Source organism: Cryobacterium sp. Y57 (assembly GCF_002929505.1).
Lineage (GTDB): Bacteria > Actinomycetota > Actinomycetes > Actinomycetales > Microbacteriaceae > Cryobacterium.
On record NZ_PJJL01000063.1, the window covers coordinates 1 to 115,343 of the forward strand.

101 protein-coding genes and 2 tRNA genes (1 of these 103 running past the window's edge) are annotated in these 115,343 nt (G+C 65.1%); 47 read left to right on the forward strand and 56 right to left on the reverse strand.

The genetic code is table 11. From position 1 onward, the window contains the following. Nucleotides 1-251, forward strand: a 251-nt coding sequence (locus CXY72_RS20050) for a hypothetical protein (protein ID WP_233197694.1), incomplete at its 5' end; no start/stop codon positions are given. 21 nt (nt 252-272) lie between these two features. On the opposite strand, the gene CXY72_RS06990 is transcribed toward CXY72_RS20050, so the two are convergent. The 8 genes from CXY72_RS06990 to hisS all read right to left on the reverse strand — a co-directional run bounded on the left by CXY72_RS06990 (nt 273) and on the right by hisS (nt 7,922). Then, nucleotides 273-869 carry a GNAT family N-acetyltransferase gene (locus CXY72_RS06990; RefSeq protein ID WP_233197695.1) on the reverse strand — a complete coding sequence of 199 codons (597 nt, stop codon included), beginning with the start codon at nt 867-869 and terminating at the stop codon, nt 273-275. A 187-nt stretch (nt 870-1,056) separates the two neighbouring features. Then, a tRNA-Leu gene (locus CXY72_RS06995) sits at nt 1,057-1,133 on the reverse strand. 74 nt (nt 1,134-1,207) lie between these two features. Further along, on the reverse strand, nt 1,208-2,692 hold the full coding sequence (locus CXY72_RS07000; protein ID WP_104126979.1) for an NAD(P)/FAD-dependent oxidoreductase: 1,485 nt from the start codon (nt 2,690-2,692) through the stop codon (nt 1,208-1,210). Between the two features lie 25 nt (nt 2,693-2,717). Continuing rightward, nucleotides 2,718-4,076 carry a S8 family serine peptidase gene (locus CXY72_RS07005; protein WP_233197696.1) on the reverse strand — a complete coding sequence of 453 codons (1,359 nt, stop codon included), beginning with the start codon at nt 4,074-4,076 and terminating at the stop codon, nt 2,718-2,720. After that, a complete protein-coding gene (locus CXY72_RS07010; protein WP_104126980.1) occupies nt 4,073-4,615 on the reverse strand; it encodes a DUF501 domain-containing protein in 543 nt (180 codons plus the stop codon). The genes CXY72_RS07005 and CXY72_RS07010 overlap by 4 nt, the downstream gene beginning before the upstream one ends. Continuing rightward, entirely contained in the window at nt 4,612-5,130 is a 519-nt protein-coding gene (locus CXY72_RS07015; protein ID WP_104126981.1) for a septum formation initiator family protein, read from the reverse strand. The genes CXY72_RS07010 and CXY72_RS07015 overlap by 4 nt, the downstream gene beginning before the upstream one ends. 116 nt (nt 5,131-5,246) lie before the next feature. After that, nucleotides 5,247-6,527: a phosphopyruvate hydratase gene (eno, locus tag CXY72_RS07020; protein WP_104126982.1), complete on the reverse strand. Its 1,281-nt coding sequence runs from the start codon at nt 6,525-6,527 to the stop codon at nt 5,247-5,249. Nucleotides 6,528-6,668: 141 nt separating this feature from the next. Continuing rightward, nucleotides 6,669-7,922 (reverse strand): histidine--tRNA ligase, encoded by a 1,254-nt coding sequence (hisS, locus tag CXY72_RS07025; RefSeq protein ID WP_104126983.1) that lies wholly within the window; start codon nt 7,920-7,922, stop codon nt 6,669-6,671. 95 nt (nt 7,923-8,017) lie between these two features. Between hisS and CXY72_RS07030 the strand changes: the two genes are divergently transcribed. Both CXY72_RS07030 and CXY72_RS07035 read left to right on the forward strand, forming a co-directional pair. Beyond that, nucleotides 8,018-9,061 (forward strand): ABC transporter ATP-binding protein, encoded by a 1,044-nt coding sequence (locus CXY72_RS07030; protein WP_233197697.1) that lies wholly within the window; start codon nt 8,018-8,020, stop codon nt 9,059-9,061. Next, the gene (locus tag CXY72_RS07035) at nt 9,058-10,149 is read left to right on the forward strand and encodes an ABC transporter permease (protein WP_199183977.1); all 1,092 of its coding nucleotides are present in this window, start codon (nt 9,058-9,060) and stop codon (nt 10,147-10,149) included. The genes CXY72_RS07030 and CXY72_RS07035 overlap by 4 nt, the downstream gene beginning before the upstream one ends. Nucleotides 10,150-10,160: 11 nt before the next feature. On the opposite strand, the gene CXY72_RS07040 is transcribed toward CXY72_RS07035, so the two are convergent. Next, nucleotides 10,161-10,967 (reverse strand): MazG family protein, encoded by an 807-nt coding sequence (locus tag CXY72_RS07040; protein ID WP_104127075.1) that lies wholly within the window; start codon nt 10,965-10,967, stop codon nt 10,161-10,163. A 138-nt stretch (nt 10,968-11,105) separates the two neighbouring features. Here CXY72_RS07040 and nhaA point away from each other — a divergent pair, with 138 nt between their 5' ends. Further along, nucleotides 11,106-12,476: a Na+/H+ antiporter NhaA gene (gene nhaA / locus CXY72_RS07045; protein ID WP_104126984.1), complete on the forward strand. Its 1,371-nt coding sequence runs from the start codon at nt 11,106-11,108 to the stop codon at nt 12,474-12,476. A gap of 94 nt (nt 12,477-12,570) precedes the next feature. Here nhaA and mfd read toward each other — a convergent pair whose 3' ends face one another. The 3 genes from mfd to CXY72_RS07060 are packed head-to-tail and all read right to left on the reverse strand — an operon-like array spanning nt 12,571 to nt 17,498. Then, nucleotides 12,571-16,200 carry a transcription-repair coupling factor gene (gene mfd / locus CXY72_RS07050; protein WP_104126985.1) on the reverse strand — a complete coding sequence of 1,210 codons (3,630 nt, stop codon included), beginning with the start codon at nt 16,198-16,200 and terminating at the stop codon, nt 12,571-12,573. A gap of 42 nt (nt 16,201-16,242) precedes the next feature. After that, the gene (gene pth / locus CXY72_RS07055) at nt 16,243-16,827 is read right to left on the reverse strand and encodes an aminoacyl-tRNA hydrolase (protein WP_104126986.1); all 585 of its coding nucleotides are present in this window, start codon (nt 16,825-16,827) and stop codon (nt 16,243-16,245) included. A gap of 59 nt (nt 16,828-16,886) precedes the next feature. Next, a complete protein-coding gene (locus CXY72_RS07060; RefSeq protein WP_104126987.1) occupies nt 16,887-17,498 on the reverse strand; it encodes a 50S ribosomal protein L25/general stress protein Ctc in 612 nt (203 codons plus the stop codon). Between the two features lie 279 nt (nt 17,499-17,777). On the opposite strand from CXY72_RS07060, the gene CXY72_RS07065 reads away from it, so the two are divergent. Next, nucleotides 17,778-18,491, forward strand: a complete 714-nt coding sequence (locus CXY72_RS07065; RefSeq protein WP_104126988.1) for a FadR/GntR family transcriptional regulator — start codon at nt 17,778-17,780, stop codon at nt 18,489-18,491. Nucleotides 18,492-18,523: 32 nt separating this feature from the next. Here the strand turns inward: CXY72_RS07065 and CXY72_RS07070 are convergent, their stop codons facing one another. Further along, the gene (locus CXY72_RS07070) at nt 18,524-19,924 is read right to left on the reverse strand and encodes a GntP family permease (RefSeq protein WP_199183978.1); all 1,401 of its coding nucleotides are present in this window, start codon (nt 19,922-19,924) and stop codon (nt 18,524-18,526) included. Next, the gene (locus tag CXY72_RS07075; RefSeq protein WP_233197698.1) at nt 19,924-20,436 is read right to left on the reverse strand and encodes a gluconokinase; all 513 of its coding nucleotides are present in this window, start codon (nt 20,434-20,436) and stop codon (nt 19,924-19,926) included. The genes CXY72_RS07070 and CXY72_RS07075 overlap by 1 nt, the downstream gene beginning before the upstream one ends. Nucleotides 20,437-20,633: 197 nt before the next feature. Here CXY72_RS07075 and gndA point away from each other — a divergent pair, with 197 nt between their 5' ends. Together gndA and CXY72_RS07085 are read left to right on the forward strand one after the other, a co-directional pair. Beyond that, complete coding sequence (gene gndA, locus CXY72_RS07080) at nt 20,634-22,091, forward strand: NADP-dependent phosphogluconate dehydrogenase (protein WP_104126990.1); 1,458 nt, start codon at nt 20,634-20,636, stop codon at nt 22,089-22,091. Between the two features lie 117 nt (nt 22,092-22,208). Beyond that, nucleotides 22,209-22,574 (forward strand): hypothetical protein, encoded by a 366-nt coding sequence (locus CXY72_RS07085; RefSeq protein WP_104126991.1) that lies wholly within the window; start codon nt 22,209-22,211, stop codon nt 22,572-22,574. Nucleotides 22,575-22,753: 179 nt separating this feature from the next. Here CXY72_RS07085 and CXY72_RS07090 read toward each other — a convergent pair whose 3' ends face one another. The 3 genes from CXY72_RS07090 to CXY72_RS07100 all read right to left on the reverse strand — a co-directional run bounded on the left by CXY72_RS07090 (nt 22,754) and on the right by CXY72_RS07100 (nt 25,290). After that, nucleotides 22,754-23,731, reverse strand: coding sequence for a ribose-phosphate diphosphokinase (locus CXY72_RS07090; RefSeq protein WP_104126992.1), 978 nt, complete (start codon nt 23,729-23,731; stop codon nt 22,754-22,756). Further along, a complete protein-coding gene (glmU, locus tag CXY72_RS07095) occupies nt 23,732-25,183 on the reverse strand; it encodes a bifunctional UDP-N-acetylglucosamine diphosphorylase/glucosamine-1-phosphate N-acetyltransferase GlmU (RefSeq protein WP_104126993.1) in 1,452 nt (483 codons plus the stop codon). Between the two features lie 35 nt (nt 25,184-25,218). Further along, a tRNA-Gln gene (locus CXY72_RS07100) sits at nt 25,219-25,290 on the reverse strand. A 121-nt stretch (nt 25,291-25,411) separates the two neighbouring features. Between CXY72_RS07100 and CXY72_RS07105 the strand changes: the two genes are divergently transcribed. Then, nucleotides 25,412-25,903 carry a MarR family winged helix-turn-helix transcriptional regulator gene (locus CXY72_RS07105; RefSeq protein ID WP_104126994.1) on the forward strand — a complete coding sequence of 164 codons (492 nt, stop codon included), beginning with the start codon at nt 25,412-25,414 and terminating at the stop codon, nt 25,901-25,903. A gap of 6 nt (nt 25,904-25,909) precedes the next feature. Here the strand turns inward: CXY72_RS07105 and CXY72_RS07110 are convergent, their stop codons facing one another. The 9 genes from CXY72_RS07110 to rsmI all read right to left on the reverse strand — a co-directional run bounded on the left by CXY72_RS07110 (nt 25,910) and on the right by rsmI (nt 36,236). Next, nucleotides 25,910-26,569 carry a methionine ABC transporter permease gene (locus CXY72_RS07110; RefSeq protein WP_104126995.1) on the reverse strand — a complete coding sequence of 220 codons (660 nt, stop codon included), beginning with the start codon at nt 26,567-26,569 and terminating at the stop codon, nt 25,910-25,912. A gap of 1 nt (nt 26,570) precedes the next feature. Next, complete coding sequence (locus CXY72_RS07115) at nt 26,571-27,599, reverse strand: methionine ABC transporter ATP-binding protein (protein ID WP_104126996.1); 1,029 nt, start codon at nt 27,597-27,599, stop codon at nt 26,571-26,573. A 132-nt stretch (nt 27,600-27,731) separates the two neighbouring features. Next, a complete protein-coding gene (locus CXY72_RS07120) occupies nt 27,732-28,622 on the reverse strand; it encodes a MetQ/NlpA family ABC transporter substrate-binding protein (RefSeq protein WP_104126997.1) in 891 nt (296 codons plus the stop codon). A gap of 199 nt (nt 28,623-28,821) precedes the next feature. Then, complete coding sequence (locus tag CXY72_RS07125; RefSeq protein ID WP_104126998.1) at nt 28,822-30,615, reverse strand: ABC-F family ATP-binding cassette domain-containing protein; 1,794 nt, start codon at nt 30,613-30,615, stop codon at nt 28,822-28,824. A gap of 145 nt (nt 30,616-30,760) precedes the next feature. Then, entirely contained in the window at nt 30,761-31,696 is a 936-nt protein-coding gene (locus CXY72_RS07130) for a 4-(cytidine 5'-diphospho)-2-C-methyl-D-erythritol kinase (protein WP_199183979.1), read from the reverse strand. A 196-nt stretch (nt 31,697-31,892) separates the two neighbouring features. After that, nucleotides 31,893-32,768 carry a 16S rRNA (adenine(1518)-N(6)/adenine(1519)-N(6))-dimethyltransferase RsmA gene (gene rsmA, locus CXY72_RS07135; protein WP_104126999.1) on the reverse strand — a complete coding sequence of 292 codons (876 nt, stop codon included), beginning with the start codon at nt 32,766-32,768 and terminating at the stop codon, nt 31,893-31,895. Next, nucleotides 32,765-33,748, reverse strand: a complete 984-nt coding sequence (locus tag CXY72_RS07140; protein ID WP_104127000.1) for a TatD family hydrolase — start codon at nt 33,746-33,748, stop codon at nt 32,765-32,767. Before CXY72_RS07140 ends, rsmA begins: the two co-directional genes overlap by 4 nt. Further along, nucleotides 33,741-35,312 (reverse strand): methionine--tRNA ligase, encoded by a 1,572-nt coding sequence (gene metG / locus CXY72_RS07145; protein ID WP_104127001.1) that lies wholly within the window; start codon nt 35,310-35,312, stop codon nt 33,741-33,743. Before metG ends, CXY72_RS07140 begins: the two co-directional genes overlap by 8 nt. Nucleotides 35,313-35,372: 60 nt before the next feature. Then, nucleotides 35,373-36,236: a 16S rRNA (cytidine(1402)-2'-O)-methyltransferase gene (rsmI, locus tag CXY72_RS07150; RefSeq protein ID WP_104127002.1), complete on the reverse strand. Its 864-nt coding sequence runs from the start codon at nt 36,234-36,236 to the stop codon at nt 35,373-35,375. Between rsmI and CXY72_RS07155 the strand changes: the two genes are divergently transcribed. The 10 genes from CXY72_RS07155 (at nt 36,235) to CXY72_RS07195 (ending at nt 47,509) form a co-directional block, all read left to right on the forward strand. Then, a complete protein-coding gene (locus CXY72_RS07155) occupies nt 36,235-37,854 on the forward strand; it encodes a dolichyl-phosphate-mannose--protein mannosyltransferase (protein ID WP_233197699.1) in 1,620 nt (539 codons plus the stop codon). The genes rsmI and CXY72_RS07155 overlap by 2 nt on opposite strands. Nucleotides 37,855-38,026: 172 nt before the next feature. Then, nucleotides 38,027-39,127 carry an acyl-CoA desaturase gene (locus CXY72_RS07160; protein ID WP_104127003.1) on the forward strand — a complete coding sequence of 367 codons (1,101 nt, stop codon included), beginning with the start codon at nt 38,027-38,029 and terminating at the stop codon, nt 39,125-39,127. 186 nt (nt 39,128-39,313) lie between these two features. After that, entirely contained in the window at nt 39,314-39,919 is a 606-nt protein-coding gene (locus CXY72_RS07165; protein WP_146071097.1) for a hypothetical protein, read from the forward strand. 226 nt (nt 39,920-40,145) lie between these two features. Continuing rightward, on the forward strand, nt 40,146-40,277 hold the full coding sequence (locus CXY72_RS20340) for a hypothetical protein (protein ID WP_255409259.1): 132 nt from the start codon (nt 40,146-40,148) through the stop codon (nt 40,275-40,277). 54 nt (nt 40,278-40,331) lie between these two features. Then, nucleotides 40,332-41,213: a DUF916 domain-containing protein gene (locus CXY72_RS07170; RefSeq protein ID WP_233197706.1), complete on the forward strand. Its 882-nt coding sequence runs from the start codon at nt 40,332-40,334 to the stop codon at nt 41,211-41,213. Next, complete coding sequence (locus tag CXY72_RS07175; protein ID WP_104127005.1) at nt 41,210-43,642, forward strand: ice-binding family protein; 2,433 nt, start codon at nt 41,210-41,212, stop codon at nt 43,640-43,642. Before CXY72_RS07170 ends, CXY72_RS07175 begins: the two co-directional genes overlap by 4 nt. Before the next feature lie 249 nt (nt 43,643-43,891). Continuing rightward, on the forward strand, nt 43,892-44,395 hold the full coding sequence (locus CXY72_RS07180; RefSeq protein WP_104127006.1) for a WxL domain-containing protein: 504 nt from the start codon (nt 43,892-43,894) through the stop codon (nt 44,393-44,395). Nucleotides 44,396-44,534: 139 nt separating this feature from the next. Further along, the gene (locus tag CXY72_RS07185) at nt 44,535-45,920 is read left to right on the forward strand and encodes an L-serine ammonia-lyase (protein WP_104127007.1); all 1,386 of its coding nucleotides are present in this window, start codon (nt 44,535-44,537) and stop codon (nt 45,918-45,920) included. Between the two features lie 237 nt (nt 45,921-46,157). Continuing rightward, on the forward strand, nt 46,158-46,520 hold the full coding sequence (locus CXY72_RS07190) for a LysM domain-containing protein (RefSeq protein ID WP_199183980.1): 363 nt from the start codon (nt 46,158-46,160) through the stop codon (nt 46,518-46,520). A gap of 92 nt (nt 46,521-46,612) precedes the next feature. Beyond that, nucleotides 46,613-47,509, forward strand: coding sequence for a sulfurtransferase (locus tag CXY72_RS07195; RefSeq protein ID WP_104127008.1), 897 nt, complete (start codon nt 46,613-46,615; stop codon nt 47,507-47,509). A 27-nt stretch (nt 47,510-47,536) separates the two neighbouring features. Here the strand turns inward: CXY72_RS07195 and CXY72_RS07200 are convergent, their stop codons facing one another. Continuing rightward, nucleotides 47,537-50,035 (reverse strand): RNA helicase, encoded by a 2,499-nt coding sequence (locus tag CXY72_RS07200; RefSeq protein ID WP_104127009.1) that lies wholly within the window; start codon nt 50,033-50,035, stop codon nt 47,537-47,539. 346 nt (nt 50,036-50,381) lie between these two features. On the opposite strand from CXY72_RS07200, the gene CXY72_RS07205 reads away from it, so the two are divergent. After that, nucleotides 50,382-51,998 carry a molybdopterin-dependent oxidoreductase gene (locus CXY72_RS07205; protein ID WP_104127010.1) on the forward strand — a complete coding sequence of 539 codons (1,617 nt, stop codon included), beginning with the start codon at nt 50,382-50,384 and terminating at the stop codon, nt 51,996-51,998. 313 nt (nt 51,999-52,311) lie between these two features. On the opposite strand, the gene CXY72_RS07210 is transcribed toward CXY72_RS07205, so the two are convergent. The 6 genes from CXY72_RS07210 to CXY72_RS07235 all read right to left on the reverse strand — a co-directional run bounded on the left by CXY72_RS07210 (nt 52,312) and on the right by CXY72_RS07235 (nt 59,782). After that, on the reverse strand, nt 52,312-53,151 hold the full coding sequence (locus CXY72_RS07210; protein WP_233197700.1) for a ferritin-like domain-containing protein: 840 nt from the start codon (nt 53,149-53,151) through the stop codon (nt 52,312-52,314). Nucleotides 53,152-53,480: 329 nt separating this feature from the next. Then, nucleotides 53,481-54,236, reverse strand: coding sequence for a twin-arginine translocase subunit TatC (tatC, locus tag CXY72_RS07215; RefSeq protein ID WP_104127080.1), 756 nt, complete (start codon nt 54,234-54,236; stop codon nt 53,481-53,483). Nucleotides 54,237-54,284: 48 nt separating this feature from the next. After that, nucleotides 54,285-54,566: a twin-arginine translocase TatA/TatE family subunit gene (gene tatA / locus CXY72_RS07220; RefSeq protein WP_104127012.1), complete on the reverse strand. Its 282-nt coding sequence runs from the start codon at nt 54,564-54,566 to the stop codon at nt 54,285-54,287. Between the two features lie 129 nt (nt 54,567-54,695). Next, nucleotides 54,696-56,336 (reverse strand): FAD-dependent oxidoreductase, encoded by a 1,641-nt coding sequence (locus CXY72_RS07225; protein ID WP_104127013.1) that lies wholly within the window; start codon nt 56,334-56,336, stop codon nt 54,696-54,698. After that, nucleotides 56,329-58,539 (reverse strand): molybdopterin oxidoreductase family protein, encoded by a 2,211-nt coding sequence (locus CXY72_RS07230; RefSeq protein ID WP_104127014.1) that lies wholly within the window; start codon nt 58,537-58,539, stop codon nt 56,329-56,331. Before CXY72_RS07230 ends, CXY72_RS07225 begins: the two co-directional genes overlap by 8 nt. 52 nt (nt 58,540-58,591) lie before the next feature. Then, nucleotides 58,592-59,782 (reverse strand): MFS transporter, encoded by a 1,191-nt coding sequence (locus CXY72_RS07235; protein WP_104127015.1) that lies wholly within the window; start codon nt 59,780-59,782, stop codon nt 58,592-58,594. A gap of 279 nt (nt 59,783-60,061) precedes the next feature. Here CXY72_RS07235 and CXY72_RS07240 point away from each other — a divergent pair, with 279 nt between their 5' ends. Further along, nucleotides 60,062-60,868, forward strand: a complete 807-nt coding sequence (locus tag CXY72_RS07240) for an RNase H family protein (protein ID WP_104127016.1) — start codon at nt 60,062-60,064, stop codon at nt 60,866-60,868. Between the two features lie 72 nt (nt 60,869-60,940). Here the strand turns inward: CXY72_RS07240 and CXY72_RS07245 are convergent, their stop codons facing one another. Next, a complete protein-coding gene (locus CXY72_RS07245) occupies nt 60,941-62,179 on the reverse strand; it encodes an exonuclease domain-containing protein (protein ID WP_104127017.1) in 1,239 nt (412 codons plus the stop codon). Between the two features lie 103 nt (nt 62,180-62,282). Further along, complete coding sequence (locus CXY72_RS07250) at nt 62,283-63,743, reverse strand: sugar porter family MFS transporter (RefSeq protein ID WP_104127018.1); 1,461 nt, start codon at nt 63,741-63,743, stop codon at nt 62,283-62,285. A 289-nt stretch (nt 63,744-64,032) separates the two neighbouring features. Between CXY72_RS07250 and CXY72_RS07255 the strand changes: the two genes are divergently transcribed. Continuing rightward, nucleotides 64,033-64,953, forward strand: coding sequence for an oxygenase MpaB family protein (locus CXY72_RS07255; RefSeq protein ID WP_104127019.1), 921 nt, complete (start codon nt 64,033-64,035; stop codon nt 64,951-64,953). Between the two features lie 151 nt (nt 64,954-65,104). Here CXY72_RS07255 and CXY72_RS07260 read toward each other — a convergent pair whose 3' ends face one another. Together CXY72_RS07260 and CXY72_RS07265 are read right to left on the reverse strand one after the other, a co-directional pair. Beyond that, nucleotides 65,105-66,388 (reverse strand): M18 family aminopeptidase, encoded by a 1,284-nt coding sequence (locus tag CXY72_RS07260; protein ID WP_104127020.1) that lies wholly within the window; start codon nt 66,386-66,388, stop codon nt 65,105-65,107. A 49-nt stretch (nt 66,389-66,437) separates the two neighbouring features. Continuing rightward, nucleotides 66,438-67,172, reverse strand: coding sequence for a hypothetical protein (locus CXY72_RS07265; RefSeq protein ID WP_104127021.1), 735 nt, complete (start codon nt 67,170-67,172; stop codon nt 66,438-66,440). A 213-nt stretch (nt 67,173-67,385) separates the two neighbouring features. Between CXY72_RS07265 and CXY72_RS07270 the strand changes: the two genes are divergently transcribed. From CXY72_RS07270 to CXY72_RS07285, 4 genes are all read left to right on the forward strand, one after another. Next, the gene (locus tag CXY72_RS07270; protein WP_104127022.1) at nt 67,386-69,527 is read left to right on the forward strand and encodes an ATP-dependent DNA helicase RecQ; all 2,142 of its coding nucleotides are present in this window, start codon (nt 67,386-67,388) and stop codon (nt 69,525-69,527) included. 144 nt (nt 69,528-69,671) lie between these two features. Beyond that, nucleotides 69,672-70,460, forward strand: coding sequence for a transporter substrate-binding domain-containing protein (locus CXY72_RS07275; protein WP_104127023.1), 789 nt, complete (start codon nt 69,672-69,674; stop codon nt 70,458-70,460). 12 nt (nt 70,461-70,472) lie between these two features. Beyond that, nucleotides 70,473-71,141: an amino acid ABC transporter permease gene (locus tag CXY72_RS07280; protein WP_104127024.1), complete on the forward strand. Its 669-nt coding sequence runs from the start codon at nt 70,473-70,475 to the stop codon at nt 71,139-71,141. Then, nucleotides 71,128-71,997 (forward strand): amino acid ABC transporter ATP-binding protein, encoded by an 870-nt coding sequence (locus CXY72_RS07285; RefSeq protein WP_104127025.1) that lies wholly within the window; start codon nt 71,128-71,130, stop codon nt 71,995-71,997. Before CXY72_RS07280 ends, CXY72_RS07285 begins: the two co-directional genes overlap by 14 nt. 25 nt (nt 71,998-72,022) lie before the next feature. Here the strand turns inward: CXY72_RS07285 and CXY72_RS07290 are convergent, their stop codons facing one another. From CXY72_RS07290 to CXY72_RS07310, 5 genes are all read right to left on the reverse strand, one after another. Next, complete coding sequence (locus CXY72_RS07290) at nt 72,023-72,319, reverse strand: hypothetical protein (protein ID WP_199183981.1); 297 nt, start codon at nt 72,317-72,319, stop codon at nt 72,023-72,025. Beyond that, a complete protein-coding gene (locus tag CXY72_RS07295) occupies nt 72,316-72,582 on the reverse strand; it encodes a hypothetical protein (protein ID WP_233197701.1) in 267 nt (88 codons plus the stop codon). Before CXY72_RS07295 ends, CXY72_RS07290 begins: the two co-directional genes overlap by 4 nt. Before the next feature lie 490 nt (nt 72,583-73,072). Then, nucleotides 73,073-73,612, reverse strand: a complete 540-nt coding sequence (locus tag CXY72_RS07300) for a hypothetical protein (RefSeq protein WP_104127028.1) — start codon at nt 73,610-73,612, stop codon at nt 73,073-73,075. Between the two features lie 147 nt (nt 73,613-73,759). Next, nucleotides 73,760-76,750 carry an AAA family ATPase gene (locus CXY72_RS07305; protein ID WP_104127029.1) on the reverse strand — a complete coding sequence of 997 codons (2,991 nt, stop codon included), beginning with the start codon at nt 76,748-76,750 and terminating at the stop codon, nt 73,760-73,762. After that, nucleotides 76,747-77,928: an exonuclease SbcCD subunit D C-terminal domain-containing protein gene (locus CXY72_RS07310; protein ID WP_104127030.1), complete on the reverse strand. Its 1,182-nt coding sequence runs from the start codon at nt 77,926-77,928 to the stop codon at nt 76,747-76,749. The genes CXY72_RS07305 and CXY72_RS07310 overlap by 4 nt, the downstream gene beginning before the upstream one ends. 194 nt (nt 77,929-78,122) lie before the next feature. Here CXY72_RS07310 and CXY72_RS07315 point away from each other — a divergent pair, with 194 nt between their 5' ends. The 7 genes from CXY72_RS07315 to CXY72_RS07345 all read left to right on the forward strand — a co-directional run bounded on the left by CXY72_RS07315 (nt 78,123) and on the right by CXY72_RS07345 (nt 85,479). Continuing rightward, nucleotides 78,123-78,911 (forward strand): DeoR/GlpR family DNA-binding transcription regulator, encoded by a 789-nt coding sequence (locus CXY72_RS07315; RefSeq protein ID WP_104127081.1) that lies wholly within the window; start codon nt 78,123-78,125, stop codon nt 78,909-78,911. After that, the gene (locus tag CXY72_RS07320) at nt 78,908-79,909 is read left to right on the forward strand and encodes a 1-phosphofructokinase family hexose kinase (protein WP_104127031.1); all 1,002 of its coding nucleotides are present in this window, start codon (nt 78,908-78,910) and stop codon (nt 79,907-79,909) included. The genes CXY72_RS07315 and CXY72_RS07320 overlap by 4 nt, the downstream gene beginning before the upstream one ends. Next, nucleotides 79,906-81,912, forward strand: a complete 2,007-nt coding sequence (locus CXY72_RS07325) for a fructose-specific PTS transporter subunit EIIC (RefSeq protein WP_104127032.1) — start codon at nt 79,906-79,908, stop codon at nt 81,910-81,912. Before CXY72_RS07320 ends, CXY72_RS07325 begins: the two co-directional genes overlap by 4 nt. A gap of 75 nt (nt 81,913-81,987) precedes the next feature. Continuing rightward, nucleotides 81,988-83,730, forward strand: a complete 1,743-nt coding sequence (ptsP, locus tag CXY72_RS07330; RefSeq protein ID WP_104127033.1) for a phosphoenolpyruvate--protein phosphotransferase — start codon at nt 81,988-81,990, stop codon at nt 83,728-83,730. A 56-nt stretch (nt 83,731-83,786) separates the two neighbouring features. After that, entirely contained in the window at nt 83,787-84,065 is a 279-nt protein-coding gene (locus tag CXY72_RS07335) for an HPr family phosphocarrier protein (protein ID WP_104127034.1), read from the forward strand. A gap of 138 nt (nt 84,066-84,203) precedes the next feature. Continuing rightward, nucleotides 84,204-84,476: a hypothetical protein gene (locus CXY72_RS07340; RefSeq protein ID WP_370446228.1), complete on the forward strand. Its 273-nt coding sequence runs from the start codon at nt 84,204-84,206 to the stop codon at nt 84,474-84,476. Between the two features lies 1 nt (nt 84,477). Beyond that, nucleotides 84,478-85,479 carry an FHA domain-containing protein gene (locus CXY72_RS07345; RefSeq protein WP_233197702.1) on the forward strand — a complete coding sequence of 334 codons (1,002 nt, stop codon included), beginning with the start codon at nt 84,478-84,480 and terminating at the stop codon, nt 85,477-85,479. A 41-nt stretch (nt 85,480-85,520) separates the two neighbouring features. Here CXY72_RS07345 and CXY72_RS07350 read toward each other — a convergent pair whose 3' ends face one another. Beyond that, nucleotides 85,521-86,027 carry a hypothetical protein gene (locus tag CXY72_RS07350; RefSeq protein WP_104127035.1) on the reverse strand — a complete coding sequence of 169 codons (507 nt, stop codon included), beginning with the start codon at nt 86,025-86,027 and terminating at the stop codon, nt 85,521-85,523. 299 nt (nt 86,028-86,326) lie between these two features. Between CXY72_RS07350 and CXY72_RS07355 the strand changes: the two genes are divergently transcribed. From CXY72_RS07355 to CXY72_RS07365, 3 genes are all read left to right on the forward strand, one after another. After that, nucleotides 86,327-86,875 carry a gamma-glutamyltransferase gene (locus tag CXY72_RS07355; protein ID WP_146071098.1) on the forward strand — a complete coding sequence of 183 codons (549 nt, stop codon included), beginning with the start codon at nt 86,327-86,329 and terminating at the stop codon, nt 86,873-86,875. Nucleotides 86,876-87,010: 135 nt separating this feature from the next. Then, a complete protein-coding gene (locus CXY72_RS07360; RefSeq protein WP_146071099.1) occupies nt 87,011-87,244 on the forward strand; it encodes a hypothetical protein in 234 nt (77 codons plus the stop codon). 441 nt (nt 87,245-87,685) lie between these two features. After that, on the forward strand, nt 87,686-88,936 hold the full coding sequence (locus tag CXY72_RS07365) for a PLP-dependent aspartate aminotransferase family protein (RefSeq protein ID WP_104127037.1): 1,251 nt from the start codon (nt 87,686-87,688) through the stop codon (nt 88,934-88,936). Between the two features lie 12 nt (nt 88,937-88,948). On the opposite strand, the gene CXY72_RS07370 is transcribed toward CXY72_RS07365, so the two are convergent. Beyond that, nucleotides 88,949-89,728 carry a gamma-glutamyl-gamma-aminobutyrate hydrolase family protein gene (locus CXY72_RS07370; RefSeq protein ID WP_104127038.1) on the reverse strand — a complete coding sequence of 260 codons (780 nt, stop codon included), beginning with the start codon at nt 89,726-89,728 and terminating at the stop codon, nt 88,949-88,951. 237 nt (nt 89,729-89,965) lie between these two features. On the opposite strand from CXY72_RS07370, the gene CXY72_RS07375 reads away from it, so the two are divergent. From CXY72_RS07375 to CXY72_RS07395, 5 genes are all read left to right on the forward strand, one after another. Next, a complete protein-coding gene (locus CXY72_RS07375) occupies nt 89,966-90,697 on the forward strand; it encodes a PspA/IM30 family protein (RefSeq protein WP_104127039.1) in 732 nt (243 codons plus the stop codon). Between the two features lie 158 nt (nt 90,698-90,855). After that, a complete protein-coding gene (locus CXY72_RS07380) occupies nt 90,856-91,689 on the forward strand; it encodes an arginase family protein (RefSeq protein ID WP_104127040.1) in 834 nt (277 codons plus the stop codon). Nucleotides 91,690-91,779: 90 nt separating this feature from the next. Continuing rightward, a complete protein-coding gene (locus CXY72_RS07385) occupies nt 91,780-92,568 on the forward strand; it encodes a crotonase/enoyl-CoA hydratase family protein (protein ID WP_104127041.1) in 789 nt (262 codons plus the stop codon). A 457-nt stretch (nt 92,569-93,025) separates the two neighbouring features. Then, nucleotides 93,026-94,489: an NAD(P)/FAD-dependent oxidoreductase gene (locus CXY72_RS07390; protein WP_104127042.1), complete on the forward strand. Its 1,464-nt coding sequence runs from the start codon at nt 93,026-93,028 to the stop codon at nt 94,487-94,489. A gap of 3 nt (nt 94,490-94,492) precedes the next feature. Further along, a complete protein-coding gene (locus tag CXY72_RS07395; protein WP_104127043.1) occupies nt 94,493-94,852 on the forward strand; it encodes a Fe-S oxidoreductase in 360 nt (119 codons plus the stop codon). 164 nt (nt 94,853-95,016) lie between these two features. On the opposite strand, the gene CXY72_RS07400 is transcribed toward CXY72_RS07395, so the two are convergent. Then, on the reverse strand, nt 95,017-96,507 hold the full coding sequence (locus tag CXY72_RS07400) for a catalase (protein WP_104127044.1): 1,491 nt from the start codon (nt 96,505-96,507) through the stop codon (nt 95,017-95,019). A gap of 47 nt (nt 96,508-96,554) precedes the next feature. Next, entirely contained in the window at nt 96,555-97,034 is a 480-nt protein-coding gene (locus tag CXY72_RS07405) for a Fur family transcriptional regulator (protein WP_104127045.1), read from the reverse strand. 95 nt (nt 97,035-97,129) lie between these two features. Between CXY72_RS07405 and CXY72_RS07410 the strand changes: the two genes are divergently transcribed. Further along, nucleotides 97,130-99,187 (forward strand): MMPL family transporter, encoded by a 2,058-nt coding sequence (locus tag CXY72_RS07410; protein ID WP_104127046.1) that lies wholly within the window; start codon nt 97,130-97,132, stop codon nt 99,185-99,187. Here the strand turns inward: CXY72_RS07410 and CXY72_RS07415 are convergent. After that, on the reverse strand, nt 99,181-100,620 hold the full coding sequence (locus CXY72_RS07415) for an amidase (RefSeq protein ID WP_104127047.1): 1,440 nt from the start codon (nt 100,618-100,620) through the stop codon (nt 99,181-99,183). The two genes, CXY72_RS07410 and CXY72_RS07415, sit on opposite strands and share 7 nt — an antisense overlap. A 77-nt stretch (nt 100,621-100,697) precedes the next feature. On the opposite strand from CXY72_RS07415, the gene CXY72_RS07420 reads away from it, so the two are divergent. Further along, a complete protein-coding gene (locus CXY72_RS07420; RefSeq protein WP_104127048.1) occupies nt 100,698-101,522 on the forward strand; it encodes an SDR family oxidoreductase in 825 nt (274 codons plus the stop codon). A 102-nt stretch (nt 101,523-101,624) separates the two neighbouring features. Further along, nucleotides 101,625-102,278, forward strand: a complete 654-nt coding sequence (locus CXY72_RS07425; RefSeq protein WP_104127049.1) for a YigZ family protein — start codon at nt 101,625-101,627, stop codon at nt 102,276-102,278. A 106-nt stretch (nt 102,279-102,384) separates the two neighbouring features. Here CXY72_RS07425 and CXY72_RS07430 read toward each other — a convergent pair whose 3' ends face one another. From CXY72_RS07430 to CXY72_RS07465, 8 genes are all read right to left on the reverse strand, one after another. Further along, the gene (locus CXY72_RS07430; protein WP_174722174.1) at nt 102,385-102,963 is read right to left on the reverse strand and encodes a GNAT family N-acetyltransferase; all 579 of its coding nucleotides are present in this window, start codon (nt 102,961-102,963) and stop codon (nt 102,385-102,387) included. Then, on the reverse strand, nt 102,956-103,678 hold the full coding sequence (locus CXY72_RS07435; RefSeq protein WP_104127050.1) for a uracil-DNA glycosylase: 723 nt from the start codon (nt 103,676-103,678) through the stop codon (nt 102,956-102,958). Before CXY72_RS07435 ends, CXY72_RS07430 begins: the two co-directional genes overlap by 8 nt. A 7-nt stretch (nt 103,679-103,685) precedes the next feature. Next, a complete protein-coding gene (locus tag CXY72_RS07440) occupies nt 103,686-104,393 on the reverse strand; it encodes a Type 1 glutamine amidotransferase-like domain-containing protein (RefSeq protein WP_104127051.1) in 708 nt (235 codons plus the stop codon). Next, the gene (locus tag CXY72_RS07445; protein ID WP_104127052.1) at nt 104,390-104,977 is read right to left on the reverse strand and encodes a phosphoribosyltransferase; all 588 of its coding nucleotides are present in this window, start codon (nt 104,975-104,977) and stop codon (nt 104,390-104,392) included. Before CXY72_RS07445 ends, CXY72_RS07440 begins: the two co-directional genes overlap by 4 nt. An 88-nt stretch (nt 104,978-105,065) precedes the next feature. Next, the gene (locus CXY72_RS07450) at nt 105,066-106,214 is read right to left on the reverse strand and encodes a bifunctional 2-methylcitrate synthase/citrate synthase (protein WP_104127053.1); all 1,149 of its coding nucleotides are present in this window, start codon (nt 106,212-106,214) and stop codon (nt 105,066-105,068) included. Further along, on the reverse strand, nt 106,207-107,154 hold the full coding sequence (gene prpB, locus CXY72_RS07455; protein ID WP_104127054.1) for a methylisocitrate lyase: 948 nt from the start codon (nt 107,152-107,154) through the stop codon (nt 106,207-106,209). The genes CXY72_RS07450 and prpB overlap by 8 nt, the downstream gene beginning before the upstream one ends. Then, nucleotides 107,154-108,689 (reverse strand): MmgE/PrpD family protein, encoded by a 1,536-nt coding sequence (locus CXY72_RS07460; protein WP_104127055.1) that lies wholly within the window; start codon nt 108,687-108,689, stop codon nt 107,154-107,156. The genes prpB and CXY72_RS07460 overlap by 1 nt, the downstream gene beginning before the upstream one ends. A 39-nt stretch (nt 108,690-108,728) precedes the next feature. Beyond that, entirely contained in the window at nt 108,729-109,400 is a 672-nt protein-coding gene (locus tag CXY72_RS07465; protein ID WP_104127056.1) for a GntR family transcriptional regulator, read from the reverse strand. Between the two features lie 106 nt (nt 109,401-109,506). Between CXY72_RS07465 and CXY72_RS07470 the strand changes: the two genes are divergently transcribed. Genes CXY72_RS07470 through CXY72_RS07480 form a run of 3 tightly spaced genes read left to right on the forward strand, consistent with a single transcriptional unit; the run spans nt 109,507 to nt 113,478 of the window. Further along, the gene (locus tag CXY72_RS07470; RefSeq protein ID WP_104127085.1) at nt 109,507-111,525 is read left to right on the forward strand and encodes an AMP-binding protein; all 2,019 of its coding nucleotides are present in this window, start codon (nt 109,507-109,509) and stop codon (nt 111,523-111,525) included. Continuing rightward, a complete protein-coding gene (locus tag CXY72_RS07475) occupies nt 111,518-111,865 on the forward strand; it encodes a DUF485 domain-containing protein (RefSeq protein ID WP_104127057.1) in 348 nt (115 codons plus the stop codon). The genes CXY72_RS07470 and CXY72_RS07475 overlap by 8 nt, the downstream gene beginning before the upstream one ends. Further along, a complete protein-coding gene (locus tag CXY72_RS07480; protein WP_104127058.1) occupies nt 111,862-113,478 on the forward strand; it encodes a cation acetate symporter in 1,617 nt (538 codons plus the stop codon). The genes CXY72_RS07475 and CXY72_RS07480 overlap by 4 nt, the downstream gene beginning before the upstream one ends. Before the next feature lie 78 nt (nt 113,479-113,556). Here CXY72_RS07480 and CXY72_RS07485 read toward each other — a convergent pair whose 3' ends face one another. Then, nucleotides 113,557-114,336 carry an SDR family oxidoreductase gene (locus CXY72_RS07485; protein ID WP_199183982.1) on the reverse strand — a complete coding sequence of 260 codons (780 nt, stop codon included), beginning with the start codon at nt 114,334-114,336 and terminating at the stop codon, nt 113,557-113,559. Nucleotides 114,337-114,365: 29 nt separating this feature from the next. Here CXY72_RS07485 and CXY72_RS07490 point away from each other — a divergent pair, with 29 nt between their 5' ends. Continuing rightward, nucleotides 114,366-115,343, forward strand: the 5' portion of a protein-coding gene (locus tag CXY72_RS07490; protein WP_233197704.1) for an acyltransferase family protein. Its footprint extends 120 nt past the window's final position; the window shows 978 of its 1,098 coding nt (coding positions 1-978); the start codon lies at nt 114,366-114,368; the stop codon falls past the right edge of the window.

Genomic DNA, 115,343 nt, shown 5'->3' on the forward strand with positions numbered 1-115,343 from the left:
CCAATTTCATCACCTTCCATAATGGTTGGTGGCCCTATTTTCAGTTGGCGTTCTTGGCCCTATTTTCAGTCGGCGTTAACAGGCCGGCCTCTTCGAGCGCGCGGTATGCGCGCGCCGCTGACGGCGAGAACGATGAGTCCGAGATGCTGACCGGGACAGGTCCGGTTTCCGGCGTGGGATCAGGTGCTCAGACTGACGAGAGCTGGAGTCCGATCACGGAGCAACGGCGTTCAATGTCCGAGGTAGCTTGACCCCACGAACGGCATCCCAGTTCAGCGCGGGTCAGGGTGAGGTGGTAGGTAATCCCGGACAGTTTTCGCTTGGTCCTGGGTGTGGCAGGCAAGCTGCCCGTTCAGGCATACCGCGCTGTCGAGGAGCTTCTTTTTCATCGTGTAATTGGTCAGCGGCACGCCGCCTCTCACCGGGTGCTGTTCTGCCTCGACGGTGAACCCGTGGCGCTCGAAGAAGGGGCGGGCTGTGATGCTGACGTCGGCTGTCAGTTCTGTCACCTGCACCGAGCGCGCGTGGGTCTCCACGTGTCTGATCAGTTGGCGTGCAACCCCGCGTCGCTGAAATTGGGGCGTGACGAACAGCATGTCGATATACCCCGCAGAGTTCACATCAGAAAAGCCGGCTGGTGCACCATCCACGGTCGCCACGTAACTGTTCCGCTCCAGCATCGACGCATGCCAGGTGGAAAGATCTCGCGCTCCTGGCCGAGCCCACGCTTGAATCTGCTCCGGCGAGTAGTCGGCGGCAGCGGTCTCGGTTACCGCAGCAAGGAATATTGCCACGGTGTTTGCGGCATCCGCTTGACCGTAGGGCCGGATGACAACGGGATGCGTATCGGTGCTCTTGTTCAATTTCACATCACCAGCATCTCACCGTGCCGGGCCTGGCCTCGCGGCACTTACGGTGCCCCGGAAGACGAACGGTTAGCGCACGTCGAGACGTGAGCCGAATACCGGTCGAACATTTACTGTTGCAGCGTGATCATCCTCTTAGCTTGAGGCATCTATTGCACAGTTAAAAACGTGATCAGCGTGGATATATTCGTGGTGCCCCCACTGGGACTTGAACCCAGACTGTGACGATTTTAAGTCGTCTGCCTCTGCCAATTGGGCTATGGGGGCATGCCCGATGACGGGCGGATACAGCGCGGGTGCCGTCGGGCGATGCTCTCGCCCGACAGTACCCAGCGAAAAACCTACTTCGTAGCGGATGCCTGAGCGGCCGCCTTCTGCCCGACGGTTGCCTGCTTTGTGGGAGCTGCAGCGTCTGCTGCAGCAGCCTTGACCGTGGGCTTGCGCGGCGCACGGGGCGCGCGCGGAGCCGTCGGCGCCTTGGCGGCCGGCGCTTCGGCCGGTGCCGGTGGCTTCGGACGCGAAGCAAACTCTTCGAACACTGCGCGCGGGTTCTCGGTGGCGCTAAGCGAGACAATATCGCGACCGAGGAACACGTTGTTGCTCCAGCCCCAGACGACGCGCAGCTTGCGCTCCCAGCTCGGCATGGCCAGGCCGTGGTAGCCGCGGTGGGCGAACCAGGCTGGCAGTCCGGTGATGGCGAGGTTGCCGCTCTGGAACACGCCCACACCGACGCCGAGACCGGCGACGGCACCCAGGTTTTTGTGCAGGTACTGCACGGGCTCTTCGCCGCGCAGCACGGCAACCAGGTTCTTGGCGAGCAGCTTGCCCTGGCGCACAGCGTGCTGGGCGTTGGGTACGCAGTTGCCGCCCACGCCGCCACCGCTCAGGTCAGGAACGCTGCTCACGTCACCGGCGCCCCAGGCGTCAGCGATGATGTCATCTTCGGTTCCGACGCGCAGGTCGGCGCGAACCCGCAGGCGACCGCGCTCCTCGATGGGCAGGTCGGTGTGACGCACGATCGTGGGGTTGGCCATGACACCGGCAGTCCAGACGATGAGGTCGGTCTCGAAGGTCTCTCCGGTGGAGAGTTCGATCTTGCCGTCGACCGCGCTGGTCAGCTGGGTGTCGAGGTGAATCTCCGCGCCGCGGCCGGCTAGGTTGTCGATGACCCACAGGCTCGTCTTGAGCGAAACTTCGGGCATGATGCGGGCCATGGCTTCGATGAGGTGAAAGTTGGTCTCTTCGAAGCTGATCTCCGGGTACAGGGTGAGCAGCGAGGTGGCGAAGGAACGCAGCTCGGCAAACACCTCGATCCCGGCGAAACCGCCACCGACAACGACGAACGTCAACAGGCGTTCACGCTCGGGGCCGGCTGGCAGTGCGGCAGCGCGGTCGAAGTTGGTCAGCACACGGTCGCGAATAGCGACGGCCTCTTCGATGGTCTTGAGGCCGATGGCCTGGTCGGCGATGCCGGGAATGGGGAACGTACGCGACACCGCGCCGGCGGTGACTACAACGATGTCGTACGCAAACTCGTACGGCTCGCCGATGGGCGGCGTGATCGTGGCGGTTTTCTCCGCATGGTTGACGTAGGAAACCTTGGCAGAGACGACGTTGGTCTTTTTGAGGTGACGACGGTGAGACACGACCGCGTGGCGGGGCTCGATAGATCCGGCAGCGACCTCCGGAAGGAAGGGCTGGTACGTCATGTACGGCAGCGGGTCAACGATGGTGACCTCGGCTTCGCCGGATCGCAGCCATTTCTCGAGCTTCCATGCCGTGTAAAACCCGGCGTAGCCGCCACCAACAATGAGAATTTTGGGCACGATGAGAAAGCCTCCTACATGATTATTATTGTGCGAAATCTTTGGGGTTGCGCCGAATCCGCTTGATGTGCCGAGTGGCCCCAATGCCTAACAGCATTACTAGGATACCAAACACCACGAGTACAGCGAGCGGCAGACTGATATAAGTCAAGGTCAGTTGGTTCGGAAGCCAGGCCGTGAGCACATTTTGCACGGGCAGAGGCGGGTCCTCGTGCGCGACTACCGGAGCCTCAGCGACCGGAACTTCGGTGGGAACCACCTCGATTTCGGCACGACGGTGCAGTGTGATCCACTCGGTCAGTAGTGCGCTCGGGGTAGCCCCGGTCGCCGGAGCGACATACCGGGTCACGGCGGCGGCAGCGTCGATCAGGCCATTGCCGTAGATCGGACTCGGAACGGACTGCCCGTTGGCGTTCGCGGTCGCGATGACACGGTTCATGACGCCCGCCGCATCGAGATTTGGATAGGCTGCTCGCACGAGGGCGACCAGCCCGGACACGATCGGCGCGGCCGCGCTGGTTCCGTCCCACTGAACGTAGCTGGAATCGGGCATAACGCCGACCAGTTTTTCACTCGGAGCGGCGATGGCGATGGTGATGCCCTGCGAGGACGCATCGAAGCTCGCCGTTTTGTTGCGGTCGACACCCGCCACGGTCAGAACGCCGGGGATCGTCGCGGGAGCACCGACCTCGGTGGTGCCGCTCCCCCGGTTTCCGGCCGCGGCCACCACGACGACATCGTTGTCAAAGGCGTAAAGAAAGGCCTCATCCCAGCTCTCCGGCCAATACAGCGTGTTCCGGGTGAGTGACATATTGATGACGTCGGCGCCGTTGTCCACAGCCCAGCGGATGCCCTGCGCGATCTGGTCATCGTTGCTCACTGCGGAACGGGTACTGCCGAACCCCACCGACACCGCCAGAATGGATGCTTCCGGGGCCACTCCGATGAGGCCCGTGCCGTCACCGGTGCCGCGACCGGCCAGCAGCGAGGCCACCAGGGTGCCATGCTCGCCGTCATCGTCGTCACCGGCGACCGGGGTTTGGCCGTTTGGGGAGCCGAGACCGGAGACATCCGTTCCCCCGGTCACAACGCCGTTCAGCTCGGGGACGCTGCCGTTGACCCCGGAGTCGATGACGGCCACGGTGACGCCAGCGCCCCGCGTGGTCTTCCAGGCTTCGGTGAATCCGTAATCGTTCAGCCAGTACTGCAGGTCACGAATCTGGTCGGCATGCGCGGCGGGTGCGTCGAGCACGACGGAACCCGCGACAGTGCCGCCGAAGAGCGCTGCGGTGAGGGCGACTGCGACGCCCGCGCTGACTCGACGCCCACCGGCCCGGCGCCTGCCGGTCCGACACTTACTGATTCGTCGCGCAGTCGGAGTCACTCCGGAACCGTCCTGCCTGTCGCGGCTGCGGCGGAGTAGTCCAGGCAGACACAGACCGTCGGCGACCAGGCCGCACGCGCCAGCGCGAGGTCACCGATGGGATTTACGCCGGGTCCGGCGGCCAGGGAGTGCGCGGCGAGGGCGTGCAGGCATTTGACCCGACTCGGCATGCCACCGGAGGAGATCCCAGCGATCTCCGGCACGGCGCCGAGCTGCTCGCGGTCGAACAGAAAACTCTCGTGAGCGGCTTGGTATGCGGCGCGCACCTCGTCATCGTCGGCGAGCAGATCGTTGTATTCGTTCATGACCTGGGTCGCTTCGAGCGAGGAGATCGCTGCCGTCGCGGCCGGGTGGCACAGGTAGTACAGGGTAGGAAACGGAGTACCGTCGGCCAGCCGCGGGGCGGTGGCGACCACGGTCGGCGCGCCGCAGACGCAGCGCGCAGCGATGCCGACCACGTTGCGGGCAGGGCGACCGAGCTGGGCCGAAACAAGATCGATGTCGGCTGGAGAGAACGGATCGAACGGCGGCCGGGTCACGGAGCCACCGGCTGTGGGGCGTCCGTCGCTGGTGGCGCTGGTGCTGCGGCTTGCGGAGCGAGGCCGGCTGTCATAGTGGAGGCGAACAAGGAACCCAGCCAATCAATTGTGGTGCTTTGAATATTGGTGCTGACCGGGCTCGTATCCGCTTCAAGCGGAGCGACGGCCGGCAGATCGTTGATGACGAGAAAACTGATGTCGCCGGGCAGCACGTACGACAACCGCTCGCGTGCCTGCGTCGTGACGTAGGTGCGGTCGTTCCAGCGCTCTCGCTGGCTTGTGAGCCGATCGACCTCGGCTTTCTGGTCGGCCACAGCGGCACTGAGCTGGCTGATCTGCTGCCGCTGCTCGGCGTAGGTGCGCAGGCTCGGCGCGAGCACCACGACGGCGAGGATCAGCACGACCATCATCACGAGCGAAAATCCGGAGAAGCGGATGCTGCGCAGCCAGCCACCGGCGGGGGTTTCGGCCTCTGGAGTAACGGGTTGCCGTAGGGCCGGTCGTTTCTGATCCATGACAACTCCTTACGCTGGCGATGAACGTGCTGGTGAAAACGGTAGCAAGTGTGGCTGTGGGCCCCCGGCCAGCCGAAAAACGGTGGTCGGGAGCCCGCAGGCTAAGTCGAGCGGTGTTACGCGGTGAAGCGGGGGAACGCGGAGCGGCCCGCGTAGACAGCGGCATCGCCGAGTTCTTCTTCGATGCGCAGCAGCTGGTTGTACTTGGCGACGCGCTCGCTGCGTGCGGGGGCGCCGGTCTTGATCTGGCCGGCATCCGTTGCGACGGCGAGGTCGGCGATGAAGGTGTCTTCAGTCTCGCCTGAGCGGTGCGAGATGATCGCTGTGTAGCCGGCGCGCTGCGCCAGTGCCACGGCATCCATCGTCTCGGTCAGGGTACCGATCTGGTTGACCTTGACCAGGATGGAGTTCGCAGCCTTGAGCGTAAGGCCCTTGGCCAGACGCACGGGGTTGGTCACGAACAGGTCATCGCCAACGATTTGCACCTTGTCGCCAAGAGATGCGGTGAGGTGCACGTAACCGTCCCAATCGTCTTCTTCGAGCGGGTCTTCAAGGGAGACCAACGGGTAGTCGGTGACGAGCTCGGCGTAGTACGCGCTCATTTCTTCGGCCGAGAACTTCTTGCCCTCGAAGTTGTAGCTGCCGTCCGTGAAGAATTCGCTCGCGGCGACGTCGAGGGCGAGGGCGATGTCCTTGCCGGGAACGTAACCGGCGATTGTGATGGCCTCGACGATGAGGTCGAGCGCGGCCCGGTTGCTCGGCAGGTTGGGGGCGAAACCGCCCTCGTCGCCGAGGCCGGTGGACAGGCCCTTGGACTGCAGCAGCGCCTTGAGGCAGTGGTAGACCTCAACGCCCCAGCGCAGCGCCTCGCTGAACGATTCAGCACCGAGGGGAACGATCATGAATTCCTGAATGTCGACATCGTTGTCGGCGTGCGAGCCGCCGTTGATGATGTTCATCAGGGGCACCGGCAGGGTGTGCGCGTTCGGGCCGCCGAGGTAGCGGAACAACGGCAGGCCGGCTGAGCTGGCGGCGGCCTTGGCCACGGCCAGGCTGACGCCCAGGATGGCGTTGGCGCCGAGGCGCTCCTTGTTGTCTGTGCCGTCGGCTTCGATGAGCACGAGGTCGACAATGCGCTGGTCGGTCGCGTCGATGTCTTCGACCGCTGGGCCGAGGTCGTCGATCACTGCTTCGACGGCCTTGAGCACGCCCTTGCCCTGGTAGCGGGCTTTGTCGCCGTCGCGCAGCTCATAAGCTTCAAATACCCCGGTGGATGCGCCGGACGGTACTGCGGCGCGGCTGACGGTTCCGTCGCCGAGCAAAACTTCGACCTCGATGGTCGGGTTGCCGCGGGAGTCGAGAATTTCGCGTGCGTCTACTGCCTCAATTAGGGCCACAACTGTCTCCTGATTTGTCGGGGGTGAACGCCTGGGTAGACGCCGGGGTACTGGTCGAATGAAAGTAGGGTGTGCCGGATGATCCAGGCGGTTTCAGTCTAACCAAACGCATCGGCCGATCCGCTGAAGCGGCGTCAGGCGTCAGGCGCCGAGCGGCTTGAAGTCGAGGTCGACAGCGGCCTGCGTGTCAGCGGTCACGAACGCGAAGCGTCCGTAACCGGCCTCCCCGGCTCGGTCGAGCAGGGCCTTGAGGTTCTTGGTGCGGCGTTCCAGACGCACCCGCAATCCCCCGGCGATGAGGTCACGCTTGAACGCGACCAGACGGGCCGAATCGGCGTCTTTCTCGTAAACGAGTACGACGGCATGCTGAGCGGATGCGGCATCCGCCTGCAGCAGGTCGACGATGCGTTCAAAACCGATCGAGAATCCGCAGGCGGGTACGTCGGTGCCGAGGAATCGGCCGATCATGCCGTCGTAGCGGCCGCCGCCACCGAGGGAATAAGCCAGGTCGGGGTGGGAAATCTCGAAGATGGTGCCGGTGTAATATCCCATGCCACGCACCAGGGTCGGGTCGAAGACCAGGTCGACGCCGGGAAGGGCTGCGCGCAGGTTCGTGAGGTCAGCGAACGCCGTAGTGTCAAGCCACTTCGGGGCGCTGTCGCCGAGGGACCAGCCACCGGATCCGAGTTCGGTGAGCAGCGTGGCCAGGTCGGGGGCGTCGATGCCGAGGGTGCCCAGTTCGGTGGCGACGCCGTCGACGCCGATCTTGTCGAGCTTGTCGATCACGATCAAGGCCCGTTCGGTCAGTTCAGCAGCGACATTCCAATAGGCGAGCAGGGCGCTGAGGATGCGCCGGTCATTGATGCGAATGGAGCACCCGTCGAGGCCGAGCTGGTCGAGCGTCGCGGCCGTGGCGGTGATCAGTTCGATCTCGGCGAGCGGGCCGGCCTCGCCGATGATGTCGATATCGCACTGCATGAACTGGCGGTAGCGCCCCTTCTGCGGGCGCTCGGCCCGCCAGACCGGGGCGATCTGGATCGACCTGAACACGGCGGGCAGTGCGGCGCGGTGGGTGGCGTAGAACCGGGCGAGCGGAACAGTGAGGTCAAAGCGCAGTCCGAGGTCGGCCAGGGACAAGAGGTCATTTTGCTCGGCTGCAGCCGCCACATCCGCTGGGCTGAGGCCGCGCTTCAGCACCGCGAAGGCAAGCTTCTCGTTGTCGCCGCCGAGCCCTGCGTGCAGCCGGTCGGAGTCTTCCATGACCGGGGTTTCAATCTCGTCGAAGCCATGCGCCCGAAAACTGTCGCGGATGATGCCGAGAGAACGCTCGCGCACGGCCTTATCGGCGGGGAGAAAATCGCGCATGCCGCGCGGCGGGGTTACTGCAATAGCCATGGGGTAATTCTCTCAGGTGCTGTCGACGCGATTCACCGTCCACCCCCGAACGGGAGTGCACCCTAGACTCGGGGGAAACAAGCGGGGGTGTGTCGATGTCGGTGACGACAGTTTTCGGGCCTGGCGGGTCTGACCGGCTTGGCGGGCCTGACGGCCCGAACGGGATCGTGCCGAGCGGCATCGCGGTGACCGGGGTCAGTCGATCGTTTGGCAGCGTGCCCGCACTGCTCGATGCCACGTTGACCGTTCCGGCCGGGTCGGTCACCGCCCTGATCGGGCCGAACGGCTCGGGCAAAACCACGCTGCTGCTCATGCTCGCCACGCTGCTCACCCCCGATACGGGCAGCATCCGCATCAACGGTCACGACCCGGTCACCGAACCGGAGCGGGTGCGCGCGCTCATGGGCTGGATGCCCGACACCCTCGGCTCATGGCCGAGCCTGAGCGCCCGGGCGGCGCTTGTGACCACGGGCCGCATGTACCGCATGACCGGCGAACAGGCCGCCGTGCGCGCCGACGCGCTGATCGCGCTGACCGACCTCGGTGACTTCGCCGACCGGCCATCGCGGGTGCTGTCGCGCGGCCAGAAACAACGCCTGAGCCTGGCCCGGGCGCTCGTGCACTCCCCCGGAGTCCTGCTGCTCGACGAGCCGGCCTCCGGCCTCGACCCTGCAGCCCGTGCTTCGCTGCGCCAGCTGCTGCGCCGCCTGGCCGGCGAGGGCGCCGCGATTCTCGTGTCCAGCCACGTACTCGCCGAGCTCGACGAGATGGCAGATGCCGCGGTGTACCTCGCCGACGGGCGCACGGCCAGCCCGGAACAGGTGGCCGCGGCGGGCGCGAGTGCCAGAGCCTGGCGCATCCGCTCCCTCGATGAGTCAGCGTTGGAACGTGCGCTGGCTACGCCTGGCGTGGTCGGCGCCCTCGTACAGGTTCTCGGCGTGGACCAGCTCGGCACCCTCGTACAGGTCGAAAATGAAGCTTCCGCAGCCGCCCTACTGCATAATTTGGTGCTGAGCGGGGTTCCGGTGTGCGATTTCGGGCCGGCCGTCGGCAACGTCGAACACACTTTTCTCGACCTCACGCGGGACAGACCGGCGCGACATAGTTCTGTCGTCGTCAACCCGGAGGTCACGCCATGAACGACCGCAATCGCCTGTTCCTGACCGGACTCTGGTTGATCGTCACGTTGGAACTGCGCCAGCGGGTGCGCGGCGTCTCCTGGTACGTACTGCTGGGCGTCTTCATGCTGCTCGTGGGCATCGTCACGTTTCTGCTCTGGCTGGCTACCTCGGCTTGGCTATCCGGCGGCGGCGGGGTGTTCTCGACCATCATTTTCTTTGTGCTGCTGCTAGCAACATTGGTGTCGCCGGCACTGTCGGGCAACGCCATCAACGGTGACCGGGATATCGGCACCCTCGCCACGACGCAGGTCACGCTCATCAGCACCGGGCAGCTCGTTCTCGGTAAGTTTCTGGCCGCCTGGATCACCGCGCTCGCGTTTCTGGCGGCGGCGTTGCCGTTTCTCATCTTCGCGGTCGTTCTCGGCGAAGTTTCGCTCGGCACGATCAGCGTGTCGATGCTGGTGCTCGCGGCCGAGTTGGGTGTGATCGCGGCGGTCGGTGTGGGGTTGTCAGGCATCCTGAACCGACCGCTGTTTTCGATCGTGCTGACCTACCTCCTGGTCGCGGCCCTCAGCCTCGGCACGCCCATTGCGTTCGCCCTGCTCGGCACTGCCACGCAGCAGGAGGCGACAAGCGTGAACTACCAGGTCGTGCAGTCAACCTACGACCAGCAGACCGGCAAGCAGTCGGACATCGTCTGCTCCACCGCCCAGACCTCGACCTACACCGTGCCGCGCTTCGACTATTTCTGGTGGATCCTCGCGGCGAACCCGTACGTGGTGGTAGCAGATGCCTCGCCCGGCAGCTTCGACGAGGGCGGCCGCCCCACCGACCTGTTCGGTCAGATCGCCGTCGGCGTGCGTGGCGCGCAGGCCGCGCCAGAGCTGTATACCGAGTACAACGGATGCGATGAGGCCGCCAAGGGGTACGCTAACCAGCAATCCGGCATCGGTCCCACACCGCAGGAGACCTACGACGGCGCGGTGCCCAGCTGGTTCATCGGCCTCTTCATTCACGTAGTGCTTGGCGCGGGCGCCCTGGCCTGGGCTTGGCGCCGCACCCGAACCCCGGCGACGCACCTGGCGGCAGGCAGTCGCATCGCCTAGCCAGCGGAAGGCTAGGTCGGCAGTGCGACGATGCCGGCATCGAAGGCATCGGCGGCCGGATGCTCGGCACCACGAATCTCAGATTGCAGATCGCGCACGGCGGTTCGCAGCGCTCGTTCGGCGTCGAGGCCCTGGGCCCGGGCGGATGCCACGATGGCCAAGAGCAACGGTCCGAGATCAGCCTCGGACTCGATCGGAAGCGGGAAACCGGCATCCGCTTCAAGCAGGCCGATCTTCTCAGCCCGGCCAAGCACCTTGTCGGCCAGGGCGAGCGCTGGCATGCCGGCCGGGATGCCGTCCAGCACACTCGTGCGCCCCGGCTTCTCCTCGGCCTTGAAACCGTCCCAGGCAGCCGACACCTCCTCGGCCGTCTCGAGGGTGAGGTCCCCGAACACGTGCGGGTGCCGCCCGATCATTTTTTCGGTCAAGCGAGCGGCGACATCGTGAATATCGAAGTTCTCCTCCGGGGTATGGGCAGCCAGGTCGGCGTGGAACAGCACCTGGTAGAGCACATCACCCAGCTCTTCGAGCAGGTCGTCCCGGCTGCCGTCTTCGATCGCCTCGATCAGTTCGTGGGTCTCCTCGACCAGGTAGCGCACGAGCGAGGCGTGCGTCTGGTCGGCGTCCCACGGGCATCCGCCGGGCGCACGCAGCCGCGCGACGGTCGCGATGAGGGTCTCGAGGGATGTTGCGGCCGGTTGCGTTGCGTGTGGCGGAACAGTGGATGCCAGATGCGCGACGCCGTCTGCCGCCCGCGGCGCTGGCGGGTTCGATTCCGGCAGCGAGGCTCGGGCTGATGAAAACAACGGATCTGTCATGGTTGTGCACTCCTCGATCGGTTCCATCGTAAACGGCCTCTTGGGGGCGCTCAGCTGCCTCGTGTATTCTGGGTGACGGTGAGCCGGGAAGTCTGGTCGGCACATTACGAGCGCGCCGGAAATACCAGAGGATTTATTATGACCAAACCATTCCGCCAGCCCACGCCCAAATCGACCCCGTCGTCGACGACCATCCTGCGTCGCGGCAGCCACAGCGAAGTCGTGCGCATCTCCAGTATTTTGCGTAAAGAAACCGTTGGTGGTGCCATTTTGCTGGCCGCGACCGTGGCCGCCCTGATCATGGCCAACTCTGGCCTCTCAGACGCGTACTACGCATTGCGCGACTTCAAAATCGGTTACGAGCCGTGGCACCTGCAACTGAGCCTCGGCGCATGGGCGGCCGACGGCCTGCTGGCGATCTTCTTCTTTCTCGCCGGTCTCGAGCTAAAACGTGAGTTCGTCGCCGGCGATCTGCGTAGTGTGAGCCGTGCCATCGTTCCCGTAGCCGCCGCCGTCGGTGGCGTGATCGTCCCGGCCCTCATCTACGTACTCATCAACCTCGAGTCGGGCGCCGAAACACTGCGCGGCTGGGCAATTCCCACCGCGACCGACATCGCCTTTGCCGTTGCCGTCCTCGCCGTTATTGGGTCGAAGCTTCCGCCGGCGCTGCGCATCTTTCTGCTGACTCTCGCCGTGGTCGACGATTTGCTCGCCATCACGATCATCGCCTTCTTTTACACGGACGACATCGCCGTTCTGCCACTCGTGCTGGCCCTGGTCCTGATCGCGCTGTTCTGGATGTTGACCCACAAATTCTCCTACTTCTTCGGCACCAGAGCCTGGACAGCGTGGCTGATACTGCTGCCTCTCGGCTTCATTGTCTGGGCGCTCGTGCACGGTTCTGGCGTGCACGCGACCGTAGCCGGTGTACTTCTCGGCTTTGCCGTGCCGGTGCTGCGCAGCAAACGTGGCGGCGGGCCCGACGCCGGGCCCGGTCTGGCCGAAACTTTGGAACATCGCATTCGCCCGCTCTCCAGCGGATTCGCGATTCCAGTGTTCGCCTTCTTCTCCGCCGGCGTCACCATCGGCGGCGCCGATGGCCTGTACCGGGCGCTCACCGACCCGGTCGCGGTCGGCATCGTTGTCGCTCTCGTCGTTGGCAAGCCGATCGGTGTGTTGCTCGCGACCTTCATTGTGACCAAGACCACGAGGGCGGCGCTCGACCCTGATCTGGCCTGGATCGACGTCATCGGCGTCGCCGTGCTGGCCGGCGTGGGTTTCACCGTGTCGCTGCTTATCAGCGAGCTCGCTTTCGGCCAGGGCAGCCCGCACGACGACCATGCCAAGGTAGCCATTTTGGTCGGTTCGCTCCTCGCCGCACTCCTGGCCGCGGTGATCCTGCGTTTGCGCAACCAGCACTATGGGCGCATTGCTGAGAAGGAGGCCATCGACAGCGACAACGACGGCATCCCGGATGTCTACCAGCCGGAACAGGCGTCGAAAGGCTAAGCGGAGCATCCACATGCACGCCCGCTAACCCGCAGCACCGTCGTTGACCCAGCGACGGTGCTGCATTCTTTAATGCCGCGGTGCTGCCCGACTGTTAGCCGGCCGGGAGCACGCTCGGCACGGCCGGCGGGAAGATCGCCGCCAGCAGCGTCTTGGTCCACTCGATCAGGGCATTGTCATCGAGCGGTTCACCGTTCGGGCGCGGCATCGGTACGCTGAGCGCACCGGTCGCGGACACGTACCGCGAGCCGGGGTACATCCGCTGCAGGCGCACCTGAATCGAGTCGGCCAGGTCGGCCGGCGCTACGCGCAGGTTCGAGCCCATAGCTACGACCTCGCTGAGGTTCGCGTGCTGGGCCTGCCAGCGCAGCCGCGACACCGCCACGAGGTTCTGCACCGGCACGGGCGGTTCGCCGTAGCGGTCGGTGAGCTCGTCGAGCACGAGGTCGATCTGGTCGTCGGTCGCCGTCGGTGAGCTTGCGCTGGAGAGCTTCTGGTAGGCCTCGAGGCGCAACCGTTCACTGTCGACGAAGTCGTGCGGAATGTGCGCGTCGACCGGCAGCTCGAGGCGCAACTCGGTCTGTCCCTCGGCGACGTCGCCGCGGAAGGTGCTCACGGCCTCACCGATCATGCGCAGGTACAGGTCGAAGCCCACACCGGCGATATGCCCGGCCTGTTCGCCGCCGAGCAGGTTGCCGGCGCCGCGAATCTCGAGGTCCTTGAGGGCCACCTGCATGCCGGCGCCGAGTTCGTTGTTGGCGGCAATGGTGGCGAGCCGGTCGTGGGCGGTCTCCGACAGCGGCTTGTTCTCGTCGTAGAGAAAGTAAGCGTAAGCCCGTTCGCGCCCACGCCCGACCCGGCCGCGCAGCTGGTGCAGCTGGCTCAGGCCGAACTTGTCGGCCCGGTCGATAATGATGGTGTTGGCGTTATTGATGTCGAGGCCGGTCTCGATGATCGTGGTGCAGACCAGAATGTCGAACTTGCGCTCCCAGAAATCACCGACTACCTGTTCCAGCTGCGCCTCCGGCAACTGCCCGTGCGCGATCGCAATGCGCGCCTCCGGCACCAGTTCGGCGAGCTGCGTGGCGATGCGGTTGATGCTCGTGACCCGGTTGTGCACGAAAAAGATCTGGCCTTCGCGCAGCAGCTCCCGACGGATGGCTGCGGCCACCTGCCGCTGTGAGTACGGCCCGACAAAGGTCAGGATCGGGTGTCGGTCTTCGGGCGGCGTGGCCAGGGTCGACATTTCACGGATGCCGGTGACCGCCATCTCCAGCGACCGTGGGATGGGTGTCGCGCTCATCGCGAGGATGTCGACGTTGGTCTTGAGCTTCTTCAGGGCGTCTTTGTGCTCGACACCGAAACGCTGCTCCTCGTCGATGATGACAAGGCCGAGGTCTTTGAAGATGATCGACGGTGACAATAGTCGATGGGTGCCGATAACGACGTCGACGGTGCCGTCGAGCATGCCGGCGATGGTTTCGCGTGATTCCTTATCGGTTTGGAACCGTGACAGGGCGCGCAGGTGAATCGGGAATCCGGCGAAGCGTTCTTTGAAGGTCTCCATGTGCTGGCTGACCAGCAGGGTGGTCGGCACGAGCATGGCAACCTGTTTGCCGTCCTGTACGGCCTTGAAGGCGGCACGAATGGCCACCTCGGTCTTGCCGAAGCCGACGTCGCCGCTGAGCAGCCGGTCCATCGGGATGGGCCGTTCCATGTCGGCCTTGACCTCGTCGATGGTGGTGAGCTGGTCGGGGGTCTCCACGAAAGGAAACGCCTCTTCGAGCTCACGCTGCCAGGGGGTATCCGGTCCGAAAGCGTGACCTCTGCTGGCCATACGCGCCGAATACAATTTGACGAGCTCAACGGCAATGTCGCGTACTGCTCGGCGCGCCTTGGTCTTGGCGCTCGACCAGTCGCTGCCGCCCATCTTGCTCAGGGCCGGTGCCTCGCCGCCGACATAGCGGGTGACGAGGTCGAGCTGGTCGGTCGGCACGTACAGCCGGTCGCCGGCGTGCCCGCGCTTCGACGGTGCATACTCCAGCACGAGGTATTCGCGGGTGGTCTTGACCGGATTACGGCCTCCGCTGGACACCTCACGCTGCGTCAATTCGAGAAAACGGCCGATGCCGTGCGTCTGGTGCACCACGTGGTCGCCGGCCACGAGCTGCAGCGGGTCGACGACGTTCTTGCGGCGGCTGGCGAGCTTCTTGATCTGCCGCGCGGAGTACCCGACGGTGCGCCCGTAGAACTCCGACTCGCTGATCAGCGCGAGCTTGCTCTGCGGCAGCTCAAAACCGTGGTCGACGGATGCCTTGAGCAGGTACGCGATGCCCGGTTCCGGTTCGAGCGGCCATACCTCCACCACCCGCGCCGGCAGCTCGCGTTCGGCGAGCACCTGGGCGGCCCGTTCGACCAGGCCGGCGCCCTGGGCCACTATGCCGACGACCCAGCCGTCGTGCAGCCGGGAGGCGACGTGACCCACGGCTCCGTCGACGCTGCCGGCGAAGGTGGGAACGGCGTCTGCTTCGATGCGAATGGTGAGCAGCTCGTCCATCTCGCGGTGTTCGGGTAAAACCGGCGCATCGGTCGGTGCGGCCTGGAACGTGCTCAGGGTCCACCAGTTGTGACCGGAGGCCGGTGCGCCCGGCGCCGAGTACGTCACGCTGTCGCGCAGGCGCCCGAGGGTGAGAAAGTCGCCCGATTCCAGGTCGATCGGGGCGTCGGCGCCGGCCGTGGCTGCGCTCCAGGCGGCGCCGAGAAACTCACGGTTGGTCTCGGCGAGGCTGATTGCTCGGCTTGCGACCCGTTCCGGCGAGAGGACGGCAACGGCGGCGTTGGTCGGCAGGTAGTGGGTGACGGGCACCAGCCGGTCGACCAGCGCCGGCGCGAGGCTTTCCATGCCCTCGACCGGAATACCCTCGGCGATCTTGGCGAGCAGACCGGCCAGGCTGGGGAATTCATGCTGCATCTCGCGGGCGCGTTGCCGCACGGCGGGGCTGAGCAGCAGTTCCCGGCTGGGCGGCAGACTGACCGTGTCGACGACCTCGGCCAGGGATCGCTGGTCGGCGACGCTGAACAGGCGAATTTGTTCGACCTCGTCGCCGAAGAACTCGACCCGGTACGGGTGTGATGCGACCGGCGGAAAGACGTCGAGGATGCCACCGCGCACGGCGAACTCGCCGCGCCGGGTGACCATGTCGACGCGGGCGTAAGCGAGGTTGACCAGCTGCAGCACGATCGCCGCGAGGTCGTGGCCGCGCGCGCCGATGGTGAGCTCGATCGGTTCGTAGTCGGTGAGGTTGTCGGCGACTGGCTGCAATGCGGCCCGTACCGAGGCGACGACGATCAGCGGATGCCGCGTGGCCGGCTCGGCTTCCTGCCATTCGCGCATGCGGCGCAGGGCGTAGAGGCGCTTGCCGACGATCTCGGCACTCGGGCTCAGGCGTTCGTGCGGCAGGGTTTCCCAGGCCGGAAAGTCGATGATTTCGGCGCTGGTGGCGAAGCAGCCGAGGTTTTCGCGGATCGCTTCCGATTCGCGGCCGGTCGGCGTGATGACGAACAGTGCCTGGGCATCATCACGGCGGAGGTCGAGCAGAGCGGCCAGCAGCGCGGCGCGCAGGCCCTCGGTCAGCGAGAAATCAGCGTCCCGGCTGGCGTAGGCGAGGGCGTTATCGAACGTGGAGGCGCGTGCGAGCGCTGCGATTAAGCCCTGAAGGATCACTGAATGAGTCTACGCACTGGCACCGACAGCGCCGAACTGGCCTCAGGACGGCGAGTGGAACTTCTGCTGGGCCGCCACGACACCGTCGGTGGCGATCAGCTCGATCGCGTCGGCGGCATCCGCTATCAGATTGGGCAGAACGGTGCGCTCGGCGGCAGCAAAGTCATGCAGCACGAAGTCGGCCGGATTCTGGCGGCCGGGCGGGCGCCCGATACCCATGCGAATGCGAATGAAGTCGTTGGTTCCGGTGGCAGCGATAATGTCGCGCAGCCCGTTGTGGCCACCGTGACCGCCGCCGACCTTGATCTTGAGCGTGTCAAAGGGCAGGTCGAGGTCATCGTGCACGACGATGAGCCGGGACACGGGCAGTGAGTAGAAGCGCAGCAGCGCGGCAACCGGGCTGCCGGAGACATTCATGAATGTGGTGGGCTTGGCCAGCACCAGTTTGGGTGCGCCGGGCGCGAGGCGCCCTTCGGCAACGAGGGCGGCCGTTTTGTGACGCTTGAAGTGTGACGAGAGGCGGTCGGCGAGCTGCGCCGTCACCATCTGACCGACGTTGTGCCGGTTGCCGGCGTAGTCGGGCCCGGGGTTGCCGAGCCCGACTACGAGCCACTGGTTCGTATCCAGGGGAGTCCTCCGTGTGCCGGGGTGAAAACCCAGACGGAACCAGTTGATGAGTGCTTTTACTACGCGGCGGGCGTGGCGGCCGGCGTTCCGGCGGTGATGACCTCGGTCTCGGCATCTTCTTCATCTTCACCGCGCGGGGTGTGGATGTAGACGACGAGGGCCTCTTCATCGGAGATCAACGTGGCGCCGGAGGGCAGCGGAACGTCCTTGGCGTGAACCTGGGCGCCGTCTTCGAGGCCTTCGATCGACACGGTGACGTTCTCGGGGATGTCGGTCGCTTCGACCTCGAGCAGCAGGGTCTTGGTATCGAAGTCGGCGACCGTGCCAGCGAAGGACTCGCCCGACATGTGCACCTGAACTTCAACCTGGACCTTTTCGCCCTTGCGCACGACGACGAGGTCGATGTGCTCGATGATGGCCTTCACCGGGTCCTTCTGCACGTCCTTGACCAGCACGAGCTGCTTGGCGCCGGCAATATCGAGCTCAAGGAGCATGTTGGCGCGACGCAGCAACAGGGCGATGCGGTGGGCGGGCAGCGACACGTGCACCGGCTCGGTGCCGTGGCCGTAGATGACGGCAGGAATCTTGCCGAGCACCCGCAGCTTACGGGCCGCGCCCTTGCCAAAGCTTTCGCGCAGTTCAGCGACGACAGCGGTAACTTCTCTAGCCATGATATTTCTCCTTGCGGGGCGTGAGCCCCGGTCGTGGTTCGCGGGTCGAAGCCCGAGAAAGAGGGGTACTGATTCAACTCGAACGCATGTCAGCGTGAGGAAAAGCCCAAGGCCTCGTCCGCCGCGTCGATCACGGATGCCGCCGGTCCAACAGTCTGGCCCGGCAGAATCCCTCGCCGAAGTTCGTACCTAAGCTTACACCGTTCGGGCCGGTGCTGTGCCCCGGGCGTGTCGCTGCTGCGGCTGCGACTGCGCCTCGGCAGACGTTAGGGTCGGAGCATGTCATCGAGCCTGCACAACCGCGTGATCGACGCGGTGGGCACCCCCATCGTCGACGGCTACACGCCGGCCGGAACGGTCATGCTCTCAGAGCAGATCGAGCGCGCTCAGGGGGTCAGTCGATCGGTCGTGCGCGAGGCGATACGCGTGCTCGCTGCGATGGGCCTGGTCGAGTCGGTCAAGCGCGTCGGAATTCGGGTGCGTCCGCAGTCAGGGTGGAATGCGTTCGACCCGGTACTCATCCGCTGGCGTTTGGCCGGAGCGGGCCGGGGCGCGCAGTTGCGCTCCCTTACCGAGCTGCGGGCATCCGTCGAGCCGATGGCCGCCGAGTTGGCCGCCCAACACTGCCCACAGGCGATGTCGGGCGAGCTCATGAGCGTGGCTGCGCAAATGCGCACGGTGGGACGTTCCGGTGACCTCGAACAATTTCTGGCTCTGGATATCCATTTTCACCGCCTCGTGCTGCACGGATCAGGCAACGAAATGTTCGCCAAGCTCGACGAGGTGATCGCCGCCGTACTCTCGGGGCGCACCGGCCTCGGCCTCATGCCAGCCCACCCACACGAAACCGCGCTGCAGTGGCACGTCGACGTGGCGGACGCCATTCAGGGCGGCCACCCCGTGCGTGCCCGCGAATCGATGGAACTGATCATGCGGCGCACCATCGCTGAAGTAGAAGAGTCCTGGGTGCACACGGCCCGCATTTTCTTCTAGAGCGCGGGCGGGCACCGTGCGAACCGATCAGATTAGAACAGGCTGGCCAGGAGGTAGATGGCCGCGGCAATCGTGAAGCCAACGATTCCGACGAGGGCTTGACCGACCGTCCAGGTCTTGAGCGTGGTTTTCGTGTCCATACCGAAGAAGCGGCTGACCAGCCAGAAGCCGGAATCGTTGACGTGCCCAGCGAAAACCGACCCGGCGGCGAGGGCCAACACGATGGCGGCGAGTTCGACCGGGTTGAACGCGGGATTGCCCATCACGACCGGCTGCAGAAGCGCCGCTGTGGTGGTCAGGGCCACCGTGGCCGAGCCCTGCGCAATGCGCACCAGAGCGGCGATCACAAAACCGGCCACGATGACGGGCAGACCGATCGCGTCAAGCGATTCGGCCAAGGCAGTGCCGATGCCGCTGGCACGGAGCACGCCGCCGAACATTCCGCCGGCGCCGGTGATGAGGATGACGGCCGAGACCGGGCCGAGCGCGCTGTCCACAACGGATTCTACGAGGGTGGCCGACTTGCGCTTTTTCCAGCCCAGCAGGGCCATGGCAAGCACCACGGTGATGAGCAGGGCGACCGGGGTCTCGCCGATGGCACGCAGGACCTGCACCCAGGCGTCGTCGAGGGAGACGAGCCCGGCGGTTGCCGCCATGTTCAGACCGGTGTTGAGAAAGATCAACCCGATCGGCAGCAGAAGCAGCGTCATGATGATGCCCACGCGGGGCGCGGAGGCGAACTCGGTGAAGTCACCGGTGCTGCCGCGCAGTATGGCCGGCACAGGGATGTCGTACTTGCGACCGACGTACCCGCCGAACAGGTGGCCGACGACGTACCAGGTGGGCAGAGCGACCAGAAGTCCGAAGATCAAAACGAGTCCGACGTCGGCGCCGAGCAAGCCGGTCGCTGCGACGGGCCCCGGGTGCGGCGGCACGAAGATGTGCATAACCGAGAAAGCCACGGCCGACGGAAACGCATAGCCGAGGAACGATCCGCCGAGGCGACGGGCGACGGCGAAGATGATCGGCAGCATGACGACCAGGCCGGCGTCGAAAAAGATCGGAAAACCGAGCATAAGCGAGGCAACGGCGAGAGCGATCGGCGCGCGCCGTTCGCCAAACCTGGTGATCAGGGCATCCGTCAGCACCTGCGCTCCACCGCTGGTTTCCAGCATTCGGCCAAGCATGGCTCCCAGGCCGACGAGCAGGGCGACCCCGGCCAGGGTGCCGCCGAAGCCTTCAAGCAGGGTGGGCATGAGACGGGCGGTCGGAATTCCGGTGGCGACCGCGGTCAGCAGACTCACGATGATCAGCGACAAGAACGCGTGCACCTTGAACTTCATGATGAGCACGAGGAGCACCGCGATCGCGCCGGCGGCAACGCCGAGCAAAGCGGGGGTGCCGAGCACCCAGTTCATTTCAAGATCGGTCATCAGTGAGCTATCCCTTTGTGGATCAAGCCGACGAGTTCGTCGGGGGTGTGGATGAGGTCGACGCGGAGTCCCGCTTCGTCGGCCGCGAGAGGTTCGAGGGTCGCAAATTGCGAGTCGAGAAGTGTGGGTGGCATGTATTCGTGGTTGCGGTGGGTGAGACGCTCGGCGATGAGCTCACGGCTGCCGTACAGCTCAGCGAAGACGAGCGTCGGCACGACGGCGCGCAGAAGATCGCGGTAGCTGCGCTTGAGGGCGGAGCAGGCGACGACAACGGGTTTACCCTGGGCGACGGCGTCCGCTATCATCTCGGCGATGCGGGTGAGCCACGGCAGGCGATCCTCATCGGTAAGAGGATGCCCGGACGCCATCTTGGTGCGCGCGGCCACGCTGTGCAGGTCGTCACCGTCGAGAAAACGCAGGCCGCGGGCCTGCGCCAAGGCGAGACCGACAGTGGACTTACCACACCCCTGAACCCCCATCACGATGATGGGAATGTGAAAGTGATCAGGCATGGTGTTCCTCCGAGGGCCGCTGCTTCATTACATCGGATCGTGGCGCAACGGGCACGCATTAAATCTGATTACAACGTTCAAAATAACATTTATATCTGTTTCTACGAAATCGTGCTTGTGCCCCGCTTGTGGGACCATTCAGGCCCATGCGCTAAACTCGTAGGTGGTCTGTTCAACGCAGCCCCGAAGGAGAAAACGTGTCAGAGTCACGGCAAGCACAGGCAAATATCGGTGTCGTCGGTCTGGCGGTGATGGGTTCCAACCTGGCCCGTAACCTCGCCGGACGCGAGGGAAACACCGTCGCGGTCTACAACCGCTCCCCCGAACGCACCCGCCTACTCACGACCGAGCACCCCGAGGCGAATTTCGTCGCCTCCGAGAACATTGCCGATTTCGTCGCCTCGCTGACCAAGCCGCGCACCGCGATCATCATGGTGCAGGCCGGCCGCGGAACCGACGCCGTCATCTCTCAGCTCTCTGAGCTGTTCGAACCCGGCGACATCATCGTCGACGGCGGCAACGCCGACTTCACCGACACCATCCGTCGCGAAAAAGAGCAAAGCGCCAAAAGCATAAACTTCGTCGGCGCCGGTATCTCCGGTGGCGAAGAGGGCGCCCTCAACGGCCCGAGCATCATGCCCGGCGGCTCGGTTGAGGCGTACAAGACCCTCGGACCCATTCTTGAATCCATCGCCGCCGTCGTCGACGGCGTGCCCTGCGTCACCCACATCGGCACCGACGGCGCCGGCCACTTCGTCAAGATGATCCACAACGGCATCGAATACGCCGACATGCAGCTCATCGCCGAGGCCTACGACCTGCTGCGCAAGGTCGGCGGGCACTCCCCCGAAGCCATCGCCGATATCTTCACGGACTGGAACGATGGGGAGCTCAACAGCTACCTGATCGAAATCACCGCGGAGATTCTGCGCCAGGTCGACGCCAAAACCGGCCAGCCGTTCATCGACGTCGTGCTCGACGAGGCCGGCTCCAAAGGAACCGGGGTCTGGACCGTGCAGAATGCCCTCGACCTCGGCGTTCCGGTCGGCGGTATCGCCGAGGCGGTTTTCGCCCGCGCCGTCTCAAGCCACCCCGAGCAGCGCGGACCGGTGCGTGCCAGCATCACCGCGCGGCCCGAGATCGCCGTCGTCGGCCACACCTTCCAGGAAGACGTACGCCAGGCGCTCTACGCGTCGAAGATCGTCGCGTACGCGCAGGGTTTCGACGCGATCATCGCCGGAGCGACCAAGTACGACTGGAACATCGACAAGGGCGCCATCGCGACCATCTGGCGTGGCGGGTGCATCATTCGCGCCCAGTTCCTCAACCGCATCGTGACCGCCTACGATAACGACCCGTCGATCTCGAGCCTGCTCGTCGACCCGTACTTCGCCGCGGCCGTCGCCGCCGGCGAGGCAGCCTGGCGCCGCGTCGTCTCGACCGCGGCGCTCTCGGGCATCCCGGTTCCCGGCTTCGGTGCCAGCCTGAGCTACTTCGACTCGCTTGCGAGTGAGCGGCTGCCCGCCGCTTTGGTGCAGGGACAGCGCGACTTCTTCGGAGCGCACACCTATCACCGAGTCGACATGCCCGGCACCTTCCACACCCTGTGGTCCGGCGACCGCACCGAGATCGTCACTGAGGCGTCCACGCACTGACCATCCGTGCTGCCGGCCGGCAGCATCCGCTCACCCTCGTCGGGCTGAGCGGATGCCGCCGGCCGGCTTGGGTTAACCGGTCACTTCACACGAGGGTCTGGAAGAATGACAGTACTTATGACTGATGATCACCCCGAGCTTTCCGGCTACGAGCCGAACGATAACTACCGCCCGCTGCGCGGCAAGCATTTCGCGTCCATTTTGCGGATCGTCGTGGTGCTCGGGTTGATCGCCCTGGTTGTGCCGGGCATACTCACCACTATGCGGGTCGCCTCCGACACCGCCGCCAACGCCTGTGCGACCGCGGTCGCCCAGTATTATCCCTTTGCGGTCGACTTCGACGCTCGCTTCGACCTGACCGGTCCCGGCGGCTTCGGCTGGCAGTGCTACGCCGTCGATCAGAACGAGCGCGAAACCTTTGTGACACCGCTCGGGATCATCCCCTCCGCTCCACGCCAGATCACTCCGGGCACCCGCACGTAGCGACCTTTCGTATTCGTCGGAGCCGTCGACCCGTGGTTTTCGACGGGTCAGCACCGCGGGGTCGTGCAGTTCGGTCTTTCGACGCGGTGAGATGAGCAGAGGCGATGGCCGCAGCCACCGCCTCCCAAAACCAGCCGAGCATGAGGCCGACCGGTCTCTGCCCTATGCGGCGACGTGCCCTATGCTGCACCGTCGAACATCGAGGTGACCGAACCCTCATCAAAGACCTCGTGGATGGCGCGAGCCAGCAGTGGCGCGATCGGCAGCACGGTGAGGGTTGGGAAGCGCTTCTCCGGCGGGATCGGCAGCGTGTCGGTGACGACGACGGCGCTGATGGCCGGGTTCTGCAGCATATCTACGGCCGGGTCGCTGAACACGGCGTGGGTGGCAGCTACGACGACGCCGATAGCGCCGGCTTCCCGCAGGGCCTCGGCGGCCAAGGCAATGGTGCGACCGGTATCGATCATGTCGTCGACGATGAGGCAGACGCGACCGCTCACCTGGCCGACGATCTCGTGCACGGAGACCTGGTTGGGAACGAGCGGGTCTCGTCGCTTGTGGATGATAGCGAGCGGCACACCGAGCCGGTCACTCCAGATGTCGGCGACGCGCACGCGGCCCATGTCGGGCGAAACCACGGTGAGGGTGGCCGGGTCGAGCTTCTCGCGGAAGTGCTCCAGAAGCACCGGCATGGCGAACAGGTGGTCGACGGGACCGTCGAAGAAGCCCTGGATCTGGGCGGCGTGCAGGTCGATCGACATGATACGGTCGGCGCCGGCGACCTTGAACAGGTCGGCGACCAGGCGGGCCGAGATCGGCTCGCGACCGCGGCCTTTCTTGTCCTGCCGGGCGTAGGGGTAGAACGGTGCGACGACGGTGATGCGCTTGGCGGAAGCCCGCTTGAGCGCGTCGACCATGATGAGCTGTTCCATCAGCCACTCGTTGATCGGCGCGGTGTGGGATTGGATGACGAACGCATCCGAGCCGCGCACGCTCTCATCGAACCGGGCATACAGTTCGCCGTTGGCGAAGGTGCGTGCATCGGTGTGGAGCAGCTCTGAACCAAGCTCCGTGGCAATGTCGAGAGCGAGCTGCGGGTGTGCTCGCCCCGACACCAGTACGAGTCGTTTGTCGCCACTGGACTTAATTTCCGACACTTATTCTCCAGTCTTTTCGCTGCTTGTGGGGCGCAGACTTGCTGCCGCCGCGGTATCCGCGGCTGTGCCCGGACGGTTGACGTGAACCCAGCCGTCCATGTTGCGTTGCGGCGCCACGTTGATAGCCAGTGCGCCGGCCGGAACGCTCTTGCGAACGACAGTGCCAGCCCCCGTGTACGCCCCGTCCCCAATTGTAATCGGCGCGACGAACACGTTGTGCGACCCGGTGCGCACGCGCGATCCGATCTCCGAGTGGTGTTTGGCCACGCCGTCATAGTTGGCGAAGATTGTTCCGGCACCGATGTTCGACCCCACACCAACCGTGGCGTCGCCCACGTAGCTCAGATGGGGCACCTTGCTGCCGGCGCCGATCTGCGCGTTCTTGGTCTCGACGAAGGCCCCGATTTTACCGTCGGCGCCGAGTACGGTCTTCGGGCGCAGATACGAGAATGGCCCGACAGACGCTCGCGCCTCGATCACCGCGAGGGTCGCGTCAGTACGATTCACGCGGGCGCCTTCGCCGATCTCGCAGTCGCGCAGGGTGGTGTCGGGTCCGATGATGGCGCCAGTGGCCACCACTGTGGCCCCGATGATCTGGGTGCCGGGCAGCACCGTGACGTCGGCCGCGAGCACGGCTTTCAGGTCGATCCAGGTGGTGGCCGGGTCTTGCACGGTCACGCCGGCGAGCTGCCAGCCGCGCACGATCAGGGCGTTGAGCTTCTGGGCGGTGTCGCCGAGCTGGGCACGGTCGTTGATGCCGGCCACGATCCAGGCGTCGGCGACGGGAACGGCGCTCACCTCGGAGCCGGCCCGGCGCAGCAGTTCGATCACATCGGTGAGGTATTTCTCACCCTGCGCGTTCGCGGTGGTCAGCTGCGCCAACTGCACGCGCAGCGCGGCCAGGCCGAACAGGTAGACGCCCGCGTTGATCTCGGTGACGGCCAGTTCGGCATCCGTCGCATCTTTTTGCTCGACGATGCGGTCGAACGCACCCTCGACCGAGCGGATGATGCGCCCATACCCGGTCGCATCGTCCGGGTAGGCGGAGAGCACGGTTCCCGCCGCTGCGCCCTTGCGGTGGGAGGCGATGAACGAGGCGAGGGTTGCAGCGTTCAGCAGCGGCACGTCGCCGTTGATGACGAGCACGTCACCGTCGAAATCAGCGGGAAGCGCGGCGACGGCCTGTTCGACGGCGCGGCCGGTGCCGGGGATCTCGTCCTGGTCGACGATGGTACTTTCCGGCAGGTCTTCGGCCACGACGGCGGCGAGCAGGTCGCGTTCGTGCCGTACGACGGTCACGACATGCGCGGCGTCGAGGGCGCGCGCAGTGGCCAGCACATGGCTGACAATGGGCACTCCGGCGAGCGGATGCAGCAGCTTCGGCAGACTGGACTTCATGCGGGTGCCCTGGCCGGCGGCCAACACGATGATGGCGAGGCGGGCGTCTGTCACAGGTTTCCTAACGCAATCGGGAGAGAAAGTGAGGGCTCCGCCACCAGGATTCGAACCTGGACCGAACAACTCCAAAGGTTGCCGTGCTGCCGTTACACTATGGCGGACCATGCCGGCCGGAGCCAGCAACCAGTCAAGTCTGCCAGATTCTGGCGGTCCGCGACGCCGCTGGCACCCTCTCGGGGCTTCTGCGCGAAGAAACCCCCGGAAAAGCGGGATAATGGAGCAATGCCTGGCCATGATGAAGTCGACCGAATCGTCGATTCGTGGCTGCGTGAACGGCCCGATCTTGATTTTGCGCCGCTGCAGGTACTCAGCCGAGTCGCTCGATTGTCCAAGCACCTCGACCGGGCCCGTCGCACGGCCTTCTCCCGCTCCGAGCTCGCGTCGTGGGAGTTCGATGTGCTCTCGGCGCTGCGCCGCGCGGGCACCCCATACGAGCTGAGCCCGAAAGCCCTTCTGCAGCAGACACTCGTTTCCAGCGGCACCATGACGAACCGCATCGACCGTCTCGTCGACCGCGATCTGGTCAAGCGCCGCTCTGCGCCCAACGACGGCCGCGGCATCCTCGTGGGCATGACCCCGGCCGGTCTGACCCGTGTGGATGCCGCCATTACCCGGCTCGTCGACGCCGAAGCCGAACTGCTCGACACCCTCTCGGTCACCGATCAGGACCGGCTGGCCGGCCTGCTGCGCAAGCTCAGCCTCGACTTCGACTAGCCACCGCTACCGGCGAAGAGCCTTGCGCGCGAGGTAGTTGCCGAAGAACTGCACGAACTGCACCAGCACGATGATCAGCAGCACGGCCGCCCAGGTCACGATGGGGTTGAACTGACGATAGCCGTAGAGCAGCGCGAAATTACCGAGGCCCCCGCCACCGACGTAACCGGCAACGGCCGACATATCCACCAGCGCGACAAAGATGAACGTATAGCCGAGAATCAGCGGCCCGAGCGCCTCGGGCAGCAATACCGTGAAGATGATACGAATCGGCCCGGCACCGACACTGCGCGCAGCGTCGATCACGCCGGGCGTCACGGTCAGCAGGTTCTGCTCCACGATGCGAGCCATGGCGAAGGATGCTGCGAGAGCGATCGTGAAGATGATCGCGTTGTTGCCGATGCCGCTGCCGGTGACGGCCCGGGCCAGCGGTTGGGCCGCGGCCAGAAAGATGATGAACGGAATCGGGCGAATGAAGTTGACCAGCAGATTGAGCACGAAGAACAACGGCTTGTTCTCCAGGATGCTGCCGGCTCGGGTCAGGTAGAGCCCGAGGCCCACCAGCAGTCCGCCAATGCCACCGAAGAACAGGGTCATCGCGACGATATACAGGGTCTCGTAGGTGGCCGTCCACAGTTCGGGCAGCAGGTCGATGAGTGCATCCATGTCAGCGCACCTCCGTGACGGTCGTGAGCGTTCGAATGTGGGCAAGCACCGTGTCGATCACCCGATCGGCGGCTGTGAGGGCGAGGGTGAGATGCCCGAACGGTCTCCCCTGGATCTCGTTGATTCCGCCGTAGACGACCTCGAAAGCGATGCCTGCCCGAGCCAGTTCGCCGAAGACGGCACCCTGGTCGACCGCGCTGTCGCGAAAGGCGAGCGTGACGATGCGACCGGCATGCCGTGCGCGCAGCACGGCGAGCTCGGCCGCAGACGGCACCCCCTTGACCACGGTCGCGACGAATCGAGCGGATGCCGCGGCTTGCGGGTTCGAGAACACGTCAAAGACCGGTCCGCGCTCGATGACCCGACCCTGGTCCATCACGGCGACCTTGGTCGCGATGGTCTGGATGACGTCCATTTCGTGGGTGATCACGATGATGGTGACCCCGAATTCCGCATTCACCCGTTTCAGCAGCGCGAGCACCTCGTGCGTGGTCTCCGGATCGAGCGCGCTCGTGGCTTCGTCAGCGAGCAGGATGCTCGGCTGGGTGGCGAGGGCGCGGGCGATGCCCACCCGCTGCTTCTGACCGCCGGAGAGCTGGTCGGGAAACGACCCGGCTTTATCGGACAGGCCGACGAAGTCGAGCAGTTCGGCCACCCGGGCGGCGCGCTGCTTTTTGGGATACCCGGCCACTTGGAGCGGGTAGGCCACGTTGCGGGCCACGGTGCGAGAGCCGAGCAGGTTGAACTGTTGAAAGATCATGCCGATGCCGAGGCGTACCTTGCGCAGGGCGCGCTCCGGCAGCACGGCGATATCCTGCCCGTCGACGATGATCTCGCCGCTCGTTGAATGTTCGAGAGCATTCACGAGTCGCACAAGAGTGCTCTTACCGGCACCGGAATATCCGATTATCCCGTAGATGTCGCCGGCCTCCACGTCGAGACTGACCGAGTCGATCGCCGTGACGCTCGGTGCGCCCTTGCTCGCGGGCGGGTATACCTTGCTGACATTCCTCAGGCTTACTAGAGCCATCCGTTGTTCCTCAAAAACCTTCTTGTTGCTGATGTGTCCTGGTGTCGCGCCGGGGAACACGAACGAGCAGTCTCGGCTTTTGGCCGTGAATCTCACAAAGAACCGAAACTGCTCGCGCGGTAGCGCTGATGCTTACTTCTGAGCCTTAGTGTCGGCCTCGACCGCGACGCGCGACGCTTCAAGCTCGGAAACGGGCGTCGTCAACAGCACTGCCGTATCGCCGGACGCTTCGCGAACGCCATCCTGAACGGCCTTCGTGGTCTGGTAGATCTCGACGAGCTTCTGGTATGTCGCGTTGTCTTTGTCCTCGGCACGCGCTGCAAAGACGTTCGCATAGGGCACGGACTTGGCGTCGGCCGGGTCGTCCTGGGCGATGGCGTCCGAGAAGCTGAGCCCGGCTTTTCCAACAAACTCGTTGTTGACGATCGCGGCGGCGACGTCGGGTAGCGAGGTCGTCGTGAGCGACGCGTCGAGAGCCGTCACTTTCACCCGCGAGGCGGCGGTGTCGATGTCGTCGAGCGACGACGAAATCGTGCCACCGTCGGTGAGCTCGATCAGACCGGCTGATTGGAGTACGACGAGGGCGCGGGCCATGTTGCTCTGGTCATTGGGCACGGCGACCGTGTCGCCCTTCTGAATCTCATCGACGCTGGTGTACTGCGTGGAATAGAGACCCAGCGGGTAGATTGCGGTGGCGCCGATTGCCGAGAGGTCCTGGCTGCTCGCCACGTTGTAGTTGGCGAGGTAGACGATGGTCTGAAATTGATTGAGGTCGATTTCGCCGGCGGTCAGGGCGGGGTTCGGCTGCTCGTAGGTCGCGAAGTTGACCAGGTCGACCGTGATCCCTGCGTCGGCGGCGGCTTCCTTGAATACGCCCCAGTACGGTTCGCTCTCGTCGACGACACCGATTTTCACGACATCTTCATCACCAGCGGCGCCTGCGCACCCGGCTAGCAGTGCCGCAAGCGGCAGGATCGCGAGTGCGGCCAGTACGGACTTCTTGAGGGAACGTGGCTTTTTCATGGAGGTTCTCTTTCGCTGTGTGAATTCCCCGAGAGCGCCGATGGCGATAATAGGCACAGCGATTATTTGGGCACAGAGCAACCCCGGGTATTGGGGGTGGGGGTCTGTGCCGCAGCTCTGCGAGGCACTCAACAACGATACGCGCCGAAACTGCGACGCGTGGGCCTTCCGGACACACTGCGTCACAGTTTCTGCGACGTTAGCCCTCGATCAACTCAGTAAGTTCGACCCAGCGCGTTTCGAGCGTGGCGATGGTCTCTTCGAGTTCGGTCAGCTTCACGCCGAGCTCGCTGAGACCGGCAAAATCGAACTGGTCGTGCGTGGCGAGTTTCTCATGTTTCTGGGCGATGCGCTCCTGCAGCTTGACCACCTTGCGGTCGATCGATCCGAGCTCCTTCTGGGCGTTGCGCAGTTCAGCGCCGCCGAGGGTGGGGATCTTCTTGTTCGCGCTGGCGGCATCCGCGGGGGTTCCGGAGGCCGGGCCGGCGACGGCCTTGCGGCGCACCTCGAGATACTGGTCGACGCCGCCGGGCAGGTGGCGAAAGCCGCCGTCCATGACCGCGTACTGGTTGTCGGTGACGCGCTCGATGAGATACCGGTCGTGCGAGACAACCAGCAGGGTGCCGGGAAAGGAATCGAGCAGGTCTTCCATCGCTGCGAGCATGTCGGTGTCGAGGTCGTTGGTGGGCTCGTCGAGAATGAGCACGTTGGGTTCGTCGAGCACGATCAGCAGCAGCTGCAGGCGACGCTTCTGACCACCCGAGAGGTCCTTGACCTGGGTGGTGAGCTGGGCGCTGAGAAAGCCCATACGTTCGAGCATCTGCCCCGGCGTGATCTCCTTGCCGCCGGCCATGTAGCTGGTCTTCTGCCGGCCGATGACGTCGCTGACGCGGTCATTGCGAATCTCATCGAGTTCGAACAATTGCTGGGTGAGCACGGCAACCTTGATGGTCTTGCCGCGCTTCACTTGGCCGGTCGTAGGCTGCAGCGTGCCGGCGACCAGGTTCAGCAGGGTGGACTTGCCGGCACCGTTGACGCCCATGATGCCGGTGCGTTCCCCTGGCGCGATGCGCCAGGTGATGTCATTGAGAACGGTCTTCTCGCCGAACTTCACGCCGATGTCGATGAGGTCGACGACGTCCTTGCCGAGGCGCTGCATCGCCATGGACTGCATCGAGACGGTGTCGCGGGGCGGCGGCTCGTTTTCGATCAGCACGTTCGCGGCATCGATGCGGAACTTAGGCTTCGCGGTGCGGGCCGGGGCGCCGCGGCGCAGCCAGGCCAGTTCCTTTTTCATGAGGTTTTGGCGCTTGGATTCGACGACGGAACTCATGCGGTCGCGCTCCACACGCTGCAGGATGTAGGCGGCGTAGCCACCCTCGAAGGGCTCGATGAGGCGGTCGTGCACCTCCCAGGTGATGTTGCAGACCTCGTCGAGGAACCACCGGTCGTGGGTGACGACCACGAGCCCGCCGCTCTGCGCGGCCCAACGGGTCTTGAGGTGCCCGGCGAGCCAGGAAATGCCCTCGACGTCGAGGTGGTTGGTGGGCTCGTCCAGGAAGATCACGTCGTAGTCGCCGATGAGTACGGCAGCCAAGGCCACCCGGCGGCGCTGGCCACCGGAGAGGTCGTCGACGAGGGCGTCCCACGGAATGTCGCGCACCAAGCCGCCGATGACGTCGCGCACCTTGGCGTCGCCCGCCCAAACGTGTTCCTCGATGCTGCCGACGATGGTGTGGCCGACGGTCTGGCCCGAGGCAAGGTCATCGGACTGGTCCAGCATGCCGATCGTGACACCGCGACGGCGGGTGACCCGTCCCTCATCGGGTTCCATACGGCCGGCCAGCAGGCGCATGAGGGTTGACTTGCCGTCGCCGTTCTTGCCGACGACGCCGATGCGGTCGCCCTCGTTGAGGCCGGCAGTGACGCTGTCGAAGATGACGCGGGTGGGAAATTCGAGGTGCAGGGACTCAGCCCCGAGAAGATGTGCCATAGCCGCCCAGTTTACGGCACGGCCGCGGCCCCCGGATCAGCGAGCATAACTCCTGCAATTTGCCACCGTGCTTTCTAGGTCCCCCGGAATGACGCGGGCGTTTCGCCACTGTCCGGCAGATTGCAGGAGTTATGCCCGGAAGGGACTAGTCGTTGATGAGGCGAGCACCGTGCACCGGGCCGGTGGCGCGCACGACGCGCAAGCGACTGGCCGAGAGCGCGACCTGCAATTCGAGCGCGCTGTCGGCATCCGCGACCAGAAAAGCCACGGTCGGGCCCGAACCCGAGAGGATACCGGCGAGGGCGCCGTTTTCTTCGCCGAGCTGCAGCACCTTACCGAGGCCCGGGACGAGGTGCAGTGCGGGGGCTTGCAGATCGTTGTGCAGCACGTCGGCGAGCATATGCGGGTCGCCTGCTCGCAACGCCTGCAGCACGTTCGCGTCGACACTGGGCTGGTGTTCCGCCGGAAAGATGTCCTGGGCGTGGCGGTCGCGGTGCCGGTCGAGCTCGTGGTAAACCCCGGGAGTCGACATTCCAAAGTCGGCCAGGGCGAGTACCCATTGAAACTTGCCCTTGGCCAGTGCCGGGCTGAGCTGGTCGCCCCGGCCGGTACCGATGGCGGTGCCACCGGTGAACGAGAACGGTACGTCGGCGCCGAGCGTGGTGGCAATGGCGAGGAGTTCGTCTTTGCTGGCGCTGGTGCCCCAAAGGGCGTCGCAGGCGAGCAGGGTAGCTGCGGCATCCGCCGAGCCACCACCCATTCCGCCGGCGATCGGAACGTTCTTTTCCACCTCGAGGTGTACGCCGCCGCGGTAGCCGGCCTTGCGGGCAAGGGCCCGAGCTGCCTTGATGACCAGGTTGGTGCCGCCGACGGCGAGGCCGGAAGTATCGATGCTGCCGCTGAACTCGACGGAGAAGTCGGAGGCCGGGCTGGCCCTGACCTCTTCGAACAGCGAAACGGCCTGGTAGGCGGTCGCGAGGTCGTGATAACCGTCTTCCATTACGGCGCCGACTTTGAGGAAGACGTTGACTTTGCCGGGGGCCCGCGCGTGCACAACGGTGGTACCGGCGGACGTGATCATGCTTTTAACTTAGCCCAGCCGCTTAGCCTCTAGCGACGCGGCCAGTACCGGCTACGCTGGCGCTGCCCCCTAAGCCCGCGTAATGTCGGCGGTGCAATCTCGGCGGCCACGGTTAGACGCTGACACGTCAGTGAAACGGATGTTCGCCGCGCGACTTTTGCGCAGAAAACACGGCGGCCAAAGATCGAACTGTTTTCTAGTTCTCGGGCCAGACCCGGGCGATGGCCAGAAAGTCATGAACGGTGAGCTGCTCTCCCCGCGTCGTCGGGTCGATACCCGCCGCGCTCATCACGGCAGCCGCCGCTGCTGAGTCCCCGAGAACGACCGACAGGGATTGCCGCAGCATCTTGCGTCGCTGCTGAAAAGCAGCGTCGACGAGCGCGAAGGTTTTGCGGCGCAGTTCTTCGGATTCCAGCGGTGCCGCGCGGCGTTCGAAGGCGATCAGGATCGAATCGACGTTCGGAACCGGCCAGAATACCTGCCGGCTCACCTTGCCGGCGGTGCGGAAATCGCCGTACCAGGCGGCTTTGACGCTCGGGCTTCCATAGATCTTATTGCCGGGCGGGGCGGCGAGACGTTCGCCGACCTCGGCCTGCACCATGACGACACCGGCTCGGATCGACGAGAAGTGTTCGAGCAGGTAGAGCAACACCGGTACCGAGACGTTATAGGGCAGGTTGGCGACGAGCCGGGTGGGGTCGCCGGGCAGCTCGGTGATCTTCAGGGCGTCGGCGCGAATGACGGTGAGCTGGGCGCCCGGCTGCATGAGTTCGACGGTCAGTGGCAACTGCTCGGCCAGGCGGTCGTCGATTTCGACGGCGACGACGCTGGCACCGATCTCGAGCATGCCGAGCGTGAGCGAGCCGAGGCCGGGGCCGACCTCGACGACGGTGTCACCGGGTGCGACGGCGGCGACCTTCACGATGCGCCGCACAGTGTTGCCGTCGATGACGAAGTTCTGGCCGAGCTTCTTGGTCGGATTGACACCGAGCATCTCGGCGAGGTCGCGAATCTCGGCGGGTCCGAGAAGGGTCTTGACGGGTTTCGCCTCCTCAGCGGTTCCGTCGGTCATGCCAGACCTCCATGGGGGGCCTGGTCTGGGCGCGGAACATCGTGAGCCGCGGTGACCGGCTCCGCATCCCAGCGCCCGTAGACCAGTTCCGTGTTGGCGGTGATTTGAGCGGAGAGCAGGGAGACATCCGTTTCGAGGTGAGCGGCCATGCCGCGCAGCGTGTTGGGCAGCAGGTACGGCGCATTGGGTCGGCCGCGGTAGGGCAGCGGGGTGAGGAACGGGGCATCCGTTTCGACCAGCAGCAGGTTGCGCGGGGCGGCGGACAGGGCGGCGCGCAAGTTGTCGGCGTTTTTGAACGTGACATTTCCGGCAAAGGACATGTACCAGCCTCGCGCGGCACAGATTCGGGCCATGTCGGCGTCGCCAGAGAAGCAGTGAAAGACGGTTCGTTCGGGGGCGCCGACCTTGAGCAGCGTTTCGATCACAGCCTCGTGGGCATCGCGGTCGTGAATCTGCAGCGCGAGGTTGTTCTTCTTGGCGATGCGAATGTGCGCCTCAAAGGAGCGAAACTGGGCGGCGCGACCCGCTTCGGGAGTACGAAAAAAGTCGAGCCCGGTCTCGCCGACGGCGACCACGCGCGGCTGCCCGGCGAGTTCGTCGATCGCGGCGATGGCGTCGTCGAGGGCGCCGGCTTCTTCAAGAGCAGGCGCCTCGTTGGGGTGGATCGCGACCGCGGCGAGCATGCGCGGTTCGTTCAGTGCCGCGGCGGCCGACCAGCGTGAGGTTTCGACGTCGCCGCCGACCTGGATGACACCGCGAACGCCAACGCTCGAGGCGCGGTCGAGCTGTTCCCGATAGCTGAGCGGATACTCGCCGTCGGCGATCTCGAGATGGGTGTGGTTGTCGTAGACGGGCACCGTGAGCGGCTCCGGCAATGGCGGGTAGCTCAGGTCGCGGCGCGCGGTGTTCTCGCGGCGGCGAATAGCGCTGCCGTAACCGTCGACGCCTCCGTCGAGCCCGGCCAGCGAGTCGCTAGCCATCGGTTGGCTCCACGATCGATTCGATACGTGGGAACAGTGGTTCGAGCGGGCTCACCTGGGAGCCGCCTGCCCATTCCCAGGCCCGGTCGACGCGCTGGTCTGCGAGGGCGCCGTCGCCGCCGAGAGCGTTCCACAGTTTGGCGGTGGCGATGGGGATGACCGGCGAGAGCAGCACGGTGAGGGTGCCGAGACCGCGTACGGCGGTGTGCAGCACTGTTTCCAGTCGCGCTCGCGTTTCGGAGTTCTTGGCCAGCGCCCACGGCTCCTGCAGGGTGATGTAGCCGTTGAGCTCATCGACGAGTTCCCACACGCTGGCCAGTGCGTCGTGGATGGCGAGAGTCTCGATGAAGGCACCAGCGGCATCCGTCACCCGCTTTTCGGTCGCTGCAATCGCGAGGTCGGCGGCCAAAAGCTCGCCGCTGACGGGCACGATGCCGTCGCAGTAGCGCACCACCATGGCGGTCACGCGGGAGGCGAGGTTACCGAAGCCGTTGGCGAGCTCGGACTGGTACCGGGCCGAGAGGTCTTCCCAGCTGAACGAGCCGTCCTGGCCGAAGCTGATGGCGCGCATGAAGTAATAACGAAAGGCGTCGGAGCCGAACGTGTCGGTGATTTGGCTCGGGGCGATTCCGGTGAGCTTGGACTTGCTCATCTTCTCGCCGCCGACCAGTAGCCAGCCGTGGCCGAAAACCTGCTTGGGCACCTCGATGCCGGCGGCCATGAGCATGGCCGGCCAGATGACGGCATGAAAGCGCAGAATGTCCTTGCCGACGATGTGCGTGGCTGGCCAGCGGCTCGCGAACTCCTCATCGTTTTGACCGTAACCGGCCGCGGTGATGTAGTTCAGTAGAGCGTCGAACCAGACGTAGACGACGTGTGATTGATCCCAGGGCACCTTGATGCCCCAGTCAAAGCTCGAGCGGGAGATCGACAGGTCGGACAGGCCGCGCTTGACGAAGGACATGACCTCATTTCGCGCCGCCTCCGGCTGCACGAAATTGGGGTTTTCTTCGTACAAAGCAAGCAACCGGTCAGCGAAGGCGCTCATCTTGAAGAAGTAGTTCTTCTCGTGCAGCAGCTCGACCGGCTTGGAGTGGATCGCGCAGACCAGCTGGCCGACGTACTCCCCGGTGCCGTCGACCAGGTCGGTGGCCTGTTTGTACTCTTCGCACCCGACGCAGTAGTACCCCTCATACTCGCCGGTGTAGATGTGACCCTCATCGTGCAGGTGCTGGAGAAACTTCTGCGCGTTCACCTCGTGGCGTTCGTCCGTCGTGCGGATGAAGTCGTCGTTGTTAATATTGACGGTCTCCAGCAGCGGCTTCCAGGCGGTTTCAACCAAACGGTCGGCCCATTCCTTGGGGGTGACGCCGTTGGCGATCGCCGTGCGCAGAATCTTCTGGCCGTGTTCGTCGGTGCCGGTCAATAGCCAGGCGTCGTCACCCGACTGCCGGTGCCAGCGCGCGAGAACGTCGGCCGCCACCTCCGTGTAGGCGTGCCCGATGTGCGGCACATCATTCACGTAGAAAATGGGCGTGGTGATGTAGAAAGAACCTGCGGACATGCGTTCATCTTATGCGGCGAGCGCTTATGGTCTGGCCCGGTTACGCCCGGGGGTGTCAGATCAGCCGAGCGGAAAGGCCGAGCGGTCGGGTTTCGGCAGCGGCGCGCCCGCCCTGGCCTGCAGGGCATGCTCGTAGAGTTCACGCTTGCCGAGCCCGCTGGCGGCCGATACGTCGGCTGCAGCGTCTTTCAAACGGATGCCGCCGGCCACCAGTTGCAGCACCTCCGCTACCCCCACGGCTAGGTCCAATACCCGCACTTCGGCGCCCGCAACGACGATACAGATTTCGCCGCGCACCCCCGCAGCCGCCCACTCGGCCAGTTCGCTCGCCGTGCCACGTTTGACTTCCTCGAAGAACTTGGTCAATTCCCGGCAAACCACGACCCGGCGGTCAGCGCCGAGCGTTGTGGCCAGATCGGTCAGGGAGTCGGCAAGACGATTGGGCGATTCAAAGAACACCATGGTGCGACGTTCGGCAGCGAGCTCACGCAGCAGTTTGACCCGCTCGCCGTGCTTGCGCGGCAGAAACCCCTCAAAGGTGAACCGGTCCGTCGGAAGCCCCGAGACGGCAAGAGCGGTCAGCACAGCCGAGGGTCCCGGCAGGGCCGTGACCTGCACGCCAGCTGCGGCTGCGGCATCCACTAAGTGAAAACCCGGGTCAGAAACGGTGGGCATTCCGGCGTCACTGAGCACCAGAATGTCGACATCGCGGGCCAGTTCGACGAGTTCGGCTGCCTTGCCGCGTTCGTTGTGGTCGTGCAGGGCAATGAGTCTTGGCCGATTTTCGATCCCGAGGGCCTTGAGCAGGTGCACGGTGACGCGGGTGTCCTCGGCCGCCACGATGGTGATCGTGCTCAGGGTCTCGATGAGGCGCCGGGAAGCGTCGCCGAGGTTTCCGATCGGGGTGGCAGCAAGGATGATCATGCTGCAATTCTCGCAGCACCAGCCGAACATTCGTTCTTCGCTCGCTCGCTACGATGGTGTGGTGCTCGCTACTAGTCGATGGGTTCGCTGGGGCAGCCACCTCGCCGTAGTGCTACTGGCCGCCGCGTTGCGTTTGTGGAACCTCGGCCTGCCGCACGCGCTCGTGTTCGACGAGACCTTCTACGTGAAAGACGCCTGGACCCTGTTCAACAACGGCTACGAATCGACGTGGCCGACCGACGCCAACCCGCTGTTTGAAGCCGGGCAGACCGATATCTACATGTCGGATCCCTCTTTCGTGGTGCATCCGCCGCTCGGCAAGTGGCTGATCGCGCTCGGCATGAATCTGCTCGGCCCCGGTAATCCCTGGGGCTGGCGACTGGCGACGGTCGTGGTCGGGGTACTCGCGGTTGTGCTCATCATGCTCGTGGCGCAGAAACTGTTTCAGTCGCGATTACTCGCCTTGGTCGCCGGTTTTCTGCTCGCCATCGACGGGCATGCCATCGTCATGAGCCGCGTGGCGTTACTCGATAATTTCGTGATGTTCTTCGCCCTGCTCGGTTTCGGCGCCGTGTTGATGGACCGAGAGTGGCACGCGACGCGTCTCGCAACCCGGCTCGCGGGTCGAAACAACCCCGGCTGGGGTCCCACACTGTGGTGGCGGCCGTGGTTGCTCTCTGCCGGCCTCGCCTTTGGACTGACCAGTTCGGTGAAGTGGTCAGGCCTGTATTTTCTCGCCGCGTTCGGCGTCTACCTCGTCGTCGTCGATGCCCTGGCCCGGCGTCGTAACGGCGTCTCATTCTGGCTCAGTGCTGCCATCCTCAAACAGGCCCCCGCCACGTTCCTGACGCTCGTTCCCATCGCCGGCGCCACGTTCCTAGTCTCCTGGACCGGCTGGTTTGTCACCCGGGGTGGCTACTACCGCGACTGGGCTGACGGGGTGGGCGCCGCCTGGACCGGACCACTGGCGTGGGTGCCGCACACGCTCCAAAGCTTCTGGCACTACCAGGCCGCTGCGTACACCTACCACGTGGGGCTTGCCACACCGCATCCATATCAGGCGAACCCACTGACCTGGCTGTTCATGATCCGGCCAACCAGCATGTATTACCGCGGCTCGGACGCGGGCGAACTCGGCTGCCAGTTTCAGAGCTGCTCCGAGGCCATCACCTCCGTCGGTAACCCGCTGATCTGGTGGGCCGCCACAGCGGCCTTGTTCTACCTCGTCTACCGACTCGCCCGGTATCGCGAGTGGCGGGTCGGCTTCATCCTGATGGGCATGGTCGCCGGTTATCTGCCGTGGCTGATGTATCTGAACCGCACGGTCTTCCAGTTCTACACAGTCGCGTTCGAGCCATACCTGCTGCTCGGTCTCACCTTCGTCATCGGGCTACTCCTCAAGCGTATTCCCGACCAGGCGCGGCCACGACGCAGGCATTCAGCACATTTGCAGGTGCCGGAATATGACCTCCAACCGCGGGCGGGCGCCGTCACCGCGGTGGTCCTGGGGCTGGGAGTCACGCTGCTGGTTACGGCATTCTTCTTCCCGGTTTGGACCGGAATGCAGACTTCCTTCGCGTTTTGGCAACTCCACATTTGGATGCCCAGTTGGCGATAGATCGGTCAGATACATTCCATTTTTGGCATATAATGACTGAGAAAAACGTGTGAATTGTGAGCGAACGGGGAGTTCCCGACCGTAGACTGACCGCTATCTGTTCCACGAGTAATTGCTCATTTCCCGGCTGAGAAGTCCCGAACGCTGAGAATTCCAAGCTCAGGAAGGCCTCATGTCGGAAGCACTAGCCGCACCCTCGGTCCGCATCATCAGGACCCGGCCGGGTGGAGACACGAAAAACCCCACCACAGAATATTCAGCGCTCCTGCACACCGTGCGCAATCTCGGTCTTCTCGGCCGCCGCACCGGTTTCTACTGGCTGGTTTTCTCGACTCTCGTGGCTGCCACCCTCGGCGCTGCCGTCGGATTCGTGCTGCTGGGAGACACCTGGTACCAACTGATCATCGCCGCCGCGCTGGGCCTCATCTTCACCCAGTTCGCCTTCCTGGCTCACGAAGCCTCGCACCGCGCCGTGTTCACCTCCGGCAAAGCCAACGACCGAGCGGGCCGCGTTCTCGCCAACCTCTTCGTCGGCATCAGCTACGCCTGGTGGATGACCAAGCACAGCCGTCACCACGCCCAGCCGAACGTCATCGGCAAAGACCCCGACATCGAACCAGACTTCATCGTCTTCCGTGAAGACGACGCCAAAAAAGTCAGCCGAGTCGGCGCCATCATCACTCGCAAACAGGGCTATTTCTTCTTCCCGCTGTTGATGTTCGAAGGCATCAACCTGCACATCCAGGGCTTCAAGACCGTCTTCGGCAAGAACAAGGTCAGTGAGCGCTGGGTCGAGATCACGATGCTCGTGACGCGCATCATCGCCTACTTCGCCGTCATCTTCTACTTTCTACCGCTCGGCATGGCGTTCGCCTTCGTCGGCGTGCAGATGGCGGTATTCGGCGTCTACATGGGCGCTTCCTTTGCCCCCAACCACAAGGGGATGCCGCAGCTTCCGGCCGAAAGCAAGGTCGACTTTCTGCGCCGCCAGGTGCTCACCAGCCGCAACATTCGCGGAGGAACCTTCATCGACCACTACATGGGTGGCCTCAACTACCAGATCGAGCACCACCTGTTTCCGAACATGGCCCGCCCCCACCTGCGCAAGGCCCAGGAGATCGCCAAGAAATACTGCCTCTCCCACGACGTGAAATACACCGAAACCGGCGTCTTCGAAAGCTACGGCATCGTCATCGCGTACCTCAACCGGGTCGGTCTCGCGGCACGAGACCCGTTCGATTGCCCGATGGTGCAGCGCTTCCGCACGCACTAGGCCGACGCAATCATCGTCAGGCCGTCTCCCTTCGGGGAGGCGGCCTTTTTTTCATTTTGTGGGCATTCGGGTATTGGTATCCATAGCAAGGTGGAGTTGTTACGATGAAGATCCTTCGACTCGGGTCGTCGGTACCGATAGGTGTCAGCCAGTGCCGAAACCATCGGCATCTCTAGGGGGATTTTCGTGGCAGGTCGCACCGAGCTCGGTCTGATCGGATTGACGAGTATCGTTCTGGCCGTCGGACTGGTCGTCGTTCTCTCGCCATCGGCCAGCGCCGACACCTCCTCCGACGCGATCAGCTCGGCGATTCTCGGCGGAGCACTCTCGGCCGTCGTCTCTGCACCCACGCAGATGACCCCCGTCGTTCTGGACGGGCGCTCGGGCCACACCTCGGTCGGCAGCCCCGCTCAATGGACCATCACGAACGGTCGCGGCTCCAGCGCAGCATGGAGCCTGTCGGTGAGTGCCACTGATTTCACCAGCGCGCCGGGCACACTCGATACCATCGAGCGCACCGTTGCCGTGGAGAACCTGACCATCACGCCCGGAATCGTCACCGCCCACTCCAGTGAGGGCGCCGATGCCGCCCCCACGACCGAACCCGTCGCCGTCTCCGGCCGGCCGCAGGCCCTGGTCTGGACCAGCACCTTAGGCAAAGGCACGTTCACCCTGACGCCGGAGTTCAGCCTGAGGGTTCCGCCCAACGCTTACCGATCGAATTTTTCGGGTGTGATCGACGGATCCCCCGTGCACCCGTTCGTCTCGGTCCTCACGTTCACAATCGCCTGATCCGGCCCTGCGCGAACCTTGAGCGAATGCTGCCAATCTTGAGCCAACACTGACCGCCACACGGGCAAAAATTGGGGACCGGCGTGTGAGAATAACCTAGTTCCTCAACTGGGGGGGTCATGCCGGATACCACGCTGAGGTCCACCCCATGTCACACCGTTCCACCGCACGTCGCCGGATACCTGTGCGTCAGCCCACACCAGATTCGTTTCGGAAACCGGCTGGTATGCGTCTGGTTCGCCGGCTCGCTCTGCTCGTGGCCGTCGCCGTGCTGGCCCCCGGGTTCGCCACCCTCATTGTGAGCTCGCCCGCCGCCGCCATCGATGACGGGACTCTCGGCATCCGCCCGGAACTCTAATCAGACTTTTTCCACTTCACCCTCGCTCCCGGTGCCGCCGTCCAAGCCAACGCCATTGTCAGCAACCACACGGATGCCGCGGTCACTCTGTTCAATTACGCGGTCGACGGTCAGAGCACCGCGCAGGGCGCGTTCGCCCTCGCCGCGCAGGCCGACGCGCAATCGAATGTGGGCAGCTGGGTGACTCTCGGCGCTGAAGCAATCACCGTTCCGGCCAACTCTGACCTGTCCGTTCCGTTTCGACTGAACGTTCCCCTGACAGCGACCCCGGGCGACTACGCCGGTGGCATCATCATCCAGAGTCCGCCCATTCAGGGTGAAACGACCACGTCCACCGGCGACGCGGCGCTGCGCCTGGACGTGATCCAGCGTCAGGGTGTACGTATCTACCTGACGGTGGCTGGCAACGCAACGACCCGGTTGAGCCACGGCGGCTTGAACTGGGAACGCTCCGGTGACGCGGTCTCGTTCACCCTGCCGATCCAGAACACGGGGAACACCATTCTGTATCCGAAGGCCAGCCTGAGCCTGAACAGTGTGATCGGCGCCACAACCGAGCTGCAATTTGAAACGCCGGAGAGTATCCTGCCCGGCGCGACACTCACCCTGCAGGCGACGCTGCCGCAGGCTGCCTTCATCCAGCTGGGCAGCGCCGACGCTACCCTCGTGTCCGAAGCGGGAACTGAGCGAATGAACACCGCGTTCAGCTACGTGCCGTGGTGGATCATCCTCATCGGGCTCGTGCTGGTACTGGTACTCGTGTTCGGCGCCTGGCGTGCCGCGCTCTTCGTTCGGCGTGCCCGCCTGGCGCTCGCGCAGGTCGCGCAGATGCCGCGGGCCGAGCCTCGAATGGCCGGCGAGTCAGCGGTCCCGATGGTGCGTGGCGATTCCGACAATTCCGAGTCCGCCGTTCCTGAGCGGCCTTCGGGACGATGACGCGCACGCACCCAGCCCGACACCACGAACGCAGGCCGGGAGAGCGTCGAACACACCCGCTTGCCACCACGGGGCTCACGATTCTCCTCCTGCTGGCCAGCTTTCTCGTGCCGCAGTCCCCCGCCGAGGCTGCCGCCGCAACGGTCGATCTGAAGACGGCCGGCAGCTACTCTGCGCTCGCCTTCAACGCCATCGTGAGCACGGGCGACAGTGCGCTGAGCGGCAATGCTGGAACCAGCCCTGGTACGGCCATCACCGGCTTCCCGCCCGGGATTCTCACCGGCAGCATCCACGCCGGGGACAGCCATGCCAAGGCAGCCCAGGCCGACCTCGCCTCGGCCTACGCTGATGCTGCGGGTCGCCTACCGACCGGCGCCGTTGGCGGAGATCTCGCCGGGCACACGCTCACCGCGGGCGTCTACAAATCCACCGCCGCCCTCACTGTGAGTACAGCCCTCACCCTCGACGCCCAGAACGACCCCACCGCGGTGTTCATCTTCCAGGTCGACGGGGCGTTCGACACTGCAGCGGCCAGCAGCATTATCCTGGCCAACGGCGCCCAGGCGTCGAATGTGTTCTGGCAGGTCGTCGGAGCGGTCTCACTCGGCGCAGCCTCATCATTCAGCGGAAACGTACTGGGCCTCGCCGCCATCTCCATCGGGGCTGGCACGACCTTCACGGGCCGAGCACTCACCTCCAACGGCGCCATTGTCATGGCGAGCAGTATCTTCATGACCGAACCGCCCGCGACGCTGAAAACCGCCGGAACCTATTCGGTTTTGGCCGGCACATCTGTTCTGAATTCCGGTGGAACGACCCTCAGCGGCAGCCTCGGAGTAAGCCCGGGTAACGGCCTGACCGGCTTTCCCCCCGGGATGGTGACGGGACGTACGCACCTCGGCACGGCAGAGAGCGCCCAGGCTCAGATCGACCTTCTAGCGGCAATCAACGATGCCGCTGCGCGCACGCCGACCTTCAGTCTGAGCGGCAATCTGACCGGCCAGACGTACAAAGCCGGCGTGTATGCCGCTTCGGGAGCGCTGGCCCTCGGTTCGTCGGTGACCCTCGATGGGCAGGGTAACCCGAACGCCGTGTTCATTTTTCAGCTCGACAGCACCCTCACGACCAGCGCAGCCAGCAACCTGCGCCTGATCAACGGCGCACAGCCGTCCCGGGTGTTCTGGCAGGTCGATGGCGCCGTGCAGCTGGGAGCGTCATCATCGTTCTCGGGCATCATCCTCGGCCAGGCGGCGATCACCGTCGGCACGAATTCGAGTTTCATCGGCCGTGCGCTCACCCGAAACGGCACCGTAACCCTCGGCAGCAGCACCTTCACGACCGATTCCGGAGTGAACCTCGGCAGCGCAAGCAGCTACGCCATCCTGGCGACCACCTCGGTCGCCAACACGGGTAACTCCTCCTTCGACGGCGATATCGGCGTGAGCCCGGGAACGGCGGTCACTGGGTTTCCGCCTGGCGTACTCAGCGGAACCATCCACGGCGGCGATGCTGCCGCGGCTGCCGCGCAGGTCGACCTCGCCGCAGCGTACAAGGATGCCGCGGCGAGGCCAGCGAGCACCGCCCTCGCTGGTGACCTCGCCGGCCGCACCCTCACCTCCGGGGTCTACAAGGCCGCTGCCGCCCTCGCCATCAGCACCACGCTCATCCTCGATGGACAGGGCAACCCGAACGCTACCTTCATCATCCAAGTGGATGCCGCCTTCAACACGGCTGCCGGCAGCAGCGTCATCCTGACCAACGGAGCGCAGGCGTCGCGGGTCTACTGGCAGGTGGCCGGGGCGGTGTCGCTCGGGGCGACATCCGCTTTCACCGGCACGATCATCGGCATGGCAGCGATCTCGATCGGAGCCGGAGTCAGCTACCTCGGACGAGCGCTAACCGCCAACGGCGCCGTCATGATGAGCACGGCGAGTTCCACCAGTCCGGTGCCACCCGCCGGTCACCTCACCGCTGCCACCGCCGGCGCGACACTGTCAGCGGTGACCCTCCTCGGCACCCACCCCCAATTCGCCACGGGCGTCTCGACCCAGTGGTCGATCATCGATGCGCGCGGTACCGGAGCGCCCTGGACCCTCTCGGTGAGCGCTACCGTGCCCACCAGCGCGGCCGGAACGGTCGAAACCGAAGACCGAATGCTTTCCGTGCATAACCTGAGCATCGCCCCTGGCACCATCACCACCGGCTCCAATACCGATGCCGCGACCGGCATCACCGCGCCGACGCTAGCGCTCTCAGCCAGCCCGCAGACCCTGATCGCTACCACCGGCTCGCACCGGGGCACCTACCTGCTGACACCGACGTACAGCCTGATGATTCCCACCAACGCGTACCGGTCGAACTACTCCGGCGCCATCGACAACTCGCCAATGAACCCCTATGTCACGGTGCTCACTTTCACCATTTCGTAGCTCGCTGCGACCGGTGCCAATGCCCATTCGGGGCATTGCGCCAACCTTGAGCCAACGCTGATTCAACTCTGCGCGACGAACCCCACATCGGTGCGGACGCCGTGTGAGGATTGATTCATCGCCACTGGAACTCGTGCATAACGGATAACGAGTTCGGTTCACCGCCTGCGATATCCGCTTCTCCCACACTTTCGTGGACACGCTATTTGGCGTGCTCGCGCCCTAGATCCAAGTCAGAGGACACGCACCATGCACGCTTTCACCACGACCGTCGGAATCATCCTCGCTACCGGCATCCTGTTCGGTGTGGCCCTTTCTCCGGCTCAGGCAGTGGACGGCACCGACACGCTCAACGCCACCATCACTGGTGGCAACCTCACCGCCGACCCGACCGCGCCCGACGCGATGACCGCGGTCGTTCTGGACGGCCTCAACGCGCAGTCCTCCACCGGCACCGCGCCTGTCTGGACCATCACCAACGCTCGCGGCACAAACACCGCCTGGTCTTTATCGGCCAGCGCGACCGACTTCGTCAGCGCAGCGGGCACCGTCGACACGACCGAGCGCACCCTGCCGGCCTCCAACCTCGTCATCACCCCGGGCGCCATCACCGCTGGCACCGGCTCCGACGCTGCGCCGACTGCCGAGCCCGTCACGATCAGCAATGTCGCCCAGGCGCTCGTGTACACCGCAACCCTTGGCAAGGGCACCGTCAACCCCTACGTGTCGACCATCACGTTCACCATCGCCTAGCGTTCTCGCCGGGTTCCCGGGCTGGACCTCTCGACTCGCGCCTCGCACTTTACGGTGCGGGGCGTTTGGGGTTAGGCGCCGTGTTGAATCCGGGTATCGTCCCCTGCCCACCACGCCTGGGTACCGTACGATGAAGACCGTGACAGTGTACGTCTCAGCCCTGGACCTGTTTTCCATTGGAATCGGCCCGTCCAGTTCCCACACGGTGGGCCCGATGCGTGCTGCGCGCCTATTCGCCGAAGACCTCGTGGCAACCGGGCGCCTCAATGCGGTGGGGCGCATCCGCTGCTCATTGTTTGGGTCTCTGGGGTCAACCGGTCTCGGCCACGGTACGCCCGATGCCGTGCTCGCCGGATTGACCGGTCTGCGCCCGGAAACCTGCGACCCCACTCAGGTGCGTGCAACCTGGTCCGGCATCCAGGACGGTGCCAACCTGACCCTGCTTGGCGGGCGCAGCATTCCTATCCATACCAACGACGTGTACTTCGAGCCTCGCACACGCCTACCTGGGCACCCGAACGCGCTCACGCTGGCCGCCTATGCGACCGACAGCCGGGCAGATTCCGTTCCTCTCCTCGAGGAGACCTTCTATTCGATCGGTGGCGGGTTCATCCGCAGGGGCACCGAACGCTCGAGCGCCCAGACCCGCGTCACCCAGCCACTCCCCTATGATTCCAGCGCACAGCTGCTCGCCCTGTGCGAAGCCCATGACCTGTCGATCTGCGAGGTCGCCCGCGGCAACGAGGAAGCGATTCACGGCGCCGCAGCACTCGACGAGGGACTCGACGCCATCTGGGCGGCCATGCACGCCTGCGTGGAGGCCGGACTCAGCACCACCGGCGTGCTGCCGGGCGGCCTCAACGTCAAGCGCCGGGCATCCGCGGTACGGATCCGCTTGGAAGAATATGACGGGCTGGCCCTGTGCGACCACGACACGTCAACAGAATGGCTGCACGCCTTCGCGCTCGCCGTCAATGAGGAGAACGCGGCGGGCGGAAGAGTCGTCACCGCGCCGACGAACGGGGCGGCTGGCATCATCCCCGCCGTCGGCCATTACTACCTGCGTTTCGTTCCAGGGGCGGATGCTGCCGGTATTCGTCGGTACCTGCTCACGGCCGTCGCCATCGGCTCCCTGGTGAAGGCCAACGCCTCGATCTCAGGGGCGGAGGGCGGTTGCCAGGCTGAGGTCGGCGCCGCGTGCGCCATGGCTTCTGGCGCACTCTGCGCCGTGCTCGGTGGAACGCCGCGTCAGGTCGAGAATGCGGCGGAGATCGCGATGGAACATCACCTCGGGCTCACCTGCGACCCGGTCGGCGGGCTCGTGCAGGTTCCCTGCATCGAGCGCAACGCGATCGCCTCATCGACGGCGGTATCGGCGGCACGTCTGGCGCTGCACGGCGACGGAACACACCTGGTTTCACTCGACACCGTAATCGAGACAATGCGGCAGACCGGACTCGACATGATGACGAAGTACAAGGAAACCAGCGAGGGCGGGCTTGCAGTCAACGTCATCGAATGCTGAGCGCAACACCCCGAACGGGGGTAATCGACTCGGTCGAGCCACCACGCGTTCAGCCTAAGCTGGCTGAGTGCGCGCATAGCCGCCGTCACAGTGTGTCTCAGAAAGCAGGGTTGAACCATTCGCAGCTCACTCGTACGTCGCCCGTGGGGCATCATCGTTACCGCTGTCCTACTCGTGGCGGTGGCTGGCTGTGCCGGTGAACCTGCTCCGGCCGTCACTGTGACGATCACCCCGACTGTGCCCCCCACTCCCACCCCGAGCCCCACGCCGACACCGACGCCGGTTCCCACCGAAGAGCCGGCGCTTATTCCCAACCCAACGGTTCCCGACCTCGTTCCCAACGCGGAACCCGTGCCCCTGCCGCAGGGACCCGCCGCCGACCAGGGCAGCACACCGGGTGCCCGCGGCACAACGACCGCTGACGGTGCGGGAGCCCTGCTCACCTATACGGTCGTCGAGGGCGACGCGTTCTTCGACATCGCCCAACGATTCAACGTTCCGGTTCAACTTATGCTCACCATGAACCCCTCGGTTCCGGGGCTCGGCGAAAACATCTATATCAAGCAGATCATCAACCTGGACTGGACCACCACCCGGTAGCCGGATGTCGCCCGATGTCGCCGGATGTCGCCGGATGACTTGCCCGGGCGCCGGTTCTGCCCCGTGTCGGCGGCCGCCGCTAGCCTTATGTCATGAGTTCTCCCGTTCCTTCGTCGCCCGTCGTCTCCACGCAGTGGCTGGCCGATCATCTCGGTTCCGACCACCTCGTCATTCTCGACGCCACCGTGCTCGCGCTCGCACCGTCAGATTCCGGGCCGCGCTACCTCAGCGGGCGTGATGACTATCTCACCAAGGGGCACATTCCCGGAGCGGTGTTCGCTGACTTGTTCGACGTCTTCTCCGACCCAGCGGGTGAATTCGATTTCTCCCGGCCGAGCGCCGATCTATTTGAGGCGGCCGCAGCATCCGTCGGCATCGACAACACCACGACCGTCGTCGTTTACGATGCCGTGGTGGGACAGTGGGCTGCCCGCATCTGGTGGCTGTTTCGCGCTTTCGGCTACGACAATGTCGCCGTGCTCGACGGCGGTCTCACCAAGTGGCACGCTGAGACCCGCCCGTTCGCCACCGGCGGAACGCGACCACAAGTCGTCGGCGGCTTCACGGCCACCCCGCGTCCCGAGCTGTGGGTCGACAAGAGCTTCGTCGAGTCGATCATCGCCGGCACAGCGGATGCCGCCCTTGTCTGCTCCGTTCCGCCGGCGGAATTCGCCGGTACGGCCGGGTCACGCCCGCGCGTCGGACACATTCCCGGCAGCGTCAACCTTCCGGCCGGCACACTCGTCGACCCCGCCACGAATACGTTCCTGCGCGGCGACCAGCTCCGGGCAACGGTCGCCCCATCCGTGGCGGCGTCGGCAGCTGGGGCGTCGGGCCACCTGGTGACTTACTGCGGTGGCGGAATCGCGGCATCTGCCAGCGCCCTCGCTCTCATCCGTGCCGGCCACGAGCACGTCTCCATCTACGACGGTTCGCTCAATGAGTGGGCCGCCGACGCCTCCGCTCCGCTCCGAGCGCCGGGCGTTTAGCGCCGTGATCTCTCCGGGCGGGTAGCGCTACAACCGGTTGACACCGGTCACGCGCACGACCGCCGCGCCGAGTTCATCGGAGCCGGCGAGGTTCACGCTCGCGCTGATCCCCCAGTCATGGTCACCGGCCGGGTCGTCGATAATCTGGCGCACGGTCCATTCCTCGGGCCCCTCCTCGATGATGAGCAGGTCAGAACTGCGGGCGTTATTGCCGGTGAGTATCTCGTCATGCTCGGCAAAGTAGCCGTCCATTGCTTCAGCCCAGACATCATCCGAGTAGCCGTGCTCCCGGTCGAGTTCGCCGAGCTCGTCGTAGTGCTCCAAAGCGGCGAGCTGCACCCGGCGGAACAGCTCGTTGCGCACCAGAATACGAAAAGCTCGCACGTTGGTGGTAAGTCGACGCGGTGGCGGAGGCAAAATCGTGTGTGCGTCTGCCTCGTGCGCGGCAAGATCGGGGTGCAGCAATTCTTCCCACTCGTCGAGCAGGCTCGAGTCCACCTGGCGAACGAGCTCACCGAGCCATTCGATCAGGTCGAGCAGGTCTTCGTTCTTTGCCTCGTCGGGAATAGTCTGCCGGGCTGCCCGGTACGCGTCCGACAGGTAGCGCAACACGACACCCTCGCTGCGGGCGAGCTTGTAGAACGCGATGAATTCGCCAAAGGACATGGCCCTCTCGTACATATCGCGTACGACGGACTTGGGCTTGAGTTCAAAGTCGGCGATCCACGGCTGGGAAGCCTTATAGGTGTCGAAGGTGTAGTTCAGCAATTCTTCGAGCGGCTTGGGGTGCGTGATCTCCTCGAGCAGCGCCATCCGCTCGTCGTATTCGATGCCCTCACGCTTCATCGCGTTCACGGCCTCGCCGCGGGCGGCGAATTGCTGCCCCATGAGCACGGGCCGCGGATCGTCGAGGGTTGACTCCAGAATCGAAATCATGTCGAGCGAATAGGTGGGCGCTTCCGGATCGAGCAGTTCGAACGCGGCCAGCGCAAACGGCGACAGCGGCTGGTTGAGCGCAAAGTTCGCCTGGAGATCGACGGTCAAACGGATGCTGCCGCTCGCGCTCTGCTCCACGATTCCGGCTTCGCGCAGGGTCTTGTAGATACCCAGAGCCCGCCGGGCCAAAACCAGTTGACGCTTCCAGGGCTCGTGGTTGTCAAAGATGAGGGAACGCACGTGGGCGAAAGCATCGCCGCCGCGGCCGATCACATTGATAAGCATCGCGGCGGTCATCTGCATGCTCGACGAGAGGGTCTCGGGTTCAGCGTCGACCAACCGACGGAAGCTCGGTTCGCCCCAGGACACAAAGCCGTCCGGCGCCTTCTTACGCACGATTTTGCGTTTCTTTTTGGGATCATCGCCGGCTTTCTCGATGGCCTTGAGATTGTCGCTCTCATGCTCGGGCGCCTGAATCACCACCGTTCCTGCGGTGTCATAGCCCGCCCGCCCGGCCCGGCCCGCGATCTGGTGAAACTCGCGCACGTTCACCTGACGCATTTTCACACCATCATATTTGGTGAGGGCGGTGAACAGCACGGTGCGAATGGGCACATTGATGCCAACGCCGAGGGTGTCTGTGCCGCAGATAACCCGCAGGTAACCGCGCTGCGCGAGCTGCTCCACCAGGCGGCGGTATTTCGGCAGCATGCCGGCATGGTGCACGCCGATCCCCATGCGGATGAGCCGGGACAGGGTCTTGCCGAAACTGGTGGTGAACCGAAACTCGCCGATCAGCTCGGCAATCACGTCTCGCTGCTCCCGGGATGCCACCTTCGCGCTCGCAAGAGCCTGAGCACGTTCCAGTGCAGCCGCCTGAGAGAAGTGCACGATGTACACCGGCGCTTTATCGGTGTGCAGCAGCTCTTCCACCGTTTCGTGCACCGGAGTCTGCTCGTAGTAATAGCTGAGCGGAACCGGGCGCTCCACCCCGGTGACGACCGCGGTGGCCCGCCCGGTACGCCGGGTCAGGTCATCGCTGATGAATTTCACGTCGCCGAGTGTGGCCGACATGAGGATGAACTGTACCCGGGGCAACAGCAGCAAGGGAACCTGCCAAGCCCAGCCGCGCTCCGGGTCCCCGTAGAAATGGAATTCATCCATAACGACGAGGTCGACCTCGGTATCTTCGCCGTTCCTCAGGGCGAGATTGGCGAGAATCTCGGCGGTGCAGCAGATGATTGGAGCGTCGGCGTTGACGCTCGAGTCCCCGGTCATCATGCCGACGTTCTCAGCCCCGAAAGTTTCGACCAGAGAGAAGAACTTCTCACTCACGAGAGCCTTGATCGGCGCGGTGTAGAAGCTGCGTTTACCGGCGGAGAGCGCCGCGAAATGCGCTCCGACGGCCACGAGCGATTTGCCGGTTCCCGTCGGTGTGCTCAGGATGAGGTTGGCCCCCGAGACGATCTCGATGACCGCTTCCTCCTGCGCCGGGTACAGGGTGAGGCCCTGTTCGGTCGCCCAGGTTTCAAACGCCTCGAAGAGAGCGTCGGGATCGGTTTCGTTTTCGAGGCGCGCAAGCAGAGACATAGTCCCTCAAGACTGCACTACTTCGCACCGTGTCTTCGACTTTCCCCTTCTCGTCTTTATAACCGTCCCCTTTCGCCGCACACCCGCTCGGCCATCGCGCATAACTCCTGCAATTCGCGAGCCGCCGGAACACTCGGCGCGAAAAGTCGGGCAGGTTCGGCGCCCCGGCCCCAAATTGCAGGAGTTATGCGCGGTCACTGGCCGGTCTGGTGCCCCTGTGGATGGTCGGTAGAACTTGCTGAATTGGCCACCAAGCCGAGCCACAAAAATATTGCGGACGTCTGACGAAACCCACAGAGGCCCCTGGCCGGGTGGCAATCACAGTCGCCCGTTCTAGGCTGGACACATGGTCTACGTCACTCCTGACACTGCGGTTGCTCCGCCACACCGTGCTCAGACACTTTGGCGCCCGGCGGCCGCCGGTCTGGCTGCCGCCCTCGCCGGTCTCGGCGTGGCCGAATTGACCGCGGTCTGGATCGCCCCCGGCGCCAGCCCAGTGCTGACGGTCGGTGTCCTCGTCATCGACATCGTTCCGGCCGGCGTCAAGGATCTCGTCATCAGCTTGTTCGGCACGGCCGACAAGATCGTGCTGATCGTGACCATCGTGCTCGTGCTGCTCCTGGTCGCCGCCTTGGCCGGCATTCTCGAGAGTCGACGCCCACCATTCGGCCGCCTGCTGGTGGTGCTCATCGGCGCGATCGCCCTGTTCGCGGCGCTCTCCCGTTCGAGCGCCTCGACCCTCGACGCGGTCCCAGCCGTCGTGGCTATGGGGGTCGCGGCCATCGCGCTGACCTTTCTCACGACCCGGCTGCCCGTCGATCGCCGCACCGGGTACACCGCCACGGCATCGACGCCGGAACAGGTGCCGGCGCGCGTCGACGGCAGCGGTCCAGGCCGTCGCCGCTTCCTTGTTTACACCGCAATCACCGCGGGCATCGGCCTGCTGGCTCTGACCGGCGCACAGTTCAGTGCCGCAGCCACCCGGGCAGCGGATGCTGCGCGCGCGCTATTTCCACTGCCCACGCCATCCGTTCGCGCCGCCGCGATTCCGGCCGGGGCGAGCCTCAACGTGGCAGGGATCACCCCTTTGATCACCCCGAACGCCGACTTCTACCGCATCGACACCGCCTTGAGCGTGCCGCGCATCGACCCGACCACCTGGCGGCTGAAGGTCACCGGCATGGTCGAGAACGAGGTCGAGATCGATTTCGCCGAGCTGCTCGCCCTGCCGCTGGAAGAGAGCACGACCACCTTGGCCTGCGTGTCGAACTACGTCGGCGGCGACCTGATCGGCAACGCTACCTGGCTCGGCTACCCCATTCGCGCGCTGCTGGCGCGGGCCAAGCCCACGGATGGTGCCGATATGGTGCTCTCGACCAGCCAGGACGGCTTCACCGCCGGCACCCCGATCGAGGCGCTTACCGACGGCCGCAACGCCATCCTCGCCGTCGGCATGAACGGCGAACCGCTCCCCCTCGAACACGGTTATCCGGTGCGCATGGTCGTGCCCGGCTTGTACGGCTATGTCTCGGCGACGAAATGGGTCGTCGAACTCAAACTCACCCGGTTCGACCAGGAGCAGGGCTATTGGACCCCGCGCGGTTGGTCAGCACAAGGACCGGTCAAGCTCTCCTCCCGCATCGACGTGCCCCGCCAGGGAACCTCGGTATCCGCCGGGTCAATCGTCGTTGCCGGTGTGGCCTGGTCGCAGCAGGTGGGGATCAGCGCGGTCGCCGTGCAGATCGACGACGGGCCCTGGCAGGACGCCGCCCTCGCCGACGCGATCTCGGTCGATACCTGGCGTCAATGGGCGTACACCTGGAACAACGCGGGCGCCGGCGACCACACCATCAGGGTGCGGGCAACGGATGCCGCGGGCCTCGTGCAGACGTCGGCCACCGCCGACGTCGCCCCGGACGGCGCCACCGGACTGCACGAAATCTCGGTATCCGTCTCGGCGTGACCTGCTCGGCGTGACCTGCTCGGCGCGGGCTGGACGATGTGCCCGGCCGCCGAACCAGTGATGATCGCGTCGGGAGAACATCGGTGAGCGGATGCTGGCCGCTTACGTATCCCCGCCGATGCCGCCGGGTGCAGATGGTGCCTTGCTGTCGCACCGAGAGCGAGGCAAGACGCGATACCGGGGGTTACGCCTCGGCGGGAGATGCGGGTGTGGCCAGAACCTCCCCGTCAGACGTGTGCGGGAGTACCGCCACTCAGCGAGAGTCGAACCTCTCGGTCAGTGACGATAATCCCGCACCAGGGATCGGTGTTCCCTAGCCGTTGGCCCCGCTGGTGTTGATGACGCCGTTCACACCGGCCGGGAAGAACCCGCCCGACTTCACGGGCGCCGCATTGAGGTAGGCGATGTTGAGCACCTGCGCGGCGCTGCGGCTGAAGACCAGGCCGTTGGCGTCGGTCGGCACCAGGTTCGACATCGACGCGGTGCCAATGCCCTGATCGAGGTCGGTCGGACCGTCGACGGCGTCGCGCAGATCGGAGATCTTCTGCACGGTCGTGTACACCGAGGGAAGCGCGATGCCGAGTGCGTACAGCGTGCTGCGGATGACGCCGGCGTGATAGGCCTCGACCGCAAGCAGCCCGGCGGCCGCTTCGAGAAATGTCTTGTTCGTGATCAGCGGCGCGGCGCCCTTGTACGCGGTGACTCCGACATCCTCGAAGATGAACGCCCCGAAGAGGAAGTTCGCCTCATTGGCGTACACGTCGAATTTCTGACCGGGCTTGACCAGACCGGCCGCCTGGGCAGCGGCCGTGAAGCTCGCGTCGAGGTTGATCTTGGGGCGAGACACCTTTGCACTGCCCAGGGCCGACCGCAGGAAGGCCACGTGGGACTTCTCGTCGGCGGCGATTTCATCGGCATACCTCTTGATGATTGAGGTCTTGAAGTGCACCATGCGGCCGCCGGTCACACCGCCGCGCGTGCCGGTTCCCGTAGTCATGCTGTCGGGCAGCCCGCGGCCGGTTGTCGCCCGCAGGTAGAACTCGGCCTCGAGGTATTCGAGGTTGAGGGCGAAGTTCAAGATGGCCGAATCGCTCGGCGCCTCCGCCGGGCCGGTGGATTCGGCAGCCAGCGCCGGACTACCGGTAGCGAGCACCGCTGCTCCTACACCGAAGCCCGCCACACCCGCCGCACGTAGAAAGTTTCGGCGATCCGACGAACTCTCTGCGCTGCGATTAATGGCATTAGTGATAAAACCCTGATCAAACATTCCAGTTCTCCTGACGGTAAGTGAACGTTCCGGGTATGGGTCAGTAACACCGGTAACGTACCCTCGGAACTTACTCTCGTGTCAGGGTGGACAAAAGTTGTAAGCAAACGATAAGAATCATTCTCACTTTTGTGCATGTGCAGTTGACTGCGCTTTTTTTGCGCGCCATCGAGCGTGCCGTCTCGGTGAAATCATCGAGACGGAGCGATCGTAAACTAGAGCAGCAGGCCGTCTGCGCCGACGCGCGGCACCCGACGGGCGACCCGGCGGTCATGAAGCAGTGCAATTCCGTAAGCGGTGAAGTACAGCACGACCATCGGCACGGCGAGCAGGAACATGGACACGACGTCGGCTGCCGGCGTCGCAATGGCCGTGAACAGGATGATCACCAGAATGGCCAGACGCCAGGATTTGATAATGGAGCTGGCGCTGATCACCCCGGCAAAGTTCAGCAGCACAATAAATACCGGCAGCACGAATGCGATCCCGATCGCGATCATCAGTTTGAGCACGAAGTCGAAGTAGTTTCCTGCATTGATCAGTGCGGCGTCCTGCTGCGGTGCGAAACTCGTCATGAGTTCAACCACGTGCGGCAACACGTACCAGCCCGACGCGCACCCGATCAGAAACAGCGGCACAGCGGAAAAAAAGAACCCGAATGTGTACTGCTTCTCTTTGCGCGTGAGACCGGGCGTCAGAAAAGCGAAGACCTGATACAGCCACATCGGGCTCGACACGATCAGTCCGACGTAGAAGGAGATGCGCAGTTTGAGGTCGAAGGCGCTCGTGATATCCGGGTAATTGATCTGGGCGTTGCGGTTCTGGGCGCGCACAATGGCGTAGATCGGCTCCCGCAGACCATCCCAGACGAAGCCGGAAAGAAACCAGCCGGCGATGGCACCGATGAGGATGCCCGCAGCGGCGAGAAAGAGTCGCTTGCGCAGCTCGAGCAGATGCTGCCCAAGCGACATCTTTTTCTTGGTGGGCGCGGTGCGCACGCCCTCCACCACCACGATTGCCTAGGCTTTCGGGTTCGGCGTGCTGCTCGGGTCCGCGCGAGCACCATCGGCGCGAGCACCATCGGCGCGAGCACCATCGGCGCGAGTACTGTCGGCGCGAGCACTGTCGGCCGAACTATCCGGCGTGCCGTCGTCGGTGCGTTCCGGGGTGATCTCGCTCTTGAAAATCTTCATGGACTGACCGAGACTGCGGGCGAGCCCCGGCAGTTTCGGTGCTCCGAACAACAGCAGGATCACGACGAGAATTATCAGGAAATGCCATCCGGTCAGGTTGCTGAGCATGCGAATTCTCCCTCTAGTGAGTCGGTCGTGCAGCAGTGTAACGGTCTCACTGGAGTTAAAACCGGGTAAACCTCATTTATTTTTCCCGTATCGGGTATTTCCGCACTCCCGCACACAGAATTCGGGCTGTCAGGACGTCGCCCCGGACGTTGCGAAACGTTCGAGAACCTCGCCGATGCGCACTTTGCACCCGCCGCATCCGGTGCCGGCTCGGGTCGCTGCACCGATACAGGCGACACTCGTGTTGCCGACCTCGGCCGATTCGGCAATGGCACCCGCGGTGACGCCGTTGCACCAGCACACCGTCGCGCCCGGGTCGAAGGCGCCGCCGACCGAGGGCTCGTAGTCCGGCCCGTCGTAGCGCAGCAGCACCGACCGGTCTGCCGGTAGTTCGCTGCCGCGCTCGAACAGTAGCGTCAGTTCGGCGGCGGAGCGCGGCATACCGACGCAGACGAAGCCTTCCAGAATCCCCGCGCGGGTGACCATCTTCACATAGCGGCCGTGTTCGGGATCAGCCCACTGCGCCACGTTCAACAAAGCTGCGTCACACGCGGCGGCATGCTCATCGGCCCCGTGATCCCACGGGTCGGCTGCGGTGTTGCCGACCGACACAACCTCGACGCCCTCTGCTTTCAGCATCACCACGGCCGCCGCCGCACCGATCAGGGCATGGACCTCTCCCGTGCCCAGCACCTCGTTGCTGAACCGCCGGGCGAGCCAGTCAGCCTGGCGCCAGCCCGGCCCGATCAGACCGCTCGGGCCGCCGGTCGGCAGCGCCGTCGACTCACCGGCACGGCGGACAGGTGCCACGTGGGCGCAGTCGCCGATCGCGTAGATGCGCGGATCGCTCCAGCTCTGCAAGTTCGAATCAACCAGGATTCCGGTCGAAACCGGCAGCCCGGCCAGCTGTGCTAGCTCGGTTCGAGCGCCGATTCCGCACGAAAGCAGCAGCAGGTCGCCGTGGATCTGCTTGCCGTCGGCGCAGATAAGAGCGTCGAACCGGTCTACGCCGTCGTCATCCTGGTGAAAGAGCAGGCTCTCGGCGCGGGAATGATTGACCATGGTCACGCCCGCCCGTCGGGCGCTCTGGGCCAGCACAGTGCCGCCGCCGCGGTCGAGGTTGCGGTTCATGGGAATTTCCCCGTGGTAGACGACGCAGGACTGCGCCCCGGCCGAAGCCGCGGCGAGCGCGATCTCCATGCCGAGCACGCCGGCGCCGAGCACGACGATGCGCTTGCCTGCGGTCACGGCCGCGAGTACCCGCTGGGCATCATCGAGGTTACGCAGCACGGTGACCCCGCGTGGAAGTGTGGCGCCGCTGGCGTCGAGGGCAGCGGCATCCGCTGCCGGCATCTGCCGGTCACGACGCACCCGGATGATCCCATCCAGGGTGGGAATGTTGGCGCGGGCGCCGGTGGCGAGCACGAGCCGGTCATAAGTCAGCAGGGTGCCGTCACTGAGCGATACAGCGCAGCGGCTGCGCAAAATCGCGGTGACGGTCATGCCGAGGTGCAGGTGGACACCGGCCTCGCGGGCCGCGAAGGTGTCGGTGATCTGGAGGCTGTCACGGTCGGCGTTGCCGACTGCATGTTCGGCGATCAGCACGCGGTTGTAAGCGTCGGTATTTTCGGTCCCGACCACGGTCAACGTGGCAGCGCCGCGGCGCACGAGCGGCAGGAGTCCTTCGACGAAGCGGGCTGCGACCGGACCGTAACCGACGAGCACAATGCGCTCAGGGTTGTGCGCTGGTGAGGTGCTTCGTTCAGACATGGGCGCCTGCTTTCACGAGTGCACGCACCCGAACGGTTGTCTTCTTGAACTCGGGCATGCCGCTCACCGGATCGGTCTCGTCGTCGGTCAGCAGGTTGGCGCGCTGGTCGCCACTAAAGTGGAACGGCAGAAAGACCGTGTCAAGGCGCAGGTCGGTGCTCACCTGTGCGCGGCAGTGCACCGCACCGCGGTCGTTGCTGACCTCGACCCAGGCCTCGTTATTGATTCCGAGCTGCTCGGCGGTCGCCGGGTGGAGTTGCAGTCGGGCCTCCGGTTGGGCGTCGGAAAGCTCTTGAACCCGCCGGGTCTGGGTGCCGCTCTGGTAATGCTCGAGCAACCGGCCGGTGATGAGGGTCAGGGTACCTCCGACCTGGGCCGGCGCGCCGAGGCGCCGCGCATCGACGACTACGAGGCGAGCCAGGCCGTCGGGGTGGGCGAAGCGGTCCAGAAACAGCCGCGGCGTGCCAGTCGACCCGACCGGGTAGGGCCAGAACGCCGGTTCCTCGGTATCGAGGAGGGCATAGCTGAGGCCGGAGTAGTCGGCGAGTCCGCCCTTCGACGCCCGGCAGAGTTCGTCGAACACCTCGCTCGCCTGGGAGCTGAAGGTTCCGGCCGAGTCGAGGCGCCGCGCGAGCTCCTGCCAGATCCACAGTTCGCTCCGTACGCCCTCCGGCGCGTCGACGGCGAGCCGGCGACGGATGACGCGGCCCTCGAGCGAGGTCATCGTGCCCTCTTCCTCGGCCCACTGCGTGACCGGCAGCACGACGTCGGCGAGCACCGCGGTGTCGGAGAAGAAGAGGTCGGCGACCACCAGAAAATCGAGGGTTTTCAAGGCAGCTCGCACCCGGTCGGCGTTGGGCGCGGAGACGACCATGTTGGAGCCGTGCACGAGAAGACAGCGGATCCCGCCCGGCTCCCCCAGCGCGCCGAGAAGCTCGACCGCGGGCAGGCCAATGCCGGGCAGGCTGTCGGGGTCGACTCCCCATACCCCGGCGACGTGTGTGCGAGCGGCGGGATCGTTGATCTTGNATACCCCGGCGACGTGTGTGCGAGCGGCGGGATCGTTGATCTTGCGGTAGCCGGGCAGCTGGTCGCACTTCTGCCCGTGCTCGCGACCACCCTGACCGTTGCCCTGGCCGGTGAGGGTGCCGTAGCCGGAGTGCGTGGTTCCGACGAGGCCGAGCACGAGGCTCAGGTTGATGGCGGCAGTGGCCGTGTCGGTGCCGTCGGCGTGCTGCTCGACACCGCGCCCGGTGAGGATATACGTTCCGCTGCCGGGCGCGGCCCCCCGTGCAGCACCGGCCGCGAGACGGCGGGCCAGCTCACGCAGCTGCCAGACCGGAACGCCGGTCTGTTCCTGCACTCTGGTCGGCCACCAGCGGCTCACGCTGCGGCGCACCGCGTCAAACCCGGTGGTGCGATTGGCGAGGTAGTCCCGGTCGGCAAGTCTCTCGGCGATGACGATGTGGGTCAGGCCGAGTAGCAGCACGAGGTCGCTGCCCGGGGTGGGCTGCACGTGCATTCCCGCGCCATCGTCGGTGAGCCGCGCTGTCGCTGTGCGGCGCGGGTCGATGACCACGAGGCCCCCGGCTGCACGAGCGCCCTCGAGGTGACCGATGAACGGCGGCATCGTCTGCGCCACGTTGGAGCCGAGAATCAGAATGGTGTCGGCCGTGTCGAGCTCGTCCACCCGAAACGGCAGGCCTCGGTCCAGTCCGAAGGCCCGGTTGCCGGCCGCGGCGGCACTGGACATGCAGAAGCGGCCGTTGTAATCGATGCGGCTGGAGCCCAGCGCCACCCGGGTGAACTTACCGAGCTGGTAGGCCTTCTCGTTGGTGAGGCCGCCGCCCCCGAACACGCCGACCGCGTCGGCTCCGTACTCAGCCCGGGTGACGCGCAGCTTTGCAGCAACGAGGTCGAGCGCGTCGCTCCAGGAGGCCGCTTCGAAGGTGCCATCATTCTGCCGCACCATGGGTTCGAGGACGCGGTCTGGCGAGACGAGCAGTTCAGCGGCGGTCCAGCCCTTCTTGCACAGGCCGCCCCGGTTGGTCGGGAACGCCCGGCCGGCCACCGTCAGTGAGGCGGCCGGGGCGCCCGGGGCAGCCGGGCCGGCCGGGGAAGCGGATGCGGCAGGGGCAGCCGGCGAAGTGGATGCGGCGGCATCCGCTTCACCCGGCGTCGTTTCACCGGGACTGAGGTTCATGGCGCACTGCAGCGCACAGTACGGGCAATGTGTGGCGGTGGTCACCGGGCGCCTAGATCTTCTGGCCGGCAACGGATGAACCGCGGCGCAGGTAGACGAAAGCGGTGACGCACATCATGACGACGTAGGCGATGGCGATGGCGAAAGCGTAGATCGCGCTTGAGTAGTCGCCGGTGGTGGTCTTGGAGAAGCCGAGCGGCAGCACGGCCGCGACCATGAGGGCGCCGACGCCCATCATGCCGAAGGCCGCAACGGTGACCAATGCCCCGCCGAAGCGATCAGCCAGGCGTCCGCCGGCCGGCCGGGCCAGCGACCCGACGAGGGCACCGATGAACGCGAGGGAGAGCGACGCTGACGCGACCTGGACGGTGGAGTAGGCCGGGAACTGGTCGGCGATGAGCTTGGGGAACACGCTCGCGAAGCCGATGAAGGAGCCGAAGGTACCGATGTAGAGCACGGCGAGAATCCAGAAATGTGGTTCTTTCACCGCGGCAATGGAACCGGCGAAGTCGGCTTTGGCGTTGGTGAGGTTGTCCATGTACTTCCAGGCGCCCCACATGGCGAGGAGGATGAATGGAATCCAGAACCAGCCCGCAAGGCTGATATTGAGCGTGCCGACAGCGCCGAGGGTGATCACGATCGGCACGATGAGTTGGGCCATCGCGGCACCGAGGTTGCCGCCCGCAGCATTCAAACCGCGCGCGTAGCCCTTCTGGCTCTGCGGGTAGAAGTAGGTGATGTTTGACATCGAGCTGGCGAAGTTTCCGCCACCGAAACCGGCCAGAGCCGCGACGAACAGCATGACACCGAAGGGGGTGTCCGGGTTGCCGACGCAGAGGCCGAGGGCGATGGAGGGGATCAGCAGCAGGCCGGCCGAAATGATGGTCCAGTTGCGGCCACCGAATTTGGGCACCATGAACGTGTAGGGAAAACGTAGGGTGGCGCCGACGAGGCTCGGCATCGAGATGAGCCAGAACACGTCGGTGGTCGAGAAGGTGAAGCCGGCCGCCGGCAACGACACGACGACGATGCTCCACAGCTGCCAGATGGCGAAGCCCAGGAACTCGGCCAGGATCGACCATTTCAGGTTGCGAGGGGCGATGAGCTTGCCGCCCTGTTCCCACTGCTTTGTGTTCTCGGGGTTCCACTTGTCGATCCACCGACCGGGATGGTGCACCTGCACCGCATCGTCGATCGTGGATGTGGTGTGGCCGAGCGCTGATCCCACTGTGCTAATTGTCATCGAAGTCCCCCTCGGGATTGGAATGAAACGGCGGTGCGAAATCTGCAGGCAGCCGGGGCGACTCCCCTGCTTTGACGTTAGCCAACGCGTGTTTCCGGCAACGCTGGCACCGGTTACCTTTCGATCACCAGATGATCACACGCCGTTCCAGGGGGTGTTGGGGCGCTGTTACACGACAGACACAATCGGCGCTCTGGCGCCAGCAATACAGATACGGGATGCCCGGGGTGGCAGACTGGTAGACCCGCGCCCGCGCATCCGCTGTTTGAAAGGCCCCACATGACAATCACCGCCGCCGCCGACGGTTCTGCCCTCGGGAACCCCGGACCAGCCGGCTGGGCCTGGTACGTCGACGACTTCTGCTGGGCCGCCGGCGGGTGGAAGCACGCCACCAACAACCAGGGCGAATTGAATGCCGTGCTCGAGCTATTTCGCGCCACCGCGCACATCGACGACGACCTGCTCGTGCTGTGCGACAGCCAGTACGTGATCAACTCCGTCACCAAGTGGATGAAGGGGTGGAAGGCCAAGGGCTGGCGTAAGGGTGACGGCAAACCAGTGATGAACCTCGACCTGCTCAAAGAGATCGACGAGGTTATCGCCGGGCGTCGGTATCGATTCGAGTGGGTGAAAGGACACGTGGGGCATCCGCTCAACGAGGCCGCCGACGAGCGCGCGCGCGGCGCGGCCGAGGCGTTTCAGCGCGGCCGGCCAGCCCCGGCCGGACCCGGTTTTGCCGAGCGGCAATCAGAAGCTCAACCGGTTGGACGGGCGCGCGGCGCGGCATCCGGGGGGCTGCGTACCGCGGGCTCGCCGACTGCGTCGACCCTGACCACTGGCCGAATCACGGAACGAGCGGTCGCCTACGCGCACGACGAACTCTTCTCGTTTGACGATATCGGCGACGATATCGGCGAGGATCGGCGCGACCTCACCGATCCGAACAGCCCCGACGCCATGCGCGGCGGCGATGAGTTGCACCGGGTGACGCTCTCGCTTAGCGCCGAGGAGCATCGGCTTCTGATTTCGCGGTCAGACGAGCGCGGCGAGACCGTCGAGGATTACCTGCGCGGCCTGATCATCTAGCCGACGCTGCCCTGCCCACTGGTTCGTTCGTCCACCCGTGTCGACCTCTCAGCGAGGCGGCCCCCGACCCGGTCAGCGCACTCCGATGAGAGACCGCAGGCCGAACTCGGAGACGATCGGAATGCCGTAGTCGCGGGCTTTCCCGGTTTTGCCGGTGATCGACGCGGGGTTGGCGGCAACGAGCAGGCGCGTGCGCAGGGTGACCGCCGTGCCCAGGGACAGACCGCGAGCGACCAGTTCGCGGCGCCAGTCGGAACGAGCCCTGGCCATATTGCCGGTGAGCACGACGATGTCGCCCTGTTCTAGCAGTACAGTGTCGATCGAAGCGGGCGGCAGTTGCACCACCGACGCGGGTGCCGCCAGTGCGGCGGCAACGATTTTCGGCGCGACATCGAGCATGCGGGCGACCGCGATCAGGTCGGCAGAATCCGCGACGCTGAGGGCGCCGTTCAACCAGGCAACCTGCACGAGGTCCTCAAAATAGCGGCGGTGCAGTGCGATGCACTCGGCGACCGTCAGACCGCTGAATTCGGCCAAGACCCGAAGTTCACGTGTTTCCTGCGGCGAGAGAACATGATCGAGCAGGCACAAATCGAGCAGGGCGAGGTAGTCGAGATGTTCTTCGGTGCCGGTGTAGTCGGGGAGTTTCACGGCCGCCCGGGCCAGGAAACTCGGTGCCGGTGCCTCGTCACCCGGCGTTGACGGGTCGCGGTGCACCCATTCTGCGTCGGGGGCAGCGGTGATTCTCGGCCAGGCGGATTGCTCGGCACGGTCGAGAGCGTAGCTCCACGGCGCGACGCAGGGCGAACCCTGCACGTACGCGGAGAGAAGACTCGCGCAGGCCACGGCCTGCACCAGTGCCCCTGGTCCGGGCTCGATTTCAATGTCATAGGCGGCGCAACAATCGACCAGCAGCCGACCAGCGCCAGGCAAGTATGTGCGGGCCAGGTGCATGGTGCAGACGGCCTCGAGTCCGCGGCCGGGGGCATAACCGATCAGCTCGAATTCACGCATGAGAAATCCGGTAACGAACTGGGCATTGTGCGTCACCAATACCCGACCACGGAGCCGGTCGACCAGGCGCGGTGCAATCTGCTCGAACGTCGGCGCGCGCAGGAGTTCGGCGGTGCTGACGCCGTGGTTCGCCACGTCCCCGGCGTTGCTTCCCGGGTTCACAACGGTTTGCCAACGCGCAGCAATGCGACCACCCACGTCGAGATGCACCACAGCAACCTCGACGACCCGATCCCGTTGATACGGGAACAGTCCGGTAGTTTTCAAACTTATAACGGCGTATCCACGTTCGGGCATGGCCACACTCCACAATCTTGTCCTGTGAAGTTATCGACAAACAGGCCGAATCGCGACAACCCGTTCGGGGGCTTGTGGGTATCGCCAAATACTGCTTAGATGCCTACTTGACGGAAGCGGCCTTCCGTGCTGAGTTCTTCGGCGGCAGCAGAGTATCAGCCTCTTCCAGCGACATTCCGTTGGTTTCGGGCACCTTGCGCAGCACGAACCAAAAGGACAGTCCGGCGAACAGGGCGTACATGCCATAGGTGATCGGCAGGGAGGCATCCGCCATCGGTGGAAAGCTCACCGTGATCAAGAAGTTCGCGATCCATTGGGCTGCTGCGGCCAACCCGAGGGCCTTGGCACGAATCGAATTGGGGAACATCTCACCGAGGAGCACCCAAACGACCGGGCCCCAGGAAGCTCCGAATGAGATCACGAACAGGTTTGCGGCAACGAGCGCGATCGGCGCCCAGGCACCCGGCAGGCTGAGCGCACCGTCGACCGTGACCGACTGGCTGAACGCCACCGCCATTGTTGCCAGCGACACCGTCATGCCGATGGAGCCGGCCAACAGGATCGGTCGTCGGCCGATCCGGTCGACCAGAGCGATCGCCACCAGGGTGACCAGAATGTTGGTGATCGAGGTAATCACCGAGATGGTCAGCGAGTTGGATTCCTTGAAGCCGACGGCGCTCCAGAGGGTGGTCGAATAGTAGAAGATCACGTTGATGCCGACGAACTGCTGGAACACCGACAAGATGATGCCGACCCAGACAATCGGCTTGAGGCCGAAGGCATTGCCACGCAGAGACCCCGACTTCTGCGACCGCGCGTCGACCTCGATCGAGCGACGCATGTCGCGAATCTCGCGGTCCACGTCCCCGCTCGGCCAGAGCCGGGTGAACACGGCGCGGGCATCCGCTTCTCTGTCTTTGAGAATGAGGAAACGCGGGGATTCTGGAAGGACGAACGCAATACCGCCGTATACGACGGCCGGAACGGCGCCGACGAGGAACATCCAGCGCCAGGCTTCCAGCCCGAACCAGAACTCGCCGGCTGCTCCGCCAGCACTCTCGGCGAACATGGCGTCGGACAGCAGCGCGGTGAAGATGCCCAGCGTGATTGCAAGTTGTTGCAGGGAGCCGAGTCGTCCGCGCATATGCCGCGGTGAAATTTCGGCGATGTACGCCGGTGCGACAACGGACGCGAGGCCGATACCGAGCCCGCCGATGATTCGCCAGATGATCAGGTCGACCACGCCGAAGGCGAAACCTGAGCCGATCGAGCTGATCAGAAAGACCACGCCGCCGACCACCATCATGGGGATGCGTCCGTAACGGTCGGCGAAGCGACCGCCGAAGAACGCACCGGCCGCGGCTCCGAGCAGCGCGCAGGCTACCGCGAAACCGGTCAGGGTAGCGTTCAGTCCGAATTCCTGCTGCACCGCGTTGACGGCGCCGTTGATGACCGAGGAGTCGAACCCGAACAGAAATCCGCCGAGGGCACCGGCGACGGCCAAAACGATGACTTTTCTGTTCGATCCGGGTGCCAGGTCAGTTGCCTTCGTCGACGCGTTCATCGTGCTGGGTATCGATTGCTCACCTGATCAGCCTACTTCGGGTGTCAGCGGATGCCGCGCCGAGCAGTCAAATAAACTGGTGTGCGTCAGTTGCGAATCGCCGTGCAAGCGTCGGAGGACCCACTTTCCGCGCAGCCGAAACGCAATTCATCATCCGTTCAGCCGTCGCGAACGGCGCATCCCGTGGACCTGATCCGTTAGCGTTTCCGTGCGTCATATGCGACGACGTCCCGCTCTCCTGGCGGCCGCTTACGGCGGTCGTCCAGCGAGGCAGGGCTACCATCCGGATATGGGCAGATTCACGGATAGCTGGCGCTCGCACCTGTTAGTGACCCTCTCGGGGAACAGCGAGGGGCGACCGAAATGGGTCGGCCAGATTGCCACGGGGGACAACGCCGGCTTCTTCGGCCCGGGAAGCGCTGTCTGGACCGTGCATGGAGGCATGGCAACTATGGTTGCCGGCATTCGCGCTCTCCTCATGCAGACCCTGCATCCGGGCGCTATGGCCGGCGTACACGACTGGTCGCGGTACCACGAAGACCCGCTCGGCCGCCTCTCCGGCACCATCCAATGGCTCATCACGGTCACCTTCGCCGATACCGTTGTCGCCGAGCGGGAATCGGGACGGGTCGCACACTTTCACGACCGGGTGATCGGCACCTATCTTGATGCTCGAGGCGAGGAACGGCCCTATGCCGCCGACGACCCCGAGCTTCTGTCGTGGGTACACGTCGTCTTCACCGACGCTTTTCTGCAGTCCCACCTGCTGTGGGGTACAGCTATTCCCGGTGGCGCCGATCGTTACGTCGACGAATGGGCGACTGCCGGCGAACTCGTCGGCGTGCGGAATGCCCCGCATTCGGCGGCCGAGCTTGCCGCGCAGCTCGAAGCCTTTCGCAGCGCTGGAACACTCAAGAGCGACGCCCGCGTAGCCGAGGCGGTGCGGTTCATCCGTTACCCACCACTTAGCCGCGGGATGCTGCCGTTCTACCGCATCATGTTCGCCGGCGCCGTCGCGTCGATCCCCCGCGAGTATCGCGACATGCTCGGCCTGAAACGATCCTTCCTGCCCACGATCTGGGCTACCCGATTGGTCCTCGGTGTCGTGCGCGCGTTGCTTGGCCCCTCGTCGACCTCAGAGGATGCCGCCCGGACGCGGCTCGCGCGCATCGCCGCAACGAAACAGCTCGAGCACCCCAGCGCGCCGTAACTCCACCGGTCACGCGATCGACAGAGCGTTTGTCCGCGCTGGGCCCGATGCCGGATACCCAGCCCAAGAATCACCGTGATGGCGAACGCGACGCTGTGAAGCAGCAGGGTAACGACGGCGCGCGGTCGCCGAAGGCGGGGCCCTGCACGGATCAGACCTCGGGTGCGAAGAAAGCTGCGGTCGCCGCTGCGAGCGACTGCGGATCGTTGACGTGGCACATTTCCCGGGCCGAGTGCATCGACAGCAGTGGCACGCCGACATCCACGACCCGAATGCCCAACCGGGTCGCCGTCAGCGGCCCAATGGTCGAACCGCAGGGAACGGTGTTGTTCGAGACGAACTCCTGATACTGCACGTTCGCCTGGGCACAGGTGCGCGCCCAGAGGGCCGCGCCATGGGCATCCGTCGCATAGCGCTGGTTGGCATTAATTTTCAGTAACGGACCGCCGCCGAGGATGGGCTGGTTAGCCGGATCGTGGCGCTCGGGGTAGTTCGGGTGCACGGCATGGCCGGCGTCAGCGGAGAGGCACCACGATTCGGCGTAGGCCTGCAGCCGCTCCGACCCGGTCGCGCCGAGGCCGTGACCGATGCGGGTGAGAATGTCGTCCAGAAACGGACCGCTGGCGCCGGAGCGGGACTGCGAACCGAGCTCTTCGTGGTCGAAGGCGGCGAGCACATTAATCGAGCCCCCCGTTGCCTCATGACTGGTCGCGATGAGCGCGTGCAGGCCAGCATAGATGGACGAGAGATTGTCGAGACGGCCGGCGGCGAACAGTTTGTCGCCGAGGCCGAAGGTGGCTGGCGGGTTGGTGTCGGCGGTGAGAATGTCGTAACCGGCGATATCCGCTGCCCGAAGCCCGGCCAGGCCCGCCAGGTGGGCTACCAGGTCTGCCTCGGATACCTCGCCGACGCCGAAGACGGGCGTGAGGTGGCGTTGCCGGTCGAGGGCCAGGCCGTTGTTCACGTCGCGGTCGAGGTGCACGGCGAGTTGTGGAATGCGCAAAAACGGTCCGGTACGCACGAGGTGCTCGGTGCCCTGCCGGGTGACCAGCCGACCGGCGAGTTCAAGCTCGCGGTCCAGCCACGAGTTCTGCAGCGGCCCGCCGTAGACCTCGACTCCGGCCTGCAGCCAGCCGTGTGAGCTGATGGTGGGTTTGGGCTTGAGCTTGAAACCCGGGGAGTCGGTGTGGGCACCGAGAATGCGAAACGGTGTCGTCGGCCCGGACCCGGTCGGCTGCGACCAGGCGATGACAGCGCCATCACGCACGACATAGTAGCCAGCGGCCTCGTCGATCGTCCACTTCTCCGGCTCATCAAGCCGGGTGAAGCCGGCCGCGTGCAGCCGCCGGGCCACTTCTGCAGCGGCGTGGTACGACGACGGTGACGCGTGCAGAAAGGCGGAAAAATCGGCGATGTAGTCGAGCGTTGCGTCCATTCATCCATCCAACCACCCGCGCAGGGCAGCGGATGCCGGGGGCGTGCCGCTACTCGATGGGCGCGTCAGCCTGCAACGCAGCGCGCGCGAAAGCGGCGCCACCGACGGTGACCGTGCCGCGGTCGCCATGCCACGCCTCGGTCTGCTCGAACACTCCGAGTCGGTCGAGCAGGCGCCATTTCGTGTCGACGAGGTGCCAGACCGACTGCGTCGTCGGTTCCTGGCCGTCGAACTGTACCCAGCCGAGCGAACCGAGCGAGCGCGACAGGGTTGTGAGGTAGTCCTCGCGTCGCGCCAGGCCGCGGGTCGCAACGAACAACAGCAACAGACGAGTGGCGTCACCCACGGCCGGGGTGCGGCTGTGGTGAATGGTGCGGGCGAGGTGCCACCAGAGTTCGCGGGGGGTGGCAGAGAGGGAGCTACCCTTCTTGGTGAGCACAAGCATCCCCTTGCTGATCCGCAGCAGCCCGACGTCGCGCAGGTGGCCGCGCAGTTCCTGCAACGGACGCAGGTGCGCCTCGCGGTTCACGCTGATCGGCCAGCCCCAGTCGAGCTCGGCCGATGCTTCCAGGACGACCGAAGGCGGCAGGTGTCCTGCCTTGGTCAAACGGATGCCGTCGGCCCCGACCCGGGTCAGAATCCACTGCGCCGGGGCCACCATGCGGGCCATGGCCCGCTCCTGCAGCAGGATCGGATCTTTCACCCGGGCCTGCCCAATGAGTCGGCGAAAACCGACAACGGCCTGTTCCGGCAGCCGCGTTTCGATCTCCTGAATCACGTTCACCCACCGAGCCTACTGAGCGATCCCGCTCGAAGGCGGCGAATGCCCTGCGACACGCGCTGCAGACCCCGTCTGCGCCGCTATGCGCCCAGGAAGGACCACATGTACGTTGTGGAGTAACGGCATTTCGGTGGGGTGCGCATGGCGAGTCGACCAGCGATCAGTATCGCCAGCATACGGAACGGGGTTGTCGGTGGCATCTGGCACCCTTGAAGAATGACCGACACCCGCGAATCCGCTCTGGCCATTCTGCGCACCCTGGTAGGGCGAGCCGACGCCGACTTCCATGACGGACAATTCGAGGCCATCGAAACCCTGGTCGACCATCGTCGCCGTGCGCTTGTGGTGCAGCGCACCGGGTGGGGCAAATCGGCCGTGTACTTTGTCGCGACCCTGCTGCTGCGACGCCAGGGCGCTGGCCCGACCATTTTGGTCTCGCCGCTGCTCGCCCTGATGCGTGACCAGGTCGCCGCCGCGGCCCGGGCCGGGGTGCGGGCGGTATCGATTAACTCGTCGAACGCGCACGAGTGGAACGATGTGCGACTCCTGCTCGACGCCGACGAGGTCGACGTGCTGTTGGTGTCGCCCGAACGACTGAACAATCCCTCGTTCCGCGATAAGCAGCTGCCCGCCCTGATTTCCCGGGTCGGCCTGCTCGTGGTCGATGAAGCGCACTGCATCTCCGACTGGGGCCACGATTTTCGCCCGGACTACCGCCGCCTGCGCGACCTGATCGCCCAGATGCCGACCGGCGTGCCCGTGCTCGCCACCACGGCCACCGCCAACAGCCGCGTCGTGCAAGACGTCGCGGAGCAGGTCGGCATGGTCGCCACCGGCTTCGATGGCGCCATCGCCGGAACCGCTGAAGTCGTCACTATTCGCGGTCCGCTCGCCCGCTCGTCACTGCGGCTCGGTGTGCTGCGCCTGCCCGACTCGCGGGCGCGGCTCGCCTGGCTGCTCAGCCACCTCGGCGACCTGCCCGGCAGCGGCATCATCTATACCCTCACAGTGGCGGCCGCCGAAGATACCGCCCGGCTGCTGCGGGAGGCCGGTCACGCGGTGCGCGCCTACACCGGCCAGACGGACACGGCCGAACGCGAAGAATCCGAGGAGTTGCTCAAGACCAACCAGGTCAAAGCCCTCATCGCTACGAGCGCCCTCGGCATGGGATTCGACAAACCCGACCTCGGCTTCGTGCTGCACCTGGGCGCGCCGTCCTCCCCCGTTGCTTACTACCAGCAGGTCGGTCGCGCCGGCCGTGCCACCGCCTCGGCCGATGTATTACTGCTGCCCGGCGCCGAAGATGAGGCCATCTGGCACTATTTCGCCACCGCCTCAATGCCCAATCAGGCCAAGGCCCTCGCCGTGGTCGGCGCACTCGAAGCCGCCGGAGCGCCCGTGTCCACACCGGCGCTTGAAGCCCGGGTCGACCTGAAGCGCACGCCGCTCGAGCTGCTGCTCAAGGTGCTCGACGTCGACGGCGCGGTGCACCGGGTCACAGGCGGCTGGCAGTCCACCGGGCAGCCCTGGGTCTACGACAAGGAGCGCTACGATCGCATCGCTGCCGCCCGGTTCGGTGAGCAGCAGGCCATGCTTGAATTCGAAACCACCAGTGGATGCCGCATGGAATTTCTCCAGCGCGCCCTCGACGATGAAACTGCGGTGGCGTGCGGGCGTTGTGATAACTGCCAGGGCGCCTGGTACCCGACTGACGTGGCCGAGGGCGCGGCCGCCACTGCAGCGAAGTCGCTCGAGCGGGTCGGCGTCGCCATCGCTGTGCGTGCACAGTGGCCCACCGGCATGAGCAGCCTCGGCGTCGCGGCCTCCGGCAAGATTGCGCTCGGCGAACGCGCCGAGCCCGGCCGCGCGCTGGCCCGCCTGACCGACCTCGGCTGGGGTGGCCCGCTACGGGACTTGTTCGACACCCAGGCAGCGGATGCCGCCGCCCCACCGGCCATCCTGGCCGCCTGTGTGCGAGTGCTCGCCGAGTGGGGGTGGGCCGAGCGACCGGCGGCTATCGTCTCGATGCCGTCGCGGCGGCATCCACTCCTCATCGATTCGGTGGCCCGATCGTTATCCGACGTCGGTCGGTTGCCCCTGCTCGGCGCCCTGGACTGGGCGAACGGCGGCCCCACCGGCGAGCCGGGCGGCAATAGCGCCTATCGGCTATCCAGCGTGTGGGACCGCTTCGCTGTTGGCGCCGAGCTGACTGAGGCACTCGCTGCGTTTACCGGCCGCCCCATTTTGCTGATCGATGACCTCGCCGACAGCCGGTGGACCGTGACCGTGGCTGCGCGCGTCCTGCGACAGCACGGCGCATCGGCAGTGCTCCCGTTCGCCCTGGCCCTGCGCTCGTAGCCCTTATATTTGACGTCGTCGGAATAACTGCGCCGTCCAGTTCCTTGACACACTACAGAGGAGGCTACCCGTGTCTTCGGCACATCCTGGAGAGCACTCGCACAACCCGCGCTCGCCCCATCTCGTTCGTTAGGCGTTCTTTTCATGAAGCTCAGATTTATTCCGGTTGCCCTGCTCAGTGTCGTTGCCCTCGCCCTCACCGGCTGCTCCGCCCCGAGCACCACCGACGAGTCGCTGAGCAGTGTGCTGGATTCCGGTACCCTCACAATCGGCACCGAGGGCACCTACCGGCCGTTCTCATTCCACGAAGGCGGTTCAGGCGCGCTCACCGGCTACGACGTCGCGGTGGCGCGCGCCGTTGCCGCCGAGCTCGGCGTTGACGCCGTGTTCGAAGAAACGCAGTGGGATGGCATTTTTGCGGGCCTCACTGCCGGCCGTTGGGACACCATCGCCAATCAGGTGTCGATGACCCCGGAGCGCGTGGAGGCTTACGAGTTCTCGACGCCGTATACCTACTCCCCCGGTGTCATCGTGGTTCTCGCCGACAACACGTCGATCACGTCGTTCGCGAGCCTCGACGGCCTGACCACGGCGCAGTCGCTGTCCAGCAACTGGGACACCCTGGCCACCGAGAGCGGCGCGAACGTGAAGCACATCGAGGGCTGGGCCCAGTCGGTCGCCTTGGTCGAACAGGGCCGAGTGGATGCCACGATCAACGACAAGCTGACCTTTCTGGACTACCAGAAGACCAACGACGCCGACAACCTGAAGATCGCGGCCGAGACCAAGGAGCGCTCCGAGAGTGCGTTCGCTTTCGCAAAAGACGGCACCGCGCTGGCCGACGCCGTGAGCGGAGCTCTGGCTACCCTCAGCAAAGATGGAACGCTCGCCAAGCTCTCCGATAAGTACTTCGGCGCCGACGTCAGCCAGTAACCCGACGATTCGATGATCCAGCCTGATTGGGAGTTGTTCCTCGGCTCGTTCTGGCCGATGCTGGACGGCGCGGTGCGGGGCACGATTCCCCTGGCCCTGACGTCGTTCGCGATCGGCCTCGTGCTCGCTCTCGTTCTCGCGCTCATGCGGTTATCGCCGAAGCGCTGGTTGTCGGCCATCGCTCGCGGCTACATCTCGATCGTGCGCGGCACCCCCTTACTCGTGCAGCTATTCGTGATCTTCTATGGATTGCCCTCGGTCGGCGTGCTCATCGACCCGTGGCCGAGCGCTATCGTGGCGTTCTCGATCAACGTCGGCGGATACGCCGCCGAGGTCATCCGGGCCGCGATTCTCTCGGTGCCGAAAGGCCAGTGGGAGGCCGCATACATGATCGGCATGTCGCACAATCGGGCTCTTACCCGAATTATCCTGCCGCAGGCGGCTCGGGTCTCGGTGCCTCCGCTGTCAAACACGTTCATCAGCCTGGTCAAGGACACCTCCCTCGCCTCGCTGATTCTGGTCACCGACCTGTTCCGCGAGGCTCAGCAGATCGCATCCTTCAGTAACGAGTTCATGCTGATCTACCTCGAAGCAGCCTTCATCTACTGGGTTATCTGCCTGGTGCTGTCCACCGGGCAGGGTTTTCTTGAGAAGCGATTAGACCGCTATGTCGCCCGCTGACTTCCCCACGACGACCGGCCAAACAGATGCTGCGGCATCCGCTGCTCTGCTCCGCGTGCGCGGGCTGCAGAAGAGTTTCGGCAGCAATCGGGTGCTGGAGTCGGTCGACCTCACCGTAGGCCGCGGCCGGGTGCTGGCCCTGATCGGTCCGTCCGGCTCCGGTAAGACCACAATTTTGCGGTGCCTGAACGGCCTGGAGTTGCCCGACGGAGGCACCATCGAGGTCGCCGCCGCAGTAATTGGTGACCGCGCTGGTGGCGGCATCACCACCGGCGGGGGCGCCGCGTCGTCCGCGTCGGTGACCCTTGACTTTGCCGCGAAGACCTCGCCGAAACAGCTCGGCGCTCTGCGTGACAGGTCGGCCATGGTCTTTCAGCACTACAACCTGTTTCCGCATAAGACCGTGTTGCAGAACGTGATCGAAGGACCGGTCATCGTCCAACGCCGCCCGGTCGCCGAGGTCACGGCCGAGGCGCTCGCCCTTCTCGCACGGGTCGGCCTGACAGACAAGCAGAGCAGCTTTCCGTTCGAACTCTCCGGTGGCCAGCAGCAACGGGTCGGCATTGTGCGGGCCCTTGCGCTGCGCCCGCAGCTGCTCTTGTTCGACGAGCCGACCTCCGCGCTCGATCCGGAGCTCGTGGGCGATGTGCTGCGCCTGATCAAGGAGCTGGCCGACGAAGGGTGGAGCATGGTCATCGTCACGCATGAACTCGAATTCGCCCGCGAGGTCGCGCATGAGATCGCCTTCGTGGACGGCGGCGTCATCGTCGAGCATGGCGAGCCGAAACAGTTGCTGCGGCACCCGCAGCAAGAGCGCACCCGCCAGTTTTTGCACCGGCTACTCCACCCGTTCTAGGGCGCAACGGCCGGCACGGAAAGAACTACGGGTGTGGCGTGATGATCACAACGGTGATGCGGTCAAGGCCGGGGCCGTAGTGCCAGTAGATGCGACCGGCGGTCGGCGTGCGATGTTCGATATACGAGTCCCAGACCGCCTCGCCCTTCTTACCAGCTAGCGACACGTATCTGTGCGAGCGCAATGCGGGATCGTCGGGGTTGAGCTGCAGCCGGCCAAGAGCAGTGCGCACCCGCTTCAGCCGACCGACCAGTTGAGGTCTTGTTTCGAGAATGGACAATCCTGATGCCGCTTCCCTCGTGAGTAAAAGCGTAAAACTCATGATTGGGGCTCGGCGGAAGCGGCCGATTCATCAACCGCGTGCTCCTCTCCGGCGAACCGGGTGAAGTCGCCACCCTCGCTGGTGTCGTCCTTGCTGCTGTGTTCGAGGCCGCGCACCAGGGCGGCACGGATGCCTTCGTCGTCCCAAACGAGAAGCTCACGGCGCGGGATAGACACGAGTGGGGTCAGCAGAATCTCACCCTCGGCGTTCACTGCCACGGCGTACCGGTCGTCGCGGTGCACACCCGCTTTGCCGAAAGCCATTCTCGAACGCTCATCGGCACACACCTCGCCCATCGGAATAAAATCCGATTTGAGTTCCGTTGACTTCCTCAGTTCCACCATCGTCTTCACCCGATCACTTGGTGGCCCGCACCGGTCCGAGTAAATCACCGAGACCGATCCATGCCTGCCTGCCTGCCTGCCTGCCTGCCTGCCTACCTACCTACCTACCTACCTACCTACCTACCTACCTACCTAAAAGTGAGATTACCCCAGATTTACATGTGGGTAAACCCCTAATCAAAAGTTCACGACTGAGTTTGGTGAGCCGCGAAGCGTGATTGCTGGTCGGATTCGTGCAAAGCAGGAAGGTCTAGTTCGTTTGGCAGGGCACCAGGACTGGTCCAAACGACCCTCAATATACAACGGCGCAGCCGGGCACTCAATGGCTACGTCAACCTTTTTCCTTGCAAGATTTACTCCAGCAGGTTGTGACCGGTCGGACGGCACGAGGATAGCGAGCCAATCGCCGTTACCGAGAAAAAGCAGCGCCGCCCCGGATCGCCGGTCGCTTTCCGGTCCGGCGCGCCACGTCCGGGTACGACGAGTTGTCGGCACGCTCCAGCAGATACCGCGTCACCGTATTCCAGTCGGGAAACAGCGGGGTCAGAAACTTGATCAGTTCGCCCTCGAACCGGTCAGCGCCAACGGCTGATCCGTCGTCGACGAGAAAGTCACCGCGATTCAGATGCTTGTGGTGCGACAGAATGAGCCGTTTATAGGCCGGCCCACCGGCGTCTGCTCCGAGGTGTTCCTGCACCCACTCGAGCTTGTGGTGCCAGGCACTCGCGTTGCCCCACGGGGCCATCGAGAGAATGTACGTATCAAACGATTGGGCGAGGGTGTGAAAAGCGTCGATGGCACCGCTGATCGGTTCCATACGGGTGAAAATTCCGGGCACTTCGTCGAGCCTTTTTTCATAGCGAGAGTACTCGGCGTTGGTGAGTCGATCGATTCCCGACTGCACATTGACGAGGGTGTTGTCGAGGTCGATATAGAGGATCTTTTTCATTCGGGCGCCCTGGCAGGCACGCTTCATTGCGGTAACGCTTCGATCGTGACAGGCTCACCACGGATCGGCAATGGCCAAACCAATCCATTTCCTCAGCTCGGATGCCCCACACGGCCAGTGGACAGCCAGAGTACGGCCTCTGAAAAGTCATTCGATCGGGGTGTCGGCCTCGATTCGGCTGTATCCCTGATCGGTGACCGAGATGCGCAGCGTCGCCGGAATCTGCTCTTTCATTGAGTCAACGTGGCTGATCAGGCCGATCGTACGTCCGCCGGCGCGCAGGGTGTCAAGGGTGCTCATGGCAGTCTCGAGGGTCTCGCTGTCGAGCGAGCCGAAGCCCTCGTCGACGAACAGGGTATCGAGGGTGATACCACCTGCTTGCCCGGTGACCACCTCGGCTAATCCGAGCGCGAGTGAGAGAGAGGCAAGGAATGTCTCACCCCCGGATAGCGAATGCGTTGGCCGGGCGCGACCGGTGAACTCATCTCGGATCGCCAGCCCCAGACCGGACCGAGCGCCACCCTTCGCACGCGAGTCATCGTGTTCAAGGGTGTAGCGTCCACTTGTCATCGTGCGCAGGCGCACGTTCGCCGCCACGACGATTTCTTCCAGCTGAGCGGCCAGGACATAGGTCTCCAAACGCATCCGTTTCGTGTTCGGTTCGTCGCCCTGCATGACATCGGCTAAGGCACGCACCTGTGAGTGCTGGCCTATCAGGTCAGCGGATGCCGCAAATCGTGTCGTGACTCCCTGCACGATCGCGTGCAGCTGGCCGGCACGTTCGGCGAGCGAGCTGTGCGAGCTCACAGCGTCATCGCGCGTGTTGCTCGCTGATTCGAAGGCTCGCAGGAACGGCTCGAGATCGATCGGATCTGAGGGAAGATCGACCAGCTCAGGATCGGCCACAGCAGCCAGGGCTGCTGCACGTTGGTCGTCATAAGATCGCACGACGTTCGCCAGCTCGATGACCTGGCCCTCGTCAAGCCGCGCCCCGGACGCCATCTCCTCATCGTCGAAGTCTTCCTCCGCCAGCTGGTTCGCGAGGTCGAGAGTGGACGCATCACGGGCATCGGCGCGTTGCCGGCTGAGGTTGAGGGCGTCGTTTAGTGCGCGCGCGCAGTCCAGCTCGTGCTGCAGTGCGCGCACCTGATCCGTCACGGTATCGCTTGCACCACGCTGCGCGCCCACGCGGGCCGTGAGCAGGTCGCGCTGCCCGGATCGCTCACTGTGGGTGTCGGCCGCCATATCGCGTGCCGCACGGAGGCTCACCAGCGCGGCCGCGGCAGTGGTCTGGGACTGCCGAAGGTCGGCTTGTTCGTGCTGAAGCCCGCCGATCAGGTCGGCAGCCGTGCGCGCGGTGGCCAACCGGGCACGGGCAGCAACGCACTCGGCTCGCAGTTCGCCGACGCTGCGCTGCCCGGCCAGCGCCTGCGCCTGCCCGAGATGATTCGTCAGCGACGTCGAGGTCTCCTGGGCATCGGTCAGCTCCTGCTGGCGACCCTGCATCTGCCGGCGGGCCGTGGTGAGGTCGGCTGCGGTGACCAGCTCACCCTCCGCTGCTGCGGGAGCAGGGTGTTCGATGGCCCCGCAGACCGCACAGGGATCACCTTCGACCAGACGGCTGGCTAGTTCAGACGCCTGCCCGGCGAAGCGGCGGGTCACGAGCGCCTCGTAGTCGACGGCGGCTGCCGCGTTGTCACGACTGCGCTCCACCAGTTCTGTGCCCGCCGTGGCCAACTCCCTCAGCAGAGCCACCACGTCTTCGGCGGCCGCAAACCCGATTTCAGCCCGGCGCAAGGCCTCAGCGGCGTCTGTCGCCCCGGCTGCAGCGAGGGTTGCCGCCGTGAGTTGCTCGCCGACGAAATCGATCTGCTGGGGCAGCTCATCGGTTCGCTGCTGGGCACGCGTCAAGCCATCGGTGTGGCCGGCGAGCGCGTCAAACAAGGCTGTGATCTCTCGGTTCAGCGCTGGGAGCTGTTTTTCTTCCGCGAGTACCTCTGCCAGCGCTCCGAGACGTCCTACGAGGGCATCCATGATCGGACGAAGCGCCCGCTGCGAATCGCCACCGCTGTCACTCGCAGCGCTGTCACTCGCAGCGCTGTCGCCAAAAGGCAACCAAGCAGTCCTGGCCGTGGTTTCATCGGCCAGGGCTGTCTGCCATTCACGAGTCGCGGCCCGGCTCGTGCGAATATGCGGCCAGACCCGTGCCGCACGGGCCGCGCGCAGCAGCGTGCCGCGTTGCCCCTCGACCGCGGCGTGGCGGCTCTCGAGGGTGGCAAGAGCGGTGTCGGCCAGAACACGCCGAGCCTGGCGCCGCTGGGTCTCCGTTGCCGCTCTATGTTCCTCGCTTACAGCGGACAGTCGAGCAGCCGCACGGGTCGCCTCCGCCGAGGCGACGTCGACTGCGCTATTCAGGCCGGCCAGAGCAGCACGGAACCAGTCGAGGTCGGGCACGACTGGTGCTTCGGTAAGTCGAAGCTGATGCAGGGCAGCGGTGGTCTCTTCCGCGACATCACGCTGTACGTCGGCGAGCCGGTCGTCGAGCGACTTGCGGCGCAGCACGAGCGCGGTTTCCAGTCGTTCGAACCGGGTGGTTCCGAACAGGCTGCGCAGCACGGCACGCCGTTCATCGGTTTTGGCCAGCAGAAAAAATTGGAACCGGTTCTGGGCGAGCAGGATCACCTGGAGGAATTGGTCGGCCTTCAAGGGCAGGATCGCGCTCAGTTCCAGGCCGACGGCTTGTACCTTGGCTGCACTCGCCCGCCATTCGGTGCCGTGCAGAACATAAAGCTCAGCAGTGGCGGCTGCCGTGGTGGTTCCAGTGCCCTTCTTCTTGGCTCGCTCATACTCGGGGGTGCGCAACAGACGGTAATCACGCCCGCGCAGGCTGAAGTCGAGTTCGACAAAGGTAGGATCATCGGGCTCACAGTAGTCGCTGCGCAACGGCTGCTTTCCGTCGGGAAACCGCGGCACTTTGTCATACAGAGCGAAACAAATGGCGTCGAGGATACTGGATTTACCGGCGCCGGTTTTACCGGTGATGAGGAAGATTCCGTCAGCATCAAAGCGTTCAAAATCGACAACCTGCTCGTTCTTGAATGGTCCGAACCCGGCTAGACGCAGTCGCTTGATCTTCATGCGTTCACCTCCTTCGCATTCTGTTCGTTCAGCAGTTCTGCGATCAACGCCCCTTCAAACTCGCTGGGTCCGACCCCATTGCGCACGAACGACAAAAAGCCCGCCACGATCTCGGGATCACCCGTGGCCGCGCGAATACGCTCGGCGTAGGTCGAGCCATCCGCTTCGACGGTGAACGCTGGCCGGTGCTCGAGCGCAACCGCGTGCGCAAATCGGGAGTGAAGTGCGCGCATGGCGTCAAGCGGGCGCACCCGGTCGGTGAGGATGGCTTTCACCCAATCGCCCTCGTTGTCGGCGTACGCCTCGTCAGCGAGCAGATCAGCGAGTTCACCGGTAAGAACGACGAGTCGGCGCGGAACGGGCAGGTCGACCCACTCGATCGGGCCGAGACCACCGGCCTCGAGTTCGACCAGCCAGGCACCGCGCGCCTTGCCGACCTCGGCGAAGGAGTAGTGCAGCGGCGCCCCGGAGTAGCGCACCCGCTCGGTCAGAGTGGCCCGCCCGTGGATGTGGCCGAGGGCGACGTAGTCGCACCCGTCGAAAACCTGAAGCGGTACGACGTCGAGTCCGCCGGCGGTGATGTCGCGCTCTACATCGCTCGACTCGGTGGCCGGGGCGACGCCGGCCGCAAAGCAGTGCGAGAGTACGACGCTGCGGCCGCCGCACTCAGTAAGGCGGCGCAGTGCCAGGTCATCGCGAATCCGCGTCATGGCGAAATCGAGAACCTGTTCGTGTGTTTTCAGCGATGCACCCGGGTGCAGGTGGCGAATGAGTGCGGGCTCGAGATACGGGATGCCATAAAAATGCACTGGGCCATACTCGTCAGTGATGGTGATGGGTGAGGCGTATTGATCGGGCCGGGTCACAACGTGAATGCCGGCCAGTGCCGCCCACTCCGACTGGAAGCCGAGCCGAGTCGCCGAATCATGATTGCCGCTCGTCATCACAACGCACGCCCCGGCCTCCTTCACCCGCCGCAACGTGTCGGTCAGCAGTGCATAGCTCTCTTTGGAGGGCATCGCGGAATCGAACACATCCCCCGCCACCGCCACCACGTCGACAGCGCGTTCTGCCACCACCGCAACGAGGGCATCCAGAACGAATCCCAGGTGCTCGAGCGTGGAATGGGTATGGAAGGTGCGCCCGATATGCCAGTCCGAGGTGTGCAGGATCTTCATGCTATGTACGCTACCGGGGCCCACCGACAGCGCCGACCGGCGGAATCCGCTGGGCGCTGCTCGCGCCCAGTCGGCCCTGCAGCCCACAGACGATTCTTTGTTTTTCTTCTTTTTTTTGACAAACAGAAATAAACGCAGGTAAAGTCAATGAAACCAAATTCGTGACTTCGTCACTCATCGTCGAGGAGGCTTTCGTGTTCGCCGAAGAACGTCAACTCTTAATCGCCGCTCTCGTGGCAACCGAGGGGCGAGTCTCCGTGACCGACCTCGCAGCGCGGTTCGCCATCACCGCCGAGACCGTGCGGCGCGACCTCGACACCCTTGAGGCCGCCCGACAATTACGTCGCGTGCATGGCGGCGCCGTGGCCATCGATCGCCTGAGCCTGTCGGAGCCGAGCCTCGATGAACGCCAGACGCAGCGCCTCGACCAGAAGTCCCGCATTGCCGACACCGCGATGCGCATGATCCCCACCAGCCGCACCGGGTCGATCCTGCTCGACGCCGGCAGCACCACCGAGCGCCTCGCTGATCGTCTGGGCAGCTTCACGCCCGCGGTTGCCGGTGATCAGCTGCTCGTGGTCACAAATGCGGTGCCGATCGCCGGCAAACTCTCCCGCAACGAGGCGATCCAACTACACATACTCGGTGGCCTCGTACGCGGATTAACCCGTGCCATCGTCGGTGCCGGCACCGTGGCGCAGCTCGCGGCGCTGCGTCCCGATATCGCCTTCATCGGCACCAACGGCATCAGCGCAACCTTCGGCCTGAGCACCCCGGACTCGGTCGAAGCGGCCGTCAAATCGGCCATCGTGCGGTCGGCCCGCCGCGTCGTCGTGCTCGCCGACTCCAGCAAACTCGACCACGAGACGTTGGTCTGCTTTGCCGAGCTCGCAGCGATCGATACCCTGGTAACGGATGCTGCGCCATCTGCTGACCTTGCCGCCGCACTCGCCGCAGCCGACGTCGATGTGGTGATCGCATGATCGTCACCCTGACCCCCAACCCGAGCCTCGACCGCACCATCGAGCTGGCCGGCCCGCTCGAGCGCGGCGAGGTGCAGCGAGCGGTCGCCGCGCACGGCGAACCCGGCGGCAAAGGCGTCAACATCTGCCGCGCCCTCGAAGCGAGCGGTATCAGAAGCCTCGCCATCCTGCCGGGCGACCCCGACGACCCGGTGCTGCTCGCCCTGACCAGCCACCGGATCCCGCACCTCGGCCTGCCGATCGGCCTGCCGCTTCGCAGCAACGTTGCGATCACCGAACCCGACGGCACCACGACAAAGCTCAACGAACCCGGCCCGAGGCTGAGCCCGGAGCAGCAGCGTGCACTCATCGACCTGGTGCTGGAGCAGGCGGTCGGCGCGAGCTGGCTTGTACTGGCCGGGTCGGTTCCACCCGGCGTGCCCGACGATTTCTACGCCCAGATCATTCGTGAGCTGCGCGCTCGGCTCGGCAGTGACGCACCGAAGGTCGCCGTGGATTCCTCGGGCGGCCCACTCGCTGCAGCCGCACTGGCTCACCCCGATCTGCTCAAGCCCAACGCTGAGGAACTCGCCGAGCTCAGCGGACTCTTCGACGGCGACACGCTTGAGGCGAACCCCGCGCGAGTGGTCGATGTGGCTCGCGTGCTCATCGCAGGCGGTGTCGGTGCCGTGCTCGCGACCCTCGGAGCGAAGGGTGCCGTACTCGTCACCGCCGAGGGCAGCTGGCTTGCTACCACTCCCCCGATGCGCGCCGTCAGCACCGTTGGCGCCGGAGACTCCGCCCTGGCCGGCTACCTGCTTCAGAGCAATCTCGGCGCGAGTGCCCCCGTCTGCCTGCGCCAGGCCACCGCCCACGGCGCCGCTGCAGCCTCCCTACCCGGTTCCACTGTTCCTGCCCTGCACCAAACCAACCCCAGCGCCGTCACCGTGACGGACCTTGCCCCAGCACCGGCCCCTCGGCTGGTACTGGCCACACATCCAAAGGAGGATGACCAGTGAGTGCACTGATTACCCCGGAGCTCGTTGCTCTGGACACCCATCTCGGTTCCGAGCCGAAGGACGTCATTCGGCACCTGGCCGAGCTCGTCGTCGCGTCGGGTCGGGCCACGGAAATCGAGGCTCTGTACGCGGATGCCCTCGCCCGCGAGGCAAAGACCGCCACCGGCATCCCGGGGGGCCTCGCTATTCCGCACTGCCGCTCCACCGCCGTGCTGGAACCCACGCTCGCGCTCGCCCGCCTGTCGACCCCGGTCGATTTCGGCTCGAAAGACGGACCGGCCGACCTCGTTTTTCTTATTGCCGCGCCCGACGGGGCCGACCAGGAGCACCTGAAGATTTTGGCCAAGCTCGCCCGGTCGCTCATGAAGAAGGACTTCACCGCCGCGCTGCGCGATGCATCGAACACGCAGCAGATCGTCGAACTCGTCAACAACGTCGTCGCCCCGGTGGCCGTAGCGGCCGGCGCCCACGCTGCCGGTGACAGTGCGAACACCGGTACCGGTCCAGCACGGACCGGTATGAAGCGAATTGTCGCCGTCACCGCCTGCCCGACCGGCATCGCGCACACCTACATGGCCGCCGACTCCCTGGTTGCCGCGGCCAAAGCGGCTGGAGTCGACCTCCAGGTGGAAACCCAGGGGTCAGCCGGCCTCACCCCGCTCGACCCTGCGGTCATCGCTGCGGCCGACGCCGTTATCTTCGCCGTCGACGTCGACGTGCGCGGCCGGGAACGCTTCGCTGGCAAGCCCGTCATCAACGCCCCGGTCAAGCGCGGCATCGATGAACCCGGCCGGTTGATCGAAGAGGCCCTCGCTGCTGCCCGCAATCCCAATGCCCGTCGGGTCAGCGGAACCGTTGACCAGAATGACGCGACGGAGAAGAGCGAGCACCTGGGCCAGAAGCTCAAGCGCGCGCTGCTCACCGGTGTCAGCTACATGATTCCCTTCGTCGCCGGCGGAGGCCTGCTCATCGCCCTCGGCTTTTTGCTCGGCGGCTATGCGATCACGGATGTAGCCGACCAGGTCGTGCTGAACAATAGCCTCTTCAATCTGCCCGAAGGCGGCATGCTTACCTACCTCGGAGCGGTCTTCTTCAAGATCGGCGCCCTGTCGATGGGCTTCCTGGTTCCTGCGCTGGCCGGCTACATCTCCTTCGCCATCGCCGACCGTCCTGGTATCGCCCCGGGCTTCGTCGCCGGCTCCGTCGCCGGTTTCATGGGCGCCGGGTTCCTCGGCGGCATTGTCGGCGGCCTGCTCGCCGGCGTCGTAGCCGCGAGCTTCGCCAAGCTCAACGTTCCGCGCTGGCTGCGCAGTCTGATGCCCGTTGTGATCATTCCCCTCATCGCGTCGATCGTCGCCTCCGGTTTGATGTTCATCGTTCTCGGCGGGCCCATCGCGCTACTCACCGTGGGACTGGGCAACTGGCTGAACGGCATGACCGGAGCATCCGCTGTGATTCTCGGTGTCATCCTGGGCCTCATGATGGCCTTCGACCTCGGTGGCCCGGTCAACAAGGTCGCCTACGCCTTTGCCGTCGCCGGCCTCGGAGCGGCAACCCTCGCCAACCAGGCGCCGTGGCAGATCATGGCCGCGGTCATGGCCGCCGGCATGGTGCCGCCGCTCGCGATGGCCCTCGCCACCGTTCTCGACAAGAAGCTGTTCAGCGTTTCTGAGCGCGAGAACGGCAAGGCGGCCTGGCTGCTCGGTGCCTCGTTCATCTCCGAAGGCGCCATTCCGTTCGCCGCCGCCGACGTCTTCCGCGTGATTCCGGCCGCCATGCTCGGCGCCGCCGTCACCGGTGGCCTGTCGATGGCCTGGAACATCACGAGCAAGGCGCCGCACGGTGGAGTATTCGTGTTCTTCGCCATCGACAACTTCCTGCTGTTCCTGCTCGCCGTTGCGATCGGTACTGTTGTATCGGCGTTTGCCGTTGTCGGGCTCAAGCGTTACGCGGTGCGGAAGCGCGCGGTCGACGCCCCGGAAGCCGTTCTCGTGAACGCGTAACCCGACAAGCATCAGACATGCGCGCGGAACGACACGCAGTACAGTGACGCCAGCCGCCCGCTGGGGAGAAAAGGAATGAGGACGATCGTGCAGACGCTTCCAGGCAGTGCCAGTACAGACCAGTCCGAAACCGGCCGCACCTTCGCTGGAGCCGGAGTCAGCCCCGGACGCATCATCGGCTCCATTTTGTTGATGCCCCAGGCCGTGCGCGAACCCGCTGTGGGCGAGCGGCTGGCCGCGGAAACGTCGTCGGAGGAAGCATCCACCGCTCTGCGTACCGCCGCGAAGGCCGTGCAGTCCAATCTCACCGCCCGCTCGGTCGGCGCCTCCGGCGCCGGCCGGGAGGTGCTGGAGGCGACAGCTCTGATGGCGAATGATCCGATGCTGGTCAAGGCTGCCATCAAGCTCATTACCAACGGGGCTTCGCCGGAGCGGGCCATTTGGGACGCCGCTGCCTCGGTGGCCGAGATGCTGCACAACCTCGGAGGCTACATGGCCGAGCGGGCGACCGACGTTCTTGATGTGCGCGGGCGCATCGTCGCTGAACTACGCGGCGTTCCGGCCCCTGGCATTCCCTATTCTGACACCCCGTTCATTTTGATCGCCGAGGACCTTGCACCGGCCGACACCGCCACCCTCGACCCGGCGAAGGTGATCGCGCTCGTCACGTCGAGCGGCGGACCGCAGTCCCATACCGCTATCATCGCCCGTGCTCTCGGGCTGCCCGCGGTGGTCGCCGCTGTCGGGGTCGACGCTCTCGCCGATGGCACCCGTATCTTCGTCGACGGGGCTGCCGGCACCATTCTGGTCGACCCCGGCGCCGACGAGGTCGCCCTCGCCAAAGCTTGGGAGACCGCCGCCGCCGCCCTAGCCGTGTTCGACGGCACCGGGCGGCTGCACGACGGTCACCTGGTGCCCCTGCTCTCCAATGTCGGCGGCTCGAAGGATGCGGTCAAGGCCGCGGCAGCCGGCGCCGAGGGCGTTGGCCTGCTGCGCACCGAGTTCTGTTTTCTGGAACGCGACACCGAGCCGTCCATCGCTGAACAGGTGGAGGCTTACCGCGGGGTGTTCGACGCTTTTCCCGGTAAGAAGGTCGTCGTGCGCACCCTCGATGCCGGCGCCGACAAGCCATTACCGTTTCTGACCGATGCCTCCGAGCCGAACCCGGCGCTCGGTGTGCGCGGTTACCGCACCGATTTAACGTCTCCTGGGGTGCTCAAGCGTCAGCTTGAAGCCATCGCGCTGGCGGCTGAGGGAACCGAAGCCGAGGTCTGGGTGATGGCCCCGATGATCTCCACAGCGGAAGAAGCCGAGCACTTCGCCGCACTCTGCGCAGCCGCTGGCCTCGCGACACCCGGCGTTATGGTCGAAGTGCCCTCGGCCGCGCTGACCGCCGCGAGCATTCTCGAGCACGTCGATTTCGTGAGCCTCGGCACCAACGACCTCACCCAATATGCCATGGCCGCCGACCGCCAGCTCGGCCCGCTCGCCGCTCTCAACACGCCGTGGCAGCCGGCCGTTCTCCAGCTGATTCGTCTCACCGTGAACGGCTCGCGTGACGAAGGGCACGACAAACCGGTCGGTGTCTGCGGCGAGGCCGCAGCCGATCCCGCCCTGGCAGTCGTACTCGTTGGACTCGGTGTGGCCACACTGTCGATGACCGCGCGGGCACTATCGTCCGTCGCCGCGGTACTCGCGAGTGTGACTCTCCCCGAGGCACAGCAGCTCGCCAAGCTGGCGTTGACGGCGCACTCGGCAACGGACGCGCGTCGTTTGGTTCGCGAGAAACTACCCATACTCAATACGCTGGGTCTCTAACCCGTCGAACCCTTTTCATCCCGCCGACTTTTCACACGCCAACTCAGGAGAATCCCATGTCTGAACGAACCGCCGTCATTGCCAGTCGTGTCGGACTGCACGCCCGCCCGGCTGGTATTTTCGTCGCCGCCGTTGGCGAGTTACCCATCGAGGTCACCATTTCCATGGCCGGCGAACCGGTCGACGACGCCATGGATGCTTCGAGTATTCTCTCGATCATGAGCCTGGGCGCCTCCAACGGCGACACCGTGGTACTGCGAGCAGAGGGCGACGGCGCCGACGAGGCTCTTGACTCTCTCGTCAAGATTCTCGAGACCGACCTCGACGCCGAGTGATACCCGTTCCCGTTTGCGTGGAATCCTTTACGCCGCACAACTAGGTAGCTAAAGTAGGAAATCTCGGGGTTTATCCTCGTGACCGGCGCAGCTACCGGTACCGGCAACATTTTTCCTGCGAGCGAAAAGGAACCTACCGTGACCGAACGACAGACGTACCTGGGTAATGTCGAAAGCACCCCTGACAACACGGAGCGCACCATCACAGACTGGACCGACCTCGGCCAGGAGATGTGGTCGTACCTTACGGGCAAGGGTGCCGCTATCAACTACAGTTTCGTTGATATGGTCGTCGAGGTTCCCCGCGACATCGGCCCCGACGCCCCGCGAGCAGTGTGGAAATTCAACGGCACCCTGCGCGTCACGACCAGCGACGAGAAGACAGCCGGCTCCGACCCCTTCCGGAGCTAGTGTGAACGCCTCTGCGGGCTCCTCAACCGGAAACTCAAAAGTATCGGCCACACAACGGACACCGTCCCGCGTCAAGCTGAACTTTGATCTCAGCTTCTCCCTGGTGGAGCCCACCGGAGCCGCCGGCGCTTCGAAAGCTCATCCTGATACGGACTCGACCGGTTCAGAATTCGGTGATTCCTTCGGGGCAGAGGATGCCATGCACGGCACGGTAACGGCCGACGGTACGGAAATCACTGTCTTTACGAGCAACCCCGAAATGTTTGTGCAGGGCCGAGCACTCAATCTGGAACCGTTACGCACGATCGCCTCCGAGTTGGCCAGTCGTGGTCTGACCGTCTCCATCACCGGTCCCGTCGGGCTGATCGCCCGGCTGGGCGACGTGCAGGCATCCGTCACGCAACGTCTGGTAACGCGGTCGCCCAACATCGTACTCGGGTCCCGCACCGCTTTGGGCCCGCTGGTACAAGCGCGAATTCGGGGACAGGCCCGGATGCCCGTGGCGATTCCACTTCCGCCATCGACCGTGTTCCCGCTCGTTCCGACCTTCGACCGGCGCAATCGCCGCCGCGTCACGACGACTCACTACACGCCCGGCAGCGGGCGTCCTCGCCTCATTTTCGTCGTCGGGTCACAGAACTGGAACGGGCAGATGCCCCGTGAATTCGATCTGCTGCCGGGCATCACGACGATCGGTTCCTCGCCTGAGGCCGACCTGCAATTGCCGGGATTGAAACCCTTGCACGCCGAGATCCGCCACGATGACAACGACGAATACCGTCTATTCGCCACCGGTGATGTCGCGGCCAGCTCTCGACCGTCCGACGACGGTCGCAGCAGTCGCAACGGGCAGATTTTGCGCACCGGTTCACGACTTGAAATGGGCCCGTGGCGGATGGGTTACTTTCGTGAGGAGTTCGCCGACCACGGCCGTCCGTTCGGCGGACGAGTGGGGGGCGAACTGGCTGTGCAGAAACCTCAGCCGCCCAGGCGTCGCGTCTGACCAGCAGACGAGGCCGGGGTGCCGCACTTGTGTGCGGCACCCTACGAGGTGAAGAGGCCGGTCCAGACTGCCCGTGATCCCGACTCTCCAATGAGCGCCACGGTGACCACCGCTCCGACCGCGCTCACCACAACCACGAGATCGATAATGACGGTGGCAATCAAGCGCCCGGTACGGCTCCGCAGAACGGATGCGGAACGGGCACCGTCACCGTTGATATAGCAATACCAGCCCCATTGCAGCGCAGCCACGAGGAACAGAGCGATCACCCACGGCAGCAAGGTTTCACCCAGGGACGTGTGCGCACCGAGCAATGGCGTGATGGTGACGAGGCGGGACTGCAACCATTCGCCCGCCTGCACCGCGAGGGGAACCAACACGAGCGCGGCGAGGGCGCTGAGCGGCGTCACGATGCCCAGCCGCCGCCGAACCGCCGGCCAGAACGCCGTGAGCACCGCGCACAGCGCGGCCAACGGCACCACGATCACGACCGCGTGCACGATGAGCACGTGCAGCGGCAATCCGTTGAATTCCCAGTCAAAGTTCATTTATTGTCTTCCCTCGTCTCGGGTATGCGCAGCCGTCGGGTGTAGATCCTGAACATAGCCTGCGACGACAGGACCGCACACTCTTGGCCTGATCATCGCATGAATCGAGCCGATTCGAGGCAGATACTCCAATACATCCGGCCGTCAGCATCCGATCACGCCGCAACGATTCTCGGGGGGCTCCACGGGCGCACCCTGCCACCGCTCGTGCGAGGGTGGGGAAGTGACCTAGACCGCACCGAACGTCTTCACCACCCGTCCGACCCTGCGGGGAACCTTCGAAATGACCGCCTCTACGCATTGGCTCGCTACGGCCTGCGCTCAGGCCGTGCTCGAACGGGGCGGCAACGCCTTCGACGCGGCCGCAGCAGGGTGCGGAGGCATCCGCTGCAGTCGGCGAACCAACGGTCGATGCACCCGCCCGCACCGAGGCTGAGTCAGGCGCCCGCACGACCCTCACCCCGACGCTCGCGTTGAAGGACGGGCAGACGGTGGCGGCGCTCGGCTCCACCGGCGGTGACCAGCAGGACCAGTGGCAGTGCTGTATCTGCTGCGCACGATCGTCGGCGGGTGCACTCCGCAGCAGGCGATCGATGCGCCCGCCTTTCACAGCACCTCGTTTCCGGGGCTCGTTCTGGCCGCGTACCGGGGAACCCGGCAGCGCCGTAGTCGAGGATCGGCTCGGCGAAACGGTCATCGCCGAGCGGGAAGGGCGCGGCTACCGGATCACGCAGGCCGGCGACGGGGCGCTCGGGCGCATCTCAGCGGTCAATCGCGAACCGCGGAGCAGGCTGCTGCAGGCGGCGGCGGATGCACCCGGCACGCAGGGCTACGCGGCCGGTCGCTAACCTGGCTATAAAATACCACCGTTTAGCGTATTTTTCTGTCCCACGAATGGGGAGGACATTGACTTGTCTATCCCCACTAGATTGAAGTTATCGAACCGATTACCCGAGTCGGCGATGGAACGGACAATCGTGAAAATGTTGCAGACAGAGTGCCCAGAATGCGAGCAGATGGTGTGGATCACGTCGGATACCCGATTCGCGACCTATCACTCGCTGGCCAACTCAACCAAGGATTGCCCCGGCTCCCGAATGAACGTTCCAGTACCGCCCAAGCAGACCGCCGCGAGCCGTCGACGCGCGCAGGCTGAGTTGCTCGCCTGGGCGCACTCCACGACCGCAGCTGGCGCCGACAAACATCAGGCCGCCTAAACCCATTCCTTTCCCCGACCGATGCCATTGACTCACCCGTCACGTGCTGCCGTCGGTAACGCAGACAAGGCGGTGCTCCCGAATTGCCGGGACTGCACCGCCTCGTCTGATTTAACGCGGCCCCCGACCACCCACGTGCGCCCCGAGCAAGTAACTCGGTCGAGCAGCGGTTACAACGGGTACATAACAAACCGACCGACCGGGAGGCACCGGCCGCGTACTGGGGATAGACTCCGCAATCGGTTTTTATCAGCCTCTTCTCAGGCCATCCCCGTACCGTTATATACGGAGTTCCCCCACTCCAACGATTGGCCCCGGCATATTTCTCACCTCCCCCAGGCGAGAAGTGTCGGGGCTTTTTCGTAGTCCCTTCCGGCCAGGTGGTCACCCCCGACTCGTAACGTTTGATGTTGGACGCGGCGGCCGGTCTAGCGTGGAAGGATGACCTCTCGCACCGAACCGATCCCCGCCTCAAACCCGGAACCACGGCCGGACAAGCATGATCCGGCCACGCTGGGCTTTCAGACCCAGTCAGTCCACGCCGGCAACGCGATCGATGTCGGCTCGGGGGCGCTCCGCACACCGATCGTGATGGCCAATTCATACGCTCTGCCCGACGACCCATCGATGATGAGCTGGTCGGGCGCGACACCTGGTCTCTACACCCGCAACACCGGCACAAATCAGCAGGGCCTGCAGCACAAGCTCGCCGTGCTCGAGCGCGGCGAAGACGCCGTGGTCTTAGCCAGCGGTGTCGCCGCCCTGCACGCCGTGTTCTTCACACTGCTCAAGACCGGCGACCACGTTGTCGTCGCCAACGTCACCTACGAGGCCTCGTATCGGCTCTTCACCGAACTTCTGCCCGACAAATACGGAATCAAGGCCACCTTTGTGGACGCGACGGACCTGGCTGCAGTGCGGTCCGCCATCCGCTCTACGACGCGTCTGATTCACATTGAGACGGTCGGCAACCCCACGACCGCGGTGACGGATGTCGCGGGCGTCGCACAGATCGCGCACGAAGCCGGCGCGCTGCTGTCGATCGACAACACGTTCACGCCGCCACCGCTGTTTCGCCCCCTCGAGCACGGAGCCGACCTTGTCGTGCACTCGTTGACAAAGTACATCAACGGGCACGGCGACGCGATGGGTGGCGCCGTCATCGGCAGCGCGGCGCTGATTCGCCGGATCAAGGTTGACGCGATGGTCGACGTGGGCGGTGTGATCAGCCCGTTCAACGCCTGGCTGATCATGCGCGGCTCGGTTACGCTCCCGCTGCGCATCCGGCAGCACTGCGAGTCAGCGCTCGCCATCGCCCGTTTTCTCGAGGCCGATCCGCGGATCGCATACGTCGCCTACCCGGGGTTGGCCTCGCATCCGCAGCACGCCGTGGCCCTGCGGCAGCTCCCGCAGGGTTTCGGCGGGGTGCTCGCCTTCGCCGTCACTGGCGACAAGGCGACGCAGAACCGGTTCGTCGCGAACCTGCGCGTGATCACGTCGGCCGTGTCGCTCGGGCACGATGAGTCACTCATCGTGCACGTCGACAACTCCGGGCCGCGCGTCGCGGCGTACCCGGCACCGTTTCGCGAATTCGGGCACCTCCGCTTCTCGGTGGGCCTCGAAGACACCATTGACCTGGTGGCCGATCTCGCGGCGGCCCTCGATGCCACGTTCGCCGCCGCCGTTCTCTAGCCCGTCGCGCGGCTAAGCGGCCAGGGCGCTCGTGACTCGGGCCTCGACCCGCGTGCGGGCGTCGTGCTGAGCGGTCAGTCCGGCCAGGAGCAGAGCCAGCTGGTCGGCCGGGGAATCGGGCGCTTCGGGGTGCCACTGCACACCAACGATCGGAGCGCTCCCGTGCTCCAGCGCTTCGATCAGGCCGTCCGGGGCGTGGGCAGCGGCCACCAGCCCGGCGCCGAGACCATCGACGATCTGGTGGTGGGCGCTCTGCACCGAGATGTCCACCCCGCCGAGGAAGGTCGCGATCGTGCTGCCTGTGGCCAGCGTGACGTCGTGGGTAGAAAGGATCTGGTCGATCGGCACGTCGATGTTCTTGTGAATACCGTCGTCGATGTGCTGCACCAGAGTGCCGCCGAGGGCGACATTGATGATCTGCAGGCCGCGGCAGATGCCCAGCAACGGTGTGCCGAGCGCGAGCGCACGCTGCACGAGAGCGATCTGGCCCTCGTCTGCGGAAGCAAAGTGCACCGTCTCGCCCTCATAACCGGTTGTGCCGCCGTAGTAGCTGGGGGAGATATCTTCGCCGCCGACGATGACGACAGCGTCGGCATCCACGGTACGGCGCAACAGTTCGGCGGGGGTGACGTCGGCGGCGGCGACGCGGGTGACAGACCAGCCACCTGCTGTGGCTTCAGCGACGACGCGAGAGTTGAGCACCTGCACCTTGGCGTGGTAACCGGGCCGGTCAGGACGCGCGGTCGTGACCTCGACGACGGCGAGCATGCGGTTCGTGAGTTCTTCGTTCATGCGGGGCTCCCGTCGGTGTCGATTGCGCTGCGCTCAACCAAGGCCGCGTTCATCCCATCTTGGGCGGCGCGCGTCGAGTGTGCGAGCGGTCCTGTAACACGGGGCAACATCGGCCTCAGGCAGATTTTTGGAGGTTCCCAGACTCGCGTCTACCGGTCACCCTAAACTTTGCAACAGACACGCACTTCTCTGGCGGAATCCTTCGGCCAGGGCCACTCTTTGTGAAAGGACCTCCGAATGACCAAGCAGTCCATCTTCGGCCGTATCTCCCAGCTTGCGAAGGCGAACATCAACGCCATCCTGGACTCGGCGGAAGACCCGGCCAAAATGCTTGACCAGATGGTGCGCGACTTCTCGGGCAGCATCTCCGATGCCGAAAGCGCGATTGCCGAGACCATCGGCAACCTGCGTCTGCTCGAAGATGACCACCGTGAAGACCAGGAAGCCGCCGTGGAGTGGGGCGACAAGGCCCTCGCTGCGAGCCGCAAGGCCGACGAGCTGCGCCTGGTCGGCAACGCTGCCGACGCCGACAAGTTCGACAACCTCGCCAAGGTCGCGCTCGGTCGACAGCTCACCTCCGAAAAGGAGGTCAAGACCGCCGAACCACAGATTCAGGCGCAGACCGCCGTCGTCAACCAGCTCAAGACCGGCCTGAACGCCATGAAAGAAAAGCTGGTGCAGCTCACCAACAAGCGCGCTGAGCTGATCGCGCGCTCCAAGACCGCCAAAGCGCAGGTACAGGTGATGGACGCCGTCAAGAGCATCGACATGATGGACCCGACCAGCGAGGTCAACCGCTTCGAAGACAAGATCCGGCGCGAGGAGGCCCGCGTACGCGGCGCCCAGGAACTCGCCGCATCCAGCCTCGATGCACAGTTCGAAAGCCTCGACGATCTCGGCGAACTCACCGAAGTGGATGCCCGCCTCGCCGCTCTGAAGGCCGGCAACACCGCCGCCATCGAGGGTTAGGCCGGCGCATTCGACACGTGCCAGTCGTGCCGGCCCGGTGTGCACCCGGCACATTCGTCGAGTGACGGCAGGGCGGCATTCGTTCCCCGGTCGGCCGCAAGAAATTTGTTGTCGGCGAAGCGGATGCTGCCTGCACGGTCGCTGGGCCATACTGAGGTATGGCTCCCACCTTCGTTGTAGTACCGCAGTGGCAGGGTTCGACTTCTCCGCGCGCAATGCGCCTGATCGACGGGGCGGCGGCTATCCAGGGCGACCTCCCCTTTTCGGCCACGCGCCTGGTGGATGTGCCGGTCGAGGCCGGTGATTCGCTCGATACCGGCGTGCGTCGGTTCTCAGCGATCCAACAGGTACGCGAACGACACACCAGGATCTTGAAGGACACCACCGATTGGGCCCTCTCGATCGGGGGCGACTGCGGCATCGCGTTGGCCGCGGTCGAACACGCGGCGCGCACGCATCCGGGCGATCTGGCCGTGGTGTGGTTTGACGCCCACCCCGACCTGCACACGCCGGAATCCTCGCCGTCGGGCGGATTTTGCGGCATGGTCTTGCGCGCGATCAGCGGCGAAGGGCCGGCCGAACTCGAGCTGGCCGCCGCGAGCAGCGTGCGGCTGCAGAACGTCGTTCTCGCCGGCATTCGTGACATCGACGATGCCGAGGACGTTCTGCTGAACGAGCACGGCCTGGTGAGCGTGTCGTGCTCCGAGCTGGCTGACCCCGCCGCGCTCATCGCGGCGGTTGCGGCAATCGGCGCCACGCACGTTTTCGTGCACATCGACCTTGACGTGCTCGATCCTTCGTCGCTCGATGGCCTCAGTGATCTCATTCCGTTCGGGCTGAGCGTGGCTGATCTCGGCGGCGCGATCACCGCCCTGCGTGCCAACTTCGCCCTCGCCGGCGCGACCATCACCGGGTTCGCGCCCGCGTCCCCGGCGGCGGCGACCGATGACCTGCCGAGTATTCTGCGCATCATCGGCGCTCTCACCCGCTAGCTGGATGCCCCGCCACTGCGCCCCGCGCCGGCCACAGAGAAACCGCTGACCACGTCCGCCTGCAACGTCACCTGTATCAATGGAGGTCCCATGACCGACGAGCCCCGCATTCTCACCGAGCGTCGCGGCCACATTCTGCTGATCGGGCTCAACCGGCCCGAAAAACGCAATGCCGCCGATTTCTCGCTGTTACAGCAGCTCGCGCTCGCTTACGGTGAGCTCGACCGCGACCCCGAGCTGCGTGTCGGCCTGGTCTACGCGGTCGGGGAGCACTTCACGGCCGGACTCGACCTCGCCGATATCGGCCCAAGACTCGGCCCGAACGGGCTCGAAATGGTACCGGAGGGCGGCATCAACCCGTGGCAGGTAGATGGCCACTCCCTCAGCAAACCGGTCGTCATCGCTGTGCAGGGCACCTGCCTCACCCTCGGCATCGAGCTGATGCTGGCGAGCGACATCGTGGTCGCCGCCGAATCGACTCGGTTCGGTCAGATCGAGGTCGCCAGGGGCATTCTGCCGTTCGGGGGCGCGACGATTCGGTTTCCGCGTGCAGCCGGCTGGGGCAATGCCATGCGCTGGCTGCTCACCGGCGACCTGTTCGATGCCGCCGAAGCGCACCGCCTCGGCCTGGTGCAGGAAATCGTGCCCGACGGCGCCCAGTTCGACCGGGCGCAGGAGCTCGCTGAGAAGATCGCGGCCCAGGCCCCGCTCGCCATCCAAGCCACCCTGGCCAACGCGCGCCTGGCCCAGCGGAGCGGTCCGGCATCTGCTGAAGCAGCACTGCAGCCGGCTCTCGCCCGTCTGGTAGCCACCGAAGACTCCCGCATCGGAATGCAGTCGTTCCTGACCCGGCTCCCCGCCGTCTTCCTCGGCCGCTAGTACCCCACGCCCCCTCACGCGTGGACGGGGCCTGGGCCCGGAACGCGGGCCCAGCTTATAAACCGGGCCCGCGTTCATAAGGTGGGCCCGGGGTCACAGCGCTCGTTGCAAGCCAGATGGCCTGATTCCAGCCCCATTCTGCTTCCGCGTGCACGACGATAGCTTTTCGCCCAACGCCATCGGTCTTGATGGGCTTGTCAACGACAACAGCCCGCCGGCGTTCTGCATCGGATAATGCCGGCGGGGCTGGCTTGCCGATACGTCAACCGGCATTCAGCGCACGTGGAGAGTTTGCGGCAGGTGGCGATGTCTCAAATAAACTCGCACACTGAGTAAGAACGTCAGGGTAAGCTGCACTGATTCAAGCTCTCCACGTCTCGGCCAGCGACCACCAGCCCGAGCAGCCGTGGTCGGTTTTTCGTCACCAGGCCGGTACACCCCGAATCAAGGAGATTCAATGTCGAGTCAGAACTACGACGTCATCGTCATCGGCGGCGGAGCCGTCGGGGAGAACGTCGCCGACCGCACCGCCCAGGGCGGACTGCGCACGGTCCTCGTCGAGAGCGATCTGGTCGGCGGCGAGTGTTCGTATTGGGCCTGCATGCCGTCCAAAGTGCTGCTGCGCAGCGGCGCCGCCCTCGCTGCCGCCCGCCGGGTTCCGGGCGCCGCCGAGGCCGTCACGGGAAGCATCGACGTGCGGGCGACCCTCAAGCAACGCGACTCCATCACGAGCAACTGGAAAGACGACGGCCAGGCACAATGGCTGGAGTCGGCTGGCATCGGCCTCGTGCGTGGCCATGCCCGTCTCACTGGAGTCAAAGAGGTCACCGTGACCGCACCGGATGGCGCGGTCACCGTTTTGACCGCCACCCATGCGGTCGTCGTCAGCACGGGGTCGGCGGCATTGCTGCCCGACATTGACGGTCTGAAAGAGATCGAGCCCTGGACCAGCCGCGATGCGACAAGCGCCCAGCAGATTCCGGAGCGTCTCGCCGTGATCGGCGGCGGCGTCGTCGCCGCCGAGATGGCCGCCGCGTACTCTTCGCTCGGCTCGACGGTGACCGTGATCGCCCGCAGCGCGCTGCTCGGCAAGCAGGAACCCTTTGCGGGCGAACTCATCACCGCCGCGCTCGAGGAGAATGGGGTGACCGTACTCGTCGGCCCGTCCACCACGACAGCGCGCCGGGATGAAACCGGTACGGTCACGCTCACGCTCGATGACGGCACCACCGTTGCGGCCGACCAGGTGCTCGTGGCCATCGGTCGCACCGCGCACACCCACGACCTCGGCCTCGGCACGGTCGGTCTCAACCCGGGTGACTGGCTCGTGGTCGACGACTCGCTGCTCGTGCAGGGCGACTCCCCCGCGCTGGCCGGCGACTGGCTCTATGCCACCGGCGACGTCAACCACCGGGCACTCCTCACACACCAGGGCAAATATCAGGCCCGCGCGGCCGGCGACGCGATCGTGACCCGTGCAGCCGGCACCCCGGTCGATGATGTGCCCTGGGGCGCGCACGTGGCAACGGCCGACCACGCCGCCGTTCCGCAGGTGACCTTTACCGACCCGGAGGTTGCCTCGGTGGGGCTGACCGCAGCGTCCGCCGTGAAGGCGGGATATCGCATCCGCATACTGGATTACGACCTCGCCAACCTGGGTGGCGCCTCGGTACTCGCGGTCGGCTACGTCGGCAAGGCCCGAGCGATAGTCGATCTCGACCGGGAAGTCCTCCTCGGCGTTACCTTCGTTGGCCAAGACGTCGCCGAGCTGCTGCACTCGGCCACGGTCGCGATTGTCGGCGAAGTTCCCCTCAACCGCTTGTGGCACGCGGTACCAAGTTTTCCCACCCTCAGCGAAGTGTGGCTGCGCCTGCTCGAAGCCTACGGACGCCCGGGATTCACCGACGAGACTTCACGGTAAGGCATGCGTGGCATCCTCTTTGATTCACCGGTGAGCCGGGCAGGCTACCTCTACGCCACTGCAGTCGGGCTGGTCTGGGGGTCGATCTGGAGCACCGGGCGGGTCGAGAAGAGGGCAGGGTTGTTCGTGTTCCGCGGCATGCCACGATGGACCTTCGGTCGCGGCGGCTCCTGCGTTGGCGGCTGCTACCTCACCAACCAGAACGTCGCAGCCGGTGTGCTCGAGCATGAAGCCGTGCACAAACGTCAGTGGCAACGGTTCGGCATGGTCTTTCCGCTGCTGTACGCGGTAGCGGGGCGCAATCCGCTGAAGAACCGTTTTGAGATCGAGGCCGGCCTGAAAAAAGGTGGCTACCTGCGTTAGAGCAGCGGCTGGCCGCCGCGGCGGCCAGCCATCCCTCGCGTGACGTTCACCCACCGACCAGAGCCAGCCCCCGATAGTCGATGTACGCCCCCTCGCGAGCAAAACACACACAAAACCGCCCGGCCTGCAATCAGGCCGGGCGGTTTCTATTCGTGCGGGTGCTTCTACTGGCCGGCGACGTATGCCGCATCGACCGCTGCCGCCTCGGCGAAAACGGCGAGGTTAGCGCGCAGCTTGGCGCCGAGGTCGGCGTCAACGCTGGTCCAGTACCAGATTGCCCGCTCGGTGACCTCGGGGCGGGTCACGCCGCTGATGGCACCGGTGATGGTGTCGAGAAGACGCGCTTTGGCGCCATCGTCGTAGACCTCGCGGTAGAGCGTTCCGGCCTGGCCGAAGTCGCTGTCCTCGCTGCGCAGGGTCGCCGCGGCACGCAGCAGAGTCCCGTCGTCCTCCCACGCGCCCTCACCGGCAGCCGCCGGGTCGGCGACGGGGCCACCGAGGGAGTTCGGCGCGTAGTTCGGTACGCTCGGTGCGTTGAAGTGGTGGCGCTGCGAGCCATCCTGTGAGTAGTTGTTGAGCGGGCTCTTGGGAGCATTGATCGGCAGCTGCGCGTAGTTGGTGCCCACGCGGTAGCGCTGAGCGTCTGGGTAGGAGAAGATACGCGCCATGAGCATCTTGTCGGGGCTCGCCGCAATGCCGGGCACGAAGTTGGCCGGCGAGAACGCCGCCTGCTCGATCTCAGCGAAGAAGTTCTCCGGGTTGCGGTTGAGGGTGTGGGTGCCGACCGGGATCAGCGGGAAGTCGGCGTGCGGCCAGACCTTGGTCACGTCAAACGGGTTGAACCGGTAGGTTTTGCCCTGTTCGTACGGCATGACCTGCACAGACACGTTCCACGACGGGAAGTTGCCGGCGGCGATCGCGTCGGACAGGTCCCGACGGTAGTAGTCGGCATCCGCTCCGGCGAGGAGTTCGGCCTCTGACCCTTCCATCTCGACGTTGCCCTGGTTGGATTCGAAGTGGTACTTCACCCAGAAACGCTCGCCCGCGGCGTTGATCCACTGGTAGGTGTGCGAACCGAAGCCCGGCATCTCACGCCACGAGCGCGGCAGGCCGCGGTCACCCATGAGGTAGGTGACCTGGTGGGCTGACTCCGGAGACAACGTCCAGAAGTCCCACTGCATGGTCGCATCGCGCAGGCCCGTGCCCGGCAGGCGCTTCTGCGAGTGGATGAAGTCGGGAAACTTGATGCCGTCGCGGACGAAGAATACCGGGGTATTATTGCCGACGATGTCGTAGTTGCCCTCGGTCGTGTAGAACTTGACCGAGAAACCGCGCACGTCGCGCCAGGTGTCCGGACTGCCCTGCTCGCCGGCGACGCTGGAGAAACGCTGCAGGGTCGGCGTGACCGTGCCCGGCTGGAACACGGCCGCGCGGGTGTACTTCGAGACGTCGCCGGTGACGACGAACTCGCCGTGCGCTCCGCCGCCCTTGGCGTGCACGATGCGCTCCGGAATGCGCTCGCGGTTGAACTGGGCGAGCTTCTCGACTAGGTAGCGGTCGTGCAGCGCGATGACGCCGTCGGCGCCAGTGGTGAGGGAGTGCGCGTCGCTCGCGACGGGCGTTCCCGTCTGGTCAGTAGTGGGCTTGATAGTCATAGTGCTCCTTGAGGGTGGATCAGCAACGCGTCGTTGACGGTGGAAAGCTAGGGGAGAGCGGTTTCGAATTGGCACTGGGCGCAGAGGCCCCAGTAGATGACCTCGGCGGCGCGCACGTCGAAGCCGAGCGCATCCGCCGGAGTGAGGCAGGGAGAGTGACCGACGGCGCAGTCCACGTCGTGCACTACGCCGCAGCGGGTGCAGACGATGTGGTGGTGATTGTCACCGACCCGGCGTTCGAACAGTGCTGGCGAGCCGGCCGGTTCGATTTTGCGTACAATCCCTGCGGTGGTGAACGAGGCCAGCACTCCATAGACCGCCTGGAGTGACGTGCCCGGCAGTTCTTCGCGCACAGCGCCGAACAGTGCATCGGCGGTGGCGTGCGACCGCTCGGCGAGGGCCCGCAGCACGGCCAGACGCGGTGCGGTCACCTTGAGTCCAGCCGAGCGGATACCGCCCTCGAGCAACCCGGCGTCGGCTACAGCCGGGCGTTCGTCTGCGCCGTAGCTCAATTCGGGTGTCGACATGCTCCGAGCCTAGCATTTTGTTTTGAGTAATTCAAAACAATTGTGCACTCGTTTAGCTAGCTAGGATAGCGATCAGTGACATTCTGGGAGGAACAGTGCTCGCGATCACCCGCTTTATCTCCGGCAAACGCACCGCCTGGGCGGTGTTGCTCGGAACAATCGTTGCCGTGGGATTACTGTTCACCCTGCTTCCGGCCAATGACTCCGCAGATTTTCCAGCCGCGGGGTTGCCGGAAAGCAGCCAGGCCGCCCGGGTCACCGAGCTGCTCACCACGTTTCCTTCCGCCGATCAGACCGCTGCGATCGTGGTTTGGTCCCGGGACGGCGCCGGCCTGACCGCGGCCGACAAGGCGGCAATCACCGCCGCGGCAGCGCAGCTCGGTGCCGCGTCGATCGCCCCGCGCGCGGCAACGCCGCTCTTCAGCGACGACGGTCAGGCTGCACTGAGCGTGGTGCCATTACAGGCCCTCGGGGCGACGGCCGATATTGAGAAGACGGCCACCGCTATCCGTTCTCTGGCGTCGACCGCGCTGCCCGGAGGGCTGACCGCCTACGTCACCGGGCCAGTCGGTTTTCAGGCCGACATCACCAATGCCTTCGCCGGAGCCGACTTTCGCCTGCTGCTGGTGACCGTGATCGTCGTCGCGGTGCTGCTCATCGTGACCTATCGCAGCCCAGTACTGTGGATCGTGCCGCTCGTCGTGGTCGGCCTCGCCGACGGCCTGGCCGGCAAGGTAGCCAGCGCGCTGGCCGAACCGCTCGGTTTCGCCCTCGATGCCTCGATCTCAGGAATTCTCTCCGTGCTCGTGTTCGGCGCCGGCACCAACTACGCCCTGCTGCTCGTGGCGCGCTACCGCGAAGAATTGCTGCATACCGAGAATCGCAACGTAGCGATGCGTACCGCAGTGACGAGCGCCGGCCCGGCCATCGCGGCCAGCGGCGGCACGGTCGCGCTGAGCCTTCTCACCTTGGTGTTCGCGGAACTCGCCGGCAACCGGGCCCTCGGTATTGCGTGCGCCATCGGCGTGATCATCGCCATCCTGTTCGCCCTGCTCGTGCTGCCGGCAGCCCTCGTGGTGTGCGGTCGCGGCCTGTTCTGGCCGTTCATTCCGCGCGTGCAGGCTCAGACAGCGCCAACGCGCACCGGTTTCTGGACACGGCTCGGCCGGGGCGTGTCCCAGCACCCGGTGATCATCACGGTCGTCTCGGTTCTGGCGATCGGCGCTCTCGCTTTCGGGCTGAACGGCGCCGCGGTCGGGCTGTCCCAGGCCGACCAACTGCTCGGCAACCCGGAATCGGTCGTTGCGCAGCGCATCGTGGACGCGTCGTTTTCGGCGGGGCTGACCAGCCAAACCGTTGTGTTGGCGCCGGAAACGGCATCCGCTGACACCGTGGCGGTCGCTCTGGCCACCCCCGGAGTTTCTGCGGCGGTCGCCGGTGAGAACGCCGGCGGCCTGACCCGCATCGACGTCACGCTCGACAGTGAACCGGGCAGCGACGCAACGTTCGCGACCATCGCCGCCCTGCGCACCGATATAGCGGATGCCCCCGGCGCCGTTTCGCAATCACTGGTCGGTGGCAGCGACGCCACGGCGCTCGACACGAAGACCAGCGCCGAGCGCGATCAGCGTCTGATCCTGCCGCTGATCCTCGGCATCGTCTTTCTGATTCTGGCGCTGTTACTGCGCTCGATCGTGGCACCGGTACTGCTCATTGCCACGGTGCTCGCCACCTTCTTCGCCAGCCTGGGCGCTTCCAACCTGATCTTTCACAACCTGCTCGGATTTGCCGCATTCGACACCAACGTCGTTTTGTTTGCGTTCCTGTTCCTGGTGGCGCTCGGCGTGGACTACAACATCTTCCTGACGACGCGTGCCCGCGAAGAGGCGCGGCGCTACGGCACCCGCGAGGGAATGGTACGGGCGCTGTCCTCGACCGGCGCCGTGATCACGAGCGCCGGCATTTTGATCGCCGCCGTGTTCGCCGTGCTCGGGGTGCTCCCTGTTGTTGCTCTTACCCAGATCGGTGTGATCGTCTGCATCGGCGTGTTGCTGGACACCCTGGTCGTGCGCACCGTGCTCGTGCCGGCCCTGGTCTTTCTGTTCGATGACCGGTTCTGGTGGCCGTCCAACCCGGTGGCGACGCGTCAGTAGGTTGACGCCGGCTCGGGCGGTATTCGCTCCTGCCAGCGGATGCGCCGCTCCAGTTGCGCGCCGAGCGCGAGCAGCGTGGCCTCGCCGCCCGGCCGGCCGATGAGCTGCACCCCCATCGGCAGGCCGTTCTCGGTTTGGTGCACCGGAAGCACGATCGCCGGCAGTCCGCTCACGTTGATCATCGAGGTGAACGGCGTGTACTGCACCTGCTGGGCGAAGTTCGCCTCCGCGTCGTGCGCGTCGTACCATCCGACCGGCCGCGGGGTCAGGGCCATGGCCGGGGTCAGCACGGCATCGAATTTCGACAGTTGCTGAATGAACGACCGCTCGAACGCGGTCAGCGCGGCGAGCGCCTCACCAAGGTTGCGCGCGCTGAGATTTCGGCCCCGGGCGAGCAGCCACTGGGTCAACGGTTCGAGCAGGGCGATGTCGGCCTCGGTCTCGGCCGGGATACTCGCCGCGCCAGCCTGCCAGATGGTGCGAAACGCCGGCCCGTAGCTCGGGTCGGGCACAAGCGCCGTCTCTTCGAGGCCGTGGTGCAGCGCGGCGAATCCGGCGACGGCCAAGTCGAGCGCCTCCTGCGCTTCGGGGGCGATTTCGATGGAGTAGTCGTTGTCCCAGGCCGAGGTCGTCATGACGCCGAGCTGAAACCGGCCCTCGCCCCGCACAGCCGCTGCCAGCAGCGGCGTCTGATCATCGGGGGCCCGCAGTGCGTAGTAATGGTTGGGGTGACTGTCCCGGGGCGCGATCATGGCATCGAGCAGGAGGGCGGCATCCGCTACAGTGCGAGCGAGCGGGCCACCCACAGAGAGGCCGGCGAGCTTGTCGATGCCGGAAGCGGCAGGCACACGCCCGCGACTGGGCTTGAGGCCGACGAGGCCGCAGGCGGCCGCCGGAATGCGGATTGACCCGCCGCCGTCGGAGCCCGGCGCGAACGGGAGCAAGCGCGCTGCGACCGCAACAGCGGCGCCGCCGCTGGATCCGCCGGCACCGAGCGCGAGGTTCCACGGGGTGCGGGCGGGCGGGGAAGCCAGGCTTTCGGTGTACGAGGCGAGCCCGAATTCGGGCGTGTTGGTTTTACCGAGGCTGACTCCCCCGGCGTCATCGAGTGCCTGCACCAGATCGTCGGACCGGTCGGGCACATAGTCGGCGAACAGGCGCGACCCGAACCCGGCGTGCACCCCTGCACGCTGGTTGAGGTCTTTGTCGGCGAAGGGGAGGCCCCACAGCGGCACGGTGCGCGGTATCTGCTCTTCAACGAAGCGGGCCCGGGCCCGGGCGGCATCCGCGGTCACGGTGACGAAGGCGCCGAGCGTTGGATTGAATTTCTCGATGCGGGCCAGGTAGTGCTCGGTGAGCTCGCACGGGCTGATCTCCCGCCGCTGCAGGGCCTGCCATTGTTCCAGGGCGGTCAGTTCGTGTGGATCAGCCATGATCCGAGCCTAGTTCGACCGGGCCCGGTGATCGGCCACCTCTGGTCATGTTCGATTCGGGAGGCTAACCTCAAGCCATGGCCAGCGCTTTGTACAATCCCATCGGCACCACCGCGCTCATCACCGGAGCGTCGAGCGGACTCGGTGTCGGGTACGCGCACGAGCTCGCCCAGCGCGGCGCGGATCTCGTGCTGGTCGCCCGCCGTCAGGCCCGCCTGGAGGCGCTCGCGGTCGACCTGGCCGAGAAATACGGCACCGTCTCCACCGTGATTCCGCTTGATCTCAGCGCAGCGGATGCCGTCCCCGAGCTGGTCTCCGACCTGCGCGAGCGGGCGATCACCATTGGCACCCTCATCAACAACGCCGGCTTCGCTACCTTCGGCACGGTTCTCGACTCCGACCAGGCACGGGAGACGGAGCAGGTCGCCCTCAATGTGCACGCACTGACCGCGCTGACCCATGCCTTTCTGCCCGATCTGGTCGAGACGGCCTCGCTGCATCCGCACACCGCAGCGCTGGTGAACCTGGCGAGCACGGCGGCGTTCCAGCCGGTGCCGCGCATGGCTGTCTACGCGGCGACCAAGGCCTACGTGCTCAGCTACACCGAGGCGGTCAGCTACGAGACCCGCCCGAGCGGCCTCAAGGTCACTGCGATCTGTCCGGGTCCCGCCGACACCGAGTTCTTCGAGATCGCCCAGGCCAGCGGCGATAAAAAGGGCACGCCACTGACGGTCGACGAGGTCATGCGTGCCTCCTTCGCCGCTCTCGACCGGTCAGTGACGCCGTCGGTCGTACTGGTCGGCGCGCGCAACGCGCTGCTCGCCCGGATGGTCAGTATCTCCCCCCGGCGCGCCGTGCTGAACGCGGTCGGGCGCATGAACACGCCGCGCGCCGCCAGGTGACGACCTCGAGCCCTGGCAGAAAACCGACGACTAGCACCCCGGCCCCGGGCGCTTCTTCTGCTGCGCCGGGCGCCGATCATCCGAATACGCGAGACTGGACGCATGCCCGATCTCACTTTGCACGGCGGCGTCGGCAGCCGTGTCGACGCCGAGATCGAAGTAAAACGATCCAGATTTCTGTGCCGCCTGGTTAGAACCGAGACAGAGGATGCGGCGCGCGCTGCGATCGATGACGCACGGAAGGCGCACTGGGGTGCTCGCCACCACTGCTCGGCATTCGTGCTCGGGTCATCCGGTGCTCCCGATCAGGTACGTCGTTCAAATGACGACGGTGAACCATCGGGAACCGCGGGGCGGCCCATGCTCGAGGCGCTGTCCGGGCGAGGTTTCGTCGACTGCGTGGCCGTCGTCACCCGCTACTTCGGTGGCACCCTTCTCGGTGCTGGCGGTCTGGTGCGCGCGTACTCCGAGGCCGTTCTCACGGCGATCGACGCGGCCCAGTCCCTGCGGTTGGTCGTGGAGCGCGAACGCCGTGAATTGTTCACGCTCGCCCTGCCCCACGCGGATGCCGGGCGCATCGAGGCCGAGTTGCGCCAGCGTGGAGTGCTCATTTTGGGTACGCAGTATGGGCTCGACGCGGTGCTGAAGATTGCCGATGACGACGCGACGCGGCTCGCCGCGATCGTCGCTCGAGTCACGGCCGGAACCGGGGAATTGGAAGCCCTCGGCCACGAATGGGTCGACGTCGAACGGTAACCAACGACACAAGTCCCCGAGCGCACGGGTTGCGCGCTTGGCCATGCGTCGGCAGTGGCGGTCAGGCGCGCACATCGCTGGGCACGTACTCGCACCCGCGACTGCACTACTTCAGGCTTTTCTGCAGCAGAATCGTGCCGAGCCAGCGCTCGAACTTGAACCCGACCTTGCCCATGCGGCCGATCTCGTCGAAGCCGAAGTCGCGGTGCAGCTTGATCGAGGCATCCGCTCCCTGGTCGGCGATGACGGCGATGATCTCCTTCAGACCGGCCGCTTTAGACCGTTTGATCAGCTCGCCGAGCAGCTCGCGGCCAAGCCCCTTACCCGTCGATGCCGCGCCGAGGTAGATCGAGTTCTCCACCGTGAACCGGAACGCCTTCTTCTGTTTCCACGGGCTGACCAGGGCGTACCCGAGAATTTGACCGGCCGGTGAGACCGCGACGATGAACGGCATGCCCTGCTTGTTCAGGTAGTAGAACTTGTCGCGCCACTCGGCGAGCGTCATCGCGTCTTCGTCAAAGGTCACGGTACTGTTCGCGACGTAGTAGTTGTAGATCTCGCGGATGTGCGGCAGATCCGTTGCTCGAACCTCGCGCATCGTGTATTCGAACGGCGCCTCGACCGCGATTTCCGGTCGCAGGTGGCGGGGCAGTCGACGACGAGGCTCGTATTCTTCCTCAAGCACCCGGCACTCCCCTTTCTGGTTGGTTCCAGATTACCGGAAGAGCCCACTGCACCGATGCCGCGCCCTGCAGGGTGAGCAGCCGGTTGGCGCCGCTGAACGGCTGGGAACCAAAAAAGCCGCGACGGGCTGAGAGCGGGCTCGGGTGCGCCGATGCGATGACGGGGGTAGCGCCGAGCAGGGGCCGAAGCGCACCGGCATCCTGGCCCCACAAGATGGCGACGAGCGGATGCTTGCGTTGCACGAGTGCACGGATCGCCTGGTCCGTCACGCTTTCCCAGCCGTGTCGACGATGCGATCCGGCTGCACCGGCCCGCACGCTGAGCACGCGGTTGAGCAGCAATACCCCCTGGTCAGACCACGCCGAGAGGTCACCGTGCTCGGGGCGCGGCAGGCCCAGGTCGGCCCCGAGCTCGGTGTAGATGTTGCCCAGGCTCCGCGGCACCGGCCGCACGTCGGCGTTGACGGCGAAGGCCAAACCGATCGGATGCCCCGGAGTGGGGTACGGGTCCTGCCCGACAATGAGCACCCGTACGGCGTCGAACGGTTGTTGAAACGCGCGCAACAGATGCTCCGGCGCGGGCAACACTACGTGGCCGGCCGCCCGTTCGCTCGCCAAAAAATCACCCACCCGGGCCATATCGCCGGCCACGGGAGCGAGCACTCGCGCCCAGCCCGGGTCGATCTGCCCGGTTGCCGCGAGCGCATCGAGGTTCATGAGCCGCTCAGGCGCCGATGGTGCTCACGAGAACGCCACCGTCGGACTGACTGATGCGCCAGACGCTGCCGGCTCCGAGCACGCCGAGGGCGCCCTCACCGACCACGAGCACGGTATTCTCGTCGATGGCGAGGCCGCCGTCGATCAGGCCCGCCTCGGTCGCCGCGATCAGTCGGGACAGGCTGCCGGACTGGGCAGCATGCACATCGACCGTGACGTCGAGCAGGCCGATCCCCTGGGCCAGGGTGATTTCATCGAGGCCCTCCGAGACGTGTTCCGGAGTGACCTCGACGCCGCCGATACGCCAGCCGCCGATGAGGGCGCGTTCAGCAGCGATCATGGCGCCGGCCGAGAAACCGAGGTAGGGCACACCACTAGACACCTGGCGGCGAATCTCGCCGGCAATCGGCAGCAGAGCGGCCAAATAGTCGGGCGTCACGCCGCCGCCGATGATGATGCCATCGACGGCGCCCACAGCGGTCAGGGTGGCCGTGCCGCCGGGCACGAGCACGGTGCGCCGGGTCTCCACGTCGGTGCCGAGCGATGCGGCGAGCTCGTCGGCGTGCGCACTGCCCGGGCCGACAGTGATGATCGCAACGACCGGTGCATCGCGGCCAGCCTGGCCGGCATGAGCGGTCACCTCGGACCGGAAGGTCGTGAAGACCGGAACGTCGTGCACGGGGTCTCCCCCGCCGCCGACCAGGTGCACGCTCACGCGGCGACCCCGGCCGTCACGTCGGCAGGCAGGTCGGCGAGCAGGTCGGCGAGCGCTTCCGGCGCGCTACTGTCGGGCGCTCCCGCAACTGGCGCCAGCGCCGACCAGGGGAACACGATCCATTTGTCGGTCTCGCGCCAGGTGAAGTCGGGCACGTGCACCGTGCGCGGCTTGGTATACAGCGTCGCGGTGCACACCTCCATCGCGGTTTCGCCGAGCAGGCGCATGACCAGGGCGAGGGTGTGGCCAGAGTCAGAGACGTCGTCGACGAGCAAAACCCGCTTACCGGCGAGGGCCGGGGCGTCGAGCATCGGCGCCGACAGCACGGGCTCGGGCAGTCGTTCGTCGATGCCGGTGTAGAACTCCACGTTGATGCTGCCGCAGTTCTTCGTGCCGAGCGCATACGACACAGCGCCAGCCAGCAGTAGTCCGCCGCGGGCGATGGCGATCACCACATCGGGATGAAAGCCACTGCCCCGCACTCGAGTCGCCAGCTCACGCGACGCCGCGGCGAAGTCGGTCCACTGCAGAATTTCGCGGTCAATCACGAGCGGAGGGGACGCATCTTGGGCATCTAGTGTCATCCGTCAATGCTAGCTAGGTCTGAGCGCGCATGAAGCGGATGCCGCGCGGCCAACGGCAGCGCGGCATCCGCTTCGCAAGAATAGACCGCTACTCAACCTCACGCTGATCGAGGCCGTTATAGGCAGACAGCGGGCGAATGAGCGCGTTGCTTTTCTTCTGCTCCATGATGTGCGCGGTCCACCCGGTGATGCGCGCCGCGACGAAGATCGGCGTGAAGGTGAGGGTATCGAAGCCCATCAGGTGGTAGGCCGGGCCCGACGGGTAGTCGAGGTTGGGCAGAATCGCCTTGCGCGTCGTCATGGCCGTCTCGAGGGCTTCGTACAGTTCGAGCAGTTCCGGCTTCTGGTAATGCTCGACCAGGGAGACGAGCGCGGCACGCATCGTCGGAACCCGCGAGTCACCGCTCTTGTAGACGCGGTGCCCGAAACCCATGATCTTGCGCTTTTCGGCGAGCGCCCGGGCCAGCCACGGTTCGGCCCGCTCGGCCGCGCCGCTGCCGAGACCGATCTCGGAGAAGGTGTGCATGACTGCTTCATTGGCGCCGCCGTGCAGGGCTCCCTTGAGCGCCCCGACGGCGCCTGTCACGGCCGAATACAAATCGGACAGGGTCGAGGTGATGACCCGCGCGGTGAACGTGGACGCGTTGAAGGAGTGCTCGGCGTAGAGAATCATCGATACGTCGAAGGCGTTGACGACGACAAGCTCCGGCACCTCGCCGAAGGCCATGTGCAGAAAATTCGCCGAATAGCCGAGGTCGTCGCGCGGTTCGACCAGATCGAGCCCGTGGCGGCGGCGCTGGTCGTAGGAGACGATCGCCGGCAGCTGGGCGAACAGGCGAATCGACTTGGCGAGCTCGGATTCCGGCGACGGATTCTCGGCCTCCGGATCGCTCGCGCCCATGACGCTCACCGCGGTGCGCACCACATCCATCGGGTGCGCGGTGAGCGGCAGCTCGTCGATGATGCGCTTGATCACCGGGCTGAGGTGGCGCATCGACCGTTCGAGCGCCTCGAAGTCGGCGAGCTGCTGCTCTGTGGGGAGTTCGCCGTGCCAGAGCAGGTAGGCGACCTCTTCGAAGCTTTTCTTGGCCGCGAGCTCCTGCACCGGATAGCCCCGGTAGAGCAGTGAGTTGGTCTCCGGATTGACCTTGGAGACCGCGGTCGTATCGACGACGACACCGGTCAGGCCCTTGTAAATGTGCGGAGTGACATGTGGCAGTGTTTCGGTGTCAGACATTGTGCTCCTTCAGACCTTGCGCCGGACTGGGCGTGGAAATATGCGGGTTCAGGGTGAAATCGAAGATACCCGAATCGAACTGACTGTACGAGGCATAATCAAGCAACTCGTACAGGTCGGCTCGATGCTGCATCTCGGGCAGCATCGTGGTGAGCGAGCCCGTCTGCTCGATCGCGTCCAGTCCACGCGCCGCCGCCCCCATCGCCAGGCGCAGCAACGACACCGGAAAGATCACCAGGTTCATACCCACATTCTCGAGCTGCTGCACGGTGTACAACTCGCCCTTGCCGAACTCGGTCATGTTGGCCAGGATCGGCACCGACACGGCTGCCCGAATCGTTTCAAACTCGGCCAGGCTGCCCATCGCCTCGGGGAAGATCGCGTCGGCCCCGGCATCCTGCAGCTGCTTGGCCCTGGTGACGGCGGCGTCCAACCCGTCAACGGCACGGATATCGGTGCGCGCCATCACGAGAAAGTTCGCGTCCCGGCGCGCGTCGACCGCGGCGCGGATGCGCTTGATCGCGGTATCGGCGTCCACGACCTGCTTGCCATCGAGGTGACCGCACCGTTTCGGGTTGATCTGGTCCTCGATGTGCATGCCGGCAAGTCCCGCGTCTTCCAGGGTCTGAATCGTGCGCGCCACGTTCATCGGCTCGCCGAAACCGGTGTCGGCATCGACGATGGCCGGCAGGTCGGTCATGCGGGCGATCTGCTGCGACCGGCCGGCCACCTCGGTAAGAGTGGTCAGGCCGATGTCGGGCAGGCCGAGGTCGGCCGAGAGCACCGCGCCCGAAATGTAGACGCCCTCGAAACCCTTCTGCTGGATGAGCTTGGCCGAGAGCGGATTGAACGCGCCGGGGTAGCGCAGAATCTTTCCGCTGGTCAGGCCAGCCCTGAGCGCGATGCGCTTGTCGGCTGCCGTCACGCTGGCGTAGAGCATTAGAAGATTCCGTTCGGGGTGGCAATCGACGCCAGCAGTCCCGGCTTGGCCACGATGGTCAGCCCTCCGAGGTCGGCGGCACCCAGCTCCGGCAGGCGCTGGGCCAGGGCGAGGAATCGCTCAATCTCGAACTCTTCCATGACCGGCGCGGCCAACGTGCGGAACTTGTTGATGTACTCCGCGCGAGCGAACGGACGAGCGCCGAGCGGATGCGCGTCGGCGACGGCGATCTCGTCGACCAGGCGGGTTCCATTGGTGAGTTCGATTTCGACGCGACCGCCGAAGGCTTTTTCGGCCGGATCGAGGGAGTGGTAGCGACGCGTCCATTCCGTGTCTTCGGTCGTCGTGACGGTGTTCCACAGCGCGATGGTGTCGGGGCGGCCGGCACGCTCGGGGCTGTAGGAGTCGACGTGGTTCCAGGTTCCGTCCTGCAGGGCCACCGTGAAAATATAGGGAATGGAATGGTCGAGGGTTTCGCGGCTCGCGGTGGGATCGTACTTCTGCGGGTCGTTGGCGCCGGAGCCGATCACGTAGTGCGTGTGGTGGCTGGTGTGGATGACGATGTTCTTGATCGCGCCGGCCACGAGCAATTCGGCGTGCTCGTTGTGCAGCCTGCGGGCGAGGTCGATCCAAGCCTGCGCCTGGTATTCGGCCGAGTGTTCCTTGGTATAGCTGTCGAGAATGGCGCGTTTGATGCTACCGGCCGCTGGCAGCGACACGTCGTAGGAGCCGTCTGGTCCGTCGAGCAGCCAGGCGATGACGCCGTCCTCGCCCTCGTAGATCGGGGTCGGGCTGGTCTCACCGCGCAGCGCCCGGTCGACGGCTTCGACGGCCATCTTTCCGGCGAATGCCGGCGCGTGGGCCTTCCAGGAGGAGATTTCGCCCTTGCGCGACTGACGGGTCGCGGTCGTGGTGTGCAGCGCCTGGCCGACGGCCTGAAAGATGATCTCCTTGTCGAGGCCGAGCAGGGTGCCGATGCCGGCAGCGACCGACGGGCCGAGATGGGCAACGTGGTCGATCTTGTGCGCGTGCAGGCTGATCGATTTCACCAGGTCGATTTGGATCTCGTAGCCGGTAGCGATGCCGCGAATCAGGTCGCTGCCGGTCAAGCCGCGCGGCGCAGCGAGGTGCTGGGCGACGGCGGTGATCGGTGGGATATTGTCGCCCGGGTGGGAATATTCGGCGGCCAGAAAAGTGTCGTGGTAGTCAAGTTCACGAACGGCGACGCCATTGGCCCAGGCCGCCCACTCCGGGGAAACCCGGCGTGCCGGCGCGAGGCCGAACACGGTTGCGCCATCACCACCGTTGGAACGCGGGTGTGCCAGTGCCTGCGAGCGCGCTGCGATCACCGGGCGCCGGGTCAGGCTGGCCGCAGCCACGGAGGCATTGTCGATCACCCGGTTGATGACCATTTCGGTCACTTCCTCGGAGACTGCGGCGGGGTCGGCGGCGACCTCGGCGATCTTCCAGGCCAGCTGGTCCTCGCGGGCCAGATTCTCGTCGCTCGTGTGAACTCGAACATGGTGCTGCTGCACGGTGGGTCCCTTCGTTGGTCGGCCGGAGTCGTTGATCGACTACCGTTCCGAGTCCTCTTCGATCGCCGCGAGGACGCTCAAGAGGCTTTGGTGAAGATGAATATGGGTGGCATGGGCTGCCAGCGACGGATCGCCGGCAATAATGGCGTCAATAATCAGCAGGTGCTCGGCCGCTGCGGCACGTAGCCGCCGCGGGTTGCTTCGGGCCAGCCGACGGATTCGGGCCAGGTGGGTGCGTACGGCGCGCAGGGCGCCGACCAGAAAAGGATTTTCAACGGCCGCATCGATGGCGTCTTCGAGTTCGTCGATGAGCACGTAGTAGCGGTGCACACCGATATCGCCCTGCTCCAGAAGATCAGGGGCAGTCACGAACGCATCGCGCAGTTCTTGAAAAGGTGCGGGCTCGCGCCGAGTGGCAGCCAGGCGAATGGCCTGCACCTCGAGCGCCTGGCGCAGTTCGTACAGTTCGGAGATACTGTCAACGGAGATGTCGGTCACCTCGAAGCCTCGACCACGGCGTCCCACGACGAGGCCGTCGGCGATCAATCGGGCCACCGCTTCGCGCAACGGAGTGCGGGATACGCCGATGCGCTCAGCCTGTTCGACTTCGAGCAGGGCGGCACCGGGGGCGAGGAGGCCATTGAGAATCTCCCCGCGCAGCTGACGGTACGCTCGCTCGCTCGCCCGAAGCGGTGCGCCTAACCTCAACATTGCGGTTTCTGTATACACAAAAGTGATCCTATTCCACCTTGCTGGGTTATATGCAATACTTCAAGCACTCTTTGTATACAGAGAAACTTCAATGGAGAAGGTTTACATGAACAGCGAATCAGGTGCGGGCTACCGGGAGGCTTGGCGACGCAGCATTTCGTCGCCGGAAGACTTCTGGCTGGAGGCCGCCGCCGGCATCGACTGGATCATGCAACCGACGAGCGCCCTCGCCGTTGACGGCACGGCGACCGGAAGCTGGTTTCCGGGGGGCACACTCAACACGAGCTACAACGCTCTCGATCGACACGTTCTGGCCGGGCGAGGCGCCCACACGGCATTGATCTACGACTCCGCAATGACCGGCACCCGCATACAGCTCAGCTACCTCGACCTGCTCGGTCGGGTCGCCAAATTCGCCGGCGCCCTGCGCGCCAACGGTGTCGGTACCGGCGACCGGGTCATCATCTACCTGCCGATGATTCCCGAAGCCGTCGTCGCCATGCTCGCCTGCGCTCGCATCGGAGCGGTGCACTCCGTCGTGTTCGGCGGTTTCGCAGCGACGGAACTCGCCGTGCGCATTGATGACGCCCGCCCCAGTGTCATCGTCACGGCATCCGGGGGTCTCGAACCCGGCCGCATCGTTGAATACCTGCCACTCGTCGAGAAGGCCATCGCCCTGAGCCAGAACTCGGTGCACACGGTCATCGTGCGGGACCGAGCGAGTATTCCCGGTTCCGCTGCAAATTACCACGACGGTTCCACGGATACCGTGTGGCTGGACTGGGACGACGAGGAGGCCAAAGCGGCGCCGGCTGACCCGGTCGCCCTGCGATCCGAGGATCCGCTGTACATTCTCTATACCTCCGGCACGACCGGAAAGCCCAAGGGCATCATTCGCGACAACGGCGGCCACGCCGTTGCCCTGAACTGGTCGATGCGCAATGTGTATAACGTGGGCTACGGCGACGTGTTCTGGACCGCTTCCGATGTCGGCTGGGTGGTCGGCCACTCCTACATCGTCTATGCACCCCTCCTGGCCGGCGCGACCACGGTAATTTACGAGGGCAAGCCCATCGGCACCCCCGATGCCGGGGCTTTCTGGCGTGTCGTCGACGACTACAAAGTGAAGGTGCTGTTCACCGCTCCAACGGCCATTCGAGCCATCCGTCGCGTCGACCCTGACCTGCTCGAACTGAAGAACCACGACGTGTCCAGCCTGACCAGCCTGTTCCTGGCTGGGGAACGCCTCGACCCCGAAACCTTCCACTGGGCCAACGATGGGTTGCACTGCCCGGTCGTCGACCACTGGTGGCAGACCGAGACAGGATGGCCAATCTGCGCCAACCTGCTCGGCATCGAAGAGTTGCCGACCAAACCGGGCTCGGCCACGGTTCCGGTGCCCGGGTACGACATCGCCATCCTCGATTCCCGGGGCCGACCGATCGAGAAGATCGGCAAGGACGGCAACATCGCCATCCGACTTCCGCTGCCGCCCGGCACACTTCTCGGGGTCTGGGGCAGCGAGGACCGTTTCACGAGTTCTTACCTGACCGCTTTCCCCGGCTACTACGCCACCGGCGACTCCGGCCATTTCGATACCGACGGCTACCTGTTCGTGATGGGTCGTACCGACGACGTGATCAACGTTGCCGGGCACCGGCTCTCGACCGGTTCCCTCGAAGAGGTCCTCACGCTGCACCCTGCCGTCGCCGAGTGCGCGGTGCTCGGCGTCCACGACCCGCTCAAGGGTCAGCGTGCCGCTGGTTTCGTCACCCTCAAAGCGGGCAGTGCCATCGATCACGACATACTTGCCGCAGAACTCGTCGCCCTCGTTCGGGAACACGTCGGCCCGGTCGCAGCCTTTCGCGACGTCACCATCCTCGACCGACTGCCCAAAACGCGGTCGGGCAAGATCCTTCGGAAGACCATTCGACAAATCGTCGATGGAGAAGAATATTCCGTCCCTCCCACCATCGAAGACGCCACCGTTCTCGACGATCTGAAACGGGCGCTGTCGGCATCCGTTTCCCAACCCGGTCACCAGCGCTCCGCCCCCACCCGGAGCCCGCACTTTTTTTCCACACCCGCATTTTCCATCCCTGAGGCAAGGAGGCCCCATGAGTGAAGCAGTGAAAGACGCCCCACCAAAGTCCACAATCGATTACGAGGCGTACGAGAAGACGCCTCAGTTTCTGCACATGAAGAAGACCCGCAACCGATTCGTCGTGCCGCTCTCGATCTTCTTCCTGGTCTGGTACATCGCCTACGTTCTCGCCGCGGCGTATTTGCACGATTTCATGGCGACACCGGTCTTTGGCAGCATCAACATGGGTCTGCTCCTCGGCCTCGGCCAGTTCGTCACGACCTTTGGCATCACGATGAGCTACGTGACCTTCGCCAACCGCAAAATCGATCCCCTGACCGAAGAGCTACGCGGCGAACTTGAGCGGATGGAACAGCGATGAACACGTTACAAATTCTGGCCGAAACCGTCAAACCGGTCGAAAACAACCCGGTACTCAACATCTCGATCTTTCTCGCTTTTGTGGCGGTGACGCTGATCATCGTGATCCGTTCGGGACGCAACAACAAGACCGCCGCAGATTATTACGCGGGTGGCCGCTCCTTCACCGGGCCACAGAATGGTTTCGCCATTGCCGGAGACTACCTCTCAGCAGCCTCGTTCCTCGGCATCGTCGGCGCAATCGCCGTCACCGGCTACGACGGTTTCATGTACTCCATCGGATTCCTCGTGGCCTGGCTCGTCGCCCTGTTGCTCGTCGCCGAGCTCATGCGCAACACGGCCAAGTTCACCATGGCCGACGTGCTCTCCTTCCGGTTGAAGCAGGGCCCCGTGCGCATGGCAGCAGCCACGACCACCCTGGCGGTCTGCTTCTTCTACTTACTCGCCCAGATGGCCGGTGCCGGCGGACTCGTCTCACTGCTTCTCGGCATCAATGACAAGCTCGGCCAGTCCATCGTGGTGACCGTCGTGGGTGGCCTGATGATTGTCTATGTACTGGTCGGCGGCATGAAGGGCACCACCTGGGTGCAGATCGTCAAGGCATTCCTGCTGATCGTCGGCGCGTTCGCGATGACCGTCTGGGTACTCGCGATCAACGGATTCAACCTGTCGAACCTGCTGGACAGCGCGGTCGCCGTTTCCGCCGCCGGCGCCGACATCCTGGCCCCGGGACTGAAGTATGGCGCCAACCCGCTCGACTTCATCTCCCTCGCCCTCGCCCTGGTGCTCGGAACCGCCGGCCTGCCGCACGTGCTCATGCGCTTCTACACGGTACCGACCGCCAAGGAAGCTCGACGCTCGGTGGTCTGGGCCATCTGGCTCATCGGCGCGTTCTACATCTTCACCCTGGTGCTCGGCTTCGGTGCCGCGTCGCTGGTCGGTGCGGAAACAATCGAAGCCGCACCGGGCGGCGTGAACTCGGCAGCCCCCCTGCTCGCTCTCGCGCTCGGCGGACCGCTGCTGCTCGGCTTCATCTCGGCCATTGCCTTCGCGACGATCCTGGCCGTCGTGGCCGGCATCACGATCACGGCAGCCACGAGCTTCGCGCACGACATCTACGGCTCCGTCATCAAGAAGGGCAAGGGAAACCCTGATGACGAGGTCAAGGTCGCCCGTCGCACCGTCGTTGTCATCGGAATCCTGGCCATCGCCGGTGGTATCGGCGTGCAGGGGCAGAACATCGCGTTCCTGGTTGCCCTGGCCTTCGCGGTCGCTGCAAGCGCCAACCTGCCGACCATCCTCTACTCGCTGTTCTGGCGTCGGTTCACAACCCGCGGCGCGGTCTGGAGCATGTATGGCGGACTGTCCTCGGCCGTTCTGCTGATCATCTTCTCGCCGGTGTTCTCGGGCACGCCCACCTCGATGTTCGGTGAGGCCGTGGACTTCGCGATCTTCCCGCTCAGTAACCCCGGGATCGTCTCGATCCCGCTGGGATTCTTCCTGGGCTGGCTGGGATCAGTCACTAGCACCGTGAAGGAGAGCCCGAAGCTCGCCGCCGAGATGGCAGTGCGTTCGCTCACCGGTCACGGCGCCGAAAAGGCCGTCGAGCACTAACCGCGCGTAACACCGAACGGGCTGGCCAGGATCTCACGATCCCGTCCAGCCCGTTTTTGCGACGCTGCGGACTGCTGGCTATTCCCGAACTTTGAGAGGACCACGGGCGATGCGGGTCGTGGCGGCCTGCGCGACCGGCTTGATCACGATCAGGTCGAGGTTCACGTGCGCGGGCCGCTCTACACTGGCGACGATGGTCTCGGCGATATCCTCGGCCGAGAGCGGGTCGGGCACGCTATCGTAAGCTGCGACAGCCTTGTCGGCGTCACCGTCGAAGCGAACCAGACCGAACTCATCCGTTTTGACCAGGCCCGGTGCGATCTCGATCACCCGGATCGGCTCGCCGGAGAGTTCGAGGCGCAGCACCTCGGTCATGGCGTGCGCGGCGAACTTCGCCGCGTTGTAGCCACCGCCGCCGAGGTAGGCGACATGGCCCGCAAGCGACGTGACGGTCACAATATCGGCCGATCCCGCCCCGGAATCGATGCCGGCGCGCAGCAGCGGCAGGATGGCCGTGGTGACCCGCTTGACGGCGAGCACATTGATCTCGTACATCCAGGCCCAGTCTTCGATGCTGCCGGCTTCGACCGAGTCGAGACCCTTGGCGCCGCCGGCATTGTTGACGAGGGCGTGCACCGGGCCGCTGGCGGCGAGGTAGTCACGCAAGGCGTCGACATCCGCCTGCACCGTGAGGTCGGCGGTGAAGACATCCGCTCCGGTTTCGGCGTGCAGCGTTTTGAGACGGTCGGCCCGCCGCGCGACCCCCACGACATTCCAGCCATGCTCCCGGAACAGGCGTGCCGTCGCTGCTCCAATTCCTGAACTTGCTCCGGTCACAACCACTCGTCGAATACTCATTTGTCCATTGTGGCGGGAGAATGGTGTCAATGAGCGCACTGGACCCCACCACTCCACCACAGAAGCGTCGCGTACCCCTCTGGGACAACGCGCGCTGGGTGGCCGTCACCCTCGTGCTGATCGGCCACGCGATTCTCAAACTCATCGGCGAAGCGGATGTCGCCTACACGCTGTATCTGTTCATTTACGCCTTCCACGTACCGGTCTTCGTGGCCGTGAGCGGCTACTTCGCCAAGTCGGGATCACCAGACGCGCGGCAGATGCACCGGCTGCTCACCGACATCATTTTTCCGTACGTCATCTTCGAAACAATCTGGACGGTGCTGCGCTGGATCCTCGGCGGCAAGTTCGTTCTGGACTATTCCACCGCGAGCTGGACACTGTGGTTTCTGCTCGCCCTGCTGCTCTGGCGCATTGCCCTGCCCTACCTCGTACTTCTGCGCTACCCGCTCATCATCAGCATCATTATCTCGATCGGGGCCGGCTACCTGCCCAATATCGACGGCACGTTCACCCTGTCCCGCACCCTCGGGCTGCTGCCATTCTTCGTCTTCGGCTGGAAAATGCGCCAGTGGCAGCTGACCGATACCTGGCTCGAACTGCGTGATGGCCTGATCTGGCGTTGGCGGGCCGGCGCGATCGGGCTGTTCGCACTGCTGTACCTGCTGATCGGGCTCAACATCGCGACCCTGCGCACCCTGCAGGTGCGCCGATTCCTGCTCTACGACGAGGCGTACGCAGTATTCGGGTATTCCGAGTTCTGGGCCGGCGGCATCCGTTTGGCCGTCATGCTACTCGCCGGTGCGCTCATCGTGGCGTTCCTCATGCTGATTCCGCGCCGCACGACCTGGGTGACCAACCTCGGCACGGCCACGATGTACATCTACCTGCTGCACACCTTCGTGCTCTACCCGCTGCGCGAAACGGGTGTGCTCGACGGGCCGCAGCCCGCGTGGGTATTGCCGGGCATGATCGTGCTGAGCGTGGCGACCTCCTTGCTGCTGTCG

Excerpts from the sequence above, each read along its gene's own strand:
- CXY72_RS07015 (WP_104126981.1), bottom strand. The coding sequence starts at position 5,130 with ATGGATCAGAAACGACCGGCCCTACGGCAACCCGTTACTCCAGAGGCC.
- hisS (WP_104126983.1), bottom strand. The coding sequence starts at position 7,922 with ATGGCTATTGCAGTAACCCCGCCGCGCGGCATGCGCGATTTTCTCCCC.
- CXY72_RS07030 (WP_233197697.1), top strand. The coding sequence starts at position 8,018 with ATGTCGGTGACGACAGTTTTCGGGCCTGGCGGGTCTGACCGGCTTGGC.
- CXY72_RS07035 (WP_199183977.1), top strand. The coding sequence starts at position 9,058 with ATGAACGACCGCAATCGCCTGTTCCTGACCGGACTCTGGTTGATCGTC.
- CXY72_RS07040 (WP_104127075.1), bottom strand. The coding sequence starts at position 10,967 with ATGACAGATCCGTTGTTTTCATCAGCCCGAGCCTCGCTGCCGGAATCG.
- nhaA (WP_104126984.1), top strand. The coding sequence starts at position 11,106 with ATGACCAAACCATTCCGCCAGCCCACGCCCAAATCGACCCCGTCGTCG.
- CXY72_RS07060 (WP_104126987.1), bottom strand. The coding sequence starts at position 17,498 with ATGGCTAGAGAAGTTACCGCTGTCGTCGCTGAACTGCGCGAAAGCTTT.
- CXY72_RS07065 (WP_104126988.1), top strand. The coding sequence starts at position 17,778 with ATGTCATCGAGCCTGCACAACCGCGTGATCGACGCGGTGGGCACCCCC.
- CXY72_RS07070 (WP_199183978.1), bottom strand. The coding sequence starts at position 19,924 with ATGACCGATCTTGAAATGAACTGGGTGCTCGGCACCCCCGCTTTGCTC.
- CXY72_RS07075 (WP_233197698.1), bottom strand. The coding sequence starts at position 20,436 with ATGCCTGATCACTTTCACATTCCCATCATCGTGATGGGGGTTCAGGGG.
- CXY72_RS07085 (WP_104126991.1), top strand. The coding sequence starts at position 22,209 with ATGACTGATGATCACCCCGAGCTTTCCGGCTACGAGCCGAACGATAAC.
- CXY72_RS07105 (WP_104126994.1), top strand. The coding sequence starts at position 25,412 with ATGCCTGGCCATGATGAAGTCGACCGAATCGTCGATTCGTGGCTGCGT.
- CXY72_RS07110 (WP_104126995.1), bottom strand. The coding sequence starts at position 26,569 with ATGGATGCACTCATCGACCTGCTGCCCGAACTGTGGACGGCCACCTAC.
- CXY72_RS07115 (WP_104126996.1), bottom strand. The coding sequence starts at position 27,599 with ATGGCTCTAGTAAGCCTGAGGAATGTCAGCAAGGTATACCCGCCCGCG.
- CXY72_RS07120 (WP_104126997.1), bottom strand. The coding sequence starts at position 28,622 with ATGAAAAAGCCACGTTCCCTCAAGAAGTCCGTACTGGCCGCACTCGCG.
- CXY72_RS07125 (WP_104126998.1), bottom strand. The coding sequence starts at position 30,615 with ATGGCACATCTTCTCGGGGCTGAGTCCCTGCACCTCGAATTTCCCACC.
- CXY72_RS07130 (WP_199183979.1), bottom strand. The coding sequence starts at position 31,696 with ATGATCACGTCCGCCGGTACCACCGTTGTGCACGCGCGGGCCCCCGGC.
- rsmA (WP_104126999.1), bottom strand. The coding sequence starts at position 32,768 with ATGACCGACGGAACCGCTGAGGAGGCGAAACCCGTCAAGACCCTTCTC.
- CXY72_RS07140 (WP_104127000.1), bottom strand. The coding sequence starts at position 33,748 with ATGGCTAGCGACTCGCTGGCCGGGCTCGACGGAGGCGTCGACGGTTAC.
- metG (WP_104127001.1), bottom strand. The coding sequence starts at position 35,312 with ATGTCCGCAGGTTCTTTCTACATCACCACGCCCATTTTCTACGTGAAT.
- CXY72_RS07155 (WP_233197699.1), top strand. The coding sequence starts at position 36,235 with ATGCTGCAATTCTCGCAGCACCAGCCGAACATTCGTTCTTCGCTCGCT.
- rsmI (WP_104127002.1), bottom strand. The coding sequence starts at position 36,236 with ATGATCATCCTTGCTGCCACCCCGATCGGAAACCTCGGCGACGCTTCC.
- CXY72_RS07160 (WP_104127003.1), top strand. The coding sequence starts at position 38,027 with ATGTCGGAAGCACTAGCCGCACCCTCGGTCCGCATCATCAGGACCCGG.
- CXY72_RS20340 (WP_255409259.1), top strand. The coding sequence starts at position 40,146 with ATGCGTCTGGTTCGCCGGCTCGCTCTGCTCGTGGCCGTCGCCGTGCTG.
- CXY72_RS07175 (WP_104127005.1), top strand. The coding sequence starts at position 41,210 with ATGACGCGCACGCACCCAGCCCGACACCACGAACGCAGGCCGGGAGAG.
- CXY72_RS07180 (WP_104127006.1), top strand. The coding sequence starts at position 43,892 with ATGCACGCTTTCACCACGACCGTCGGAATCATCCTCGCTACCGGCATC.
- CXY72_RS07195 (WP_104127008.1), top strand. The coding sequence starts at position 46,613 with ATGAGTTCTCCCGTTCCTTCGTCGCCCGTCGTCTCCACGCAGTGGCTG.
- CXY72_RS07200 (WP_104127009.1), bottom strand. The coding sequence starts at position 50,035 with ATGTCTCTGCTTGCGCGCCTCGAAAACGAAACCGATCCCGACGCTCTC.
- CXY72_RS07205 (WP_104127010.1), top strand. The coding sequence starts at position 50,382 with ATGGTCTACGTCACTCCTGACACTGCGGTTGCTCCGCCACACCGTGCT.
- tatC (WP_104127080.1), bottom strand. The coding sequence starts at position 54,236 with ATGTCGCTTGGGCAGCATCTGCTCGAGCTGCGCAAGCGACTCTTTCTC.
- tatA (WP_104127012.1), bottom strand. The coding sequence starts at position 54,566 with ATGCTCAGCAACCTGACCGGATGGCATTTCCTGATAATTCTCGTCGTG.
- CXY72_RS07225 (WP_104127013.1), bottom strand. The coding sequence starts at position 56,336 with ATGTCTGAACGAAGCACCTCACCAGCGCACAACCCTGAGCGCATTGTG.
- CXY72_RS07235 (WP_104127015.1), bottom strand. The coding sequence starts at position 59,782 with ATGACAATTAGCACAGTGGGATCAGCGCTCGGCCACACCACATCCACG.
- CXY72_RS07240 (WP_104127016.1), top strand. The coding sequence starts at position 60,062 with ATGACAATCACCGCCGCCGCCGACGGTTCTGCCCTCGGGAACCCCGGA.
- CXY72_RS07245 (WP_104127017.1), bottom strand. The coding sequence starts at position 62,179 with ATGCCCGAACGTGGATACGCCGTTATAAGTTTGAAAACTACCGGACTG.
- CXY72_RS07250 (WP_104127018.1), bottom strand. The coding sequence starts at position 63,743 with ATGAACGCGTCGACGAAGGCAACTGACCTGGCACCCGGATCGAACAGA.
- CXY72_RS07255 (WP_104127019.1), top strand. The coding sequence starts at position 64,033 with ATGGGCAGATTCACGGATAGCTGGCGCTCGCACCTGTTAGTGACCCTC.
- CXY72_RS07260 (WP_104127020.1), bottom strand. The coding sequence starts at position 66,388 with ATGGACGCAACGCTCGACTACATCGCCGATTTTTCCGCCTTTCTGCAC.
- CXY72_RS07270 (WP_104127022.1), top strand. The coding sequence starts at position 67,386 with ATGACCGACACCCGCGAATCCGCTCTGGCCATTCTGCGCACCCTGGTA.
- CXY72_RS07275 (WP_104127023.1), top strand. The coding sequence starts at position 69,672 with ATGAAGCTCAGATTTATTCCGGTTGCCCTGCTCAGTGTCGTTGCCCTC.
- CXY72_RS07280 (WP_104127024.1), top strand. The coding sequence starts at position 70,473 with ATGATCCAGCCTGATTGGGAGTTGTTCCTCGGCTCGTTCTGGCCGATG.
- CXY72_RS07285 (WP_104127025.1), top strand. The coding sequence starts at position 71,128 with ATGTCGCCCGCTGACTTCCCCACGACGACCGGCCAAACAGATGCTGCG.
- CXY72_RS07290 (WP_199183981.1), bottom strand. The coding sequence starts at position 72,319 with ATGAGTTTTACGCTTTTACTCACGAGGGAAGCGGCATCAGGATTGTCC.
- CXY72_RS07295 (WP_233197701.1), bottom strand. The coding sequence starts at position 72,582 with ATGGCTTTCGGCAAAGCGGGTGTGCACCGCGACGACCGGTACGCCGTG.
- CXY72_RS07300 (WP_104127028.1), bottom strand. The coding sequence starts at position 73,612 with ATGAAAAAGATCCTCTATATCGACCTCGACAACACCCTCGTCAATGTG.
- CXY72_RS07305 (WP_104127029.1), bottom strand. The coding sequence starts at position 76,750 with ATGAAGATCAAGCGACTGCGTCTAGCCGGGTTCGGACCATTCAAGAAC.
- CXY72_RS07310 (WP_104127030.1), bottom strand. The coding sequence starts at position 77,928 with ATGAAGATCCTGCACACCTCGGACTGGCATATCGGGCGCACCTTCCAT.
- CXY72_RS07320 (WP_104127031.1), top strand. The coding sequence starts at position 78,908 with ATGATCGTCACCCTGACCCCCAACCCGAGCCTCGACCGCACCATCGAG.
- ptsP (WP_104127033.1), top strand. The coding sequence starts at position 81,988 with ATGAGGACGATCGTGCAGACGCTTCCAGGCAGTGCCAGTACAGACCAG.
- CXY72_RS07335 (WP_104127034.1), top strand. The coding sequence starts at position 83,787 with ATGTCTGAACGAACCGCCGTCATTGCCAGTCGTGTCGGACTGCACGCC.
- CXY72_RS07350 (WP_104127035.1), bottom strand. The coding sequence starts at position 86,027 with ATGAACTTTGACTGGGAATTCAACGGATTGCCGCTGCACGTGCTCATC.
- CXY72_RS07360 (WP_146071099.1), top strand. The coding sequence starts at position 87,011 with ATGTTGCAGACAGAGTGCCCAGAATGCGAGCAGATGGTGTGGATCACG.
- CXY72_RS07365 (WP_104127037.1), top strand. The coding sequence starts at position 87,686 with ATGACCTCTCGCACCGAACCGATCCCCGCCTCAAACCCGGAACCACGG.
- CXY72_RS07370 (WP_104127038.1), bottom strand. The coding sequence starts at position 89,728 with ATGAACGAAGAACTCACGAACCGCATGCTCGCCGTCGTCGAGGTCACG.
- CXY72_RS07375 (WP_104127039.1), top strand. The coding sequence starts at position 89,966 with ATGACCAAGCAGTCCATCTTCGGCCGTATCTCCCAGCTTGCGAAGGCG.
- CXY72_RS07380 (WP_104127040.1), top strand. The coding sequence starts at position 90,856 with ATGGCTCCCACCTTCGTTGTAGTACCGCAGTGGCAGGGTTCGACTTCT.
- CXY72_RS07385 (WP_104127041.1), top strand. The coding sequence starts at position 91,780 with ATGACCGACGAGCCCCGCATTCTCACCGAGCGTCGCGGCCACATTCTG.
- CXY72_RS07390 (WP_104127042.1), top strand. The coding sequence starts at position 93,026 with ATGTCGAGTCAGAACTACGACGTCATCGTCATCGGCGGCGGAGCCGTC.
- CXY72_RS07395 (WP_104127043.1), top strand. The coding sequence starts at position 94,493 with ATGCGTGGCATCCTCTTTGATTCACCGGTGAGCCGGGCAGGCTACCTC.
- CXY72_RS07400 (WP_104127044.1), bottom strand. The coding sequence starts at position 96,507 with ATGACTATCAAGCCCACTACTGACCAGACGGGAACGCCCGTCGCGAGC.
- CXY72_RS07405 (WP_104127045.1), bottom strand. The coding sequence starts at position 97,034 with ATGTCGACACCCGAATTGAGCTACGGCGCAGACGAACGCCCGGCTGTA.
- CXY72_RS07415 (WP_104127047.1), bottom strand. The coding sequence starts at position 100,620 with ATGGCTGATCCACACGAACTGACCGCCCTGGAACAATGGCAGGCCCTG.
- CXY72_RS07420 (WP_104127048.1), top strand. The coding sequence starts at position 100,698 with ATGGCCAGCGCTTTGTACAATCCCATCGGCACCACCGCGCTCATCACC.
- CXY72_RS07425 (WP_104127049.1), top strand. The coding sequence starts at position 101,625 with ATGCCCGATCTCACTTTGCACGGCGGCGTCGGCAGCCGTGTCGACGCC.
- CXY72_RS07435 (WP_104127050.1), bottom strand. The coding sequence starts at position 103,678 with ATGAACCTCGATGCGCTCGCGGCAACCGGGCAGATCGACCCGGGCTGG.
- CXY72_RS07445 (WP_104127052.1), bottom strand. The coding sequence starts at position 104,977 with ATGACACTAGATGCCCAAGATGCGTCCCCTCCGCTCGTGATTGACCGC.
- CXY72_RS07450 (WP_104127053.1), bottom strand. The coding sequence starts at position 106,214 with ATGTCTGACACCGAAACACTGCCACATGTCACTCCGCACATTTACAAG.
- prpB (WP_104127054.1), bottom strand. The coding sequence starts at position 107,154 with ATGCTCTACGCCAGCGTGACGGCAGCCGACAAGCGCATCGCGCTCAGG.
- CXY72_RS07465 (WP_104127056.1), bottom strand. The coding sequence starts at position 109,400 with ATGTTGAGGTTAGGCGCACCGCTTCGGGCGAGCGAGCGAGCGTACCGT.
- CXY72_RS07470 (WP_104127085.1), top strand. The coding sequence starts at position 109,507 with ATGAACAGCGAATCAGGTGCGGGCTACCGGGAGGCTTGGCGACGCAGC.
- CXY72_RS07475 (WP_104127057.1), top strand. The coding sequence starts at position 111,518 with ATGAGTGAAGCAGTGAAAGACGCCCCACCAAAGTCCACAATCGATTAC.
- CXY72_RS07480 (WP_104127058.1), top strand. The coding sequence starts at position 111,862 with ATGAACACGTTACAAATTCTGGCCGAAACCGTCAAACCGGTCGAAAAC.
- CXY72_RS07485 (WP_199183982.1), bottom strand. The coding sequence starts at position 114,336 with ATGAGTATTCGACGAGTGGTTGTGACCGGAGCAAGTTCAGGAATTGGA.